The sequence below is a fragment of the Paraburkholderia sp. MM6662-R1 genome (assembly GCF_050436245.1).
GTDB classification, from domain to species: Bacteria; Pseudomonadota; Gammaproteobacteria; order Burkholderiales; family Burkholderiaceae; genus Paraburkholderia; species Paraburkholderia tuberum.
Genome location: NZ_JBNDLV010000001.1, coordinates 3,708,019 through 3,823,361 on the forward strand (window position 1 = coordinate 3,708,019; position 115,343 = coordinate 3,823,361).

Annotated in this window: 95 protein-coding genes, 3 tRNA genes and 4 pseudogenes (2 of these 102 only partly in view); 56 read left to right on the top strand and 46 right to left on the bottom strand. The window is 60.6% G+C overall.

Features of this window, described 5'->3' with window-relative positions:
- The 5 genes from OKW39_RS17650 to OKW39_RS17670 form a co-directional block, all read right to left on the bottom strand.
- On the bottom strand, positions 1–1,604 hold the 5' portion of the coding sequence (locus OKW39_RS17650) for an ABC transporter ATP-binding protein (protein WP_429563125.1). 271 nt of this gene lie to the left of the window's left edge; only the first 1,604 of its 1,875 coding nucleotides appear in the window; it begins with the start codon at positions 1,602–1,604; its stop codon lies off the left edge, out of view.
- Positions 1,605–2,122: 518 nt separating this feature from the next.
- A tRNA-Val gene (locus OKW39_RS17655) sits at positions 2,123–2,197 on the bottom strand.
- Positions 2,198–2,245: 48 nt separating this feature from the next.
- On the bottom strand, positions 2,246–2,980 hold the full coding sequence (gene dnaQ / locus OKW39_RS17660) for a DNA polymerase III subunit epsilon (protein WP_429563126.1): 735 nt from the start codon (positions 2,978–2,980) through the stop codon (positions 2,246–2,248).
- 81 nt (positions 2,981–3,061) lie between these two features.
- The gene (gene rnhA, locus OKW39_RS17665) at positions 3,062–3,508 is read right to left on the bottom strand and encodes a ribonuclease HI (RefSeq protein WP_184028269.1); all 447 of its coding nucleotides are present in this window, start codon (positions 3,506–3,508) and stop codon (positions 3,062–3,064) included.
- Entirely contained in the window at positions 3,505–4,386 is an 882-nt protein-coding gene (locus tag OKW39_RS17670) for a class I SAM-dependent methyltransferase (protein WP_187610840.1), read from the bottom strand. The genes rnhA and OKW39_RS17670 overlap by 4 nt, the downstream gene beginning before the upstream one ends.
- Before the next feature lie 18 nt (positions 4,387–4,404).
- Between OKW39_RS17670 and gloB the strand changes: the two genes are divergently transcribed.
- The 7 genes from gloB (at position 4,405) to OKW39_RS17705 (ending at position 14,746) form a co-directional block, all read left to right on the top strand.
- Entirely contained in the window at positions 4,405–5,196 is a 792-nt protein-coding gene (gloB, locus tag OKW39_RS17675; RefSeq protein ID WP_090801121.1) for a hydroxyacylglutathione hydrolase, read from the top strand.
- A 157-nt stretch (positions 5,197–5,353) separates the two neighbouring features.
- A complete protein-coding gene (locus tag OKW39_RS17680; RefSeq protein WP_090805403.1) occupies positions 5,354–7,042 on the top strand; it encodes a transglycosylase SLT domain-containing protein in 1,689 nt (562 codons plus the stop codon).
- Between the two features lie 272 nt (positions 7,043–7,314).
- Positions 7,315–8,556, top strand: coding sequence for an MFS transporter (locus OKW39_RS17685; protein ID WP_429563127.1), 1,242 nt, complete (start codon positions 7,315–7,317; stop codon positions 8,554–8,556).
- 462 nt (positions 8,557–9,018) lie between these two features.
- The gene (gene carA, locus OKW39_RS17690; RefSeq protein WP_429563128.1) at positions 9,019–10,173 is read left to right on the top strand and encodes a glutamine-hydrolyzing carbamoyl-phosphate synthase small subunit; all 1,155 of its coding nucleotides are present in this window, start codon (positions 9,019–9,021) and stop codon (positions 10,171–10,173) included.
- A gap of 158 nt (positions 10,174–10,331) precedes the next feature.
- Positions 10,332–13,586, top strand: coding sequence for a carbamoyl-phosphate synthase large subunit (gene carB / locus OKW39_RS17695; RefSeq protein ID WP_429363364.1), 3,255 nt, complete (start codon positions 10,332–10,334; stop codon positions 13,584–13,586).
- A 153-nt stretch (positions 13,587–13,739) separates the two neighbouring features.
- Entirely contained in the window at positions 13,740–14,216 is a 477-nt protein-coding gene (greA, locus tag OKW39_RS17700; protein ID WP_026225947.1) for a transcription elongation factor GreA, read from the top strand.
- A 20-nt stretch (positions 14,217–14,236) separates the two neighbouring features.
- A complete protein-coding gene (locus OKW39_RS17705) occupies positions 14,237–14,746 on the top strand; it encodes a DUF4149 domain-containing protein (RefSeq protein WP_026225946.1) in 510 nt (169 codons plus the stop codon).
- A gap of 201 nt (positions 14,747–14,947) precedes the next feature.
- Here the strand turns inward: OKW39_RS17705 and OKW39_RS17710 are convergent, their stop codons facing one another.
- Positions 14,948–15,475, bottom strand: a complete 528-nt coding sequence (locus OKW39_RS17710; protein WP_429563129.1) for a YhbY family RNA-binding protein — start codon at positions 15,473–15,475, stop codon at positions 14,948–14,950.
- 197 nt (positions 15,476–15,672) lie between these two features.
- Here OKW39_RS17710 and OKW39_RS17715 point away from each other — a divergent pair, with 197 nt between their 5' ends.
- The 11 genes from OKW39_RS17715 (at position 15,673) to phoR (ending at position 28,020) form a co-directional block, all read left to right on the top strand.
- The gene (locus OKW39_RS17715) at positions 15,673–16,335 is read left to right on the top strand and encodes an RlmE family RNA methyltransferase (RefSeq protein WP_184028328.1); all 663 of its coding nucleotides are present in this window, start codon (positions 15,673–15,675) and stop codon (positions 16,333–16,335) included.
- Between the two features lie 190 nt (positions 16,336–16,525).
- Complete coding sequence (ftsH, locus tag OKW39_RS17720) at positions 16,526–18,415, top strand: ATP-dependent zinc metalloprotease FtsH (protein WP_018421239.1); 1,890 nt, start codon at positions 16,526–16,528, stop codon at positions 18,413–18,415.
- Between the two features lie 170 nt (positions 18,416–18,585).
- The gene (folP, locus tag OKW39_RS17725) at positions 18,586–19,398 is read left to right on the top strand and encodes a dihydropteroate synthase (protein ID WP_187610943.1); all 813 of its coding nucleotides are present in this window, start codon (positions 18,586–18,588) and stop codon (positions 19,396–19,398) included.
- Positions 19,399–19,427: 29 nt separating this feature from the next.
- Entirely contained in the window at positions 19,428–20,786 is a 1,359-nt protein-coding gene (gene glmM, locus OKW39_RS17730) for a phosphoglucosamine mutase (RefSeq protein ID WP_090801109.1), read from the top strand.
- A gap of 422 nt (positions 20,787–21,208) precedes the next feature.
- On the top strand, positions 21,209–22,240 hold the full coding sequence (gene pstS / locus OKW39_RS17735; RefSeq protein ID WP_090801106.1) for a phosphate ABC transporter substrate-binding protein PstS: 1,032 nt from the start codon (positions 21,209–21,211) through the stop codon (positions 22,238–22,240).
- A 160-nt stretch (positions 22,241–22,400) separates the two neighbouring features.
- Positions 22,401–23,402, top strand: coding sequence for a phosphate ABC transporter permease PstC (gene pstC, locus OKW39_RS17740; protein ID WP_429335055.1), 1,002 nt, complete (start codon positions 22,401–22,403; stop codon positions 23,400–23,402).
- Positions 23,399–24,295: a phosphate ABC transporter permease PstA gene (gene pstA, locus OKW39_RS17745; RefSeq protein ID WP_187610850.1), complete on the top strand. Its 897-nt coding sequence runs from the start codon at positions 23,399–23,401 to the stop codon at positions 24,293–24,295. Before pstC ends, pstA begins: the two co-directional genes overlap by 4 nt.
- Before the next feature lie 16 nt (positions 24,296–24,311).
- Entirely contained in the window at positions 24,312–25,160 is an 849-nt protein-coding gene (pstB, locus tag OKW39_RS17750) for a phosphate ABC transporter ATP-binding protein PstB (RefSeq protein ID WP_090801100.1), read from the top strand.
- Between the two features lie 28 nt (positions 25,161–25,188).
- Positions 25,189–25,893, top strand: a complete 705-nt coding sequence (phoU, locus tag OKW39_RS17755) for a phosphate signaling complex protein PhoU (protein ID WP_027198295.1) — start codon at positions 25,189–25,191, stop codon at positions 25,891–25,893.
- Positions 25,894–25,919: 26 nt separating this feature from the next.
- Positions 25,920–26,621, top strand: coding sequence for a phosphate regulon transcriptional regulator PhoB (gene phoB, locus OKW39_RS17760; RefSeq protein WP_008922879.1), 702 nt, complete (start codon positions 25,920–25,922; stop codon positions 26,619–26,621).
- 85 nt (positions 26,622–26,706) lie between these two features.
- Entirely contained in the window at positions 26,707–28,020 is a 1,314-nt protein-coding gene (gene phoR / locus OKW39_RS17765) for a phosphate regulon sensor histidine kinase PhoR (protein WP_090801098.1), read from the top strand.
- A gap of 114 nt (positions 28,021–28,134) precedes the next feature.
- Here phoR and ppk1 read toward each other — a convergent pair whose 3' ends face one another.
- Positions 28,135–30,198, bottom strand: coding sequence for a polyphosphate kinase 1 (ppk1, locus tag OKW39_RS17770; RefSeq protein ID WP_090801097.1), 2,064 nt, complete (start codon positions 30,196–30,198; stop codon positions 28,135–28,137).
- Positions 30,199–30,402: 204 nt separating this feature from the next.
- Between ppk1 and ppx the strand changes: the two genes are divergently transcribed.
- Complete coding sequence (gene ppx / locus OKW39_RS17775; protein ID WP_429563130.1) at positions 30,403–32,055, top strand: exopolyphosphatase; 1,653 nt, start codon at positions 30,403–30,405, stop codon at positions 32,053–32,055.
- A gap of 92 nt (positions 32,056–32,147) precedes the next feature.
- On the opposite strand, the gene OKW39_RS17780 is transcribed toward ppx, so the two are convergent.
- From OKW39_RS17780 to OKW39_RS17800, 5 genes are all read right to left on the bottom strand, one after another.
- Complete coding sequence (locus OKW39_RS17780) at positions 32,148–32,960, bottom strand: GNAT family N-acetyltransferase (protein ID WP_090801095.1); 813 nt, start codon at positions 32,958–32,960, stop codon at positions 32,148–32,150.
- 155 nt (positions 32,961–33,115) lie between these two features.
- Positions 33,116–33,574 (bottom strand): SixA phosphatase family protein, encoded by a 459-nt coding sequence (locus OKW39_RS17785; RefSeq protein WP_018421227.1) that lies wholly within the window; start codon positions 33,572–33,574, stop codon positions 33,116–33,118.
- Between the two features lie 212 nt (positions 33,575–33,786).
- Positions 33,787–33,863, bottom strand: a tRNA-Pro gene (locus OKW39_RS17790).
- A 101-nt stretch (positions 33,864–33,964) separates the two neighbouring features.
- Positions 33,965–34,123, bottom strand: coding sequence for a DUF3309 family protein (locus OKW39_RS17795; protein WP_090801093.1), 159 nt, complete (start codon positions 34,121–34,123; stop codon positions 33,965–33,967).
- A 384-nt stretch (positions 34,124–34,507) separates the two neighbouring features.
- Positions 34,508–34,684, bottom strand: coding sequence for a hypothetical protein (locus OKW39_RS17800; protein WP_018421224.1), 177 nt, complete (start codon positions 34,682–34,684; stop codon positions 34,508–34,510).
- A gap of 178 nt (positions 34,685–34,862) precedes the next feature.
- On the opposite strand from OKW39_RS17800, the gene OKW39_RS17805 reads away from it, so the two are divergent.
- Positions 34,863–35,030 carry a hypothetical protein gene (locus OKW39_RS17805; protein ID WP_167368601.1) on the top strand — a complete coding sequence of 56 codons (168 nt, stop codon included), beginning with the start codon at positions 34,863–34,865 and terminating at the stop codon, positions 35,028–35,030.
- 43 nt (positions 35,031–35,073) lie between these two features.
- Here the strand turns inward: OKW39_RS17805 and OKW39_RS17810 are convergent, their stop codons facing one another.
- The 5 genes from OKW39_RS17810 to OKW39_RS17830 form a co-directional block, all read right to left on the bottom strand.
- Positions 35,074–36,456, bottom strand: a complete 1,383-nt coding sequence (locus OKW39_RS17810; protein ID WP_429563499.1) for an MATE family efflux transporter — start codon at positions 36,454–36,456, stop codon at positions 35,074–35,076.
- Positions 36,457–36,482: 26 nt separating this feature from the next.
- Positions 36,483–36,791: a DUF2288 domain-containing protein gene (locus OKW39_RS17815; RefSeq protein WP_090801091.1), complete on the bottom strand. Its 309-nt coding sequence runs from the start codon at positions 36,789–36,791 to the stop codon at positions 36,483–36,485.
- A gap of 997 nt (positions 36,792–37,788) precedes the next feature.
- Positions 37,789–38,115, bottom strand: coding sequence for a hypothetical protein (locus OKW39_RS17820; RefSeq protein ID WP_090801089.1), 327 nt, complete (start codon positions 38,113–38,115; stop codon positions 37,789–37,791).
- Positions 38,116–38,209: 94 nt separating this feature from the next.
- On the bottom strand, positions 38,210–38,932 hold the full coding sequence (locus OKW39_RS17825; RefSeq protein WP_429563131.1) for a peptidoglycan DD-metalloendopeptidase family protein: 723 nt from the start codon (positions 38,930–38,932) through the stop codon (positions 38,210–38,212).
- Positions 38,933–39,087: 155 nt separating this feature from the next.
- Complete coding sequence (locus tag OKW39_RS17830) at positions 39,088–39,996, bottom strand: aldose epimerase (RefSeq protein WP_429563132.1); 909 nt, start codon at positions 39,994–39,996, stop codon at positions 39,088–39,090.
- 586 nt (positions 39,997–40,582) lie between these two features.
- Between OKW39_RS17830 and OKW39_RS17835 the strand changes: the two genes are divergently transcribed.
- Entirely contained in the window at positions 40,583–41,413 is an 831-nt protein-coding gene (locus OKW39_RS17835) for an undecaprenyl-diphosphate phosphatase (protein ID WP_090801083.1), read from the top strand.
- A 297-nt stretch (positions 41,414–41,710) separates the two neighbouring features.
- Positions 41,711–41,787 (top strand) — tRNA-Arg (locus OKW39_RS17840).
- 1,126 nt (positions 41,788–42,913) lie between these two features.
- On the opposite strand, the pseudogene OKW39_RS17845 reads toward OKW39_RS17840, so the two are convergent.
- A pseudogene (locus tag OKW39_RS17845) lies at positions 42,914–43,141 on the bottom strand (integrase); the annotation flags it as partial.
- A gap of 852 nt (positions 43,142–43,993) precedes the next feature.
- Between OKW39_RS17845 and OKW39_RS17850 the strand changes: the two are divergent.
- From OKW39_RS17850 to OKW39_RS17875, 6 genes are all read left to right on the top strand, one after another.
- Positions 43,994–45,412, top strand: a complete 1,419-nt coding sequence (locus tag OKW39_RS17850) for a tyrosine-type recombinase/integrase (protein WP_429563133.1) — start codon at positions 43,994–43,996, stop codon at positions 45,410–45,412.
- On the top strand, positions 45,409–48,762 hold the full coding sequence (locus tag OKW39_RS17855; RefSeq protein WP_429563134.1) for a hypothetical protein: 3,354 nt from the start codon (positions 45,409–45,411) through the stop codon (positions 48,760–48,762). Before OKW39_RS17850 ends, OKW39_RS17855 begins: the two co-directional genes overlap by 4 nt.
- 1 nt (position 48,763) lies before the next feature.
- Positions 48,764–49,423 (top strand): hypothetical protein, encoded by a 660-nt coding sequence (locus tag OKW39_RS17860; protein WP_429563135.1) that lies wholly within the window; start codon positions 48,764–48,766, stop codon positions 49,421–49,423.
- A gap of 448 nt (positions 49,424–49,871) precedes the next feature.
- The gene (locus OKW39_RS17865; protein ID WP_429563136.1) at positions 49,872–50,324 is read left to right on the top strand and encodes a hypothetical protein; all 453 of its coding nucleotides are present in this window, start codon (positions 49,872–49,874) and stop codon (positions 50,322–50,324) included.
- Positions 50,321–52,414: an AAA family ATPase gene (locus OKW39_RS17870; RefSeq protein ID WP_429563137.1), complete on the top strand. Its 2,094-nt coding sequence runs from the start codon at positions 50,321–50,323 to the stop codon at positions 52,412–52,414. The genes OKW39_RS17865 and OKW39_RS17870 overlap by 4 nt, the downstream gene beginning before the upstream one ends.
- Positions 52,415–52,727: 313 nt before the next feature.
- Positions 52,728–53,120: a hypothetical protein gene (locus tag OKW39_RS17875; RefSeq protein WP_429563138.1), complete on the top strand. Its 393-nt coding sequence runs from the start codon at positions 52,728–52,730 to the stop codon at positions 53,118–53,120.
- A gap of 292 nt (positions 53,121–53,412) precedes the next feature.
- Here the strand turns inward: OKW39_RS17875 and OKW39_RS17880 are convergent, their stop codons facing one another.
- The 3 genes and pseudogenes from OKW39_RS17880 to istA (OKW39_RS17890) form a co-directional block, all read right to left on the bottom strand.
- Positions 53,413–53,730, bottom strand: a complete 318-nt coding sequence (locus OKW39_RS17880) for a hypothetical protein (RefSeq protein ID WP_429563139.1) — start codon at positions 53,728–53,730, stop codon at positions 53,413–53,415.
- Positions 53,731–53,778: 48 nt separating this feature from the next.
- Positions 53,779–54,546, bottom strand: coding sequence for an IS21-like element helper ATPase IstB (istB, locus tag OKW39_RS17885; protein ID WP_429563140.1), 768 nt, complete (start codon positions 54,544–54,546; stop codon positions 53,779–53,781).
- A gap of 14 nt (positions 54,547–54,560) precedes the next feature.
- Positions 54,561–56,059, bottom strand: a pseudogene (gene istA, locus OKW39_RS17890) (IS21 family transposase).
- A 75-nt stretch (positions 56,060–56,134) separates the two neighbouring features.
- On the opposite strand from istA (OKW39_RS17890), the gene OKW39_RS17895 reads away from it, so the two are divergent.
- Positions 56,135–56,464 carry a hypothetical protein gene (locus OKW39_RS17895; protein WP_429563141.1) on the top strand — a complete coding sequence of 110 codons (330 nt, stop codon included), beginning with the start codon at positions 56,135–56,137 and terminating at the stop codon, positions 56,462–56,464.
- Positions 56,465–56,601: 137 nt separating this feature from the next.
- Here the strand turns inward: OKW39_RS17895 and OKW39_RS17900 are convergent, their stop codons facing one another.
- Positions 56,602–61,872 carry a hypothetical protein gene (locus OKW39_RS17900; RefSeq protein WP_429563142.1) on the bottom strand — a complete coding sequence of 1,757 codons (5,271 nt, stop codon included), beginning with the start codon at positions 61,870–61,872 and terminating at the stop codon, positions 56,602–56,604.
- 225 nt (positions 61,873–62,097) lie between these two features.
- Here OKW39_RS17900 and OKW39_RS17905 point away from each other — a divergent pair.
- Positions 62,098–62,611, top strand: a pseudogene (locus OKW39_RS17905) (IS66 family transposase zinc-finger binding domain-containing protein); the annotation flags it as partial.
- A 382-nt stretch (positions 62,612–62,993) separates the two neighbouring features.
- On the opposite strand, the gene OKW39_RS17910 reads toward OKW39_RS17905, so the two are convergent.
- Both OKW39_RS17910 and imuA read right to left on the bottom strand, forming a co-directional pair.
- Positions 62,994–63,956 carry an SOS response-associated peptidase family protein gene (locus OKW39_RS17910; RefSeq protein ID WP_429563143.1) on the bottom strand — a complete coding sequence of 321 codons (963 nt, stop codon included), beginning with the start codon at positions 63,954–63,956 and terminating at the stop codon, positions 62,994–62,996.
- A 179-nt stretch (positions 63,957–64,135) separates the two neighbouring features.
- On the bottom strand, positions 64,136–64,840 hold the full coding sequence (gene imuA, locus OKW39_RS17915; protein WP_429563144.1) for a translesion DNA synthesis-associated protein ImuA: 705 nt from the start codon (positions 64,838–64,840) through the stop codon (positions 64,136–64,138).
- A gap of 378 nt (positions 64,841–65,218) precedes the next feature.
- On the opposite strand from imuA, the gene OKW39_RS17920 reads away from it, so the two are divergent.
- Both OKW39_RS17920 and istA (OKW39_RS17925) read left to right on the top strand, forming a co-directional pair.
- Complete coding sequence (locus OKW39_RS17920; RefSeq protein ID WP_429563145.1) at positions 65,219–65,746, top strand: hypothetical protein; 528 nt, start codon at positions 65,219–65,221, stop codon at positions 65,744–65,746.
- A 671-nt stretch (positions 65,747–66,417) separates the two neighbouring features.
- Positions 66,418–67,932 carry an IS21 family transposase gene (istA, locus tag OKW39_RS17925; protein ID WP_429563146.1) on the top strand — a complete coding sequence of 505 codons (1,515 nt, stop codon included), beginning with the start codon at positions 66,418–66,420 and terminating at the stop codon, positions 67,930–67,932.
- Positions 67,933–68,419: 487 nt separating this feature from the next.
- Here the strand turns inward: istA (OKW39_RS17925) and OKW39_RS17930 are convergent, their stop codons facing one another.
- On the bottom strand, positions 68,420–69,574 hold the full coding sequence (locus tag OKW39_RS17930) for an IS110 family transposase (RefSeq protein WP_429563147.1): 1,155 nt from the start codon (positions 69,572–69,574) through the stop codon (positions 68,420–68,422).
- A gap of 75 nt (positions 69,575–69,649) precedes the next feature.
- On the opposite strand from OKW39_RS17930, the gene istB (OKW39_RS17935) reads away from it, so the two are divergent.
- Together istB (OKW39_RS17935) and OKW39_RS17940 are read left to right on the top strand one after the other, a co-directional pair.
- Positions 69,650–70,456: an IS21-like element helper ATPase IstB gene (gene istB / locus OKW39_RS17935; RefSeq protein ID WP_429563500.1), complete on the top strand. Its 807-nt coding sequence runs from the start codon at positions 69,650–69,652 to the stop codon at positions 70,454–70,456.
- A complete protein-coding gene (locus OKW39_RS17940; protein ID WP_429563148.1) occupies positions 70,453–70,764 on the top strand; it encodes a hypothetical protein in 312 nt (103 codons plus the stop codon). Before istB (OKW39_RS17935) ends, OKW39_RS17940 begins: the two co-directional genes overlap by 4 nt.
- Positions 70,765–70,774: 10 nt before the next feature.
- Here the strand turns inward: OKW39_RS17940 and OKW39_RS17945 are convergent, their stop codons facing one another.
- Positions 70,775–70,897, bottom strand: a complete 123-nt coding sequence (locus OKW39_RS17945; protein ID WP_429563149.1) for a hypothetical protein — start codon at positions 70,895–70,897, stop codon at positions 70,775–70,777.
- A 616-nt stretch (positions 70,898–71,513) separates the two neighbouring features.
- Here OKW39_RS17945 and OKW39_RS17950 point away from each other — a divergent pair.
- The gene (locus OKW39_RS17950) at positions 71,514–72,215 is read left to right on the top strand and encodes a LuxR C-terminal-related transcriptional regulator (protein ID WP_429563150.1); all 702 of its coding nucleotides are present in this window, start codon (positions 71,514–71,516) and stop codon (positions 72,213–72,215) included.
- A gap of 21 nt (positions 72,216–72,236) precedes the next feature.
- On the opposite strand, the gene OKW39_RS17955 is transcribed toward OKW39_RS17950, so the two are convergent.
- Positions 72,237–76,172 (bottom strand): ATP-binding protein, encoded by a 3,936-nt coding sequence (locus OKW39_RS17955; protein ID WP_429563151.1) that lies wholly within the window; start codon positions 76,170–76,172, stop codon positions 72,237–72,239.
- Positions 76,173–77,369: 1,197 nt separating this feature from the next.
- Between OKW39_RS17955 and OKW39_RS17960 the strand changes: the two genes are divergently transcribed.
- The 4 genes from OKW39_RS17960 (at position 77,370) to OKW39_RS17975 (ending at position 79,569) form a co-directional block, all read left to right on the top strand.
- The gene (locus OKW39_RS17960; RefSeq protein ID WP_429563152.1) at positions 77,370–77,576 is read left to right on the top strand and encodes a hypothetical protein; all 207 of its coding nucleotides are present in this window, start codon (positions 77,370–77,372) and stop codon (positions 77,574–77,576) included.
- A 21-nt stretch (positions 77,577–77,597) separates the two neighbouring features.
- The gene (locus OKW39_RS17965) at positions 77,598–78,008 is read left to right on the top strand and encodes a DUF4148 domain-containing protein (RefSeq protein ID WP_429563153.1); all 411 of its coding nucleotides are present in this window, start codon (positions 77,598–77,600) and stop codon (positions 78,006–78,008) included.
- A 318-nt stretch (positions 78,009–78,326) separates the two neighbouring features.
- A complete protein-coding gene (locus tag OKW39_RS17970) occupies positions 78,327–78,800 on the top strand; it encodes a CidA/LrgA family protein (RefSeq protein WP_429563154.1) in 474 nt (157 codons plus the stop codon).
- A gap of 31 nt (positions 78,801–78,831) precedes the next feature.
- Positions 78,832–79,569: an LrgB family protein gene (locus OKW39_RS17975; protein WP_429563155.1), complete on the top strand. Its 738-nt coding sequence runs from the start codon at positions 78,832–78,834 to the stop codon at positions 79,567–79,569.
- 1,198 nt (positions 79,570–80,767) lie between these two features.
- Here OKW39_RS17975 and OKW39_RS17980 read toward each other — a convergent pair.
- On the bottom strand, positions 80,768–81,040 hold the full coding sequence (locus tag OKW39_RS17980; RefSeq protein ID WP_429563156.1) for an XRE family transcriptional regulator: 273 nt from the start codon (positions 81,038–81,040) through the stop codon (positions 80,768–80,770).
- Positions 81,041–81,362: 322 nt separating this feature from the next.
- Positions 81,363–81,740 carry a response regulator gene (locus OKW39_RS17985; RefSeq protein WP_429563157.1) on the bottom strand — a complete coding sequence of 126 codons (378 nt, stop codon included), beginning with the start codon at positions 81,738–81,740 and terminating at the stop codon, positions 81,363–81,365.
- 919 nt (positions 81,741–82,659) lie between these two features.
- Between OKW39_RS17985 and ltrA the strand changes: the two are divergent.
- Positions 82,660–84,138: pseudogene (ltrA, locus tag OKW39_RS17990) on the top strand (group II intron reverse transcriptase/maturase).
- Positions 84,139–84,480: 342 nt separating this feature from the next.
- Here the strand turns inward: ltrA and OKW39_RS17995 are convergent.
- Positions 84,481–84,837: a hypothetical protein gene (locus OKW39_RS17995; protein WP_429563158.1), complete on the bottom strand. Its 357-nt coding sequence runs from the start codon at positions 84,835–84,837 to the stop codon at positions 84,481–84,483.
- 140 nt (positions 84,838–84,977) lie between these two features.
- On the opposite strand from OKW39_RS17995, the gene OKW39_RS18000 reads away from it, so the two are divergent.
- From OKW39_RS18000 to OKW39_RS18015, 4 genes are all read left to right on the top strand, one after another.
- Complete coding sequence (locus tag OKW39_RS18000; protein ID WP_429563501.1) at positions 84,978–85,352, top strand: NUDIX hydrolase; 375 nt, start codon at positions 84,978–84,980, stop codon at positions 85,350–85,352.
- A gap of 108 nt (positions 85,353–85,460) precedes the next feature.
- Positions 85,461–86,120 (top strand): MgtC/SapB family protein, encoded by a 660-nt coding sequence (locus OKW39_RS18005; protein ID WP_429563159.1) that lies wholly within the window; start codon positions 85,461–85,463, stop codon positions 86,118–86,120.
- A 14-nt stretch (positions 86,121–86,134) separates the two neighbouring features.
- Positions 86,135–86,407 (top strand): hypothetical protein, encoded by a 273-nt coding sequence (locus OKW39_RS18010; protein ID WP_429563160.1) that lies wholly within the window; start codon positions 86,135–86,137, stop codon positions 86,405–86,407.
- A gap of 109 nt (positions 86,408–86,516) precedes the next feature.
- A complete protein-coding gene (locus OKW39_RS18015) occupies positions 86,517–87,728 on the top strand; it encodes an MFS transporter (protein WP_429563161.1) in 1,212 nt (403 codons plus the stop codon).
- A gap of 988 nt (positions 87,729–88,716) precedes the next feature.
- Here OKW39_RS18015 and OKW39_RS18020 read toward each other — a convergent pair.
- Positions 88,717–88,938 carry a hypothetical protein gene (locus OKW39_RS18020; RefSeq protein WP_429563162.1) on the bottom strand — a complete coding sequence of 74 codons (222 nt, stop codon included), beginning with the start codon at positions 88,936–88,938 and terminating at the stop codon, positions 88,717–88,719.
- A 165-nt stretch (positions 88,939–89,103) separates the two neighbouring features.
- Between OKW39_RS18020 and OKW39_RS18025 the strand changes: the two genes are divergently transcribed.
- Positions 89,104–89,367, top strand: a complete 264-nt coding sequence (locus OKW39_RS18025) for a hypothetical protein (protein ID WP_429563163.1) — start codon at positions 89,104–89,106, stop codon at positions 89,365–89,367.
- Positions 89,368–89,873: 506 nt separating this feature from the next.
- A complete protein-coding gene (locus tag OKW39_RS18030; protein ID WP_429563164.1) occupies positions 89,874–90,890 on the top strand; it encodes an SDR family oxidoreductase in 1,017 nt (338 codons plus the stop codon).
- A 107-nt stretch (positions 90,891–90,997) separates the two neighbouring features.
- Here OKW39_RS18030 and OKW39_RS18035 read toward each other — a convergent pair whose 3' ends face one another.
- Entirely contained in the window at positions 90,998–91,192 is a 195-nt protein-coding gene (locus tag OKW39_RS18035; RefSeq protein WP_429563165.1) for a hypothetical protein, read from the bottom strand.
- A gap of 290 nt (positions 91,193–91,482) precedes the next feature.
- On the opposite strand from OKW39_RS18035, the gene OKW39_RS18040 reads away from it, so the two are divergent.
- Genes OKW39_RS18040 through OKW39_RS18050 form a run of 3 tightly spaced genes read left to right on the top strand, consistent with a single transcriptional unit; the run spans position 91,483 to position 93,234 of the window.
- Complete coding sequence (locus OKW39_RS18040; protein ID WP_429563166.1) at positions 91,483–91,752, top strand: hypothetical protein; 270 nt, start codon at positions 91,483–91,485, stop codon at positions 91,750–91,752.
- Between the two features lie 34 nt (positions 91,753–91,786).
- Positions 91,787–92,260, top strand: a complete 474-nt coding sequence (locus tag OKW39_RS18045; RefSeq protein WP_429563167.1) for an N-acetyltransferase family protein — start codon at positions 91,787–91,789, stop codon at positions 92,258–92,260.
- Positions 92,257–93,234 carry a tyrosine-type recombinase/integrase gene (locus OKW39_RS18050; protein ID WP_429563168.1) on the top strand — a complete coding sequence of 326 codons (978 nt, stop codon included), beginning with the start codon at positions 92,257–92,259 and terminating at the stop codon, positions 93,232–93,234. The genes OKW39_RS18045 and OKW39_RS18050 overlap by 4 nt, the downstream gene beginning before the upstream one ends.
- A gap of 163 nt (positions 93,235–93,397) precedes the next feature.
- Here OKW39_RS18050 and OKW39_RS18055 read toward each other — a convergent pair whose 3' ends face one another.
- A complete protein-coding gene (locus tag OKW39_RS18055) occupies positions 93,398–95,383 on the bottom strand; it encodes a hypothetical protein (protein WP_429563169.1) in 1,986 nt (661 codons plus the stop codon).
- A 550-nt stretch (positions 95,384–95,933) separates the two neighbouring features.
- Here OKW39_RS18055 and OKW39_RS18060 point away from each other — a divergent pair.
- Positions 95,934–96,479 carry a GIY-YIG nuclease family protein gene (locus OKW39_RS18060; RefSeq protein WP_429563170.1) on the top strand — a complete coding sequence of 182 codons (546 nt, stop codon included), beginning with the start codon at positions 95,934–95,936 and terminating at the stop codon, positions 96,477–96,479.
- Between the two features lie 271 nt (positions 96,480–96,750).
- Here the strand turns inward: OKW39_RS18060 and OKW39_RS18065 are convergent, their stop codons facing one another.
- The 3 genes from OKW39_RS18065 to OKW39_RS18075 all read right to left on the bottom strand — a co-directional run bounded on the left by OKW39_RS18065 (position 96,751) and on the right by OKW39_RS18075 (position 100,574).
- On the bottom strand, positions 96,751–96,942 hold the full coding sequence (locus OKW39_RS18065; protein WP_075304194.1) for a hypothetical protein: 192 nt from the start codon (positions 96,940–96,942) through the stop codon (positions 96,751–96,753).
- Positions 96,943–97,499: 557 nt separating this feature from the next.
- The gene (locus OKW39_RS18070; RefSeq protein ID WP_429563171.1) at positions 97,500–98,870 is read right to left on the bottom strand and encodes an FAD-binding oxidoreductase; all 1,371 of its coding nucleotides are present in this window, start codon (positions 98,868–98,870) and stop codon (positions 97,500–97,502) included.
- Positions 98,871–99,320: 450 nt separating this feature from the next.
- A complete protein-coding gene (locus OKW39_RS18075; protein ID WP_429563172.1) occupies positions 99,321–100,574 on the bottom strand; it encodes an MFS transporter in 1,254 nt (417 codons plus the stop codon).
- On the opposite strand from OKW39_RS18075, the gene OKW39_RS18080 reads away from it, so the two are divergent.
- The 4 genes from OKW39_RS18080 to OKW39_RS18095 all read left to right on the top strand — a co-directional run bounded on the left by OKW39_RS18080 (position 100,567) and on the right by OKW39_RS18095 (position 107,773).
- On the top strand, positions 100,567–100,998 hold the full coding sequence (locus tag OKW39_RS18080) for a hypothetical protein (protein WP_429563173.1): 432 nt from the start codon (positions 100,567–100,569) through the stop codon (positions 100,996–100,998). The two genes, OKW39_RS18075 and OKW39_RS18080, sit on opposite strands and share 8 nt — an antisense overlap.
- A gap of 70 nt (positions 100,999–101,068) precedes the next feature.
- Entirely contained in the window at positions 101,069–102,097 is a 1,029-nt protein-coding gene (locus OKW39_RS18085; protein WP_429563174.1) for a hypothetical protein, read from the top strand.
- A gap of 741 nt (positions 102,098–102,838) precedes the next feature.
- Positions 102,839–106,732 (top strand): ATP-binding protein, encoded by a 3,894-nt coding sequence (locus tag OKW39_RS18090; protein ID WP_429563175.1) that lies wholly within the window; start codon positions 102,839–102,841, stop codon positions 106,730–106,732.
- A 684-nt stretch (positions 106,733–107,416) separates the two neighbouring features.
- On the top strand, positions 107,417–107,773 hold the full coding sequence (locus tag OKW39_RS18095; RefSeq protein ID WP_429563176.1) for a hypothetical protein: 357 nt from the start codon (positions 107,417–107,419) through the stop codon (positions 107,771–107,773).
- Here OKW39_RS18095 and OKW39_RS18100 read toward each other — a convergent pair.
- From OKW39_RS18100 to OKW39_RS18145, 10 genes are all read right to left on the bottom strand, one after another.
- On the bottom strand, positions 107,742–108,056 hold the full coding sequence (locus OKW39_RS18100; protein WP_429563177.1) for an antitoxin Xre-like helix-turn-helix domain-containing protein: 315 nt from the start codon (positions 108,054–108,056) through the stop codon (positions 107,742–107,744). The two genes, OKW39_RS18095 and OKW39_RS18100, sit on opposite strands and share 32 nt — an antisense overlap.
- Before the next feature lie 16 nt (positions 108,057–108,072).
- Positions 108,073–108,942 carry an HAD domain-containing protein gene (locus OKW39_RS18105; protein WP_429563178.1) on the bottom strand — a complete coding sequence of 290 codons (870 nt, stop codon included), beginning with the start codon at positions 108,940–108,942 and terminating at the stop codon, positions 108,073–108,075.
- 185 nt (positions 108,943–109,127) lie between these two features.
- Positions 109,128–109,463 (bottom strand): hypothetical protein, encoded by a 336-nt coding sequence (locus tag OKW39_RS18110; protein WP_429563179.1) that lies wholly within the window; start codon positions 109,461–109,463, stop codon positions 109,128–109,130.
- Positions 109,464–109,866: 403 nt separating this feature from the next.
- Complete coding sequence (locus tag OKW39_RS18115; RefSeq protein WP_429563180.1) at positions 109,867–110,256, bottom strand: hypothetical protein; 390 nt, start codon at positions 110,254–110,256, stop codon at positions 109,867–109,869.
- A gap of 163 nt (positions 110,257–110,419) precedes the next feature.
- Complete coding sequence (locus OKW39_RS18120) at positions 110,420–111,106, bottom strand: antitoxin Xre/MbcA/ParS toxin-binding domain-containing protein (protein ID WP_429563181.1); 687 nt, start codon at positions 111,104–111,106, stop codon at positions 110,420–110,422.
- Between the two features lie 268 nt (positions 111,107–111,374).
- Positions 111,375–112,082 (bottom strand): DUF2283 domain-containing protein, encoded by a 708-nt coding sequence (locus tag OKW39_RS18125; protein WP_429563182.1) that lies wholly within the window; start codon positions 112,080–112,082, stop codon positions 111,375–111,377.
- A gap of 66 nt (positions 112,083–112,148) precedes the next feature.
- Positions 112,149–112,895 (bottom strand): hypothetical protein, encoded by a 747-nt coding sequence (locus tag OKW39_RS18130; protein ID WP_429563183.1) that lies wholly within the window; start codon positions 112,893–112,895, stop codon positions 112,149–112,151.
- Positions 112,896–112,998: 103 nt separating this feature from the next.
- Positions 112,999–113,508, bottom strand: a complete 510-nt coding sequence (locus tag OKW39_RS18135; protein ID WP_429563184.1) for a GIY-YIG nuclease family protein — start codon at positions 113,506–113,508, stop codon at positions 112,999–113,001.
- 231 nt (positions 113,509–113,739) lie between these two features.
- Positions 113,740–114,030, bottom strand: coding sequence for an MbcA/ParS/Xre antitoxin family protein (locus OKW39_RS18140; protein ID WP_429563185.1), 291 nt, complete (start codon positions 114,028–114,030; stop codon positions 113,740–113,742).
- 296 nt (positions 114,031–114,326) lie between these two features.
- The gene (locus OKW39_RS18145) at positions 114,327–114,557 is read right to left on the bottom strand and encodes an antitoxin Xre/MbcA/ParS toxin-binding domain-containing protein (protein WP_429563186.1); all 231 of its coding nucleotides are present in this window, start codon (positions 114,555–114,557) and stop codon (positions 114,327–114,329) included.
- Positions 114,558–114,871: 314 nt separating this feature from the next.
- Between OKW39_RS18145 and OKW39_RS18150 the strand changes: the two genes are divergently transcribed.
- The gene (locus tag OKW39_RS18150; RefSeq protein ID WP_429563187.1) at positions 114,872–115,249 is read left to right on the top strand and encodes a helix-turn-helix domain-containing protein; all 378 of its coding nucleotides are present in this window, start codon (positions 114,872–114,874) and stop codon (positions 115,247–115,249) included.
- Between the two features lie 92 nt (positions 115,250–115,341).
- On the top strand, positions 115,342–115,343 hold a 2-nt sliver of the coding sequence (locus OKW39_RS18155; RefSeq protein WP_429563188.1) for a hypothetical protein. Its footprint extends 187 nt past the window's final position; only 2 of the gene's 189 nt are visible here; its start codon straddles the right edge of the window (only 2 of its three bases are visible, at positions 115,342–115,343); its stop codon lies beyond the right edge, outside the window.

The following is a 115,343-nucleotide window of genomic DNA, read 5'->3' on the forward strand; positions in this document are numbered from 1 at the left end:
TCCATCGCGCGCTGGATCAGCACTTCGCTTTCGCTGTCGAGGCTCGACGTGGCTTCGTCGAGAATCAGGATCGGCGCGTCGGCGAGAAAAGCCCGCGCGATCGCGACGCGTTGACGCTCGCCGCCCGATAGCTTGATGCCGCGTTCGCCGACCAGCGTGTCGTAGCCGTTCGGCAGCGCGGCGATGAAGTCGTGCGCGCTCGCGAGCCGCGCGGCCCGCTCGATGTCGGCGCGGCTCGCGCCGGGCCGTCCATACGCGATGTTCTCGGCAAGCGAGCGGTGAAACAGTACCGGCTCCTGCTGGACGATCGCGATCTGGCTGCGCAGCGACGCTTGCTGGACCTGCGCGATGTCCTGGCCGTCGATCGTGATCCGCCCGCCCGAAATGTCGTGAAGGCGCTGGATCAGCTTGATGAAGGTCGTCTTGCCCGAGCCGGAATGACCGACCAGCCCGACGCGCTCGCCCGCCGCGATGCGGATGGAAAAGTCGTCGTAGAGCGGCCGGCTGTGCGCGCCATAGTGAAACGACACCTGCTCGAAGCGGATCTCGCCGTCGCGGATCGCGATGGCGCCGGCGCCGGGACGATCCTCGACGCCGAGCGGCTGACTCTCGAGCGACACCAGTTCCTCCATGTCGTTGACCGAGCGCTGCAGGTTACGGATGTGCATGCCGATGTCACGCAGATAGCCTTGCAGCATGAAGAACATCGTCAGCGCGAACGTGATGTCGCCGACGCTCGCTTCGCCGCGTGCCCACAGCAGTAGCGCCACGCCGAGAATCGCCGCCTGGATCGCGGCCAGCATGCCGCCCTGGAGGCCGCCGTTGAGCGTGCCGCGCACCCACGTGCGGCGTGTGCGTTGCCGCCATTTGCCGATCACGTGCGCGAGGCGCGCTTCCTCGCGCGCTTCCGCGCCGAATGCCTTGACGACGCCGTTGCAGCTGACCGCATCGGCGAGCGCGCCGCCCATGCGTGTGTCCCACGCGTTCGCGAGACGCGCGGACGGCGCGACGAAGCCCAGCGATACCGTCACGGTCACGCCGATGTACAGCAGCGAGCCGATGCCGACGACGTTGCCCATCATGGGCCAGCGCGAGCCGAGCAGCAGGGTCGCGCCGATCAGCATCACCAGCGATGGCAGCAGCGCGATCAGCAGCGTGTCATTCAGCAGGTCGAGCGCCCACATGCCGCGCGTGATCTTGCGCACGGTCGAGCCGGCGAAGCTGTTCGCGTGCCAGTCGGTCGAAAAGCGCTGCACGCGATGAAACGCGCGCGCGGCGATCTCGCTCATCATCTTCAGCGTGAAGCGGATGATGTTGAAGTACACGCCCTGGCGCAGCAGCGTCGCGGTGAGGCCGAGCGCGGCGAGCGCGCCGAAGGCCGCGAGCGCGTGATGCCAGATGGGCGCCGACGACGCCGGACCGGCCGCGATCGCGTCGACGAGACGTCCGGCGAAGACCGGCGTCAGGATGTCCGCGCCCGCCGTAAACAGCGCGAGCGCCGCGATCACGACGATGCGCCCCGGCTGTTGCGCCCAATGACGGAAGGTGAAGCCGAGGACATCCTTGAAGGCTTGTCCGCGAAAGTCGAGTTTTCTGTTGGCCATTTGCTTTGGGCCCGGCGAAGCACGAGCGCGCCGAGTTTCCAGTCAGAAGCGAAAAAGGGGTAGACAGCCAGCGGATGCCGGAACCCGCGCGGGAACGCGCGAAAAGATACGACGGCAAACAACGGCAACGGAACAACGGACTGTCTGGAATGAACGCGGTGCGCCTGCCGAGGCGGCGGCGCATCAGCGACGACGCTGCGGCTTCAAGGTCGCATCGGTCGTGGCGGACGGGCCGGCGGTCGTGGAACCATGCGGGGGAGCGCGCGATGCACTGCAAACATGTGGCGCCTCCCTGAGATGGTTCAAGATGGAGAAACCGGACGGAGCCGGACCGGGCGAATGCCCGTTTGCCGAATATAGCAATAGTGCGGGGCGCTCGCCAACCTACGGAACGACGTGGTTCTATAGCCAACGATCTCTCGTATGGCGCACGCGACGTATTTGCCGGCAAATAGAAAAAGGGCTTACGCATTGCTGCGTAAGCCCTTTTGTCTTCGGTGATCGACACACCAAGAATCTGGTGGGTAGTACTGGGATCGAACCAGTGACCCCTGCCGTGTGAAGGCAGTGCTCTACCGCTGAGCTAACCACCCGAAGAGATCGAAATTATGTCAGGGAATTTAGGGTTCGTCTAGTCTTTTTTAAGCAGTTTGCTCATCAGTTGCCGGCGCGGTTTCAAGACGCCATACGCTCGCGCCTTTGAGCGCCTTGTCGAGATCGTCGAGTACGGCTTCGTGCGCGGTGCTTTCGTCGTCGCTCGCAGCGATCACGACCAGCTCCAGCGAGTCGAGCGCGACACGCGGCGCATGCGTATCGCCGCCGGCCTCCGCTTCGCCGAGCATGTCGATGACGAGGCTTTCCTGACCGCGCGTCATCGCCAGATAGACCTCGGCGAGCAGTTCCGAGTCGAGCAGCGCGCCGTGCAGCGTACGGTGCGCATTGCTGATGCCGAAGCGGTCGCACAGCGCATCGAGCGAATTGCGCTTGCCGGGGAACATCTGCTTGGCTTGCGCGAGCGTGTCGATGATCTCGCCGCAGTGCATGCTCACTGGCGGCAGACCGAGCAGCGCGAACTCGGCGTCGAGAAAGCCGATGTCGAATGGCGCGTTGTGGATGATCAGGTCCGCGTCCTGGATGAAATCGCGGAACTGGTCGATGACCTCCGCGAACTTCGGCTTATCGCTCAAAAATTCCGTGGTGAGGCCGTGCACCGCGAGCGCGCCCGGATCGCTGTCGCGCTCGGGGTTGATATAGAAGTGCAGGTTGTTGCCGGTCAGCCGGCGGTTCACGAGCTCGACGCAACCGAGTTCGAGAATCCGGTCGCCGCCGCGGGCGTTCAGGCCGGTAGTTTCGGTATCGAGGATCAGTTGACGCATGTCGGATTAGCCTGCTTCGAAAAAATTGCGGAAAAAAAGCGGGGAGGGCGGCGCGCGGCGTTGCCGATGCGCGCACGCTCTTTACATCTCGGCGAGCGATGCCACGCCGCGATTGGCCAACTGATCGGCGCGCTCGTTTTCCGGGTGGCCATTGTGGCCGCGCACCCAGCGCCATTCAATCTCGTGTTGCGCGACGAGCGCATCGAGCCGCTTCCACAGATCGGCGTTCTTGACCGGCTGTTTCGCCGCGGTGACCCAGCCTTTCTTCTTCCAGCCGTGGATCCACTCGCTGATGCCTTTCTGTACGTACTGCGAGTCGGTGTGCACGATCGCCTTGCACGGGCGCTTCAACGCCTCGAGCGCGGAAATCACGCCCATCAGCTCCATGCGATTGTTGGTCGTGTTGGCCTCGCCGCCGAACAGTTCTTTTTCCTGGCTGCCGAAGCGCAGCAACGCGCCCCAGCCGCCAGGGCCGGGATTGCCCTTGCAGGCGCCGTCGGTATAGATGTCGATGTGATCTGGAGTCATTCGGTGTGGTTTCGTGTGTTCGGGGTGGCGGCGGGCGCGAGGCCTGCCGCGAGCACGGGCTTTTTCACTTTGAGCGGCCCGACGAGACGCATGCCGCGCACGCGCTTGATCGCCTTGATCATGTAGGTGGCGCCGAAAATCGGCCACCAGCGGTCGCCGGCGGCTTCCATGAAGCCGTAACGCGCGAGCCATTGATCGCTCGCGAGCGGCGGACGATAGCAGCCGAAGCGCCCGCGTTCAAGGTCGAAGCCGAGCAGCTTGATCCAGTCCTTCAGGCGCGTGAACGCGATCAGATCGACGGCGGAGGGCACGAACGGGCGGCCTGTCATCTTGCCGATCGACTGCCGTACTCCCCACAGCGACAACGAGTTGAAGCCGAGGATGATCAGTTGGCCTTCGGGAACCAGCACGCGTTCGGCTTCGCGCAGCAGCCGATGCGGGTCGCTGGTGAATTCGAGCGTATGCGGCATCACGAGCAGGTCGACGCTTTGCGCTTCGAACGGCAGATCGAGCAGGTCGCACCAGACCGCGCTGCGCCCGGCCGGCGCGTGCAGACCAGGGGCGCCTCGCGCGGCGTTCGCGGGGTTGTCGTCGCCAGCGTTGCCCGCGCTGCCGATGCCGCTCACGCTGCCACGACGTGCCCAGCGCGGATACGTGTACGGCGCGCTCGCGCCGCTCGCCGCGTCGAGCACGAGGCCGCGGCACGGCATGCGGTTCTCGCGCAGCGCGTCGAGCTGCGGCAGGCCGAGTTGCAGCGCATGATAGCCGAACACGTCCGACACCACGCGATCGAGCTGGGTTTGCTCCCAGTCGAGCACGTAGCGGCCTGGCGGCGAATCGGTCCAGGCGGGCCAGTCTATAATCGCTCGGTCAGTCATATTAAAAATGCGTCGCCTATGAATGCGCTCGAGTACGTACCGGTCCCGGCGTTTGAAGACAATTACATCTGGGTCATTGCCGACGGACACCACGCGGTCGTCGTCGATCCGGGCGAAGCCGCCCCTGTGCGCGCCTGTCTGGCCCAACGAGGCTGGCGGCTGAGCGCTATTTTACTCACGCACCATCATCAAGACCACGTCGGCGGGGTGGCCGATCTGCTGAACGGCCAGGACGTGCCGGTCTACGGCCCCGCCGGCGAAGCGATCGCGCACCTGACACATCGTCTCAAAAGTGGCGATCACGTGACGATCGCTGCTCCCGCACTTGAATTCAGCGTGCTCGACGTGCCCGGTCACACGAGCGGACACATTGCCTATTTCCAGGCGGCCGATACGCGCGGCACGCCGCACGTGTTTTGCGGCGACACACTGTTCGCGTGCGGTTGCGGGCGCCTTTTCGAAGGCACGCCGCAGCAGATGCTGAACTCGCTCGATGCGCTCGCCGCGCTGCCCGGCGCAACCGAAGTGCACTGCGCACACGAATACACGCTGTCGAACATTCGCTTCGCGCTCGCTTGCGAGCCGCACAATGCCGAACTGCAGGCGTGGCGCGACAAGGCGAACGAATTGCGCGCCCGCCACCAGCCGACGCTGCCGACCACGATCGCGCACGAGCTCGCGGTCAATCCGTTCCTGCGCGCAGGCGAGCCGGCGATCCAGTCGAACCTCGAAGCACGATTGCACGAAACGGTGTCTGACCGGCTGAAGGCCTTCACATTGATGCGCGAATGGAAGAACCGCTTCCGCTGATCCGGAGCGCATTCGGCGGTTCTTCACGCGATGAATCGGAAAAATTCGCCAAGCCCCAGATTTGGTTGATTTTTTTCTTGATTTTCCAATTGACGGAAACGTTGACGTTTCGTACTATCGGCTGCAAATTCCAGCCCTTGTGGAAACCGAGACGTTCATGCGATTTATCTTAAGTGCGTTATTGGTCCTGACACTCGCCGCGTGCGCGAGTCAGGGACCGACGACGAATACCGCCACTAACCCCGCCAGCCAGCAGGCCGTAGCCGACGCCCTTCGCAAGAACGCCACCGCTAAAGAAACCATCAACGTCGACCAGAGCTCCGTCAATCAGTTGACGAGCCAGGACGCCGATCTGTGGGGCCGCATTCGCCGTGGCTTCCAGATGCCGGACCTGCAGAGCGACCTCGTCGACATGCAGCTGAACTGGTATCTGCAGCGTCCCGATTACGTGCAGCGCATGACCGAGCGCTCGCAGAAATACCTGTATCACATCGTCGAGGAACTTGAGTCGCGCCATATGCCGACCGAGCTCGCGCTCTTGCCGTTCATCGAGTCTGCATATAGCCCGCAGGCTTTGTCGGTCGCCAAGGCTGCGGGTATGTGGCAGTTCATGCCGGGCACGGGCCGGACCTACAACCTGAAGCAGAACATGTGGCAGGACGAGCGCCGCGACGTGCTTGCGTCGACCAGTGCCGCGCTCGACTACCTGTCGAACCTGCACGACATGTTCGGCGACTGGCAACTCGCGCTCGCTGCGTATAACTGGGGCGAGGGCAACGTGCAGCGCGCGATCGCGCGCAACGAGGCGGCGGGTCTGCCGACCGACTACATGAGCCTGCGTCTGCCGAACGAAACGCGCAACTACGTGCCGAAGCTGCAAGCGGTCAAGAACCTCGTGATGAACCCGCAGATGTACGGGCTCACCCTGCCGTCTATTCCGAACCACCCGTACTTCGTGACGGTCACGACCTCGCACGACATCGACGTCGACGTCGCCGCGCGGCTCGCCAACATGTCGACGGACGAGTTCCGTTCGCTGAACCCGTCGTTCAGGAAGCCGGTGATTCTCGGCGCGACGCAGCCGCAGATTCTGTTGCCTTTCGACAACGCGTCCGCGTTCGAGCGCAATCTGAAAACGTACTCGGGCTCGCTGTCGTCGTGGACCACCTACACGGTCGACGCACGCGCGACGCCCGCGGCGATCGCACAGAAGATCGGCGTCGACCCCGACACGCTGATGGAAGTGAACAAGATTCCGGTCGGTATGCGCCTGAAGCCGGGCTCGACGATCGTCGTGCCGCGCGGCTCGGACGACGACGAGGACATCAGCGCCGACGTCGCTGAAAGCGCGGTGCTCGCGATGGAACCCGACGTACCCGACACGCGCAAGATGCTGATCCGCGTGCGTCGCAATCAGTCGATGGCGGCCATCGCGGTGCGCTACGGCGTGTCGGTCGGTCAGCTGAAGGCGTGGAACAGGACGCATCGCGATCAGGTTTCGCGCGGCCAGGTGATCGTGCTGCACGTGCCGGTCGGCAAGCCGGTACCCAGCGAGCCGGGTCCGGAAAAGATTGCCGCCGACGTGCAAGGCGGCAGTGTGCAGAAGATTGGCGTCCACGTCGCAGACACACACGGTGAATCGCGCTACGATAAGAAGAAAGGGCGCGGCCACTCCGCCATCGTCAAGGTCTCCGAGCCGGGCGGCAAGGGTAACAAGCCGGCGGCGCCCGTTGCCAGCAAGGGCAAGGTCGAGAAGGTCTCGGCCTCGGAGCCCGGCAAGGCGTCGAAGGCCGCGGCTGAGAGCCGCCCGAAGACCGTGGCCAACGCGAAGAAGAAGGGTAAATAGACCAATAGCGGCTCTCACGGTAGTGACCACATGCGTTGCGGGGGCAGCGCATGGATTGCGCTCCGATCACGTACCGTGTTCATCCAACGCCGTCACCTCAGGGTGACGGCGTTTTTCATTGCGCGGACGATTCCTGCGCGTTTGCGGTATTTACTTTATTGTTCGTGCTTCGGCCGCGTTGGCCGCGTTGGCCGCGGGGTGCCGGTCCGTCCTGATCCGTCCGAACCTCGGGAGAGGTTCTTGAGGTCATTTCCAGGTTTACTTCCTGATTTATGTCGTCGACCCAACTGCGCGTCTTTCTGCTTTTTTCCGCCGGCTACTTCGTCTCTTACGTGTTTCGCGGCGTCAATCTTGGTTTCGCGCCGTTCATCACGCGCGATCTCGGTCTGTCAGCCGCCGATCTGGGTGTGCTGACGAGTCTGTATTTCCTCGGTTTCGCGGGCGCGCAGATCCCCGCTGGCGTGCTGCTCGATCACTTCGGCGCGCGTCGCGTGACCTCCGTCACGTTGCTTTTTGCCGCGCTCGGCATCTGGGTATTCGGCGCCGCGCACAGTCTCGGCATGATGATGGTCGGGCGGCTGCTGATCGGCGTTGGCGTGTCGGTGTGCCTCGGCGCCGCGTTCAAGGCGCTCGCGCAGCATTTTCCGGTGGCGCGTTTGCCATTGATGAACGGGCTTGTCATGGCGATCGGCGGTTTCGGCGGCGTGATGGTCGGTTCGCCGCTCACGTGGGTGCTCGGTTTTTCCAGCTGGCGCCCGGTTTGCGTCGGACTCGGTGTGCTGACGGTAGCGGTTGCGCTCGCGCAATGGACGCTCGCTCCGGACGCGCGCGAAACGCATCGCCAGCCGAGCATCGTCGCGCAGTTCAAGGGTACGTGGCACATCCTGCGCAGCGCGGCATTCTGGAAAATCGCGTCGTTCTCGGTCGTTACGCAAGGCGTCTTCTACGCGATGCAGTCGTTGTGGGTCGGAGCATGGCTGCGCGACGTACAAGGCTTCGAGCCGCACCAGGCGGCGGCGCTCGTGTCGATTCTCGGCTTCGCGATGATGGCCGGCTGCGTCGGTTTCGGCGCGGCGGCGCGTAGTCTCGAGCGGCGCGGCCTCTCGCTGTACGCGTTCTGCGGCATCGGCATGGCGCTATATGTGCTGACGCAGATGCTCATCATGTTTAACGCGCCGTTGCCGGCGAGCCTGTTGTGGGCCGCCTATGGCATCTTCGGCGGCACCGGGATTCTGAGCTACGCGGTGATGGCGCGGCATTTCCCGCCGCAGATGATCGGCCGCGTCAACACGACGCTGACGCTCATTATTTTTCTGCTGATCTTCGGTTTCCAGATCGGCGTTGGCGCGGTGCTGTCGCACTGGCCGGCGAGCGGTGGGCATTACCCGGCGCTCGCGCATCTGAGCGCGTGGAAAATCCTCGTCGCGCTGCAGGTGCTGAGTGCGATCTGGTACGTGTTGCCGGGTCGGCAGCTTGCCCGTTCGGGCGAGATGCGCGCGGAGCAGGAGGCCTGAACGGCCGCGCCAGGCCTTGCGTCGGACCCGGAGGGGCCGCCACGGCGGTTCGGTCCCCGTCAATAGTGGTGTCTCGACAGAACCGCAGAGACAGGCGTGGCAAGTACCTGGCGACGCGGCCCGGCAAGGCTTTGAAGGTCCGCCCAGGCGCGTCGTCTCAACGCCTCGTCCTATCTCCCATTTGGAGGGAACAGTGGATTCAGGCTATAATTTGAAGGTTTGAGCTTATCCACCCGCACCCTAGCGCCTACCTCCCCCATACCGTTCATCCGCCGCGCGCCATTGGCGCAGCAAGAAGGGTTCCACACCCAGCCGAGTCGTCCACACAATGGACCCATCGCGACTCTTGCAGCGTCACCGGCAACTCGCGAGCGAGTCTGCGCGCGCATCCACGATGTGTTTCGCTGCGGCTTGCAATCGGATAGACAGGTGGCAACAGGGTGTTCCCCCAAGGAGTCTCCCGTGTTGCCGTCATTTTCTCCCGCTCTACTCGCGCTCGCCGACGGCACGGTCTTTCGTGGTTATTCGATCGGCGCCCCTGGGCATACCATCGGTGAGGTCGTGTTCAACACTGCCATCACCGGCTATCAGGAAATCCTGACTGACCCGAGCTACGCGCGCCAGATCGTGACCCTCACGTACCCGCATATCGGCAACGTCGGCGTGAACGCCGAAGACGTCGAAGCGACGAAAGTCCATGCCGCCGGCCTGATCATCCGTGATCTGCCGGTTCTCGCGTCGAACTTCCGCATGGAGGGCATGCTCCCGCAATATCTGCAGGACGAAGGCGTGGTCGCCATCGCCGGCATCGACACTCGCAAGCTGACCCGCCTCCTGCGCGACAAGGGCGCGCAAAACGGCGCGATCCTCGCTGGTTCCGACGACGAAGCGAAGGCCATCGAACTCGCGCGCTCGTTCCCGGGCCTCGCCGGCATGGACCTCGCGAAGGTCGTGTCGACCCAGGAAACCTACGAGTGGACCAAAACCGAATGGCGTCTGGGCACGGGCTACGGCGAGCAGAAAGCGCCGACGTACCGCGTGGTCGCATTCGACTATGGCGTCAAGCAGAACATCCTGCGCATGCTGGCCGAGCGCGGCTGCCATGTCACCGTGCTGCCGGCGCAAGCGAGCGCCGCTGACGCGCTCGAGCTCAACCCCGACGGCGTATTCCTGTCGAACGGCCCGGGCGACCCTGAGCCGTGCGACTACGCGATCGCGGCGACCAGGGAGTTCATCGAGCGCGGCATTCCGATTTTCGGCATTTGCCTGGGCCACCAGATCATGGGCCTCGCGGTCGGCGCGAAGACGATGAAGATGAAGACCGGCCATCACGGCGCGAACCATCCGGTCAAGGATCTCGAAGACGGCCGCGTGGTGATCACGTCGCAGAACCATGGTTTCGCGGTCGATGCCGACACGCTGCCCGCCAACGCGCGCGTGACCCACGTGTCGCTGTTCGACGGCACGCTGCAGGGCTTCGCGCTGACCGACAAGCCGGCGTTCTGCTTCCAGGGCCACCCGGAAGCATCGCCCGGTCCGAACGACATCGCGTACCTGTTCGACCGTTTCACCGCGTTGATGGACGCGCACAAGAACGGCAAGAGCACAGCGGCTTGAAGTAGTACAGGCCGGCCGCAGGGGCCAGCCGGAAACGGCTCGCGGCGGCCGCCGCAGCCCGCGGCGCTACGCGGCGGGCATGCCGCGATACAGCGCGCGCAACGTGAAAACGGCGCGCGTCGACGGAAAGAATTCAGGAATACATTAGCGAGAGCGTTATGCCCAAGCGGACAGACATCAAGAGCATCCTCATCATCGGCGCGGGTCCGATCATCATCGGTCAGGCGTGCGAGTTCGATTATTCGGGCGCGCAGGCATGCAAGGCGCTGCGTGAGGAAGGCTACAAGGTCATTCTCGTCAACAGCAATCCGGCGACGATCATGACCGACCCGAACACGGCCGACGTGACCTATATCGAGCCGATCACGTGGGAAGTGGTCGAGCGCATCATCGCGAAGGAGCGCCCGGACGCGATCCTGCCGACGATGGGCGGGCAGACAGCGCTGAACTGCGCGCTCGACCTGCACGCGCACGGCGTGCTGGCGAAGTACGAGGTCGAGCTGATCGGCGCATCGCCGGAAGCGATCGACAAGGCGGAAGACCGTCAGAAGTTCAAGGACGCGATGACCAAGATCGGCCTCGGTTCGGCCAAGTCGGGCACCGCGCATTCGATGGAAGAAGCGCTGCAGGTGCAGGCGAAGATCGCCGCGGAAACTGGCAGCGGCGGCTATCCGGTCGTGATCCGTCCGTCGTTCACGCTGGGCGGCTCGGGCGGCGGCATCGCGTACAACCGCGACGAGTTCGAAGAGATCTGCAAGCGTGGGCTCGACCTGTCGCCGACGCGCGAACTGCTGATCGAAGAGTCGCTGCTCGGCTGGAAAGAGTACGAGATGGAAGTGGTCCGCGACAAGGCGGATAACTGCATCATCGTCTGCTCGATCGAAAACCTCGACCCGATGGGCATCCACACCGGCGACTCGATCACCGTCGCGCCGGCGCAGACCCTGACCGACAAGGAGTACCAGATCCTGCGTAACGCGTCGCTCGCGGTGCTGCGCGAGATCGGCGTCGACACCGGCGGCTCGAACGTGCAGTTCTCGATCAATCCGCAAGACGGCCGCATGATCGTGATCGAAATGAACCCGCGCGTGTCGCGTTCGTCGGCGCTGGCGTCGAAGGCAACCGGCTTCCCGATCGCGAAGGTGGCGGCGAAGCTGGCGGTCGGCTACACGCTGGATGAACTCAAGAACGAAATTACCGGCGGCCAGACCCCGGCGTCGTTCGAACCGACGATCGACTACGTCGTCACGAAGATCCCGCGTTTCGCGTTCGAGAAATTCCGTGAAGCCGATTCGCGCCTGACCACGCAGATGAAGTCGGTCGGCGAAGTGATGGCGATTGGCCGCACGTTCCAGGAGTCGTTCCAGAAGGCGCTGCGCGGCCTCGAAGTCGGCGTCGACGGTCTCGATGAAAAGACCGCCAATCGCGATGAGATCATCCGCGAGATCGGCGAAGCTGGTCCGGATCGCATCTGGTATGTTGGCGACGCGTTCCGTGTGGGCATGAGCGCGCAAGAGATCTTCGAGGAAACCGCGATCGACCCGTGGTTCCTCGCGCAGATCGAACAGATCGTGCTGAAGGAAAAGGCGCTGGCAGGCCGCGCGCTGGCGAGCCTGACGAAGGAGGAGCTGAAGTATCTGAAACAGAGCGGCTTCTCGGATCGTCGTCTGGCCAAGCTGCTCGGCGCGAAGCCGGCGGACGTGCGCGCGCGTCGTATCGAGTTGAACGTGCGTCCGGTGTATAAGCGTGTCGACACCTGCGCGGCCGAGTTCGCAACCAGGACCGCGTACATGTACTCGACGTACGAGGAAGAGTGCGAAGCGAATCCGACCAGCAACAGGAAGATCATGGTGCTGGGCGGCGGCCCGAACCGGATCGGCCAGGGTATCGAGTTCGACTATTGCTGCGTGCATGCCGCGCTCGCGATGCGCGAGGACGGCTATGAAACGATCATGGTCAACTGCAACCCCGAAACCGTGTCGACCGACTACGACACCTCCGACCGTCTGTACTTCGAATCGCTGACGCTCGAAGACGTGCTCGAAATCGTCGACAAGGAAAAGCCCGTCGGCGTGATCGTGCAGTACGGCGGCCAGACGCCGCTGAAGCTCGCGCTCGACCTCGAGGCGAACGGTGTGCCGATCATCGGTACGTCGCCGGACATGATCGACGCGGCCGAAGACCGCGAGCGCTTCCAGAAGCTGCTGCAGGACCTCGGTCTGCGCCAGCCGCCGAACCGCACCGCGCGCGCCGAAGACGAAGCACTGAAGCTCGCCGACGAAATCGGCTATCCGCTCGTCGTGCGTCCGTCGTACGTGCTGGGCGGCCGCGCGATGGAAATCGTCCACGAGCCGCGAGATCTCGAGCGCTATATGCGCGAGGCGGTGAAGGTGTCGAACGACTCGCCGGTGCTGCTCGACCGCTTCCTGAACGACGCGATCGAATGCGACGTGGATTGCATTTCCGATGGCGATGCCGTGTTCATCGGCGGCGTGATGGAGCACATCGAACAGGCGGGCGTGCACTCGGGCGACTCGGCCTGCTCGCTGCCGCCGTATTCGCTATCGAAGGCGACCATCGCCGAACTGAAGCGCCAGACCGCTGCGATGGCGAAGGCGCTGAACGTGGTCGGCCTGATGAACGTGCAGTTCGCGATCCAGCAGGTACCGCGGGCTGACGGCTCGAAGGACGACATCATCTACGTGCTCGAAGTGAACCCGCGCGCGTCGCGCACGGTGCCGTACGTGTCGAAGGCGACCAGCCTGCCGCTCGCGAAGATCGCCGCGCGCGCGATGGTCGGCCAGAAGCTCGCCGCGCAAGGCGTGACGAAGGAAGTCGAGCCGCCGTACTTCAGCGTGAAGGAAGCGGTGTTCCCGTTCGTCAAGTTCCCGGCGGTCGACCCGGTGCTCGGACCTGAAATGCGTTCGACCGGCGAAGTGATGGGCGTCGGCCAGACGTTCGGCGAGGCTCTGTTCAAGTCGCAGCTCGCGGCGGGTTCGCGTCTGCCCGAATCGGGCACGGTGCTGCTGACCGTGATGGACGCCGACAAACCGAAGGCAGTCGAAGTCGCGCGCATGCTGCACGAGCTCGGCTACCCGATCGTCGCGACCAAGGGCACGGCTGCCGCGATCGAAGCGGCCGGCGTGCCAGTCAAGGTCGTCAACAAGGTGAAGGACGGCCGTCCGCACATCGTCGACATGATCAAGAACGGCGAGATCGCGCTCGTCTTCACGACCGTCGACGAAACGCGCGCGGCGATCGCCGATTCGCGTTCGATCCGCATGAGCGCGCAGGCGAACAAGGTCACCTACTACACGACGATGTCGGGCGCACGCGCGGCGGTGGAGGGTCTTCGTTATCTGAAGAACCTGGAAGTCTATGATTTACAAGGACTCCATGCTCGCCTAAACTAAGGCTTCGACTAGCTGTCCAAGATGTAAGTGCCGCGGTTAAGCGGCGTTCCGCAGGTGCTGCGGCCCGGGTTTGTCCACGGGCGGCGGCTTTCGCGGAATGCACTTAACCGCGGTGATTTTTTTTATGGCCGTTTTTTGCCTCCAGAGTTGTTTATGAGCACTATTCCATTGACGAAGCGCGGCGCAGACATGCTGCGCGATGAATTGCAGCGCCTGAAATCGGTTGAACGTCCGGCCGTGATCAACTCGATCGCGGAAGCGCGCGCCCAGGGCGATCTGTCGGAAAACGCGGAATACGACGCTGCGAAGGAAAAGCAGGGCTTCATCGAAGGCCGTATCGCCGAAATCGAGTCGAAGCTCGCGGGCGCGCAGGTGATCGATCCGTCGCAAGTGGAAGCGGACGGCCGCGTGGTGTTCGGCGCGACGCTCGAGCTCGAAGACCTCGAGTCGGGTGCGTCGGTCAAATACCAGATCGTCGGCGACGACGAAGCGGACATCGACCACGGCCTGATCTCGATCAGCTCGCCGATCGCGCGTGCGCTGATCGGCAAGTCGGAAGGCGACGTCGCGTCGGTGCAAGCGCCGGGCGGCGTGCGCGAATACGAAATCATCGCGGTCAGCTACATCTGAGGGTGGCGCCGGTGTCTTTGATGCCGCATCGTTTTTTCCGCCTGTTGACGGTGGTGTGGGTCGGTAGTCTGTTGACTATCGGCTATGCGGTTGCGCCCGTGCTGTTCACGACGCTCGACCGGATGACGGCGGGCGCCGTCGCCGCGCAGCTGTTTCGTATTCAGGGTGTGATTGGCGTCGTGTGCGGCATTTTGCTGCTCGGTCTCGCCAATTTGCTCGTGCGGCGCGGGAGTGGCGCATATCGCCGCTTGCGCTGGCTGCTCGCCGGTATGCTCGTATGCGTGCTGGTTGGCTATTTCGCGTTGCAGCCGTTCATGAACGCGATGCGCGTGGCGGCGCTCGAGGCGGGCAGCGACATCGGGCATTCCGTTTATGCGACGCGCTTCGGCATCCTGCATGGCGTGTCCAGTCTGTTCTACCTGATCGAGAGCCTGCTAGGGGTTGCGCTCGTTTGGCTGCTGCCGGCGCCTGTTGGTGCCGCGGCCGAGGAAGAGGGCGCGCGCGGCGTCACGGGCAAGGTGGCGGGCTGAAGCTCGCGGGTGGCTGATGGTGTGACGGTGCGCGTGCCATGGCCGCCGGGTCGATGCCGATGCCCGCGATGAACCTCACATTGCGACGAATCGTCGCGATTCCGGTGTCCAACTACGGTTCATTCGCGCTGCTTCGGGCCTCGCGCTCAAGGCCGCCAATGCGCAGTGCGGAGTCGGTCCGCACCTTGGGCGCGTGTTCTCTTACTTCGACTGATGCGAACGCTTCGCGCTGGTTTGACGCTTCTTCGCGCGCTTGATGTTGCCGCCCTGCGTCACGCGTTCATTGCCGCGCACCAGCACCGCTTTCGCTCGCGGCTTGCGCATCGGCACGTCGGTCGGCTTGGCGACCTTGACGATGCGGGGTGCGCGTCCCTTGACCGGCCGGGTTTCTTCGGCTGCCGCTTCGCGGGCGCTCGGCAACGCGCCGCGCTTCGCTTTTGCCGCCGGCTGTGCCGATTCTGGCTTCCAGATCACGAGCAGCTTGCCGATATGCTGGATCGGTGCAGCGTTCAGCGCGTCGCAGATTTCTTCGTAGATAGCGATGCGCTCCTCGCGCTCATCGCCGAACACGCGAATTTTGATCAGTTGATGCGCGGCGAGGTGCACCTTGATTTCGGCGAGCACAGCGGCGGTCAAGCCTTCGGCGCCGACGAGCACGACCGGTTTGAGCGCATGTGCCTGGGAGCGCAACTCGGCGCGTTGGTCGGAAGAGACTTTGAGGGCTGGCATGGAAAGTGGAAGACTCGACTAAAATGGCGGCTCCTGCGTTTTCGTCCGATCGCCGAGCGATTCGGGCGACTCGATTCAGCAGGGCGCGCGTCAGAACAACAGAATCGCGGATCGCCGCCAGTCTGGCGGGGGCCGCGCGAATTAACCGCGTATTATCCCCTAAAGCGCGACCCGACGCAGCAATAGTTAAATCTTTAATGGCAAAAAACAAGTTCAATACCGCGTGGCTGCACGACCACATCAACGATCCGTACGTCAAAATGGCGCAGCGGGAAGGTTATCGCGCCCGCGCGGCCTACAAACTCAAGGAAATCGACGAGCAGGACAAGCTGATCCGTCCCGGGCAGGTGATCGTCGATCTCGGTTCCTCGCCGGGCAGCTGGAGCCAGTACGTGCGCAACAAGCTCGCGGGCGGCTCGCAACGCAACGCGGAGCGCGAAGGTGGCATCGACGGCACGATCATCGCTTTGGACATTCTGCCAATGGAGCCGGTGGCCGACGTGCACTTTATCCAGGGCGATTTCCGCGAAGACTCGGTGCTGGTCCAGCTCGAAGAATTGGTCGGTGCGCGCCAGGTAGACCTTGTAATTTCGGATATGGCGCCCAACCTGTCGGGCGTGGCGATCGCGGATGCGGCGCGGATCGAGCATTTATGCGATCTCGCGCTCGAATTCGCGCAAAATCACCTGAAGCCGGATGGTGCCCTTTTAGTCAAATGCTTTCACGGCAGCGGATATAGTCAGATTGTCGAAAAGTTCAAACGCCAATTCAAGGTGGTGGCGGCCCGCAAGCCGAAGGCGTCGCGGGATAAATCGTCAGAAACATTTATTTTGGGTAAGCATCTGAAGCGTCCCGCATAGGGATGCGGCGAGCCGGTTCCATCTCTGCCAATAATGAGCCCGATGCGTCCGGAGACGGGCGTCAAGCCGGCCCGCTACCCTATTTCCGTGGTAGTGAAACCTTATGGCAGGGGTCTGCGGACTGGATTAGAATGCTTTCGTGGTGCCGCAAGGCAAATGTAGGCGCCCGTCTAAGTGAAGGAGTGGTGCTTTGAACAACAATATGTTTTCGAAAGCAGCAGTGTGGCTGGTGATCGCACTGGTGCTGTTTACGGTGTTCAAGCAGTTCGACAAGCCCCGTGTCCAGGAAGGCGTTTCCTATTCGCAGTTCATGGACGACGCGAAGAACGGCAAAGTCAAGAACGTCATTGTCCAGGGGCGGAACCTCACGGTCACTCCAGCAGACGGCCAGAAGTACCAGATCGTGTCGCCCGGCGACATCTGGATGGTCGGCGATCTGATGAAGTATGGCGTACAGGTGAGCGGCAAGGCTGACGACGAACCCAATGCACTGATGTCCGTGCTGTATTACCTCGGGCCGACGATCCTGATCATCGGTTTCTGGTTTTACATGATGCGACAGATGCAGGGGGGCGGCAAAGGCGGAGCGTTCTCGTTTGGCAAGTCGCGCGCGCGGCTGATCGACGAGAACAACAACGCAATCAATTTCACCGACGTCGCCGGTTGCGACGAAGCCAAGGAAGAAGTGTCGGAACTCGTCGACTTCCTGCGCGATCCGCAGAAATTCCAGAAGCTCGGTGGTCGTATTCCGCGCGGCGTGCTGCTCGTTGGCCCGCCGGGAACCGGTAAGACGCTGCTCGCGCGCGCCATCGCCGGCGAGGCGAAGGTGCCGTTCTTCAGCATTTCAGGTTCAGATTTCGTGGAAATGTTCGTCGGCGTCGGCGCGGCTCGCGTGCGCGACATGTTCGAGCAGGCCAAGAAGCACGCGCCGTGTATCGTGTTCATCGACGAAATCGACGCGGTCGGCCGTCATCGAGGCGCCGGCATGGGCGGCGGTAACGACGAGCGCGAACAGACGCTGAACCAGATGCTCGTCGAAATGGACGGCTTCGAGGCGAACTCGGGCGTCATCGTGATCGCCGCGACGAACCGTTCGGATGTGCTCGACAAGGCGCTGTTGCGTCCGGGCCGTTTCGACCGTCAGGTGTACGTGGGTCTGCCCGATATTCGCGGCCGCGAGCACATCATGAAGGTGCACCTGCGCAAGGTGCCGATCTCGAACGACGTCGATGCGGCAGTGATCGCGCGCGGCACGCCGGGTTTCTCGGGCGCAGATCTCGCAAACCTCGTCAACGAAGCAGCACTGTTCGCGGCGCGCCGCGGCAAGCGCATCGTCGAAATGACGGACTTCGAGGACGCGAAGGACAAGATCTTCATGGGTCCAGAGCGCAAGTCGGCTGTGATCCGCGAAGAATCGAAGCGTGCTACCGCGTATCACGAATCGGGTCATGCGGTGATCGCGAAGCTGTTGCCGAAGGCCGATCCGGTGCACAAGGTCACGATCATTCCGCGCGGCCGTGCGCTGGGCGTCACATGGCAGTTGCCGGAGCATGACAACGAAACGTACTCGAAGGAATATCTGCTCGACCGTCTTGCCATCCTGTTCGGTGGCCGCGTCGCGGAAGAGCTGTTCCTGAACCTGATCAGCACCGGTGCGTCGGACGACTTCAACAAGGCGACGCAGACGGCTCGCGCAATGGTTGCCCGCTTCGGCATGACGGATGCGCTCGGACCGATGGTCTATGTCGACGACGAGAACGACGCTTCGCCGTTCGGCCGAGGCTTCACGCGGACCATTTCGGAAGCGACGCAGCAGAAGGTCGACGCGGAGATCCGTCATGTGCTGGACGAGCAGTACAATCTCGCACGGCGCCTGCTCGAAGAGAACCGCGACAAGGTCGAAGCGATGACCGCCGCACTGATGGAGTGGGAGACGATCGACGCCGATCAGATCAACGACATCATGGCAGGCCGTCCGCCGCGTTCGCCGAAGAGCTCGCCGCCGTCGGCGAGCGACGCCTCGTCGGGCGGCAGCCCGGGCACCGAAGTCAAGCCGGGCAGCGCAACCGCGCCGGCCTGATCGGCAGCCAGTAGAAAGGGCGGGCCGGTGTGCTACACACCGGCCCGTTTTGCATTTGTCCGTTCCAAGTGAAGCATTGCTACGTGTCGAAAGTCGATTCCTCTTCCGCACCCCTTCCAGAGCCGCTGCAGTGTGGCCGCTTCAAGCTGACGTTCGAACGCCCGTTGGTCATGGGCATCCTGAACGTCACTCCCGATTCCTTTTCCGATGGCGGCAAGTTCGCGACGCGCGGCGATGCGCTGCGCCAGGCCGAGCGCATGATGCTGGAGGGCGCGGACATCATCGATATCGGCGGGGAATCGACGCGTCCTGGCGCGCCGCCGGTGCCGCTCGACGAAGAGCTGGAGCGCGTGTTGCCGCTCGTCGAGCAACTGCGTGGCGCGAACGTGCCATTGTCGGTTGATACGTACAAGCCGGAAGTGATGCGTCATGCGTTGAATGCGGGCGCCGACCTGATCAACGACATCTGGGGCTTCCGCATGCCCGGCGCGATCGACGCGGTGCGCGACAGCGACTGCGGCCTTTGTGTCATGCATATGCTAGGTGAGCCGCAGACCATGCAGGTGGGCGAGCCGCACTATGACGACGTCGTCGGCGAAGTGCGCCACTTCCTCGAGGAGCGTGTCGCGACGTTGCAGCAGGCGGGGATTGCGCGCGAGCGTATCAGCGTCGATCCGGGTTTCGGCTTCGGCAAGGTCGTCGTCGAGCATAACTACGCGCTGCTCGCGCATCTGCGCGACACGGCCCCGCGCGCCGCTTCGCCGTATCCGATTCTTGCGGGCATGTCGCGCAAGTCGATGGTTGGCGCGGTGACGGGGCGGCCGGCGCCGGAGCGCGTGGCCGGCAGCATCGCCGCGGCGGTGTGCGCGGCCGAACGGGGCGCCGCGATTCTGCGCGTACACGACGTCGCGCAAACAGTCGATGCATTGAAAGTATGGGCAACCCTGCGCGACGCGGACAAGCAGAGCCGCGCGCACGGTTGAACCCGCAGCCATAGACAGGGAGAACAAACATGGCACGTCGTTACTTCGGAACGGACGGCATTCGGGGCAAGGTCGGCGAAGGCCCGATCACGCCGGAATTCGTGTTGCGGCTCGGCTATGCGGCCGGCAAGGTGCTCGCGGGCGCCGATCAATGGGCGAAAACAGGCACCCGTCCGACCGTGCTGATCGGCAAGGACACGCGGGTGTCGGGCTACATGCTCGAAGCCGCGCTCGAATCGGGCTTCTCGGCGGCCGGCGTCGACGTGATGCTGGCCGGCCCGATGCCGACACCCGGCATCGCCTATCTGACGCGCGCACTGCGGCTTGCCGCGGGTGTCGTGATCAGCGCATCGCACAACCCGTACTACGACAACGGCATCAAGTTCTTCTCGGCCGACGGCAACAAGCTGCCGGACGACGTCGAGGCGCAGATCGAGGAGCAGCTCGAACTGCCGCTCGCGTGCGCGGCCTCCGAGCAACTGGGCAAAGCGCGCCGTCTCGATGACGCAGGTGGCCGCTACATCGAGTTCTGCAAGAGCACGTTCCCGGCCGCGTACGACCTGCGCGGCATGAAGCTCGTCGTCGATTGCGCGCATGGCGCCGCGTACGACGTCGCGCCGCACGTGTTCCATGAGCTCGGCGCGGAAGTGATCCCGATCGGCGTCTCGCCGAACGGCTTCAATATCAACGACGGCGTCGGCGCGACCGCGCCGGATGCGCTGGTTCGCGCGGTGCGCGCAAACCACGCGGACCTCGGTATCGCGCTCGATGGCGACGCCGACCGTCTGCAGGTCGTCGACGAGTCCGGCCGCCTTTTCAACGGCGACGAGTTGTTGTACGTGCTGGTCAAGGACCGTATCGCGACCGCCGGCCACGTGGAAGGAGCGGTCGGCACGCTGATGACCAACATGGCCGTGGAGGTCGCGCTGCAGAATGCCGGCGTCAAGTTCGTGCGCGCCGCGGTCGGCGACCGCTATGTGCTCGAACAGCTTCGCGAGCACGGCTGGCAGCTCGGCGCCGAAGGTTCGGGCCACATCCTGTCACTCGATCGCCATTCGACCGGTGACGGCATCGTGTCCGCTCTGCTCGTGCTGGCGGCAATGCAGCGCAGCGCCAAATCGCTCACGGATCTGCTCGACGGTGTCACCCTGTTTCCGCAGAAGCTGATCAACGTGCGCATGAAGCCCGGCTCGGACTGGAAGGGCAGCGAGACGATCCGCAGTGCGATCAAGGTGGCCGAAGGCGCGCTCGACGGCCGCGGCCGCGTGCTGATCCGCGCGTCGGGCACCGAGCCGGTACTGCGCGTGATGGTGGAGGCGCAGAACGTCGCGGACGCGCTCGAGCATTCTGAAGCGATTGCCAAAGCCGTGCGGGTAGCGACGGCCTGATCGATTCCCGAGTCGACGGCGGGCGGTGGCGACCGCTTGCCGCCTGCCTGAGCGTCGCAGGCAGAAGATTCAGCGGGCTCCATAAACTGGGCGGCCGGGCTTTCACACCCAACGAAGGCTCATTCCTCACCCCATCGAATCCCCACTCCGCAGCCGCCAAAAGGACGGCACATCCCGCACAAAAACGACCTCCGCGCGCAACGCAAACGTTCGCGCCCCATCTTTTTTTGTCTACCTCGAAAAATGCGATGCAACGGGCATCGGCGGAGCGGCAATTTGGCGGCTTCGGCACCTTTCAAGGGGTAATATTACTGTCACATCTGATTCATTATCAGTCACGTTTTTGTCATAAAGAGACCCTAAGCTTCGCGGTGTTCGAGTTTCACGCTCACACCACACGCTCACACCCCCTTGGAGGTCTCATGAAATTGATGCAAACCGTGTTCGCTGGCGTCGCTGGCGCGCTCTTCGCAATCGCAGCGCAAGCCGCAGACATCACCGGCGCGGGCAGCACGTTCGCGGCACCGATTTACACGAAGTGGGCCGACGCTTATCAGAAGACCGGCGGTGGCAAGGTTAACTACCAAGGCATCGGTTCGTCGGGCGGCATCAAGCAGATCGAGGCGAAGACCGTCGATTTCGCAGGCTCGGACGCTCCGCTGAAGGACGACGAACTCGCGAAGGCAGGCCTCTTCCAGTTCCCGACGGTGGTCGGCGGCGTGGTGCCGGCAGTCAACGTGCCGGGCGTCAAGCCGGGCGAACTGGTGCTGTCGGGTGAAGTGCTCGGCGACATCTACTTGGGCAAGATCAAGAAGTGGAACGACCCGGCAATCGTCGCGCTGAACCCGAAGGTCAAGCTGCCGGATCTGGACATCGCCGTGGTGCGTCGCGCCGACGGTTCGGGCACCAGCTTCATCTGGACGAACTACCTGTCGAAGGTCAACCCGGAATGGAAGACGAAGGTCGGTGAAGGTGCGACGGTCAACTGGCCGACCGGCACGGGCGGCAAGGGCAACGACGGCGTCGCGGCTTTCGTGCAGCGTCTGCCGGGCGCGATCGGTTACGTCGAATGGGCGTACGCCAAGCAGAACCACATGAACTACGTCGCGATGAAGAACGAATCCGGCGCGGTGGTTCAGCCGGAGACCGACACGTTCAAGGCAGCGGCGGCCGGCGCCGACTGGTCGAAGTCGTTCTATCAGATCCTGACGAACGAGCCGGGCAAGAACGCATGGCCGATCGTCGGCGCGACGTTCGTGCTGCTGCATACGACGCAGGACAAGGCACCGCAAGGCGCGGAAACGCTGAAGTTCTTCGACTGGGCGTTCAAGAACGGCGGCCAGGCTGCGAACGATCTGGACTACATCTCGCTGCCGCAGTCGGTCGTCTCGGAAATCCGCACGCAGTGGAAGCAGAAGATCAAGGATTCGGCAGGCAAGACGCTCGACGAGTAACAGGCGTAAGCTGGCGCGGTCGATCTGGGCCGCGCCCTGTAGCACCCCGGCCGTCCTCGTGCGAGGACGGCCTGTGACTTTCACGCGGCATGCGCCGCATGCATCACCGACCGCCCGACATGTGTCGTCCGGCAACTGGAAACAGGTCCCTCAGGCTCTCATGTCCGATATTCATTTAGGGTCCGGCACGGGCCGGGCCACTCCGCCTGGCAGCGCGTCGCAGCAGAAAGCGCCTGGCCGCTCGGGCGATGTGATCTTCGGCGGCCTCGCACGCCTTTCCGCCATCGTCACGCTGCTGCTGCTCGGCGGCATCATCGTGTCGCTGATCGTCGCCTCGATGCCGTCGATTCGCGAGTTCGGTCTCGCGTTCCTGTGGACGGCGGTGTGGGATCCACCCAGCAAGCAATTTGGCGCGCTCGTTCCGATCTACGGCACCCTCGCGACGTCGATCATCGCTCTGCTCATCGCGGTGCCCGTCAGCTTCGGTATCGCGCTATTTCTGACCGAACTGTCGCCCGCGTGGCTGCGCCGGCCGCTCGGCATCGCGATCGAGCTGCTCGCCGCGATTCCGTCGATCGTGTACGGCATGTGGGGTCTGCTCGTGTTCGCGCCGATCTTCGCGGTGTGGTTCCAGAAGCCGCTAGGCGCGGTGCTCGGCGGCATTCCGATCGTCGGCGCGCTGTTCGCCGGTCCGCCGATCGGCATCGGCATTCTGTGCGCGGGCGTGATCCTTGCGATCATGATCATCCCGTACATCGCGGCGGTGATGCGCGACGTGTTCGAAGTCACGCCGGTGCTGCTGAAGGAATCGGCGTACGGTATCGGCTGCACGACGTGGGAAGTGATGTGGAAGATCGTGCTGCCGTTCACCAAGAGCGGTGTGATCGGCGGCATCATGCTCGGCCTCGGCCGCGCGCTGGGTGAGACGATGGCGGTCACGTTCGTAATCGGCAACACCAACCTGCTCGACAATATTTCGCTGTTTTCGCCGGGCAACAGCATCACGTCGGCGCTCGCCAACGAGTTCGCGGAAGCGGAGCCGGGCCTGCATACGTCGGCGCTGATGGAGCTCGGCCTGATCCTGTTCGTGATTACATTCATCGTGCTGGCGATTTCGAAAATCATGCTGCTACGTCTCGAGAAAGGGGAGGGCGCGAAATGAGCGGGCCGTCCCTGAACATGCCGGGTCTGAAGGACGCCGCGACGCTCGAAACGATGCGCGTGCGTCTGCAAGGGCGCCGTCGCATGACCAACGCGCTTGCGCTGACGCTGTCGCTCGCGGCAATGGCGTTCGGCCTGCTGTGGCTCGTGTGGATTCTCTATACGACGCTGCGTCTCGGTATCGGTGGTCTGTCGATCGAGCTGTTCACGCAGTCGACGCCGCCGCCGAACACCGATGGCGGCGGTCTCGCCAACGCGATCGTCGGCAGCCTGTTGCTGGTCGGGCTCGCGACCTTCGTCGGCACGCCGATCGGCATCATGGCGGGCGTCTATCTCGCCGAATACGGCCAGAAAGGCTGGCTCGCGAACCTCACGCGCTTCATCAACGACATCCTGCTGTCGGCGCCGTCGATCGTCATCGGTCTGTTCGTCTACGCGCTCGTCGTCGTGAAGATGGGCCACTTCAGCGGGTGGGCCGGCGTGCTCTCGCTGGCGCTGCTGCAGATTCCGATCGTGATTCGCACGACCGAAAACATGCTGAAGCTCGTGCCGAATGCGATGCGTGAAGCCGCGTTCGCGCTCGGCACGCCGAAGTGGAAGATGGTGCTGTCGATCACGCTGAAGGCGTCGATCGCGGGCATCGTCACCGGTGTGCTGCTCGGTGTCGCGCGAATTGCCGGCGAAACCGCACCGCTGCTCTTCACCGCTTTGTCGAACCAGTTCTTCTCGGTCGATATGGGTCAGCCGGTCGCGAACCTGCCGGTCACGATCTACAAGTTTGCGATGAGCCCGTTCGCGCAGTGGCAATCGCTCGCGTGGGCCGGCGTCTTTCTGATCACGCTCGCGGTGCTGGGACTGAACGTCCTCGCGCGCACGATCTTCTCGAACAAGTAAGGGCGGAGTGAATCCGATGAACGTAGCAGAAACCCAACTCAATCCGATCGGGCACGCAGCCGCGCCCGCGGGCTCCGACCCCGAACACAGCGCTCACGCGCAAACGCCGTCGCGTCCGAAGATCGAGGTCAAGGACCTCAACTTCTTCTACGGCAAGTATCATGCGCTGAAGAACGTCAATCTGCAGATTCCCGAAGGCAAGGTGACCGCGTTCATCGGCCCGTCGGGCTGCGGCAAGTCCACGCTGCTGCGTACCTTCAACAAGATGTACGCGCTCTATCCGGAGCAGCGCGCGGAAGGCGAGATCGTGATGGACGGCGAAAACCTGCTGACCATGCGCCAGGACATTTCGCTGCTGCGCGCGCGCATCGGCATGGTGTTCCAGAAGCCGACGCCGTTCCCGATGTCGATCTACGACAACATCGCTTTCGGCGTGAAGATGTTCGAGAAGCTGTCACGCTCGGAAATGGACGACCGCGTCGAATGGGCGCTGACCAAGGCGGCGCTGTGGAACGAAGTGAAGGACAAGCTCGGCCAGAGCGGCTACGGTTTGTCGGGCGGCCAGCAGCAGCGTCTGTGCATCGCGCGCGGTATTGCAATTCGCCCCGAAGTGCTGCTGCTCGACGAGCCCTGCTCGGCGCTCGACCCGATTTCGACGGGCCGTATCGAAGAGCTGATCGCTGAACTCAAGAGCGACTACACGGTGGTGATCGTCACGCACAACATGCAGCAGGCGGCCCGCTGTTCGGACTACACTGCCTATATGTACCTCGGCGAACTGATCGAATTCGGCGACACCGAAAAGATCTTCATCAAGCCGGTCCGCAAGGAAACCGAGGACTACATCACTGGCCGCTTCGGCTAATCCGCCGGGCAATACAACGGAGTACGACATGTCCGATAAACATCTGTCCAGCCAGTTCGACGCAGACCTCAACCTCGTTTCGTCGAAGGTGCTCGAAATGGGCGGCCTCGTCGAATCGCAGATCGTCAACGCGATGCAGGCGCTCAACGAATTCGACCTCGACATCGCCGAGCAGGTGATCGTCGCCGAAGACCGTCTGAACAAGATGGAAGTCGAGATCGACGAAGAGTGCAGCAACATCATCGCGCGCCGTCAGCCGGCCGCGCGCGATCTGCGCTTGCTGATCGCGATCTCGAAGACCATCACGAACCTCGAGCGCGCCGGCGACGAAGCCGAAAAGATCGCGAAGCGCACCAAGCGTCTGATGGAAGACGGCGCATCGCGCACCATCAACATCGCCGAGATCAAGCTGTCGGGCGAAATGGCCGTGTCGATCCTGCGCCGTGCGCTGGACGCGTTCGCGCGTCTGGACACGGTCGCCGCCGCGCAGATCGTGCGCGACGACAAGGCGATCGACGAGGAATTCCGCGCGTTCGTGCGCAAGCTGATTTCGTATATGACCGAAGATCCGCGTTCGATCTCGGTGGGCCTCGACTTCCTGTTCATCGCCAAGGCAATCGAGCGGATCGGCGACCACGCGAAGAACATCGCGGAATTCATCATCTACATCGTCAAGGGTACCGACGTGCGGCACCAGTCGCGCGACGCGCTCGAACGCGAAGCGCTCAGCTAATCCAGAGATAAGGAACAGAGGTGCCGATGCCCAGCAGCATTCTCGTCATTGAAGATGAGCCCGCCATTTCCGAACTGATTTCGGTCAATCTTCAACACGCCGGGCACTGCCCGATTCGCGCGTACAACGCGGAGCAGGCGCACAACCTGATCAGCGACGTACTGCCCGATCTCGTGCTGCTCGACTGGATGTTGCCGGGTAAATCGGGTATTTCGTTCGCGCGCGATCTGCGCAACAACGAGCGTACGAAGCATATCCCGATCATCATGCTGACCGCGCGAGGCGACGAGCAGGACAAGGTGCTCGGACTCGAGATCGGCGCCGACGACTACGTGACGAAGCCGTTCTCGCCGAAGGAACTGATGGCGCGCATCAAGGCGGTGCTGCGCCGCCGCGCGCCGCAGCTGACCGAAGACGTGGTCGCAATCAACGGCCTGAAGCTCGATCCGGCCACGCACCGCGTCGCCGCGCATGCGGAAGGCAGCGAGATCAAGCTCGATCTCGGCCCGACCGAATTCCGTCTGCTGCACTTCTTCATGACTCACCCGGAGCGCGTGCACAGCCGCACGCAACTGCTCGATCAGGTGTGGGGCGATCACGTGTTCGTCGAAGAGCGGACCGTCGACGTGCATATCAAGCGTCTGCGCGCGGCACTCAAGCCGGCCGGGTGCGATGCTATGATTGAAACGGTACGCGGCAGCGGTTACCGGCTGGCGAAGAGCGCCTGATAGCCGTCGGCGGCGCGCTGCATCGCATGGCGCTGTGCCGCCGTACCTCCCTCCTGCGCTGTATTTTGTCTTCGATCGCTAGACCATGAACATCATCTGGGCGCGCTCCATCGTGTCGGTCGTGCTGCTTGCTGTTCTGTGCGCGGTGGTCGGCGCACTGCTGAACGTCAAGGCAGGGCTCGCTCTCGCCATCGTCCTGCTGCTCGTACAGAGTGTCTTCAGTACCTTCCACAAGCAGCGTCTGTGGCGTCTGCTCGACGCGCCGGTGTACGGCGAAGTGCCGAGCGCCCCCGGCATCTGGGGCGAAATCTACTACCGTCTGCACAAGCTCGCGAAGCGCTGGCATGCCCAGGTGCGCCAGGTCGAGCAGCAGCATTCGCGTTTCATCCAGGCGATCCAGGCGTCGCCTAACGGCGTCGCGATGCTCGACGATCATGATCAGATCGAGTGGTGCAACGCGATTTCCGAAAGCCACTTTGGGCTCGATGCGAAGCGCGATCTGCGTCAGCACATCACGCATCTGGTGCGTCATCCGGATTTCGTGCGCTATCTGAATTCGCATCGGTACGAGGAAATGCTGATCATGCGCGGCATGGGCGACAAGCGCCAGAACGTGCTGTCGGTGCAGGTGTTTCCTTACGGCGACAATCGCAAGCTCGTGCTGTCGCAGGACATCACCGAGCTCGAGCGCACCGATGCGATGCGGCGTGACTTCGTCGCCAACGTGTCGCACGAATTGAAAACGCCGCTCACGGTGTTGTCCGGCTTTCTCGAGACGATGCGCGAGCTGCCGTTGGGCGAAGCCGAGCGCGCGCGTTATCTCGAGCTGATGGAGCAGCAGGCGTCGCGCATGCGTCATATCGTCAGCGATCTGCTCGTGCTCGCGACGCTCGAAGGCGACAACAAGCCGCCGAGCGATCAGATGATCGACATGCGCGCGGTGTTGCGGCATCTGCATGACGACGCGCAGAGCCTGTCCAGCGATCATCACAAGATCGTCTTCGATGCCGACGAAGCGCTGACCGTCACCGGCGTCGAAACCGAGATTCTCAGCGCATTCGGCAATCTGGTGACGAACGCGATCCGCTACACGCCGGACGGCGGCTCGATCAAGGTCAACTGGCGTGCGCAGGGTGGCCATGCGGTGTTCTCGGTCACCGATAGCGGCTTCGGCATTCCGGCCGCCGATATCCCGCGGCTCACCGAGCGCTTCTATCGCGTCGATCGCAGCCGTTCGCGCGACACGGGCGGCACCGGGCTCGGTCTCGCGATCGTCAAGCACGTACTGCAACGGCACGATGCGCAACTCGACGTGAAGAGCGAAGAAGGGCGCGGCAGCACGTTCACGGTGCGCTTTCCGGTGTATCGGACGGCGCGCTGTCAAACCGCACAGGTTTGAACGCGGCAGTCGTACGACTGGTCGACGCATAAAAAAACCGCCTGAAAAAGGCGGTTTTTTTATGCGCGCGTTTCGGGTGCCCGCCATCGCGGCGAGCACCCGAAACGCGGGCGACTACGAACAGAACTTGCCGAGCAGACTCATCTGAGCATTGCGCGACGCCTTGCCCGGCCGGCGCCGGCGGTAGTGACCGTCGCTCTGCATCAACCAGGCCGACTGGTTGTCGCCGAGAAACGCCGACAGCCCTTCCGCGATCACGCGCCGCTTCAGTCGCCGGTTGTTGACCGGGAATGCGACTTCGACGCGCCGGAACAGATTGCGATCCATCCAGTCGGCGCTCGACAGATAGACCTGTTCCTTGCCGCCGTCGTAGAAGTAGTAGATGCGATGGTGTTCGAGAAAGCGCCCGACGATCGAGCGCACCGTGATGTTCTCGGAGAGCCCTTGCACGCCCGGCTGCAGCGAGCACACGCCGCGCACGATCAGATCGATCTTCACGCCGGCCTGCGATGCTTCGTACAGCTCGGCGATCACCGTCGGCTCGAGCAGCGCGTTCATCTTCGCGACGATGCGCGCCTTCTTGCCCGCGCGCGCATGCTCGGCTTCCTTGCGGATCGCGTCGACGAGCTTCGGATGCAGCGTGAACGGCGACTGCCACAGCTCGTGCAGCTTCAGCTCGCCGCCGATGCCGGTGAGCTGCTGGAACACATGGTGCACGTCCTCGCAGATCTTCTGATCGGCGGTCATCAGACCGAAATCGGTATAGAGGCGCGCGGTGCGCGGGTGATAGTTGCCCGTGCCGAGGTGCACGTAGCGCTTCAGGCTCGCCTTGCCGCCCGCCGACACGCGTCGCACGATCAGCATCATCTTCGCGTGGCACTTGTGGCCGACTACGCCGTAGACCACGTGCGCGCCGACCGCTTCGAGCTGCGAGGCCCAGTTGATGTTGGTCTCCTCGTCGAAGCGCGCGAGCAGCTCGACGACCACCGTGACTTCCTTGCCGTTGCGCGCGGCCTGCATCAACGCATCCATCAGCGGCGAGTCGGTGCCGGTCCGATAGATGGTCTGCTTGATCGCGACCACGTTCGGGTCCTTGGCCGCCTGCAACAGCAGCTCGAGCACCGGCTGGAAGCTCTCGTACGGATGATGCAGCAGCACGTCGCCCTGATCGATCACGTCGAACATGCTCGCGCTGTTGGCGATCTGCCTCGGCGTCGACGGAATGTGCGGCACGAACTTCAGATCCGGCCGGTCGACCATCTCGGGCAGCTGCATCAGCCGCACCAGATTGACGGGGCCGTTCACGTAGTAGCAGTCCTTGTTCGACAGACCGCTTTCGTCGAGCAGGCGCCGCACCACATGCGTGGGCGTTTCCGCCGACACTTCGAGCCGCACCGCATTGCCCAGATGCCGCGCCGGCAGTTCGCCCTGCAACGCGACGCGCAGATTGGTGATTTCGTCTTCGTCGACGAACAGCTCGCTGTTGCGCGTGATGCGAAACTGATTGCAGCTGCGCACGAAGAGATTCGGAAACAGCTCGCCGACAAAGTGTTGGAGCAGCGAGCTCAGCAGCACGAAGCCATGCGGATAACCCGACAGCTCCTGCGGCATGCGCACGAGTCGCGGCAGCGCGCGCGGCGCCTGCACGATGCCCATCATCGCCTGACGGCCGAACGCGTCCTTGCCCTCGAGCTCGACGACGAAGTTCAGGCTCTTGTTCAGCACGCGCGGAAACGGATGCGCGGGGTCGAGACCGATCGGCGTGAGCACCGGCAGCAGTTCGTTGAAGAAGTAGTTGCGCGCCCATTCGGTCTGCGCGTCGCTCCAGGCTTCGTTGCCGTGGAAATAGATGCCTTCCTGTTCGAGCGCGGTGAGCACCGTGTCGTGCAGCATCGTGTACTGGCGATGCACGAGCTTCTGCGCACGTTCGACCACGAGGTCGTACATGTGAAGCAGCGACATGCCGTCGGGCGACAATGCGCCGGGGTTGTCGCCCATCTGTTCCTGAAGCCCGGCCATGCGGACTTCGAAGAATTCGTCGAGGTTGCTACTGGTGATGCAGATAAAGCGGAGACGTTCGAGCAAGGGGACGGCGGGATCGGCGGCTTGCGCCAACACACGCTCGTTGAAACCCAGAATGCCCAGCTCGCGATTCAATAGGGGATAGCGGACGGACATCGGCGGCGAGATTGGAATGTCTGAAATGGAGACGGAAAGACGCTCGGAAATTCTCACGGTTTGATGACGTCCTGATGACATCGGCGATGTTTTTAACATTTTATGCCGCAATCGTCGTCTGTCGTCAATATGACGCGCTACCTATGCGACGATACCGAACTCCCTGCGCCGCGAGGTGACACCGTGAAGGCTGCTACGCTTAGAATGGCGTCTTTGAACAGTGCGGCCGGCCGCGACGCGCACCATGCGCCGAAGGCGCCGGGCACGCGCGTGGCGCTGCCGGAGTCCGCCGCCACGCCCTCGGCCGCAGCCGCGGCGCTCGCGCGCATGGAGTACGCTTACCCGATGGTCAATATTCCTCATCTCCTCGCCGCCGTCGATCTCGGTTCGAACAGCTTCCGGCTCATCGTGGGCCGGGTCGAGGAAACCGACGCGGGCAGCCAGATCTATCAGGTCGACGCCTTGCGCGAGCCGGTGCGGCTCGCGGCCGGGCTATCGAGCGACAAGATGCTCGATCGCGCATCGCAGGTGCGTGGCTGGGACGCGCTGAAGCGCTTCGGCGAGCGGTTGCGCGATTTTCATCCGGACCACGTGCGCGCGGTCGCGACCAATACGCTGCGCATCGCGAAGAATGCGGGCGAATTTCTCGGCGAAGCGCAGGCCGCGCTCGGTTTTCCGATCGAAGTGATCGCCGGGCGCGAGGAAGCGCGCCTGATTTATGCGGGCGCCGCGCACTCGGTGCCGGCGAGCGCGGGCAAGCGGCTCGTCGTCGATATCGGCGGTGGCTCGACGGAATTCATCATCGGCTCGCACTACACGCCGATCATGATGGAGAGCTTGTATATCGGCTGCGTGAGCCATAGCCGCGCGTTTTTCCCGGCCGGCAACGTCGACGAGTACACGATGCGCCAGGCCGAGCTCGCCGCGCGCCGCGAAATCCAGATCATTTCCGCCGAATACAAGAAGACCGGCTGGGAGCAGGCGATCGGCTCGTCGGGCACCGCGCGCGCGCTCGCCGAACTGGTCGAGGCGAACAATTTCAACGATGCGGGCGTCACCCACGGCATTTCGCGCGGCGGCCTCGAGCGGCTCAAGCGCGCGCTGATCAAGGCCGAAAACGTCAACCGGCTGAAACTGATTGCGCTGAAGAGCGACCGCGTGCCGGTGCTCGCGGGCGGGCTGTCGATCATGATCGCGGTGTTCGACGAACTGGGCGTCGACTATGTCGACACCACCGACGGCGCGCTGCGCCTCGGCGTCATGTACGACCTGCTCGGCCGTTCGCAGCACGAGGACATGCGTACGGTGACGGTCGAGGGCTTCATGCGCCGCTATGGCGTCGATCGCCCGCAGGCGGGGCGCATCCGCGATCTGTCGACGAGCTTCTACGACCAGTTCGTCGAACCGGACGAGGAACGCCGCGCGGAAAACCGCATGTTCATCGGCTGGGCGGCGTCGCTGCACGAAATCGGGCTGTCGATCTCGCATAGCGCGTATCACAAACACTCGGCTTATATCGCGAGCAATGCCGATATGCCGGGCTTTTCGCGTACCGACCAGGCGCGCCTCGCCGCGCTCGTGCTCGGCCACGCGGGCAAGCTCGGCAAGCTGTCGCAGACGCGCGACGTCGAATGGCCGCTGCTGTTCTGTCTGCGGCTCGCGGCGTTGCTGTGCCGTCGACGCGCGGACGTCGGCCTGCCGGGCATCACGGTTGCTCAGGCGAACAGCGGCTACGAGGTGCGTTTGCCGAACGAGTGGGTCGCCAACAATCCGTTGACGGATTACAGCCTGATCCAGGAGGCGGCGGAGTGGGAGAAAGTCGGGATTCCGTACCGTGTCGTTTATACGGACGATTGACGCGATGCGGATCGACGCACGCGTCGATCCGCGGCGTGTGCACGAACAAAAAAGCCCTGCAAATGCAGGGCTTTTTCGTATCTCGGCGCAGCTTATCGCGGCAACGCATCGCCGAGGAAGTGCCGCGCATAGCGCGCGTTGATATCGGACAGACGGAACAGCGTCAGGAAATCCGCGGTATTGAAGTCGGGGTCCCACGCCGGTGCGCCGCAAATCTTCGCGCCGAGACGCAAGTAGCCCTTCACGAGCGGGGGCGGCGCGACGGCGGCACCCGTCTGCAGTTCGTCGACCGGCAGCGGCGTATGCGGGAACGCGCGATATTCGGGCGCGGTCAGCGCGTTGTCGCGCAGCGAGCAATACAGGTTCGCCGCATAGTGGCCGCCGTCGGCCATCGCGACGCTCGCGCAGCCGAGCATCGTCTCGTAGCCGTTGTGCTTCATGTACGCGGCGAGCCCAGCCCATAGCGACATGATCACCGAGCCGCTGCGATAGTCCGGATGCACGCACGAGCGGCCGACCTCGACCATCTTCGCGCGCAGATGCGTGAGACGCGACACGTCGAACTCGCTTTCCGCATATAGACGGCCGATGCGCGCGGCCTGATGCGGCGGCAGAGCGCGATACGTGCCGACTACTTTCAACGTGTCGAGATCGCGTACCAGCAAATGGTCGCAGTACGAATCGAAGGCATCGACGTCGAGGCCCGCGGGGCCGCTGAGGCGTGCGCCCATTTCGTCGGCGAAGACGCGATAGCGTAGACGCTGCGCTTCACGCAGCTCTTCGTCGGTACGCGCCCACGACACTTGCAGGCGATGCTGCGCGGTGACCGTTTCCTCGGCGCGCGGCAGACGGCGCGGTTCGAAAAGCGAGGTGAAGGGCAGGGTGGGCGTCGGCAGTTCTCGCATTGGCTGTCCTGGTCGAAAAGAGTGAGGGTTTCTTTTTTCGCCAATGTAGTAACGCGCGGTGACGCTCGCATGGCAAAGCCGTGACGATTGGATGACTGCCCGTAAGCCCTCGCGTGGGTGCCTGTAATGTCGGAGGTGTCGCGCGACACGCGCGCTCAGATCAGATCGGGGCTGATGGCGGCGCGCAACACCGCCTCATCTTCGCCGTTGCGCTCGCGGCTCTCGATCCACCAGATGCCGGCTTTTTTCAGTGGCCAGCTCGCGCGGCTGTCGCCGAGCAGTTGCGCGGCGACGTGGCCGAGCGTCGGTTGATGGCCGACGATCACCACGGTTTGCGCGATGCCGCCGGGCCAGCCGGCCGCTTCCAGGACGTCGTTCGCGCTCGCGTTCGGCGCGAGTTCGCGCACGACGCGGTACTGGTCGCTCAACGTCTCGGCGGTCTGGATGGTGCGCACGGCGGGGCTCGCGAGTATGACCGCGTCGTCGGGCAAACGGGCGCGCAGCCATTTCGCGGCGTTCTGCGCCTGCTTGCGGCCGCGCGTGGTGAGCGCGCGGGAGAGATCGCTCGCGGCGACATCTTCTGCTTCGGCGTGACGCCAGAGGATCAGGTCCATGGGAGTCTCCTTTTTGAGCGGCTTGGGATGGCGTTGCGGCCGGCTTGCGCGTCTTCGCAGCGAGGTACCTGCCTCAAGCACTGTCGCATGCGCGGGTGATGATTTGCAAGGCGAGTGCCTGACGGGTCGGCTGTCGGCGTCCACGTGAACGCGAGCCAAAAAAGCAAAAACCCGCGAAGCCGGAGGCTTCGCGGGTTTCGAGCTGCTTTTCGTGGTCGGAGCGATAGGATTCGAACCTACGACCCTCTGATCCCAAATCAGATGCGCTACCAGGCTGCGCTACGCTCCGACGAATCCGAGAGTATAGGGGGTGCGGGCAGGAGCGTCAATCCCTTGGCGGCACCAAAACCGCACGGGCAACGACGTTCACCATAGCGGGCTCGCGGTGGGCTATATACGCCCCATCAACAGCAGAACGATCACGATGATCAGCACGACGCCGACGAGTCCAGTCGGCCGATAGCCCCAGCCGCTGCTATACGGCCAGCTTGGCAACGCGCCGATCAGCAGCAGGATGAGCACGATTAGCAGGATGGTTCCGACGGTCATGGCGTTCTCCTTGTTGAGGGGGCCGCGAAATCGCTGGCCGCATCTTCACGCTGGTTTGGCGCGCGCGCCGCGACAATCGACGCGCGTGTCGCGCGTCTGTTGCTGGATCGGAACCAGCAAGGCATGTGCCCATCACCCGTTAAGCTCGATGCAGTGAGGCCTTGGACGAAAGCGCAGAAGGAGAGAGCGACGCAGGAAGCGTCGTCGTTCGATGTAGGTATGCCCAAAGAACCGGAAAGGCGTTGCGCACGTCCAGCGGACCTCGATGCGCGCAGGCGCCGCAACGCCGGTCAATGCGTCATCGAGCGGACGCGCGACTGACGCACCGTGACATGCCGGTGCCGCGGCCAGAGGCCATTCGGTCAGAGTCGAAGATCACCCGCATCAATGCCTTGGACGCCTCCAATGCGGCATATGTAGATGCTGATGCGTCCAGTGGTGCAGCATGCCCTCGCCATCGTGTTCACGCCGGTAGGCCCGCGATTCGAAGATCGACAACGCCACCAGCACGATCAGGCCTATTGCGAGCCCGATCAGGCCCGCGATCGATTCACCGTCCATGGCAGTCTCCCGGTAGGTTCAGCCATGAACCCATAGTAGCGCAGGTCCGGCGAAATCTCACGAATTGGAACGGGCGACGCACAAGGTGTGTGATGGCGTCGCCGAACGCGCTTTGCGGTTAGACTCTCGGCGCGCCGGCGGACGTCCGCCATCGCTTTGTCCCGGAGATGATTGCAAAATGACCCGCGTTCTGACTCTTGCCTTGCTGTTGTGCGCCGGCGTCGCCGGCTGTGCGGACAATCCGTCCGCGCATCGCGGCAGCCCACCACATGATCCCGCCGACTACCACGGCGTGCCCACCGACGATCGGCCGCCCGCGATGGTGCCCGCGCCCGTCGCGCAGTGAGCGCTCGTTGAAGTGAAAACGAGCGGGTGCGCAGCGCACCGCGCTAGGCAGCCGCAATCCCATGCGACACGCCCGGCAGGTAACGCGTGAGCGTTGCGCCACGCGTGGCCATGAAGATCAGCAGCGCGATCCACAGCCCGTGATTGCCGTGCCACGCGAGCAATGCCGACGACGCCGCCACGAACACCGCAAGCGACACCGCCATCGACATCATCAGCTCGCGCGTTCGCGTCGCGCCGATGAACACGCCGTCGAGCAGGAAGCCCCACACCGAAATGACCGGCGACAGCGCCGCCCACGGCAGATAGGTTTCGGCCGCGGCACGCACGGCGGCCTGATCGGTCAGCCGCTCGATGATCCACGCGCCCGCGCCCCAGTACACGCACGAGAAGCCGATCGCGCCGAGCGCCGACCACAGCGCGGTGACCTTGACCGCCTGCGCGAACGCGTGACGATCGCGCGCACCGATCGCCGCGCCGACCAGCGCCTCGGCCGCGTGCGCGAAACCGTCGAGCCCGTACGCCATGAAGGTCTGGAAATTGAGTAGCAATGCATTCGCGGCGAGCGTCGCGTCGCCTTGCCGCGCGCCGAGATGCGCGAACCAGCCGAACGACGACAGCAGGCACAGCGTGCGCACGAAGATGTCGCGATTGAGCACGACGAGCCGCTTCAGCGCGGCGGCGTCGAACAAGGCGGCGCGATTCAGCGCGGGCAGGCCGCGCGGCCTGCCGTGCCATAGCAGGGCGAGCCCGAGCACGAAGCCGAGCGCGTCGGCGGTCGCGGTAGCCGCGCCGATGCCGGCCACGCCCCAATGAAACGCGTACACGTACAGCAGCACCGCGGCGATGTTCACGCTGTTGATGAAGACCTGCGACAGCAATGCGAGCCGCACCTGCTGCGTGCCGAGCAGCCAGCCGAGTATCACGTAGTTGCCGAGCGCGAGCGGCGCGGCCCAGATGCGCGCGTGGCAATAAACCTGCGCGTGCCGCTGCACGGCGTCGCTGCCGCCGATCGCCCGCAGCGCATAGTCGATCAGCGGTTGCTGCACGAGCAGCACCAGTGCGCCGATCGCGGCCGCCATCAGCAGTGCGCGCACGACGGTGTTGCGCAACTCGTCGCTGCGGCCCGCGCCGTGCGCCTGCGCGACGAGGCCGGTCGTGCCCATGCGCAGGAAGCCGAAGCCCCAGAACACGAAGTTGAAGAAGAGCCCGCCGAGCGCGACGCCGCCGAGGTAAGAGGCGCTGTCCAGATGACCAGCGACGGCGGTGTCGACCGCGCCGAGGATCGGTTGCGTCAGATTCGCGAGGACGATCGGCAACGCGAGCGCGAGCACCCGGCGATGCCAGCGCACCGGCAGCGCGGGCGCGCTGGCTGGGTGTGAGGCGGTTTCGGATCGCGCGGCGGGGGGCATACCGGCATCGGGCATACCGGCATCGGGCGTCCTCGCGTCGTTCAAGAGCGCTCCTGCACGCACACCCAAGGAGAGACGACGACGGCCCACAGCTCGGGGTCGCGCGCGGCGAAATCGGCGGCCGTCTCCGACTGAACGCGCACGACGAGGCCGGAGGACAACCATTGGGCGACCCGGGTGGTGTCGTCGTTGGCGATTGCCTCGGCGACGCTCACGAGATCGAGGTCGCGCGCGACGTGCAGCAGTATGCCGCGCGCAAAAAAACGTTCGAGTTCGCTCCAGCCGATCTTGGCGGTTTCGCCGAGCAGCTTCGCATAAAGGGGGCTTTGGGAGGCGTCGTTGGAAGTCATCGTGGACAGGGTCGGACGGGGCCGTCACTATAAACTATTGGCAAGGACCGGCGGGCCGCGTGGCGGCCTTGCGCAACGCGCCGGGCGGCCTTTTATGCAGCGCGGACTGAATCGGATTCTGAACCTGGATGCCGGCGGATTCAACGACGGCGGCACACGAGGCGTGCCGCCCATCAGCACCGGCTATTAATCGTCCGAATATTCAAAACTGAAACGAGTTTGAATGCGGTTTCAATATTGTCGGCGGAATTGTCAATGTTAAAGATTTCACTATTCGCGAATTTGTTGTGAAAACGTATCGGCGCTTATTCGGAAGAGCTGCCGCGACTAATCGATGCGTTACGTGCGTTTGCGCACCAAGTTAATATTCGCAAGCCAAAGCGGCGTTATTGCCGAATGAGTTAGTGTTATTCGGCCAGACGTCTTTCCTCTGCTGGTTCGGCGGGACTTTCCGCCGATAGCCCAGGAGCATTAGCCGGTGCGATACTCCGACATTCCTGGTTTGAATGATTTGGCGTGTGGAGTATCCCAGCTGCGGCGCATTAAGCCGGTCTGATTCCGACATTTCCGATTCACGGATTGCGGAATCCGTACGCCGTGTAACATTGGCCGCAAAATTAATCCATTGCGCTTGGAAATGCAGATTGTTAGATTTCGTTCTGGCGCATGGTGAACCGGTCCTTTGCCGATATGCGCCGAACCCCCGTTAGCCCGGCCTCGTGCCGGGCTTTTTTTTGAATGGATTTACGCGGATGTTTAACCTGCCGCAGCGATCTTCACCGCGAATTCACATGTGCGGCCGATGATGGCGGATTATTTGTTTCGGCGTGAGACTCATGACCGGGGTGATCATTTTTGTCGGCGTGTGGCTAATCGCGCTCGCGTTGCTGGTGTGCTTCGCCGCGCGCATCGATCCGCGCTCCGGGCGCTGGCGACGCCGTTAAGCGGTGACGCTCTGCCGCTCGGCGGCCGCGCGGGCCGCACGGCGCGCGGCCTTTTACTGCTTGCAGCGGATGACCATCGAACGGTTTTTCACATTCGCGCCGAAAATCCCACCGATCGTGCCGCCCGACGTCGCGCCGTTGTCGACGTCTTTCGAAACCACGTCGTAGCCGTAGTTGCCGCAGGTTTCGCCCGCGCGCTTGTAGCACTCGGCCCAGCTCGTGCTGGCATCGCTGCCGCTGCAGTTGATCGCGAAGCCGGTGTCGCCGCTCGGCAGATAGGTCATCGTGGTCGTGGTCGAGCAGCCGCCGAGGCCGCCGAGCGTCAGGAGGCCAAGACTGATCGTCGCAGCCGCCGCGACGCGCGCCAATGGGCTTTTCATTTCAGATTCCTTGCAAATAACGGAAGGGCGTGGCGCGCAGCCACGCCGCTTCGAATTGAGCGTTTATAGCACGGCGGGTTCCCGCGCCCGCCGCCTAGCGCGGTGGCAGTTGTTTCGACGGATCGATCGAACGGCCCTGGTAGCGCAGTTCGAAATGCAGCATTACGCGATCGGTATCGGTGTCGCCCATTTCGGCGATTTTCTGGCCGCGCTTGACCGATTCGCCTTCCTTCACCAACAGCGCGCGGTTATGCGCGTAAGCGGTCAGATAGTCGGCGTTGTGCTTGAGGATCAGCAGATTGCCGTAGCCGCGCAGACCGTTGCCCGCATAGACGACGGTGCCAGGCGCCGCCGCGACGATGGGCGTGCCGGCCGCCGCGGCAATATCGATACCCTTCGAGTTGCCGCCGTCGAAACGGCGGAACACCGTGCCGTCGGCCGGCCATACCAGCGAGATCGGCGCGGGCGCGGTCGCCGGCGCAGTGTCCGCGGGCGCAGGACGCGGCGCGGCCGCCGCGCTCGCGCTGCCACTGCTGCTACCGCCACCGCCGCTGCGGATCGCGCCGCTCGTCGACGCCGCGCCGCCCGGTGGCGCGACGCGCAGCACCTGGCCGACCTCGATACTGTCGGGATTGGTCAGGTTGTTCCAGCGTGCGATGTTCTGCACCGATTGCCGGTTGCCGCGCGCGATTTTCGACAGCGTGTCGCCCCGTTCGACCCGGTAGTAACCCGGCCCCACCGGCGCCGACCCGCACGCGGCGAGCAGCGCGAGCAATGCCGCGCAGCCGAGTCGTTTGATTCTTGTCGTTTCCAGCATTGGACCTCGCAAAGCACTGCCGCGCGCTGATCCCGATCACGCGGCACAGACTGACAAAGCGTTCGATTCTAACGGTTTTGTGTTGCGCCCCCCCCGGCGAGGGGAGCGAAGTGGCGGGCGGCCGCTTCGAGCGGCTCGCCGCCGGCGCCGGCGTATCAGCTGGTCTTCTCGACGGCAATGCGCAGTGCCGCCGTTTCGGTTTGTCCCGGCTCGAGCCAGCGCAAACCTCGGCCGTTGTGGATCGCATCGGGCAACCCGAGCCACGGCTCCACGCAGTAAAAGTCCGACTGCGGCGTTTCAGTCCACGTCGTCACCGCGTACCAGGGCACCGAGCCGGGCCGCTGCAGATCGATCGTGATCACGCGATCGATGCCCGGCGCCTCGACCCTCACCGGTCGATCGGGCGTGCCGGTCAGGCAATGGAAGCGGTCGTAGATGCGGTCTTCGTCGAGCGTGTAGCTCGCTTCGCCCGGCTCGGCGGGGCTGATGGAGCCGTCCTCGAGCTGACGGCACCGCTCGGTGCGCGGCAGTTCGAGCGTCGTTTGCGCGCGCTGCGTGTGCGGCAGCGTGAAGTAGAAGTGATGGCCGGCGTAGTAGGGCAGGCGCGCGTCGCCGGTATTGGTGGTGGTCAGCGTCACGTCGAGCGTGCGCGGATCGATGAGCTCGTAGGCGGCCTCGAAGCGGAAGCCGAACGGATAGGAGCCGCGGGTCGCTTCACTGTCGGTCAGAACCATCCGTAGGCCGGCGCCATGCACGTCGGCGTGAGGCTCGAACGGCAGGTCGCGCGCGAAGCCGTGCATCGGCAACTCGCGCACGGTGCCCCGCGCGTCACGCCAATAGCCGATCTTGCCGTCGACGCGATGACGGCCGAGAAATGGAAACAGCAGCGGATTGCCGCCGCGAATCCGCGCGGGCACGCTCCAGTCGGCGTGCTCGGGCCAGTGAATCACCTCTTCGCCGTCGATCGTCCACGACAGCAGACGGCCGCCGGCTTGCGGCGAAAAACGGAGCACCGAGGCGTCCTGGGCGATCTCGAGAATGTCCTGTTCCGGGGAGAGGGGCATGGTCAATAGCTAGCCAGATAGAGGTTGAGGGTCGCGCAAAGCGGCCGCGTGGGTCGGCCGTTGCATCTGCATGGAAGCGGCGTTTTGCGCCATTCGCTGCGACTGCGTCTCGCGCGGCGAAACCGCGATTTTGCGCTGCTTTGCGCTACGGGGAAACCCTTCCCGGGAAATTGCGGGTGTCGGAAAAGGGAGAATCCTATTGATAATCCGTCGGAGCGTCCGGTCCATCCGACTCCCGGGCGAATCGGCTCAGGAGGCATCATGGATCTCGCAACGGCAATGGCGGTGGCCTTATTCGGTATATTCACCGCCAGCACGTACTACTTCTTCCACTCTCTCAAGCGCTGATCCGCTGGTTTCATTCCCTGCTTTCGCAGCACGCGCGCGACGAATCCGCCGCCCGCTTTCTTGCTCTCGCGTAACAACGGTGTCGAGTTGTGACGCGGCGCGTCAATATCTCTCCGAATGTGGCCTAACCGCTTGGCGCTGGGTGTGTAGCCAGGCATAATCGGTGCGCCTTTGACGCGCCGGCTCCCCCTTTTGTGCGGCGCGCAGTTCTCGACACTTTGCTTACAAGGACCGCCGCGTGAACCTGTCGTTTCTCATTTTTCTGAGCGTGCTGCAAGGCGTTACCGAACTGTTTCCGGTGAGCAGCCTTGGCCACACGCTGCTCGTGCCAGCCCTGTTCGACATGCATATCGACAAGCATGCGCCGCAACTGCTGCCGTTCCTCGTCGCCCTGCATCTCGGCACCGCGTTCGCGCTGCTGTGGTACTTCCGCGCGCGCTGGTACGCGCTGGTGCGCGGTTTCTTAGCGTCGCTCGGCGGCCGCCGCAACGACGACGGTCACATGATGTGGGCGCTGATCATCGGTACGATTCCGGCGGGCCTCGTCGGTCTCGTGCTGGAAAAGCGCCTCGAGGCGCTTTTTCATGATCTGCGGATCGTCGCGATTGCGTTGATCGTGAATGGCGTGCTGCTGTGGTTCGGCGATCGTCTGCAACGCGCGCGCGCGCATCAACCGCCGGAAAAGCTGACGTTGCGCCAGGCGTTCTTCGTCGGCCTCGCGCAGATTGGCGCGCTGATTCCGGGCTTCTCGCGCAGTGGCCTGACGATGATCGCCGGCAATGCGGCCGGCCTCACCACCGAGAAAGCCGCCGAGTTTTCGTTCTTGCTCGGCACGCCGATCATTTTCGCGGCTGGCGTACTCGAACTGCCGAAGCTGCTTCACGCGCCGAGCCAGCTTGCCGACGCGGTGCTCGGCGGCGTGCTGACCGCGATCGCAGCGTACCTGAGCGTACGTTTCCTGATGCGCTATTTCGAAGGCCGCGGACGTCTCGCGTCGTTCGGCGCGTACTGCGCGGTCGCGGGGATCCTGTTCCTCGGCTGGTTCATGCTGCATCCGCAGCCGGTCTGAGCGCGCCGGGCGATCGGTTATAATCCGGGCCCGGTTGGTTGCAGGTCAGTTAGAATTTTAGTTTGTGGGAAATCGGGCGGCTCGCCGCGAGTGCCGGTTTCATGCAGATATCGATCCATACGGCAGTAGCTCAGCTGGATAGAGCATCGGCCTTCTAAGCCGAGGGTCGGGGGTTCTTATTGCGGGTGGTTGGCATTGCGTATTTCTAATATCCTCGGTTTCCCTGTGCGACGGTAGCTCACGGGTACTTACAAGACCTTTTCTTCAGTCGCATATTGTAAAAATTCAATGTTTTGACCGCCCTTAGCTCAGTTGGATAGAGCAACGGCCTTCTAAGCCGTAGGTCACACGTTCGAATCGTGTAGGGCGGGCCATATTTATATTAAGAATCAAAGACTTAGGGTTAGTAGCTGCGGGTCGGACGTTGTCCTGACCTGCAGATGGACAGACCGACGGCCGTCACCTCTCGCCGTGGCAAGTCAAAAATTTCGGGCAACATCGGGCTAGTCAAACGGCCCTGCACCGCTTTCACGGTGGGTTTTGACGTTGCCGCATCTCTCATTTGGGGCAGAGCCGGCAAAGCCGGCGGCATCAGCTTCAAGTGTGTACAACTTCGGAACCGCCGTTAGGCGGCTGTCCACGCCCTTGTGGTGTGGGCAGCGAAGTTGTGCACACGGCGAACTCGCACTGCGACCAAACAGAATGAACTTATCAATTTTGCCCCTTGACACTTCATCGCCTAGGCGGCCTAAGGTGTCACATGACCATGATTACCGGTTGGTCGTCGTTGACCGGTCACGGCCCCTCACTGAGCCGCTTCGAGAAGCTGACGGGCGCATCGGGCGCCAGAAATCGACAGGGGGCAGACGGGGCTTAGTGCGTGTCCCGAACCCCCTCGCAAGCTAGGGGTTTCGAGCCGACTGGATCGACGCTGGTATCACCAGATGGAAAGCGTCGGACGCGGAGTTCCTTGTTGCCTTTCATGGTGCCGGCGCCCTAGACGGCGAATTCCTCGTTGTTCACCGCTTCAACAACCTGACTGGCGCTGTCGCGAGCAAGCGATGGCGGCCGCGCCGTGACCGGCCGGACCGAGCGAGGCAACGGCTGGTGTGGAGGGGAGCCATCGCCGGCGCGTCACTTGTGAACCACGCTGCAGCAGGTACTGCCCGAGCGCCGCGAGCGTGAGCCGCCGCGCCACCGTGCCGGGCCGTGCCCCTTGCCGATGAGGCGCCCACGCAGTCGCCATTCGCCTCTGGCATCGACTGGGATGTCGCCCGCCGAACGTCGCGCTGACCAGGCAATGCGCCCGCAGTCCCGTCCCGTACAGAAAGTCCAGCAGGAAGCGCAGGCGCTGCGCGACGGATGCCAGGCAGCCGTGAGATCCCTCGAGTGGGTCTGCGAGGCTGCGCACCGCCTGACATTTGCTGTCGGCCAACGCGCGCCTTATCGAACGGCGCCGTACGCTGCCCGCCGCGCTGTCATCCCGGCGAACGGGATCGCCGAACACATCGCGCTGCTCGGCCAGCCAGCGAAACAGTGCGTTCAGCACGACGAGCGCGTAGGCGGCCGAGCGGGGCGACAGATCGCGCGCGAAGGGCCGCCATTCGGGCGAGCCGCGCGGGCGCGGCGGACCAGTCCAGCGCGCCCGTGGCGCCGGGTGCCGCAGGAACGCCGGTGCGCGATCGCATCGTCCGTTGCGAGCGATGAGAGCGGCTGGTGTCGCTCGACGTGATCTAGCCCGGGATGTGCTATAGGGTTAACGCGTGATGTGGAATTTTAAGTATATAGTTAAGTGTTGCGCTTTTCGCATTTATGGTTATACACAGACAAAATTGACGTCGTTTCAACGATCAAAACACCACTCTGTTGATGTTTATTCGATTTCGGGGGTTGACCGATGATCTGGACTGGGGTTATAACGGCAGAACTCTTTTGGGCGGCAGCAACTGTATCGATAGGAGTACTTGAGTTTTCGTTTCCGCCCACCCACGACTGAGTGGCTAAGCCTGGGCAGAAGCGATGGGCAAGTAGGCGCTACATTCAACGTCACGGAGGATGTTGTGAACACTACGTGTCTTGACGGAAGCGGGCCGACTGTCGGTGAGGGCTTGTTGCAACTTACCGCTATCGCGACGCACTTGGGGCTATACGAGTCGTCGGTCAGACTTGGCGTTTTTCTATGTAGGTCGGGCTTAAGGAAAGGCGAGGCCTTGAAGTTGGTGGATGGCGGAGCGGGGACACTTTCAATCAGAACAGTGACAGGAGGTATCCCGCTTTCGAGACGGCAACTTCGACTATATATATAGGATTGCTTAATTCTATAATTGAATCCGTCCAAGACTGAAGGACTCAGCGTAGGCAGAAGTGCGGTAGGCAAGCAGGCTCTACATTCAACTTCATGGAGGGATGTTGCGACCACTACGTATCTTGACGGAAGGGCGCGCAGCCGCGATGTACTCGCTGACCGGTGCCCGGGCTACATTAGGCCCCGTACACATGTGACGCCCTTCCTAAATGCCCACAGATTCGCGCATTTTGCGCCTCATCTGCTTCTGATTAAGTTCCATACCGGGAGGCCACATGTTCAGGAACGTTACTCTCCGGAGGTACGAGAAGGATGGCCAGACCACATGGCGGCTACTCGGGCCGGCCGGGCTGCTGCTGCACGCCTTCAGCGCCTTCGCAGACTCGCTGCTACGCAAGCATCCGTTCACCACTCGAGAAATCTACTGCAGATTCCTGGCAGAGTTCTTCGACTACCTCTTCGAGGCCGCAGCCGCGCTTCAAGCGGCTGAGCCGCAGCAGCGGTTCACGAGACTGGTGTTGGAGGAAATCATCGAGGCCTACGACGACTATCTCGTATTGGGCAGTGCCTCCGGTAAGCGATTCGCAAAGCTGGTTAACGCCTCGAAGCCATCTCCCAAGCATGCATCCACGACCTCGGCGCTGATGCATGCGCCCGTGCGCAAGTTCCTTCGACTCTCCGAACAACTCCGGAAGGAGATTGAAGAGATGACTCGCGAGGGGCTGGCAAGCATTGAAGCTGATTCCGAACCGTTGCTACGGGGGTTGGATTCCTGGGTCGATGTTTCCCCGCAGCAAAGACTCGCCATGTCTGCGACTTCAATGATTGCCGGCGTCATTTCGGGCGGACCGCGCCTTCTTCGAGCCGCTGTTCTTCCGACAGTATCTCCGCAGGTGCCATATGAAGAGAGTCGCGCATTCCCCTTCGATTCGATAGAGCCTTTCATCAACGAATTGCCTACCTACAGAGACAAGACCATTTACTCGCTGCTAGCGGCATGTGGCTGCCGCATGCACGAGGCGTTGCAGGCTCTTTTCGATGACGTCGACGTAGCCGCTGGCACATTTGCGCTTCGGGATCCGCGGTTGCGCGCCGCTCACCCGAGTTACGTTGCCTTGTCGCCTGTGGAGCGCGATAAGCTCGCGTGGAAGGGACGAACAACCGAGAAGACCATGCTCATCGAGCCCTTCTCGTCGATGTTCTTCACGAACCTTGAGCATTATCTCCGCGAGGAGTACATCCCCCATGGACTCCATCGATTCGTCTTCCAGTACATGCGAGAGCAGGAAGCTGGAGCGCCTTACTTCCTAAGCCGGGCAAGCTCGCGCCAGGATACGTTTAAGAAAGCCGCAGCAGCAGCGGGCATTGAAGCTGACGTCCATGGGCCACACTCCCTTCGACACTCCTACGGGACCTATTTGCTCAATTATTTCCCGCGTCTCAATGGCGACTATGGGTTGCCGCTTCCGCTAGTGCAGCAATTGATGGGGCACGAAGACGTCAAGTCGACGCTCAAGTACGCCCGCTACGACGAGAACTTGATGAAGCTTGAGTTGCAGCACGCCAACGCCATGGTGTTTGCCGGTGCGACGCCCAAGTCCATCGTGCAGCTGAAGCTGGAGGCACTGAACGCCCAGGTGATGAAGGTGGAGGAAGAGCTGCGTACGCATCCATTGAAAGGGAGACCTTCGTGATTAACACGACGAAAGACGACATCGTCTTCGGCTGCAGCGGCAAGGCCCTTGACGCCGCCGTCCGGTGCGCCATGTCAGATGCTGCTCACGAGTTGCTGAGGATACTTGGTCTGACTGTCACCGATCTCGCCACTGTCTCGACAAAGACGAAGGTACGCGCCAGTTTTGCGAAGTTCGCCCTGCTGCATACATTGAAGGTGAAGAGGCAGACCTTCGACGAAGAATATGTTCGAGCCGCGCTGCGATACCACATGACAACCTATATAGAGGTCGACCAATCGTTGTTCAACGCGGTAACTCTGGGAAAATGCAGCACAGCATTCGAATTTAAGCTGTCGTACGCGAGGCACATCAAGCGTGGCGTAGGGATGTTCCTCGTCGCACTGCACAGCCGACGGGCTATCACTTTACCCTTGGGGTTTGACTGGCCGTTCACTTTTATGGGGGACCTCGGTAACTACGATGTGGCGCTGGAATTGAGTTCGGAACTTCTAGCTTTCGTACGCTCGCTGACGCGGCACGACACCGACTTGCCGCATCCAGCATTCGCGTCTGTCGGAACGCTAGAGAGTCGGCGGCATTGGTTCCTGACTTACGGCACCAAACTATTGGTCGCAACGGGATGGCATGCTCCTTCCGACGCGAACCTCGACGATCTTCTTGCAATCAAGGAAGCAGAATGGGCCTCGGGTATCTGGGCAAACAACGTGTACGGCGCGCTGCTTGATGTGCTTCATGAGAGGTTCGGGCCAGCGTTCGGCGTCACTCCGGAATCCTGGAGTGACGCGACGCGAACCATGTTCAACCTCCATCGCATTCAGGCCAAGCCCCGCTTCGGACCGATGTTTACCAGTGAAGCAGGAGAACTCCGAAGCGACCAGGATGTGCTCGCTGAGATTCTGAAGGCAACCCCGGCAAGCGCATCTGAGGAGGCAATACGTGCGGCGCCTCGGCTGCCGGGGCTGCCTGTTGAATTGGACAAACTCGCCGCCAGATGGTTGGAGCTTGAGGCCGTCTATATGCAGGTGGTCCAACGCGAGAGTTACAAGGAGATTCGTCAGGCTTTGGGCTACCTTAACATTTACCTTTTCCTCTATCTTCCGTACTGGTTTCACCGAAATCCTGGCACGTTGCTGAAATTCCCTGACGAGCCGCGCAAGCTGATAGCGAGCGTGTTCGTCTCAAGGTTGATGGTCCCCGACGGCGAAGTGCCGAAGACATTCATCGAGGTAATGAACGCCATACACGCCCACCGCAAGTGGAACAACAATGCGTACTACGGTCTCCTAAAGAACGTAGAGATATTCTTCGATTTTCTGGACGGGCACAGCGAGGATTTGCCCGGCTGCGCTGGCTTCCGTCAGCCAATCGCCGACTATGTTTACCCGTCGACTACAAATAGTCGGGGGACCAATAAACGGCCGGTTCCTCGACGCCTGTTTGGAGTCTTGCTTGACTATGTGGAGGCGCTCCGGATGCATCTATACGTGGTTAACTTCGGCATCCTAAATGGTGACTTTTCTCCCGAGGAACTGGAACGAGACATTGCTCGATGTGGAAATCTCATCGATACCTACTCTACCGCTGCGCTGGTTGGATTCATCCCGGTCTTGTTCCGAGAGAACAAAACCATTCCGCTGAGATACATCCCTAACTGCCTTGCCATGGAGCCGTTCTCTTTGGTTTGTGGTGGGCGAAAGAAGCTGCCACAGCCTCACGCGCTCAATCAAATCCTGGTCGCTCTGTACACCGGCCTTCGTCACAACCACATCCAGTGGCTTGACGCCAGGAACTTTGACTCCTGCGTCACAGAGGAAGAAGATGAATTCGCATTGCTTTATGTCAACACGGACAAGACGATGCGAAAGGCCTGGAAGCCGCACGTGAATTTTCGGGTCATCGATGTGCTTCGTAGTCAACGGTCGTGGCGGAGCCTGATAGCCTTCCCTGAGGAGCTCCATCACTATAACGGTAACCCCGCGACCAAGTGGCCGCCGATTCTTCCGCTTTTCGCTGCATTCTCAAGCGGCCGACCGCATTCCGACTCACGATACGACCGGGTATGGCAGGAGTTGATAGGCGCCATGGAGGGGATGCTGCCAGAACTTGGACTGTCAGGTTTGCAAAGGCTTTGTGCCTTGGAGCCGCCCGGTGTCACCTTCAACGACCCGGACGCTCGACGAAAACGCGAGGAATATGGTCAGAAATGCAAGCGGGTTTGCGAGCTGGGGACAAAGAGCGAAATTACGCCACACAGCGCACGCGTGACCGTCGTATCCCAGTTTTCGACTATCCTGCCTGCTGACATGATTGGCTCGCGCATCACGGGCCAGGCCCCCGGAACTGTCTACTATTACGTCAAGCTCGACGAGGAACAGTTGGCTACGGAGCAGACGCATCAAGCCATGGCCATGCGGGAAGGGGCCTATCGCAACGGGTTCGAGACGCTGGCAGGCACTAGCAGCAAGTCAAGCGCCTTCATTCAAGCAGACAACGTGAACTCAAACCTCGCCCGGAGCCTTCGTGCAAATCTTCCGGAGACCCTTATCTCGTATGGGTGCGTAAGCATCACGATGAACGAGGGCGCCACGAGCGGCCTCGATGTCCTTCGCGAGACGCGGGGAGCGAACGCGGCAGAGAACAAAACCGAAATCTGCCCCTACGGCAACCACTGTCCACCCGAGGTGGTGAAGCAATGGCGCGGAATGCACCGATGCGGTCTATGCCAGTACGCTGTTCGCTCGATCGACCACCTGCCAGCAGTTGCTGCCAAAGTGCGGAAGTTCGATGAAACGCTCGATGAATTGACCACGAAGATAGAAGATGCACTCGACGCAGACCGTCCGCGCTACACTGACACGGAACTGGACCGACTCGAAGACGAGCGTAGTCGGTTGGCGGAAGAGCTTGCGGGGTGGAAGCTCTCCGAAGAGGTACTGGATGCAGCCCGGGTACGCATCGCGATGGGGCAAGACGACCGGCGATGGTTCGTGCAGAAGCCGGAAATCATCCTGCAGGACCTGCAGCGGGTTGCTGCGCCTTCGAATCTCACGGCCTACTTGCTGGCGCGCCTGGGAGAATGCATCGCCTACCCGACAACAGAGAGCCCCCAGATTCGTGCACGGTTTGACCTGCTTCGCCGAGAACTGCTGGCCCGTGGCGGCAAACTGAGGAAGGCCTTTGACGCTGTTATACCAGCCAACCCTGCTGCCGAGTGCGCCGGTCTCCTGAGAACGCTGGTCCACGCGAATGGCCTGGGCTACGACGAGATCGTGAGCTTGCTCGAAAGCGATGGACACCTGGCCAACCTGCCTGCTTCACCGCCGCTCCTACTCTTGCAAGAAGATTGACGTGGCGAAGGGACGTAATACCTTTGAGAGGTACCAGCAGGCCAGGCAGGAGCGGCGCGAGCGGCTCATCGATCAGTTCCTGAATCAGCTTCAGTCCTCACGCGTCAGATTCGAGCACGTGACTGGACTGGCTGATATGGTCGCGATGCACATTTCGCATCAGGAACAGCATCCCTGCAACAAGGCGACGCTGCTTAGGAACAAGCGCTATAAGGCGCTTCTTCTCACGTTCATGGCTGCACATCTTGGGGCGGGAACGAAGAACCTCCGCTTAAATGACCTGACCGACGACAAATCGAAGGCGCTGGTGACAACAGCCCAGCTGGAAGCAGGGAATCTTAGAAGAGAAGTCGAACGTCTCAATGCGTACATCGGTTACCTGGAGAAACGGCAGGCGGGAGAACCACCTCGGGACCATCCGGCGCATTCCAGCGCGGATGTTGAGAAGGCGACCCGGTCCCTGCGCGAGGCGCAGCTCAAGCACACGCGTACCTGTCAGGCGTTGTTTGCAGTGCTCCGCCACCTGAGCCAGGCCCTTTCGGCCGACGCAGAGCATCAGCGAATCATCGACCTCTCACGCTTGCGTAATAACGTAGTTGTCGATGCAGCTATCGCCGGACCATTCTTTGAGTGGCTGGCCGCTAACAAGGACGTCGGCTAGGAGGACTCGTGAAAAGCGGGAAACAAATTGGCTTGTCTCACCTGGCGACGCTCGATGCCCATTTCGCGGACGGCAGAGCTCTACCCGTGACCGTCAATGGCGCGCTGAACCAGACGGAGCTGTCCAGAGCCACGGGCATACCGAAAAGCAGCTTCTACCAAAATCCCAGGGTTAAGGAGAGGCTCGAGGCGGCTCGGTAGGAGCAAGGCGTTGACTGGCAGGGCGAGCGCTAAGCCCAGCCGAAGGCGGGCAACGAAGCGCCCGGCGCAGCGTTGCCCGCAGGGGCTACGGCGAGCCCGGGCACGGTGGTCCTCGAACGGTGCCTGCATCGCCTGGAGCGGCAGAACGCGGCCTTGGTTGCCGAAAACTTCGAGCTGCGACTCCAGCTCAAGGTACCACCTTTTTTCGAATGGCTGCGTGCGAACAAGGGGATTCTGTAGGAGCCGAGATGAAAAATGGACAGATACGCGGAAAAGAGTATGTTGACAAGCTTGAGGCTTACCTCAAGGAAGCGCACGAATTGCCGCTCTCCGGTCGAGATGGAACATTGAATCTCGCGGAGCTGTCCCGAATCACTGGCATTCCAAAATGTTCCTTTTACCAGAATCCTCCTCTTAAGACGCGATTGACAGAAGCTCTGCAGGAACAGGGCGTGTCGCGACGAGGCGCGACGGCGGTCGAACATGCAGAGCCGGTTGCCGGGGAAACCGACGAAAGCGCCATTCAACGTGGAAGGCAATCGCTTGAACGCACGATCCACCAACTTGAACAAAAGCTCGCTGTCGCCATAGAAGAGTGCTCTACTTTGCGCGAAGAAAATAAGGCGCTCAGACTGCAGCTTGGCCGAGAAGACATGATGATAGAGACCGGTCGCCGTGTGGCATCGCTGGACCGACTATGAATCCTAGTGCCGACCCAATTAAATATGAGATCGTTGTACGGAACGTTCTCAGCGTTTTGAGCAACGGGGCGGCGATCTTCAGCGGATCCACGTCCTCAGGCGAAACGCTGAAAGTAGTCGCTACGACAAAGTCTATGGCGCGGGTGCCCGTGGAAGGCGAGACGTGGTCGGTCGATGGTCACCTTAGACTTCACGAGTCGCATGGGTGGCAACTGCATGCTGTCAAATGTCTGCACGTTCTACCTCGAGGGCGGCTTATCGAGCGCTACCTCGTCGAAAACTTTGAAGGAATTGGAGTTGCGAAAGCGGCTGCTTTGTGGATGTCATTTGGTGAGAATCTGATAGAGCTATTAGATTCCGGAAATGTTGACGCTTTGAAGGAGGTTGTCAGCTCACAGGTTGCAAGGCGACTTGTTCTCGGCTGGCGGGAAAGGCGAGGAGACGCGGAGTTGATTGCGTTCCTCGATGCTCACGGTTTTGATTGGGCGCTTTCCTCAAAGCTAATCCGGGTGTGGGGAAACGACGCGTTCTCTATGCTGACGCGCAATCCCTATCATCTCATCGCGTTCGAGACCTGGCCCAAAGTTGACGCCGCCGGGTTGAAATTGGGCGTAGCCAGGGACGATGAGCGACGACTAATCGGTGCGGTGGAGGCCACCATTTACGACCGTCTTTTGGAGGGCCATACGCTGACTGCTGCTTCAGTCTTGATCGACGGTGTCGAGCGACGTTTGAAACGGCGAGAGGGCGAAGTTGCGATTCAGTGTGCGTTGAGGGAGAGGGCAATTACAGGAAACGCGCCAGAAGGTTATCAGGCTGTTGGCGCAGCTGTTATGGAAAAGGGCCTGACACTTCGCATCACCCGGATGCTCGCCACCGTGCCGGAACCACGAGGCTTCACCCGGATCGTCGACCCTGACGACCGAGCCGAACAAATCTTGCGGACCGTCGAAGACTCTCTGGGCTTTCATTTCAACAAAGAGCAGCGTCTCGCTGCGTGGTTACCTTTTCATGCCAGGTTCAGCGTATTGAGCGGTGGCGCGGGCGTAGGGAAAACCGCGGTATTGAAAGCGGTGATCGCTTTAGCAGAGCAGGAGGGCGTCACGGTAATTCAGATGGCGTTGGCTGGGCTTGCAGCGCAGAAAATGGCGTCTGCGACCGGCCATCCGGCGACGACGATTGCAAAATTTCTGCGCTCTGTGCGGGCCGGGAGCCTCCGTCTGTCTGATAGATGCTTGCTTCTGATAGACGAGGCCTCGATGCTTGACCTACCAACGTTTTACAGGGTCTTCCAGTTTGTTCCTGATGGCGCAAGTATTCTGCTTGTGGGCGACCCAGCGCAGCTTCCTCCTCTCAACTTCGGCCTCGTCTTTCATCGCTTGGTGGACAACGTTCGTGTTCCTCGCGTTAGATTGACCGAAGTGCATCGGCAGGCTGATTCGTCGGGGATTCCGTTGGCGGCCGGCGCTGTCCGGAATCGTCGCTTACCGACCTTCGTGCCGTTTCAAGGCGTGCACAACGGAGTTAGCTTCCTTGAGTGTTCGCCCGAGCAGGTCAGTCATTGGCTGCGTCACCTATCCCACGTGTGGCGACACGAAGAGTGGCGCGCTCTGTCGCCTTTGAAGGTCGGCGCCACCGGGGCTCGGGCGATAAACGAGGCGTTTCATCTGGAAGCGTTGCTCCGTTCTGGAACAAACGGAACGTTTGTTGCGGATGAACCGGTAATCCACATGGTGAACGACTACGACCGAGGATTGATGAACGGCTCATTGGGTAGAGTTGTCGCACTCCATGACTGTGGAGATGTAGCAATCGATTTCGAGGGGGAGGTTCACACCGTCAAGCCGGATGAAATGAAACGAAAAATCGAGCTCGCGTACGCAATCAGTGTGCACAAGGCGCAAGGCTCGCAGTTTGGGCGCGTCGCCGTCGCCGTGAGCCAAAGTCGAATACTGGATAACTCTCTCATTTACACTGCCCTAACGCGAGGTGTTCACCAAGTCGTTTTCATCGGCGATTTGAAGGCCTTCGAAACTGCTGTCTTAATGCCGCCGCACGCGGGATCGAGGTCGGTTGCTTTCAACGTCTGAGCGTTACCTCATCAAAATCCAAATCGGCTCGAACTCGTCGCCCTGTGTTCAAGCTACGTATCCGAGTCACTAGCCCCCGCGTCGGTCGGCCGCCTAAGAATGCGTTGTAAGCGTCTTCCGATAGTGCGTAAGGCGTGTGAGCGGCAAATTTATGCATCTTCGCGGTGGCTCCGCAACTCCTCGCGAAGAATGCTGCGACGGCGCAGGGACCCTCCAACTCACTGCGCGACGTAACGCGTTATCTCCTATGCTGCTTTATGCCGCGTCTGCATGGCGCGCAATTTTTCCGACTCATAACCGGAAGGAGGGCGTCATGACTGATGAGTTTGACAAGGCTGGGTGGTCGCAGGACGAGCCGTCGGTAAATCTGACCTCAAGGCCGGTCGGTCGAGCCCAAGCCGCGCTCGCATTGGAATTGGAGCTGCTGACAGGCAGGCGTAGAGGTGAAAGCCTCGCGCTAGCGAAGCTCCTCGGGCACATCAGTACCGAGACAACAAAGCTCTATATCTCTGATGTGGGGACCTGCCCAGCGCCGAGGGAGCTGCTGTGCAAGCGGCTTGATTGCCTCAACACGGCTTTCGCTGTGAAGGTCGGTGCTGCACAGGATAAGGCCGTGTCGCCGTTCAGCCGTATTCATGAGGACATGGACGCGGTCGACGCCTTGTCTGCCCATCTCAGCGGATTGCGCCGGCAGCTCGAGGAGTAGGCTGAACATCTTCACCAGTGAAGCGAGGCGGAGAGTTCGCTTCACAGACGACTGTGCTTGCGTGCGGATTCTTGACGCCGTGGTTGCCAGCTTCACCCTCCCATGGTAGAAGCCTTCGCGTTTTGCGAATGGTATCGTGACGGCTGATCAAGGCGACGCCCTCAAATTGCGTATTTCGGGGAAGGTGAACGCTCGTTTCGGTGAAGTCGAACAAGCGGGAGGACAGTGCTGCGTAGTGTATGGATTGTAGCGTGAGTGTTCGGGATCAGGTGACGTCAAGCAGCATGGTCGGTCACGATGGGGCCATATTTTCTCCTTTTTCATGCAACTGATCGTCGCCGTTACTGCGTAACGAAGTGTCGGCGAAGTACGTACGCCACTGCATCGAATCGAGTTCAATATCCGCGAGGATGCGCTCGTCTTCCGCGATGACCAGCTGCTCGATCAACGCCCGTTGCGTTACTGCGTAACGACGCGCCAGTCTCGCAAGTGCCAGGGAGGCGCGGGTGTCGATCCAGACGCTCAGGCGTCGCTCGCCATTGCCATCATTGCCTGCATGAGGACGCCGCGCCCTGTACGTGGCTTGCCGTTGCGTAGTTGTTTTTGCCATTTCTTCTCCAATCTGATTTTGTTACCCGGTAACGGCTTCGCACGTGCGTTACTGCATAACGTTGCCGTCGGCGACATAGTTGTCTGGTTTGTGCTTTTTGCGCATCGAATCGCCCTTGAGCTGGATCTTGTGGGCCTGATGCACGAGACGATCGAGAATGGCGTCTGCAAGCGTTGGATCCTGCAGCCACGCGTGCCAGTGCTCCAGGGGAAGCTGTGATGTGATGATGGTCGAGCGGGTGCCGACGCGATCGTCGATCACTTCGAGCAGATCGTTGCGCGCGCCTTGGTCGAGGTCCTGCAGACCCCAGTCATCCAGCAGCAGGACGTCCGTCTTTGCGAGCTGTGCGAGCCGCCGGGAGAAGCTGCCGTCGCCGTGCGCGATCCTCAGTTCCTCGAACAGGCGGGCGACGCGTATGTAGAGGACCGAGAAGCCTTGCCGGCAGGCCTGCTGGGCGAACGCGCAAGCCACCCAGGTCTTGCCCGCGCCCGTTGGGCCGCTCAGGATAAGGTTCTGGGCATTGCGGATCCAGTCGCAGCCGGCGAGCGTGGCGACGACACGCTGGTCCAGTCCGCGACTCTGCCGGTATTCAATGTCCTCGATGCAGGCCTGCGGGTTCTTCAGTCTGGCCGCCTTCAGCAGGCGCTCAAGCCGCCGCGTGTCGCGCCAGGCCAGCTCACGATCGACGACCATGGCGAAGCGGTCCTCGAATGAGAGGCTCGAACTGGCGCTCAGCGCGGACTGTTCCTCGAAGGCGCGTGCCATGCCGTCGAGCTTGAGGGCTTTGAGCTGGGAGAGGGTTTGCTGCATCAACATCGTGACCTCCTGGGTCAGTGGTAGTAGTCGGGACCGCGCACGTTCTCGTGCTCGGGCGAATGCCATTCGGTGGGCTGCAACGGGAGTGCCGGCTGCTGGTCGAGCCCGGACTCGAGAATCGAGAGCACAGACCGGCGGGTAGGCGAACCGATGATGAGCGCCCGCTGGCAGGCCGCCTCGAGGCGTTCCTTGCCATACTTGCGTGCGAGCCCCTGCAGGCCGAGGCAGGCGCGGTAACCCATCTCGGGATGCGGCCGGTTGGTCAGCAGGTGGTTGACGATCGCCTCGGCGCCAGGGCCGATCGAGGCGCCCCAGTTTAGAAGGCGACCGGGTGTCCATTCCATGTGCGCGCGGTGCGCCGCTGGCATGTGTTCGGGCAGCGTGGTGTATTTGCCCTTGAGCCGGCTGCGCGCGTGGGCCGCGACACGCTTGCCGCCGTGCAGGATCTCGACGCCATGAAGGGTGACGCGCGCATCGACTTCCTGACGCACCAGGCTGTGGGGCACGCTGTAATAATGGTGGTCGACCTCGACGTGGTAATCGATGTTCACACGGCACTTCTGGAACGTGGCGATCTCATACCGGCGGGCAGGCAGTGCGCGCAGCGCAGGCTGGTCGAGCCGCTCGAACCATTCACGGCGGTTACCATCGAGCTTCCTGAACGGGCGCTGGTTCAGCTCGGTGATGAGCAGGCCGATCGCCTTGTTCAGTTCGGCGAGGCTGAAGAAGCGATGATTGCGCAGCCGGGCGAGAATCCAGCGTTCGACGATCTGCACGCCGACTTCGACCTTGGCTTTGTCCTGAGGCTTGCGCGGACGCGCCGGCAGCATCGCGGTGGCGTAGTGGTTCACAAAGTCCTGCGCGGTACGGCCGAGTCCGGGCTCGTACCGGTCGGGTTTCGCAATCAGCGCACGGGGGTTGTCTGGCACGATCAGCTCGGGTACGCCGCCACAGAACTCCATCGCGCCAATCAGCCCACCGATCCAGTCCGGGGTTTGCTCCGAGGGTGTTGCGCAGGCATACGTGTAATTCGAAGCGCCGAGCACGGCTACAAAGATGTGCGCCTTAAAGGCGACGTCGGCGTCGCGAGCGAGGATCGGCATGGTTTGCCCAGCGAAGTCGGCAAACAGCTTCTCGCCGGCGCGGTGCTGCTGACGCATCGAGCGCTTCAGTGTCTGCGCCCAGTCCTTGTAGCGCTGGCAGAACTGCGTATAGCGATAGGCCCGCTTGCCGGGATGGGCCTCGACGTACTCCTCCCAGAGCAGTTGCAACGTCACGCCCTTGCGCCGCAGTTCCCGGTGAATTACGTTGCAATCCGGCTCGATCCATCTGGAGTGACAGGACGCGCCGACGCCCAGTCCAGTCCTGCCGCCGTGGCAAGCTGAAGATACTGCGTGATCGTCCCCAGACCGACGCCGAGGGCGCCCTGCACCTGTCGGTGCGTGAGGTTGCATGCCCACTTCAGGCGGAGTACTTCCTTGATTTTGCGCATGGTTGTCCGGTGTGCCGGCATCGTCGGTCGCTCCAAAAAGGAGCCACCTTAACGCCAGCGGATTGGCCCATACGCAGCACCGCCATCACGAAACCGATGCTCCGTTCCGGTTTGCCGAACACCGATTCCGGGAACCCGAACAGGCGTTTCGGCATCTCGAACAACCGTTTCGGAACACCCGCGCATCTGTTCGACTTCAACCGAAACGCGTGTTCATCTTCCAGCGAAAACCCTGTTCGGCTTCAACCGAAATGTCTGTTCGGCTTCGCCGAAATACGCACTCAAATGAGTAATCGGCCGGAATGGGTCACGGCTTCAACATCGTTAGAAACCATGGGCGATTCGGACTTCGCGCGACAGATGCGCGAGGATCGTGAGGGATGGGAGCGTCAGCGTAAGGAAGAAGAGCGCAGGCATGGAGCTTGACGTTTGTCTAGGCCGCCCCGCTTCATGACGATGAAGGCGCACGGCGGGTGGCGAGTTCCGGGCCAATTGCAGACATTGAGATTGGGGCGGCGAGCGAACTCTCGTCACGCCGACCACGTGAAGCCTGTTCTCGACCGCTATCGCAGCTGCTTAATGCGCTCCTGGAGAGCCAGGGCGGCTGGGATGTTCATAGCTGCAAGTGCAGCAGCTATCTCGACAAGCGCCTGCCGCGCCTGAGCGTGTTGCGACAGAGCCTGCGCGTCGGAACTCAATGCCGCCGCCACTAGCTCCACCAATGCGTCGGCCGTACCCTCGCGGTACCAGCGACTGGAAAGCTCGCTTTCCTTCAGCATGGCGGCGAGCCAACGAAGCCCGTCAAGCCGATGCGGGGCTCCGAACTCCGTCGTCAGGAAGTGGCAGAAACGGGTGACGCATTCTTCGTCGCGAGCCAAGCGCGCAGCGGCCCAGCGTTCGTAGAGATCCTTCATCCGCAGAGCCGCGCCCGGGTGCAGCCGGGACAGGGCATCCTCGTTCCCGAAGCCAAGCAGGTCGCAAATCAAGCGCTCGCCGTAGAACCAGAGGCCAGGCTGAGACCAATCGGCTGCGAGGCCGTACTCCGCGGTGGCCCGCCAGACGCGCTCGAATGCCACCGGATCGCCACCTTTCCCGAGGCGCAGGAACAAGCCGCGAATGAAGTGCTGTAGCGCGTAGTGTGCGGCCGGACCGTGGGCGAGGACGGGTTCCCAAATCGCGCGCTCTTCCCCCACGGGCGCCGCGATCGACAGAGCTCCGAGCTTCAGAAGGATGTTGTAGCCGAGGTTCTGGCTCGGCAAGTCGTACTCGCCATCGTCCTTCTCGCGCGCCTTGGCGCGCGTGGCGTCGTAATCCCAGATGCGCAGCGCCAAGCGTGTGTCGAGATCGCGGTCGCCAGTGCCACCGCCTTCGATGAGCCAGTTAAACAGGATTTCGAGGAAGTGACCGTCTAGCGAACCGCCTCGTTCGCGCTCCGGCTTTCCGCGCCAAGTCTGGTCTCCGGTATTGTAGAGCCGCGTGCGGCGCTGGAAGTTCAAACGTTCTTGCCCTGCGACGACACGCTTGAAATCGAGCTCATCCGGCGTCGCGTTCGGTCCACGGAGCGGAAAGCGCCGCAGCCGCGCGAGCCACACCCTCCAGGCGCGCTCCGCATCGTCGCCATCGCCGTGGTGCGGAGCGAGCATGATGAGGCCCGACCAGAAGAGCCCGGCGCGGAGCAGTCGCCACCACGCGGTGCCAAGCTGCTCTCGATTCACGTAAGCGACGCCGACCACCACGGCGGTCGCTCGCGTGTCGCCGCTCGTCAGAAGGCGCAGGACGGCGGTATCCCATTCCTGAACGCCCTCTCCATCAGCGAGCCACAGGCGCATGACCGCATAGGCGACGAACTTCAGATCGTCGCGGAGGCTCCCCATGCGCCGCCCGCGAATCTCTTCTCCTGTCGATGCGACTGCCGCCACACCGGCGCGCACGACTTCGAGCGCTTGCTTCTGCGCTTCGGGGTTCTGGGCGAGCCAAGCGCCGCCCAATGCGACGAGCGTGCCGGCTGCAGCGAAACGGCATTTCGATTTCGCGTCCTCATCTTCGCCCTCCGCTCCAGCGTCACACTCTTGAAGCAGATTGAAGAGGTACGAGGCCTCATCGTCGGCGAGCGGATGGCCGCCCCGAAGCCTCTTCTCGCACTGGTCCGGACCGAGAAGGTACGCGAGGGTTGGCGCGCTGTCGGTCTGCCACGACAACACCTCGAGGCGGAGTTCGTCAGGATACACGAGGCCGTTGGTCTCCGCGCCCGTCGCCGGGTCCGTGACGGGCTGATAGTTGGCCCGGTCGAGCGCGGCGAACAGAAGCTTGAACTCCAACGCCTCCTTCGGGTCTTCAGGCAGCGCCCAAGTCGGCAGCAGGGCTTGAAGACGCCGCGCAACGTCGCCGTCGGCCAACAGGAGTTCGACAACGACATCGAGGAACTTCTGCTGGCGATGGGGCGCCAGGGTCCAATCACGCGCGAAGTCGAACATCGCCTGGCCGCCTCGGAGCCAGCTCCATCCGACGAAGTTGTAGCCAACCTGCTTCACGCGAACGCTGTCCCAATAAAACAGGTTCGGGAACGTAATCAGGGCTGCGAGGGGCCCCGTCAGCAGCGACGGCCGATACTTGGCGACGTTGAGGAGCACGCTGACGAGCGCCGCGGAGTTTCCCTCCCGGAGTATCCTCTCTATATCAGCGGTGATGTCCTCACCCGCGTCGAGCCGCAGCGTAAGCCAGCGCTCCAGCGCATCGAGAGCGCAGTACAGGTTTCCGTTGCGCATCGAATCATTGGACTGCGGCCAGCCGAATACCTGCCACCAGCCAGGGAAGGTCTTTGCCGATCCGTCTGCAAATTGCAGTGTCACCCCGGGGGCCCCGCCGGTTCGCCCCTTCATGACCTCGGCGACCCAGCGCTCCGTGCAGAAGTTCACCAGCGCGATGAGCGAGGTGAGCGCCGTTTCCGGGGCCAGCTGGAAGAAGGGGAAGAAGGGGCTCTTCCAGAAGGCCGTCGGGTACGCGTCCTTGGGGTATTCGAGGCCGAGGTCCATTTCGAACCGCTCGGACCCGTACTCCCGTTCCGGCTGGTCTTCGATGATGAGCGCGAGCAGGACTTCGGCCGCCAGCTCAGGCTGCGCACGCATCAGAGACTGGATGCCGTTCTCCTTGATGCAGGCGGTCCGAAAATCCATGTCGACCTTGTCGATGGCCCCTAGCGGCCAAGGCGGCAATCGCTCGCGGAACGACCCGACGGAGCGCGGCATCTGCTTCCGTTCCTCGTGCCGCGCCTTGTATTCGGCATCGGTCTTGAGACGCTCGACGTGCGTCTTCGCCTTCTGTAGCTGAACCTCGGCGATGCGCCGTTTGACGTCAGCGTCGACCTCTCGGCGTCCCGCGAGTTCGAGCGCCCAGTTCCCGACCTCGGTCGGCAGGTCTGCCGCGCCAGCCAGTGGTGCGGTGTACAGCAACGGCTCACGCGTCAGGTACATCACGCCGTGGCCCTTCTCGACCTGCACGGTCCGAGCCATGGCGAGCGCCATCTCCGCCATCTCCAGGCGGAAAGGCATCGGGTTGCCGCTGCTCAGCGTGTGAGGCGTTTTCGTCAGCCAGGTCTCGATGACCTTCGCGAGAGCGGACGAAACCAGCCCAGCCAGTCGCTCCCGCTGCGCGATGAGGAAGCGGAGAACGGGCGGCCAACGGCCGAAGACAATCGAGCGGTACTGCGCTTCCATGTACAAGCCGACCGCCGCGCTCAGTCCCATTCCGCCGCCGGTCGGCACCGTCGCGATGTGGTGGAAGCGCAGAAGCAGCCGCGTGAAGTGTTTCGCGCTGTTGCCGAGCAGGAGGTCGACGCGTTCGGTCAGGAAGCGTTCGGCGTCGGGGTCCAAGCAGAGCGCGTCAAGGAGGATATCGCACGCCAGCTCGCTCTTCGCGGCCTCCGCGGGCCCGAAGGCGACGTCCCAGGCCGTGCCACTCTCGGCCGGCTGTCGCAGCAGGAACTGGCCCAGCATTCGAAGCGCGTTCGTCCAGAGCGGATTGCCAGCCAGGGCGGTCCACTGCGGCGTGTCAGTCCAAATCTGCTTCAGGAACTGGAAGCGCGCCCAATCCGCCGCGAGATCGTGCTCGAACTCGATGCGGTTGGTCCGCTCGTTCAGGCGCAGCGGAAGCTCGTCGGGCCGCTGAGTGAACGTCGCCGTGTCAGCCGGCTCCAATTCGGTCAGCGCGAAGCTGCGCTCGAACGATGCTTCTCGCTGGGCGAGGCGCATCATCAACGCCTGCACGTCAGCGCGGTCCTTCGTCCAATACCTCCAGAGGCGGTCGGCGATGGCGGTGTGAGACGCCAGTCCACCGGCGTTCGACCCCAGCGCCGCACCCGCCTTGATGACCCACGCCAATGTCCGCAGGTTCGTCAACGCCGCAATGGTGTCGTCATGCGCGGCCAACCAGCTCAAGGTAGGCGAAAGCAGAAGCGCCAGCTTTACAACATCGCTCTTGAGCGTTTCGACCTCGACGAGATGCGCTTTCCGTTCACCGAGTATCGTCTCTTCGCCTTCGACCCAACTCTGCGTCTGCGTGACGATGACGACCCGCCACGCGCCCTCGGTCTCCTCGCCGTCATTCGGCAGGATAGCTTGAAGCAGCTGGTGGATGACGACGAACTCGCCGGCCTCAATGCGTTCCGCAGAGTCGATGACCAGCACGTTCTGCGGCTTCACCGTAGCGTTCAGCACCAGCGAGAGTTCGTGCGTCAGAGGGAGGGCGCCGCGGCGCGCGGCGCTAAGCGCCGTCTTCAGTTCTTCCGGACCTAACCACACCTGATTCCAGGACGGATACGCGCTGTCCAACACAGACTTGACCAGCGCAGACTTGCCCGAGCCCGACTCCCCAAAGACCACCGTGACCAGGTGGTCGGCGACAGCTGCCTGGAGCGACGCCTTCTCCGCTGTCCGCGGGACGGCGTAGCCAGACGGTAACTCCGTCTCTATCCGCGCCTTGTGGTCCGCCGTGATGTTGAAGAGCGTCTCCCAATCACGCTCGAAGTCCGGATGACGGCGGAGGCCGAACTGGCCCCGGAGCGAGGACAACAGGTCTGGGACGGTGATGGTCCCGCTGCGAAGGCGTACCTCCTTCGCGACGTTGATGAGGCCCTTCCAAAGAGCCTGCGCTTCGTCGTCACCGCCAGACGCGAGCAAGCGACGGCATTGCGCAATGGCCTGGGTCTCGTTCTCGGAGTGCGCGAACTGCAAGTCGGTCGGCAGCACGTGCAGGCGGCGAATGAGTCCGATGGTCTCCTCCTCGGACGCGCCGCCGGGCTTCTGGACGCTGTCGAAGACGCTCGACTGCCTCGTGTTGCTGCGGATGCGGCTCATAGCGAGCGCGATATCTGTGCCGCTGCACGCGTTCTTCACTTCGCGCCACGCCGGGTCGAACGCCTGATGGATGCCGAGCGTGACCAAGGCCAGCCCGTCGGCCGCGCGGTTGAACGGCCCCTGCGGGTCACGCCACTGTTCCCAAGCGCGCGTCACGAAGTCAGCGGGAAGGCCGGCCGCGGTCACCTGCAAATTGCCCTTCGCCGACATCGCAAGCCGCCGCGGCGCGGTGGCGGCCTGGGCTGTCAGCAGCAGGTCGTCGATGCGCCACCCCAAGGTCGAAACTTGGGCTTGGACCTGCGTGACGACGCCGCCGATACCCGGTGCCTGCTCACCTGACAGGGCCTTCACCAACTGCCAGGCGCTTATCAGGTCCTCGAACTCGAACCCGGCGCCGCTCGTCGACCGCAGCGTCGCGGGCGCGCGTTTCACATTGCCGCCGCGAGGCGCTTTCGGCTTCGATGTGTTCTTAGACGGGTCCATTAGCTTCCGAATGCTTGTAGCTTTGGATTATTGCCATGTCTGTCGGCGAGAAGCAGGGAGTGCAGGCTCCCCGCAGCCTTATGGTGGGCTTGAAGCGTGTTAGTAGGTCCCCGATTGCTAGTTCAGCACCACTGAGTTGCAGCGACAAAGTGTACCGCCGAGGAGGTGCCGGAGCCACCGCGGCCGTCAGGCACGAACCGGGCCAAATTCGGTCATTCGTCATCTGACCTTGCCGAGGAGCGCTTACGGGCTTACCGCCGCGAGCTGTTCGGTGCAAGGAGCGAAGCGCGGGATTCTGATCAATTCGGCTTGTTCAACGAAGCCGAAGCGCTCGGTGCGAACTCCACGCCCGCGCAGGAAGACACACCGGAAACGACGGTTGGCGCACACACGCGCAAGAAGCGCGGCCACCGTAAGCCGCTCGGTCCCAACCTGCCGCGCGATGTCGTGCGGCACGAACTGCCCGAAGCCGATCGCTTCTGCGCCAACGACGGTCACGCGCTTGTAGAGATCGGAGTTGAAACCAGCGAGCAGCTCGACATGCTTCCGCGAACAACTCCGCGTCATCCAGCACCAGCGCGTCAAGTATGCGTGCCCCTGCTGCGATCTTGGCATCAAGGTCACGCCAGCGCCGCCGCGCATCATCCCGCGCGGACTCGTGACCGAATCAGCGCTTGCGTGGATCGCAGCCGGCAAGTACCAGTGCAAAAGTACCCTCGCGCGCTCGGCGCAGTGGCTCGATGTCGAGTGCGACGGACTTGTCGGTCTCGCTCAGATGAGTGGCCACTGGCCGGCGCGCAGCGACCCGACGAATAACCAGTTAGCCATGGCGGGCGGCACAAAAGTGCGCCGCCCCGGCCGCGTTGATTCAATGCTGCCCTGCGTTCAGCAACAACCAAATTTGGCTTTTCGGTGACCCAGCAAGAATGCGAGCAAGCACGGCCCGGCACTGTGTGCATGTGTAGTGCTCCTCTCGCCGGGAGTCATCCACGGTCCCGATGCCGTTAAGCACAAGGTCATGATGCGGAGGTTCTAACGCCAATTGGCCGTGAAGGTCCGCGCAGTTTGCGCAAGATTGTATCCACAGGTCCATGCTCAGAGTTTCGGACATCAGGAGCCTGTCACGCAGCGAGACGGTGCTCGTAGTACGGCCGGTCCCTGTCATCAAGTATCGCGTACATGCGTTCAAGGTCCGACGCATCCGGGTTGAGCCAGGCGTCAATGTGTTCCGGCTTGATTGGGATGATGCATCGGTCGTGACCGGCGGCGGCCACTTCCGGTGGCGGCTCGTCTGTGATTGCGGCAAATGAGAGCAGGTCCGGCTCGCCCGACGCACTCCATCGCGACCAAAGACACGCGACGTGCATCAGTTCGCCGTTGCTCGGACGGAACTCCAGAACGACATTCTCATCGCGCTTATGGGTCTCCAGCAATGTCCCCTCGAACTTTGCCTTGCTCACGTTCTCGTAAAACACTTCGACAAGTAAGACGCCGTGCGTGCGCCCGAAGCACGGTTTCCAGAAGCCTTCCAGGTTGTCCCGGCGAGCGTTGTAGGTCCCAGGAAATTTGACATCGTGAGAAGCGGGCTTGCCTGCGATGCGGCACTGGTAACGCATTGGCTTCACGACTCGCTGTCCGTTTTCCGTAATCATTACGGGCGCGTAGTTGCCGGGAAAGATGCGAGAGTCTCGCGGCTGCAGTTCGGCTCTCTGCAAATCTTCGAGCTTGCGTTTGGTCCACGCGATCTTATCCGTCGCGATGCGCTGATTTTCGGTGGCTGCTTTGGCGACCTTCGTCTGCAAGGTTCTTTCCGCATCCGAGAGGCGCTTGCGCTGCTTGAACAGGTCCTGTTCAAGTTTCGTCGTCTGCTCGCAATTGAATCTGCGGATGAGAGCTGCAATCTCGGCCTGCTCTTCATTCTCTGGATTCGCAAAAGCGAGTTCCATCGCTTTCGGTACCTTGGCCTTGCTTATACCCTCGGCGCGTTCGAAGAACAGACGTGCGAATTCGTGGATGTCCATGGTGGCACCGAAGGTGCGCACGAATTTCCTGTAATCCGCAACTATCTGAGCCGAATAGCACACGGATGCCTCCGTTGGTTTCCGCATGATACTCAGTCTGAGACACGAACCGTTCCGCGACGTCACTAAGACACCGCCGGAGACCGGGCGACTGCTTGTCCACGCCGATGATCGGCCGGAATCGGGGGAATGCGGGAACACTGCAGCTCCCCCCAAGCCAGTCGGAAGCTTTCAAGGCTTAGCTAACCGCTTCCGTTGAGACAGCGCGAACTGCAACTTCGCGCGTCGGCTGGCGAGGAAGACGGGGATAGCGTGAAAGCAGAACCGGGGGTGGGCCGCAAAGGGACCGACAAAGGCTCGGCGGAAGCGGGACCGCGCCGCTTGACAATGTCGATGATCAATCCGTCGATAGATGGTCTCAGGGCTAGCCGCAACGCGGCCGGTGATGAATCCTGCGCCGCAGCGAGCGGTCGGACCATGATGAACAGGGTTTCCGAGGACTGTGCAGCCAGATGCAACCGTCGCAGCGAGGATGCTTGCGCGTACTGCGCCCAGAAGACCAGCGCGCCACAGCTTCCCGCCCGCAGGATTTGCTCTGCTGACCAGAGGGCATCAGCCGTTTTCCGGGCCTTCACTAGAAGCATCTCTTTCAAGGGCAGTCCGATGTAACTCAAACCCAGCCCGTTAGGGGTATGCGGAGGTTGCAACAATGCAACGGGTCCGTCACCGCCGGCAGCCAGCGCCGGTCGCAGCAGCCGCAGTTCGCCGATTCCGGCGTGTGGCACCAACAGGTCAACGAGCGTGCCTACCGGCCAGCCGCCACCCGGCAACTCCGCGGACAGCGCGGGGTAACCGGTCTCAACGATTCGTCCGCGTCCTCGCGCCAGTTGGGATGCGCGCCAGAGCGACGGGTGTATCTCTTCGGCAATGACGGCAGTTGCAGACATGCGCCCCCCGATGCTGTACGTTTATACAGTATTCTACGCCGCTATTTGCGAAGGTGGCGAGGCTTCGGCCATGGCCGCCGGGGATGGGATCACGAACGGGGCAGCACACCCGGCGCTTCGCGCATCGGAGCCCAGACGGCGAAGGTTCCCCGCGCATGCGGGGATAGACCCGTGACCATCAGAAAACACCTTTCCCGCCCCTCGGTTCCCCCGCATGCATGGGGATGGTCCCCTGATCGTGCGCACGAGCACGAGCATCGGGAAGGTTCCCCACGCGCAGGCGGGGATGGTCCGTACTGAGAAGTGGAAAAATGTACTATCTATTACTGACGTTCTTTTCATCGACGGTTTTGTGGACCACCCCCTGGAGAGGCAGCTATGGATACATTGAGATTCGCACTCGCGCTGGAAGGTGAAGGGATGGATCCGAACCACGCCGGCATCATTGCGCACGAGCTGTATGCGCTCTATGCGCACTCGGTGCTGGGCGGTAAGTACAAAGCGATTGACTACGGCGACTTCGACGAGCTTCAGGCCAAGGCCCGCAAAGTGAGAGAAGAGATGCAGAGGCGCGCCGACAGTATCCGCGCGCTCAACGAAGAGATGCGTCAGGAGCGGGAAGCGCGAGAGGCGGCGAGACCGGCTGAAGAAGCAAGACGCGCTCAGGAAGCGAGCGCAGCGAACGCTATGAGCGAGAGCCTTCGCGAAACGACGGCCTACCTGAAAGTGCGCACCGAGCTGAATCGCGAGACGGCCCGACTCGACTTTGTGTTAGAGAACGGCTTGCCGGAGAAGGGCTTCGAAGACGACGTGTATCGCTATCCCGGATGGGCGCACCTGGGCTGGTTTCCGACTCGGCGCGAAGCGATCGACGCGGCGATCAAATACCCAAAGAAGGACGAGTAATGGACGGTCCAATTCAGACGACGCCAGGCAGGGGATAGCCGCACTCGAGCTACAAAAGCGTCTATACGCATGCATTGTTCCCCCGCTCACGCGGGGAAAGACCCGAAATGACACTGGCAAGCGCGGCGAGCGTCGCAGTTCGCCCGCGCACGCGGGGATAGACCGATGCCGGCGGAGTCGCGGTAAATGATCGCGCGGTTTCCCCGCACGTGGGGATAGCGCGCAGTAGTTGAACGACTTGATGGTCGTGTCGGCGTTTCCCCCGCTCATGCGGGGATAGGCCCATCGTCTATGCAGGCCAGTTCGGCAACGGCGAAGTTCCCCGCTCACGCGGGGATAGACCCGGAGTGTCCCGTTGTGCGGAAGACCTCTGGTGGCCGAGCGCTGCGCGACGTGGTCGGCGGCAGTCGACCCACTGCCGACAGTCGAGTCGTCTCTGTTCCAACGGCAGGTGTCAGAGTGGAACGGCCATACCTGCCGCGCGTCAAACAAGATGAGAGCAGCGCGTCAATCAGGATGAGAGTACTGGCGTTGCGGCAGCGGTGGAGGGCGTAGCCCGGAACCGCTGCCGCAACGCCGCGCCGAGGAGCTCCCCGTCGTCGGGGTGCCTTGTCGGTGGTCGCGGTAAATCGGGTATGAACAGCACTTCCATGTAGCGAAGGGAGGCTGAGTTGCCCGGCCGACACGTCAACGACCATCAGATGAGGCTCTACATGAAGTACAGACTCAAGGAGAGGCCGCCCCAGGCGGCGGCACGCGCTGGTTTCAGCGCCGCCACGAGCTATCGCATCGAAGAGGATCCGCGATTGCCATCGCAGAAGAAGGCCCCGCGCGGGCGTCGCCGTGCCGATCCCCTGGCCGCGATCTTTGACGCCGAGATTGTGCCACTGCTCCAGTCCGCTCGCGGTATCCGTCCAATAGCCGTACTGGACGAGATGCTTCGGCGCCATCCCGAGCTCCCGGGCAACGTGCGTCGCACACTCGAGCGACGTATTCGCGACTGGCGCGCACTCCATGGCGAGGAACGTGACGTCATGTTCCGTCAGGTACACGAACCCGGTCGTCTCGGGTTATCCGACTTCACCGAGATGGACAGTCTGGGCGTCACCGTGGCGGGCGTCGTGCTGGACCATCGCCTGTATCACTTTCGGCTGGCCTGCTCGGGCTTTGAACACGCTCACGTCATTCTCGGCGGCGAGAGCTATGTCGCGCTGGCTGAGGGGCTGCAGAACGCCATCTGGGCACTCGGAGGCGTGCCGCGCGAGCACCGCAGCGACAGCCTGTCGGCGGCGTTCCGCAATCTCGAAGCCGAGGCGCGCGAGGATCTGACCACGCGTTACGAGGCGCTGTGTGCTCACTACGGCATGCACCCTACGCGCAACAACCGTGGCGTTGCCCACGAGAACGGCTCCATCGAGAGCCCTCACGGCCACCTCAAGAACGCAGTGCGTGATGCGTTGCTTCTGCGCGGCAGTCACGACTTCGACGATCTCGATTCCTATCGCCGCTTTATCGACGAGATCGTCGGTCGTATCAACGCACGTAATGGCAAACGCATTGAGGCCGAGCGGGCACTGCTTCAGCCGCTTCCGGCCCAGCGTACGTGCGACTACGAGGAAACGCGCGTGTACGTCACGACCAGCTGCGGCTTCGTCCTGCGCAAGGTGTTCTATACCGTCCCGTCACGGCTAATCGGTCATCACCTCCGCGTGCGCCTGTACGACGACCGGCTGGAGCTGTTTCTGGGCAGTACGGCCCTGATGACACTGCAGCGCGGCCGTGCGGGTCCCAATGGCAAGCACGGCCACGTCATCAACTACCGGCACGTCATCCATGCGTTGCGCCGCAAGCCCATGGCGCTGCTCAACCTGGTCTACCGCGATCAGATCTTTCCGCGCGAGGCCTATCGCCTGACCTTCGATCGCCTGCTCGAGCAACTGCCGGAGCGCCAGGCATGCAGGACCATGGCTGAATTGCTCAGCCTGGCCCACGAGCACAACTGCGAAGCGCAACTGGCCCAGGCGCTGCAGCAGTGCCTGGACGATGGGCAGTTACCCGATCTGGACGCACTGTGTTCGCGTTTCGAAGCGAAGCCCGCGAGCGCCATGCCGGAGGTGAACGTCCAGCTCGCACCGCTGAGCGACTATGAAGCTCTGCTTGACATGGCAACGGAGGTGGCAGCATGAGTCACGACATCGATGCCACCCGCCTTCTATGAGCAGGAAGTTGTCAACGTCTTTCGCGAACAGTCTCATGAATCATCGGTCAGGTCCTTCTGCGCCTCCACGTGCGTGCGGAGGCGCGTAATCGGGTCAAGGGCGGGCTTCAGCCTGGCGCCAGCGGACCCTTGACGCGGCGAAGGGTTCGGAATGCTGGCGAAGGCTGGTGAGCGCGGGTTATTGCGCTCGTCAGCATGCAAGCCGGTCTGCGTCCTTGGTCTGAAGCCGCTCGTCGCGCGCGTCGGACCTGACGTCCGACTACCTTCTATCCGCTGGCACTTTGCCAGCCTCATCCTGCATGCGCATTACGCCGGAACCTTGTCCCGGGGAGCATGCCCCATCTGTCAAAGCGGCTACGTCGGTAACCCGGCGGGTGGGCGGGCATGTCCACTTCAAACCGTCATACATTGGCTCCGCGGGGTTGCATGATTGCCTTATTACGATATCTCGCTGGTCACACTGACTTCAGCTGCGCGCCTTCAGGGATGATGCCGTCCTTCAGGTAGCGCCATAGCGCAATCGCCAGACGTCGCGCCACCGCGACGATCGCGATGCGGCGCGCGCGGCGGTTGGCGCCGGTGCCTTGGGTGCGCTGGTCGAACCACTGCGTCAGTGCACTGCCGGGCTGATAGCGCAGCCAGGTCCACGCCATCTCAACCAGTAACGCGCGTACCCTCCGGTTACCCTGTCTGCTGATGCCCTGATCGGTATGGCTCTGGCCGCTGTCGTAGGGCTGCGGCACCAGTCCGACGCAGGCGCCCACCTGGCGGCGGTTGCTGAACTCCCGCCAGAACAGCTCGAGGGCGAGGCGCGACGCACCCACTTCGCCAATCCCCTTCAGGCGCGCGAGGGCATCGCTTCGTTCGCGCGCAGGAGGCGACACGCTCGCCTTACGCGTCTTCTCCAGCGTTGCGAGTTGCTGCTGCGCCAGCGCCAGTCGTTCGCACTCGCGCAGCAGCCGCTCACGCAGCTCGGGCGGCAGCGGCGTGCCGTCGTGGCACTTCACCTCGTTACGGGCGAGCCGGCCAGCGAAGGCCCGGTGGTCGACCTCATCCCAGCAGCCGAGCGTGGCTAACAGTTTGCGCATGCGGTCGCGGTGCTGCAGCACTTCCTTCTGCAACTGGCCGCGATCGCGCATCAGCTGGCGCGACGCCTCGTCCTGTGGCGACGGCACGTGGACCACGTGCATGCGATCGCGCTCGCCGCGTAGCCACGCGCGCAGATTCATCACAAGCTTGATGGCATCGAGCCGGTCAGTTTTCGCGCGCCGCTTGTGGCGTTCGACCGGAATGCTCGCCGGATCGACGACGTAGCACTCGATGCCGTGCGCCTGCAGCGCGCGACAGATCCAGAACGCGTCCTGGCCGGCCTCGTAGCTGACGACGATGCGCACGCCCGCGGGCAGCGACCACTTCTCCTTGTGCCGTTCGATCAGGTCCAGCACCGCCTGCAGGCGGGCGGCGGCCTGTGGCTGCGCGACCGCGTGCACGGCGGGCTTCTCGCGTCGGCCGTCGTGCAGCGCGACCTTCCAGGTTGCTGCGGCGAGCTCGAGTGACATCGCCAATACCAGTTCTTCGCCACCCGCCGTGAACGTCTGATTCGTGCGCATGATGCTCCTCCTTTGAACGGGACTTGACACGCTGATTTTAAGTATCAGTTCGTCGACGCCCCTCGCTCATAGGATCTGTCGCTGCTGCTCAACGATCTGCGGCTGCCGGCCATCAAGCAGATCTGGTCCAGCTTTGCCGAGCGGTCCGACACGGAAGGCTGGCCGGCAGCGCGCCTGCTGATGGCGCTGACCGAACACGAGATCGCCGAGCGTGATCGACGCCGGATCGAGCGTCACCTCAAGGACGCCAGGCTATTGCCGGGCAAGACGCTGGAGAACTTCGATTTCGATGCAGTGCCGATGGTGTCCAGGGCACACATCTCGGCGCTTTGCGCTGGCGACGGCTGGTTGCGTAACGGCACCAACCTGATTCTTCTGGGGCCCAGTGGGGGTGGCAAATCACACTTGTCGTCGGCGATTGGACTGAGCCTGCTGGAGAAGGGCTGGAAGGTCCTCTTCGCTCGCACGACCGACCTCGTGCAGCGGTTGCAGGTCGCGCGCCGCGAGCTCGCTCTGGAGTCCGCCATCAACCGGCTGGATCGCTTCGATTTAGTCATCCTGGACGATTTCGCATACGTCAGCAAGGATCAGGCCGAGACGTCGGTGCTGTTCGAGCTCATCAGCGCCAGGTATGAGCGCCGTTCCCTTTGCATAACGGCCAACCAGCCGTTCGGCGAATGGGACAAGGTCTTCCCCGACCGCGCCATGACGGTGGCCGCCGTCGACCGGCTGGTCCATCACTCGACCATCTTTGAGCTGAACGTCGAAAGCTACCGTCGCCGTACCGCCCTGCAGCGCAAGCAGCAGGGACCGGGACGCCCGGCCAGTAGAGCGACACCAAAGAACGTCGGCGTGCCACCGAAACAGGAGGATCCGCAATGACGGGCAATTCGCAGCTCACGGGCGTAACGCGTGACGACGCATCGGGCAGTTCGATGGCGACGCCCCGCGCGCTCACTGGAGCGCAACGGCAACGCGCGTATCGTTTGCGGCGCAAACGGACCGTGATTGACGCCATTGGCGAGGAAGCCATCGCGTCACGCGTTACTTTGCTGGCCCTGCTCGGTGACGCACTGGCTGCACTGGAATCCAGTTGCACTTCGACGATGCTCATCGAGATCAAACGCGAGAGCGTAAAGCGCGTGCTCAAGGCGATCATCACGCGTTACGGCATCGACCTCACCGACTGACGCGCTGTTCTCATCCAGATTGACGCGCGGCTGGCAGGCAAAGCTCGCCGGCGTCAATCAACATCGGCGTCATCATGCACGCCACCACATTCTTATCCTGATTGTCGCGCGGCCAGAATACCTGCAGCGTCACGCGTCACACAGCAATCCTAAACGACCGAAGAGCAACCATCAGCTTGATTGTCGCGCGCGTCAATCAATAAACGCTTGCCAGCGTCAATCAACGTCGGCATCATCATCCCTACCGCGACATTCTCAACTTGATTGTCGCGCGTCTCTCATCCAGATTGTCGCGCCACACATACCGAGCCGTCATCTATTGACTCGTCGTCGGCCATTCCCGACATTCAAGCCCAGTGTTGGGATCTCATTGTGATGTTCCTCCCTTCCAGAACGCGATGTATGCTCTTCGATATGTCGCGCCGCCGGCCCGGTCGCGAAAAGCAAGAATCAGACCGTCAACGAGGCGAAGCAGGCGATGACGACTCTGAAATGTTTGCGCGATCGCGCGATGCTGCCGACTCTAGATTCCGCGTATCCAGCCTGCGTGCGAGTGCAGCGCCAAACGGCCAGAACTGCGTCGATCCCGTCGACACGAAGTCAAGGGCCCGCGCCTACTGCGGCGCTTGAGGCACGAATTTCGACGCTCGGAGAATGCCAGTGTTCAAGTTAGCTATCATGCGGTGTCGCGCACAAACGTAGCGCGCAATCGATGGTTTTTCTCTGATGTATCGAGGGGGGAAGCGGCCATGCAAATCCTATGGGTCGATGACCACGAAATTCTCTGCGTTGCTCTTTCCGAATATGTCCAAACACACGCATCGGAGTTGAGCGTAGTCCCAATCGAAGTCACACCCGTATTTACGCTTGCCAGCGCGCTTGAGGAAATGAGCAAGGCACCTCCCCCAGACCTTGTATTCCTGGACCTCAATCTGGACGGTGAGAACCGTGGCGCCACGACGCTGGAACATTTCCAGGCCGGAAATCCATCCAAAGTTCCCGTGGTCGTCTGCACAGGACTCACTCCTGGGAACGATCAGGAAGTTGAAATTTTGCGCATGTGCATGCGCGACTACGCCGCTCGGGGAATCCTGTTGAAAGGAGGTGCGCACAAAAAAATGTTCATTGGACTGAGCAGGATCCTGGGAGGTGAACTCTGGATTCCGGAAGAAGTCCTTCTCCGCTTTGCCTGCTCGACACAAGCGCCCTCAGCTAGCGGGAATGAGCACCATCTTGGGCTTACTCCACGAGAGTGGGACGTGGGGCGTTGCATTGCACGTGGCCTCTCGGGGAAACAGATCGCTAAAGAGCTTAACGTCACCGAGGGACATGTCAGACAGGTCTCCTGTGTTATCTACGACAAACTTCGAGTCAGAAACCGCGTAGAAGCGGCACTTAGAGTCAATGCCGAGTTGGGCGGTGGAAGCGGGCCCGACAAGGCACCGTCGTGAATATCTCTGCTCTACCGCTATTTATGTTGCGGCGCGAATACTAGCACCCGCCTTCGGCCGATTTTCCCGGGGCTTATGTTTTGCAAGTAAGGTCAATAAGGTCTGTTCGGAAACCGGCTTCGACAAAAGCTTCATGCCACTGGCGGCTACCTTTTTGAGCACAGCTGAGGAGGTGTCCCCCGACCACAGGACCGCAGGGATCGAAGCGTTGGTAACAGCGCGGACCGCCGCAATCGCAGCAATACCGTCCTCGTTTTCCAGCCGGTAGTCGGAGAGGATGAAGTGCGGACCAGTTTCCAACTCTTCAATGCGCAACTGCTCGATGACGTCGGATGATGATTCCCCCGCCACGACGTAGCAGCCATGCTCGATCAGGCGCATCGATATTTCTATTCGTAAGTCGCTGTTGTCCTCGATGATCGCCACGACCATATCGGTCAGGTCCGCTTCGCCCTCTTCAACCGTTTGAACCTCGAGCAACTCCGGTGGTATGAGTCCCATGAACGGGACCGTAACCGAAAAACGCGATCCCCGCCCGGGTGCCGAGTCGACATCCAGTTTGTGACCAAGAAGGTCCGCGAGACCCTGGACAATTGACAGACCCAGTCCTAACCCTTTTTCGCGATTCCTCTCGGGATTGTCGACCTGGACATAGCTTTTGAAGATATCCGCCTGTCTATCTTCAGGGATACCGATCCCGTTGTCCCAGACGCTTATCTTTACGCGGCTGCCTCGCCTCTGGCAACTTACCAGAACATGTCCGCTCTTTCCTCCCTGCCCGGAAGGCGTGTAACGGACCGCATTGATCACCATATTTCGCACGATCCTGTCCAACGCATGTCGATCCGTACGGACCAGATAGGGGCGACTATGGAGTCGTAATCTCAGCCCCTTCGCCTCAGCCAGCGGCTGCATATCCGCAACTATGCCGCGCAAAAGAGAAGTCAACGCTACCTCCTGAATTTCCACACTCCAGGTGCCGGACTCGAGGCGGCAGATATCCAGTGCCCCGTTAATCATCCCTTCCATCGTATCCACCTGTCTTTGCGCCATCGAGACGTCATCGACCATCCTGGTTGATTCAATGCTCCGCTCAATGAAACTTAACTTCAGGCCGAGCGTGGTGAGCGGTTGGCGCAAGTCATGACTTATCGCAGCGATAAGCAGGCTCTTCTCCGCCTTCGCCGCTTCAGCCCGCTCTCGCGCCTCATCGAGAATAATCTCTTTAACATATGCGTGTTTCTCGTTGTAAAAAACAAAAAACGCGAGCAAACAATAGCCAATTACTTGAGCCGTATAAAAGACCAGCATTAATGGCCGGTAAATAAAAAGAGGTGGTCCCAGGCTAAATCCGAACGGGATAGCGCCGAGCACGAATGAACCTAAATTCGCGCGAAGACTGGGGGCGAGCAGAAGCAAGGTAAATGTATGGCTGATTAGCGTGTACTCAAGGAAGCCAGAGCTAGCCAATTTGACGTAGCGAGCTTGGGGCGAGATGAAATCGGGTGGGGTTAGCCCAAAGCTACCCGCTGCCCACCAGAACGATGTCAGCGTGACCATTGCAGCCCATGCCCAGTGCATCTGCTCGATCGCGTTGACACCAGCGTGCTTTGGGAGCGCCATGGTCTTTTTCAGTAAGTATGCCGCCATGGGAGTCGCCACCCCCCACAGTCCTAGGGGCCAGACGACGCGGAACCAAAGATAGCTATCCGACGTTTTGATCCACGAGCCGTACACGCACAACAGCGAGGCTCCGACCGAAACCAGCGCGGTCCAACATAGCGCTCGCCGGGACAGCGATTGCAATAACTCGCGTTTGACGTAGAGATTCTGCTCAGCACTGAGTGCTGCAATCGGTCCCACAAAAAGATTCACAAAATCAGCGAATCTGCGGCGCCCGGTTGAGTGGGCCTTTTCATCCGCTAACCGTGATGTTCTGGGCCGGGGCGTTTCGCTCGCGCCAGAATAACGTGGTGTTCGAGTACAGGACGCAATAGCAGGCCTCTGGCAATCAGGTGCAGCTTCGCTCCGTTGTGCTGGCTTCGTGTTTGCCTGCCCTCTCTTTCTCCCGTCATCGGTCAATGTTTTTGGCTGATGTCCTGCAAGTAAGGTCAATAAGGTCTGTTCGGAAACCGGCTTCGACAAAAGCTTCATGCCACTGGCGGCTACCTTTTTGAGCACAGCTGAGGAGGTGTCCCCCGACCACAGGACCGCAGGGATCGAAGCGTTGGTAACAGCGCGGAGCGCCGCAATCGCAGCAACACCGTCCTCGTTTTCCAGCCGGTAGTCGGAGAGGATGAAATGCGGACCACTTGCCAACGCTTCAATGCTCAACTGCTCGATGACGTCGGATGACGATTTCCCGGCCACGACGTAGCAGCCATGCTCGATCAGGCGCATCGAAATTTCGATTCTCAGGTCACTGTTGTCTTCGATGACCGCCACGACCATATTGGTCAGGTCCGGGCTGTCGTTTTCGACCGTTTGAACCTCGAGCAACTCTGGCGGTATGAGTCCTATGAAGGGGACCATCACGGAAAAACGCGAACCCCGCCCGGGTGCCGAGTCGACATCCAGTTTGTGCCCAAGAAGGTTCGCGAGCCCCTGGACAATAGCCAGACCCAGTCCAAACCCTTTATCGCGATTCCTCTCGGGATTGGCAACCTGGACATAGCTTTTGAAGATATCCGCCTGTCTATCTTCAGGGATACCGATCCCGTTGTCCCAGACGTTTATCTTCACGCGGCTGCCACGCCTCTGGCAACTTACCAGAACATGCCCGTTATTTCCTCCCTGCCCGGAAGGCGTGTAACGGATCGCATTGATCACCATATTTCGCACGATCCTGTCCAACGCATGTCGATCGGTACGGACCAGATAGGGGCGACTATGGAGTCTTAACCTCAGCCCCTTCGCCTCAGCCAGCGGCTGCATATCCACGACTATGCCGTGTAAAAGGGAAGGAAGCGCCACCTCCTGAATTTCCACATTCCAGGTGTGGGACTCCAGGCGGGAGATATCCAGTGCCCCGTTAATCATCCCTTCCATCGCATCCACCTGTCTTTGCGCCATCGAGACGTCGTCGACCAGGCTGGTCGATTTAATGCATCGCTCGATAAAACTTAACTTCAGGCCGAGCGTGGTGAGCGGTTGGCGCAAGTCATGGCTTATGGCAGCAATAAACTGATTCTTTTCTAGCATTGTCGCTACTGCCTGAGCTCGCGCCTCGTCGAGAACAACCTCTTTTACACATATGAGTTGCTGATCATTGCAGATGTACCGGGCGATGACACAATAGCCAATTAGTTGAGCCGTATACCAGTCAAACATTCCCGGCCGGTGAATAATAAACCCTGGTGCCATGTCAAATGCGAATGGGATAGTGCCGACCAGCAGTGCGCCTAACGCCGCACGAAAACTGGGGGCGAGCACCAGCAACGTAATTGCCTGGCCGATCATAGTCAGTTCCATGAAGCCATACCTGGCAAATCTGAAGTAGTAGCCATGGACGATCAGGCCGGTCACGTAGGTGGGTGGTTTTAGCCCAAAGCTGGCCGCCGCCCACCAGAACGATGTCAGCATGGCCAATGAAGCCCAGGCCCAGTGCATCTGCTCGACTTCGCCGACGCCGGCGTGCTTCGGGAGCATCGTTGTTTTTTTCAGCAAGTATGCTGCGGAAGGAGCGGCCAGCCCCCAGAGTCCCACGATCCAGACGACACGGAACCAAGGATAGATATCCGACGTTTCGGTCCAGGCTCCAACTACGAACCAGAACGGGCTTGCGACCAACAATAGCGCGATCCAATATACCGACCGGCGGGACAGCGATTGCAACAACTCGCGTTTGACGAGGAGATTCTGCTCAGCACTGAGTGCTGCAACGGCAACCGGTCCGACAAAAAATTTTGTGAATTCAGCGATCCTGCGGCGCACGATTTCCTGAATCGTTTCACTCACGCCCACTGATGTTCTGGCCCTGGGATCTTCGTCAGCGTCAGAATCACTTGGTGTTTGAGAACGGCACGCCATAACAGGCCTCCGGACGGGAATCAGGGGCAGCTACACACTATTGTCCTATAGTTCGCCAGCAAGTCGATGACAAGTGTGCTGTTTTAGCCCGAACAAATGTTCGTGATCCAAGCAGGTGGTTCCAACCGCCCGCAGTACCAGCAAGCTCGGCTCGCCAGTTGCGATCTCGGCGGCTCCATGTATGCCGCGTCGAACTGCATCCTTAACGAGCCACGCTCCGTATTCTGACAACGGCATCATGGCGAACAATCGTAAAACGATAGTCGCACGTTTATTCTCCGGCAAAGGAACATTTAATACCGAACATCAAACTATCGACGCACCTACAACTGACACGGTTTCACGGCGAAATAACGCAACATAATTGACACAAGGAGGGGGTTAATGACCGTACAACTGGCTCGCCTTTTTCTCCTGTCGAGTGCCAGTTGTGAGTACGTCTCTATAACCGACCGGCCGGCGCGGAAAACGCAGTGCGTACAGGCACCCGTATTGCCGCAGTGCTGGATAGACAACGAGGGAGGGACGCATCATGAGGTCGCTTATCCAGGCAGTTGCGAAAACGATCGCTCACCTTTTGGTCGCATGCTCAGCATCGCTGGCTGCGCCTGCTTTCGCAGGCGCCAACGTACCTATATCCGACTGTCGCTCCGACAACGGTGCGACGGCAACGCAAAGCGGTCGAACGATGCCGTCGGCCCACGGCAGCGTGGTTCACAAGAACCATGGCGGCGTCAGCGGCAGCATGTCGGCCCGGCCGCAGCCCGGCAAGCGTGCCCCGGGGGGCGACTCCATCGATCCCATGTATCGCGGAGGTTGATGTGCCTAAGGCAGCACGCGAGAAACCTGGCCCGCTGATCAACCCCCTCGTCAAAGCACGTTATGGCCGGGGCGTGCCGCAGATACAGCAGGACGGATACGCCATGAACTTTTCCCAGGAAATGGTTGATCTTTTTCGGAGAGTAACAGGCAGTGCTCCTGGAGATTGTGCGGAGATATATCGCCTCGTCCGGCATCGCGTTCGAAGTTTCGGTTAGCTTGCATCCCGCTGAACGGTTCTTCGTCCATAGCGACATGTCGGGGCCAGTCCCGGTAAAGGTGATCGTGCTTTCGTGAGGAGGTCGTATGCGTAAGTTCAAACCCGTAGTTGCGCCCGCACTCGCCGCCGTGCTGCCGGGAGTCGGTCCGGCGAATTACGTCAGTCCGGCACACGCCTGGCCGCCGGAACCGATTTTCGTCCGTAGCGCCGAGCCGGGGCCTGTCCTGATAAAGGACGTTCTTGATTTTTTGGACATCGTCTATGGGCACCCGTATAGCCGCAGTGCCGAGTAGACAACTATGAGGAGGTGCATCATGAAGTCGCTTATCCACGCAGTTGCACTGGCGGCCGCGATCGCCGCGCCGATTGCGTCTTTTGCACAATCGGAACAGTCAGTCACGCGTGACCAGGTCAGGGCAGAATTGCAACAGCTCGAGCAGGCAGGCTACAGCCCGGCCAATTCGAGCGATACACAGTATCCGGCGAATATCCAGGCGGCCGAGGCGACGATCGCGGCACAGGACAGCCAGCAGGTGGGCAACAGTGACGTTGGTGGCGCGACGACCAACGCCGCTGCACAGCGCAGCCAGCAGGCGGGCAACAATGACGTTGGCGGCACGACCGTTGGCACCTCAGCAACCGGCAGTGTCCAGCATGTGTCGAAGCCCTCGCCATCTTCGTGCGTCGGCCCCTCAAGTTACTGCAACCTTTTCTTCGGTCATTGACCGCTGATGGCCAGCCCGACACCGCCCCGACGGTCCGGGTAACGTGCCTGGATCGTCTGGGGCGTCCTAAACGGCGTCCGAATCTTCGAACCCTCCGCAACGAATAGCCAGTGACATGATGAACCCGCGGCCGATAGGCATTGCCCAATACACCGTATTGAGCTCGTCGACACCTTACGTTGCCGACGTATTGCTGCGCACTAACAACAACGCTGCGGGCGCGATGCTACTGATTCTCGGGGGGCGTAATGGCTGTATAGAGTCCGACAGCGTCCAGCTCGATTCGGCCCTGAACGGTCCACCAAAAGAGGACAGCCCATGGACATGAGCACCAGAGAAACGAGCCCGGCGGCACCGACGCAAACCCCTGCTTCTGATGCGCCGAAAGCGTCGACGCCGGCTGGTCTCGTCGCGCGATCTTTTGCAATCCTCCTTGGGTTTCAGTGTCTCGGCGAGTTGATCGCCTTCATCACGCGTGTCCCTGTTCCCGGACCGGTGCTTGGAATGGTGCTATTGCTTTGCCTGCTCTCGGTCAAGCCCTCTGTCGTGCCCGCCGTCGAACAGGTTTCTCGCGGACTGTTGAATCACCTTTCGCTGTTTTTTGTACCTGCCGGCGTGGGCGTCATGGTCTTCGCGGAGCAGCTGCAATGCCAGTTGTTCGCGATCGCACTTGCGATCATCGTCAGCACGATTCTTTCAATGGCGGTTGCTGCGCTAGTGACAGGCATGTTGCTGATGAGGCTCGACAGAAAGCAATCACACCAGAAGGCTGCAGCGGCGCCACGCGCATAGGCAGATTCTGCCGCCGCAAGGAGAAGGAGCCATGTCAATCGGTGAACTGTCAGCGCCTGTCAATGCGATCGTGGCCGCGTCGCCTCTGTCGGCGCTGACGGCGACCCTTGGCGTCTACATCGTTGCGTGCCGCCTTCACACGCTGGCACGAAAGAATCCCCTAGCCAATCCCGTGGCAATCTCCGTGTTGCTCATGATCGCGATCCTATATTTGACAGGCACCTCCTACAGCACATATTTCGCGGGCGCGAAACTGATTCACTTTCTCCTGGGCCCGTCGGTCATTGCATTGGCTGTTCCCCTACACCATCAGATGCCCAGGCTCAGGCGAGCGTTCGTGCCGCTGCTTGGTGGGCTGATCGCTGGCTCGGCCACGGCTGTTGCGTCTGCGATTGCGATATGCGTCTGGCTACATTGTCCGTTTGTGACGGTCGCGTCGATGGCGCCGAAGTCAGTGACGACGGCTGTCGCGATGCTGATCTCGGCAAAAATTGGTGGTTTGCCTTCGCTCACCGCGGCGATCGTCATCCTGACCGGCATTACCGGTGCGACCCTGAGCAGCGCGGTCCTGGATACCGTTGGTGTGCGGCGTGACGACGTGCGCGGCTTTGCGATGGGTGTTGCTTCCCACGGCATCGGTACCGCGAGGGCGTTTCAGATCAGTGAAGAAGCTGGCGCCTACTCGGGACTGGGAATGGCGATGAACGGCACTTTGTCGGCGTTTGTCCTCCCGGTGCTTCTGCCCCTCCTGAGTGGCTGGTTGATTTGACCGTGCTCACGAGGACGCTGTGCCGTAGCGACCTATGTTTGACCATCCCTCTGCGATCGCGGCTAGCGCAAATCGTCGCTCCTGCGATGGCAGCTCCATGGATTGCAGCACACATCCAATCCACGCGAGAGACACCCGGTTGCTCGTATGCGCTGCATGCATTATTCTCCGGCGGCACCGCCATTTGCTTCGTTCCGGTAGACGTGTCTGTCCGCCGCCTTGTCGTCGAACTAAGCGCGCGTTGGCAGCGTCGCGAAAAAGGGGTGTCCGTATTCCGCGGTTGATTCGTAATTGTGCGGACAGTGAAAGCAGCGGGATGCACACTGACATGCTCATGCACGACGGTCGGTTAACTGAGTGGATGGGACGTTCGAGCGTCCACATGAAAGTGCGGGCCACCGTCCGTAGTTGGCCGACTCCTGCCTGACGGCGGCCGGCGGCTCGCGACCCCGAGCGGCCGGTCAATATTTCCAGAAGCGGTCGCTGAAGGTGGTTCAACGCGGCGACGCCGTTGGGCGCTCCGGTCAAACGGCGTGGCAGCCGTCGACGGCCTAGGCTCCTAGGAACTTGAGGCGTCGCTGAGCAATTTTGCGGATTACAACTGTGCTGCGCAATTCTGGCCCGCGGCAATGCAGAGGGTGGTTGCGGTCAACTGCTGAAACTTTCATTTCGCCAACATGCATCCTGCTTACGCTGCTCCGCGCGCCTTGGCCTCGCGGCTTCTCGCCTTACGCGCGTTGGGTTTGCGAGTAGACACGGGTGTTGGTAGCGCACGGGGTGCCTCCGCGACAAAACGGCCACAGTCCAGAAAGTTCTGAAGGATGCTGGCCGCTGCCGGCTTTCCGCGCTGCTCCAGTCTTCTGAGAAGGGCGTGCGCAAATGTCTTCAGATCAGCGCTGCCATGCACTGCCTTAAACTGCAGAATGGTTTCCGAGACCGCCGCGAGCATGCTTTCCCGGGACAACGTGCTCGCGATGTGCGAGGCCTCTCGACAACTCCATTTCATACTTATCGAGACGTGGCGCCCGGCCGAACGCCGCATCCTTTTTTGGATCCTTCACATCGATACCCTGTGTTTGCGGAAGACGCCTGTTGTGCCGCATCGGAAGCGGTACGACGGCATCATTGCGAGCGGCAAGGGAGCCGCGCATATCAGAACCTGGAAGCATCCGGGGATGCAGACCTCATGACGCCGAGATCATGCGAGCTCGGTCTGCCCGGTGCAAAGCCAGTGAACATCGATATGAAGAAAAGCGGCGAGCCGTGTGCAGGCGTCCAGCGGCGGGACGGTGATGCCGCCTCGCCAATATTGCACGTGGTATTCACTCACGCCCACCCATCTGGCGGCGCGTGCCGAACTGATGCCAGCGCGTTTCAATGCCCTGTCAAGGCGCGCGGCCAAGGCGCGCCTCAGGCGGTTATTTTCGGCGCTTCGCTCGAGATGACCGATATTTAGAATGTGTCGATCCATTTTTCCAGCTTCTCTCAGATTATTTTTTTTCAATTCGATACTGACTGTTTGGGTGCCGCGCGAATCTACGGATTTATCATGACGGACCTCATGACGCAATTTTGACGTTTTTTGCCATCACTCTGCATGTCGCTCGGACTGGCTTACATTTGCAAAGACAACTATTCCTTCGCGAGTGCATCTGCATCAAACAATAAATAAACGTTTTCATAGGCCGTTGCCGATAGACGACAAAGCGTTGCCGCAGCTGCCAGGACGAGCACAACCTTGACTTGTGTACAGCCGATTGGATAACCGCGCCAGACAGCAAAGCACTGTTGGCCTAGGCCGCCAGGCGAGCGCTCGCATTAGCAAAGCTTTTAGCCTGGTCGATGACTTGCAAGAGGGCCTCAAGCGAGAACGGCTTGTGCAGGCAGACATCGAAAAAGCGCGTGCATCCGCCATCACCACTCTCTCCGGTCATGGAGACCAGGAAAGGCCGACCAACGAAGGGCATGCCGATAACAGACAGCGCAACAGCACTTCCCTTGATACCGGGCAGATTCTCATCGAGAAGGACAAGTTCGAAGGCGCGCTCGCGCAGGAGCGAGAGCGAGATCTCTCCGTCCTCCGCCACCGTGGCACGGTGACCCAAGCAGTCAAGCAGGAAAGCGAGGCTGTCCGCGACCCCTTCATTATCCTCGACGACCAGTATGTCCATTCAATGTCCCTCCAAGAAATCCCGGTTAGCATAGATTAATATTATTATCTGATCATAATCAGATCGGGCAGTTTGGGTATACTAAATGCGGAAGCCGTCTTCCACCAGCGTTTACATCAAGAAAATGCAGCACGAACGTCCGTTTTATTAGCTGCGACAGTCACTTAACCGATATGTTGACTCCCCGCATTCAATGTCAGCTATTTTGCTCATTTCGATAAAACTCGTACCTTGGGCTCACACAGTAGGTCTCGCTGGGCCTGCGCCGATCAATATCGTGGTCACGACGATGCATTTCCCGGCATCGCTGCTCAGCCCTGCGATCGTCTGGCGGGGCAGCCGGAGGCGTCCTCTTGATTCCCTCGCCTACAAGCGAAGCAATGATTTGTGGACGATTTAGGCGTCCGTGTCGAACGGCTGTTGTTGGCCGAGGCCGTGTCAAAACACGTGCCGACAAAGGCTTCGCAAAAAGTGCCCTTCGAAAACGCTCTATACGAGCTTCGCAGCACCGCGGGAGGGGTAAAGTCACTCCCGAGACCGTTATGTTTTGCGTTTTGACACGGGTGCGCCGGGAGACCGGCAAGGAGTAGGTGGTGCAAGTCCACTGCGATGAAGGAATAGCGAACCACATCGGCCCCGAGCCGTGCGCAGGCATCCGCGAGGATGTCGGCGAAGCGTCGGCAGGGGTACGTGCAGGCCAGCCATTGAGCCACGATAGAAAACTGATCCCGGGTGCCGACGCTGTCTGTGTAGCGGAAGGCAAAACGTCTGAGCGCGCAATCGCGAGCGCCCGGATGACCCGGCGTGGTCGAAGAACCTGGCATGTGCGTACGCTCCTTGTTCGGGAACCGGGAGATCTCCAGTCTGGCCTGCCGCAGGATGGTCAGGTCCGCATCGGGAAGGCGAGGAGCCGTAGCCGATGATGAACGGACGGGAGAAGTCAGACTCCGCCGTAGTAGCGATGAAGCCTGCGAACAAGGCTGGGGAACCAGCTGCGGAGTGGGTGGAGCGAAGGGCGGGGACCAAGGGGAACACGGGTCAGCCGCATACGCACCGGGCGCAGAATCGGGCAAGCGTGCCACAGGGGCTGGAACGTGTACGGCAAGCTGCAAGGCAGCGGAAGAAGGAACGGTTCACCGCGCTCCTACACCACGTCACAGTCGACCGACTTCGGATGGCATTCATTGCGCTCAAGCGCAATGCGGCTCCCGGAGTGGATGGCCTGACGTGGCGGTACTACGAGGCAGGACTGGAAGAGAATCTCCAGCGCCTGTTCGCGCAGGTACACAGCGGAGCGTATCGGGCACTGCCTGTTCGGCGGCAGTACATACCCAAGCCGGATGGGTAACAGAGACCGTTGGGGATTGCCGCGCTGGAAGACAAGATCGTCCAGCGTGCGGTGGTGGAAGTGTTGAACGCGATATACGAGGAAGACTTTCTCGGTTTCTCGTACGGGTTCCGGCCCGGGCGCAGTCAACATGATGCGCTGGATGCGTTGGCGACGGCTATCACCAGCACCCCGGTGAACTGGATTCTGGACGCGGATATTCGGAACTTTTTTGACTCGGTTAGCCAGGAATGGCTAGTCCGTTTCATGGAGCATCGGATCGGCGACCAGCGCATCATCCGTCTTGTGCGCAAGTGGCTCAAGGCGGGCGTTCTGGAAGACGGAGAGCTGAGAGTCAGTGAGACAGGGACACCGCAGGGATCAGTGGCCTCACCACTGTTCGCAAACGTGTATCTGCACTACGTCTTTGATCTCTGGGCCAACCGGTGGCGACGGCGGGAAGCCAAAGGCAACGTGATCATCCTGCGTTATGCGGATGACATCGTTGTCGGCTTCGAGCACGAAGCCGACGCGCGGCGATTCTGGGACGCGATGCGTTTGAGGTTGGAGGAGTTCTCGCTTGCGCTTCACCCGGACAAGACGAGACTGCTGGAGTTCGGCCGCTACGCAGCGGTCAACCGCCAGAGTCGAGGCCTTGGTCGACCGGAGACCTTCACCTTCCTGGGTTTCATCTTTATCTGCGGCCGGTCTCGTCGCGGGGCTTTCCAGTTACAGCGGAAGACCCGAGGGGATCGGATGCGGGCGAGACTCAGGCAGATCAAGGAGGCGCTACGGAAGCGCATGCACGAACCGATTCCTGCACAAGGGAAATGGCTCAGGCAGGTGGTTCGCGGGTACTTTGCGTACCACGCAGTACCTACGAACTCGCGAGCACTCTGTGCGTTTCGATACCACGTCGTTGATCTGTGGCGGCGGGCGCTCCGGCGCCGCAGTCAAAAGGATCACATGACGTGGCAGCGAGTCGAGCGGATCGCAGATGCCTGGCTCCCGCAACCTCGAATCCTTCACCCGTGGCCCGACCGGCGATTTGCCGTCAAACACCCGAGGTAGGAGCCCGGTGCCCGAATTGGGCACGCCGGGATCTGTGCGGGGGGTGCTCAGTAATGGGCATCCCTACCGCAATCCTCGGCCGGATGCCGCCTCATGCAATGGGCATCCTCAGCCTGAACGTCGCACGGCCGCGATCGGCAACAGTCGACCCAATATAGATGGTCCGGCCCGCTAGCCATCGACTTTCGAGGACACAACCAGGCTCGGAAGCAGACGTTGGATCGACCCAGCGGCGGCGCGATTTTTGATCAGCCGACACAAGCGATCAGGCAAACAAAACATTGCCGAACTCGTTGATACGTCGTGTCGATACATCGACGCTCCGCGCAACGTCGCCGTTCTTCAGGTCTCGTCGCTGTCCGAGTTTCGCCGAGAGGCTGCGCTTGACCCGGACGAATCCGGACGCCACCATTTTCGGATTGCCTGGCCGATGCGGGCCGCGAGCGCATGGAGTTCGAAGCGCATGTACCACGGCCACCAGGCGAGGTGATAGAACCACAAGACTGCGCTGCGGGGACCGTGAAGCCACTGGCGGGGGATTCCGGCATCAGGCAACTCACCCAGCGAGCGGTAGCCGACCGAGCAGATTCCGATCGTCAGCCAGATGACGGAAATGATGAAGGTGGGAAGAGAAGCCAGGCTTGCCACTATTAAGATAACGAGCGGCAAGCAGATTTCGAGTGGCGAGCGGGTTTTCATCGTATTTTCTCCCCGTCAAAATAATGCCGAACTGAAACCGAAGCGCGGAGTTCCTAGCGTACCGTCGAGACCCCACATCGAACGGAATACGACGCGCTCCGTCCTCAGACAATTACACTCCCCCAAGTCCTCTGTTGAACGTGAAAGAAAGAGCCACCATCGTATGCAGACAGCAGGACCGAATCCTGCTGGTCACGCGGGGCATGTCCCGTTGGTCGCTGCCGGGCGGAACCATCCGGCGCTCCAAGTCGCCGCTGGAGGCAGCGAACAGAGAATTGGTTGAGGAGACGGCTCTCGATGTAGACGGCTTGACCTACCTGTTCCAATTCGGCGGCCTGACCAAACGGCATCACGTGTTCTTTGTCGATCTTCCGGGAGACGCCGAACCCCAGGCGAGCAACGAGATTGCCCGCTGTCACTGGTTTCGGCCGAAGCAAGTGTCCTCGCTCATCACCAGCGTCCCCGCTCGGGGAATCGTCGAACTGATATTTCGTCACACAAATGTCACAATGTAGCTTCATCTGACGCACCTTGCGTGGCTCGCATCCTTATTTTTTTGAAAGGGTTGGACGCATGGCCGCGAAATCTCTATTGGGCCGTCCATTTTGATAAGCAACTTTGAAATGCTGTCGCGGCTCTTGATGGCGGCGTTGCTCGGCAGCGCGATCGGCTTCGAGCGCGAAAGACTGAACTGGGCAGCCGGGCTGCGCACACACATGCTGGTGTGTGTCGGGGCTTCGCTGATGATGCTGGTGTCCGCGTTCGGTTTTGCCGACGTGTTAGGCACTAAAGACGTTGTTCTCGATCCTTCCCGGGTTGCCGCGCAGGTCGTCTCGGGGATCGGGTTTCTCGGCGCGGGATCGATTCTGCTTCGGGGCGAAGTCGTGCGGGGTTTGACGACGGCGGCCAGCCTGTGGTCCGTAGCGGGCATTGGTCTCGCTGTCGGCGGCGGAATGTACACGCCGGCAATCGGCGCAACCGTCATCATCCTCATCATTCTGGCCGGTATCAAGCCGCTGGAGCGCCGCTATATTTCCGTTCGGCAACAGCGCAGCATCCAGTTGTCGGTCGAGCGTGGGAGCGTTTCGCTCGATGCAGTCAATCGTGCACTCGGCACGGGGAGCGTCCGGGTCAAGCAGTTCATCGTCCAGCAGACCGAGGATGACGCTGACCTCGATGACGTGCAAATTTCGCTGTCGCGGGTGTCCCCCGATGAATTCACTGCGATCTGCTTGCGGCTTGAACAGATGCCTGGCGTGCGTGTACTCCGGCACGACGGGTAAGGGTAGGACGAAGCATGATGCGTCGATACGAGTATGAAGGCTTTACGCTCGAGGTGACCGTTGAATCGGATTTCAGCCTCGGGCCGAACAGGCGGGCGCTGGCCAACTCAGGCTATGTCGCCGTCGTCAAAATATATCAGGGGGTCAATGCCGTTGCCGTGTTTTCGCCGTTGCGGTTCGGCGAGGCCAAAGGCCGCCCTTTCGCAACGGAGGCTGATGCGGTCATGGGCGGACTTACCGCAGCGAGAAAGATTGTCGATGACCTTTTCGGCAGCGAGCGGCATTAACCCGTGAAGTCGCATGCAGCGCGCGGCACGCTTGATCCAGCCGCGTCGTTGTTGAACGGCCCTGTCCACGGTGCGCACGCGCGGTTTGGATGTCGGTTTCGGAGGCTGGATGGTGGCTATGACGCAGGATCGCGGCAGCGCTGCCACATGGGCGCTTGCCGCCGCACAACTGATCTCCTGGGGCACGACCTATTACGCCTTCTCGCTGTTCGTCGAGCCGATGGAGCAAGCGTGCGGATGGAGCCGGACATCCACCAACGCGGCATTGTCTATTGGCCTGCTTGTTTCTGGCCTGGCCTCCTATCCGGTCGGTGCATGGATCGACCGGGGGTATGGGCGAGCCGTCATGGCCGCGGGATCCGTGCTCGCGTCGGCGATGCTGGCGCTCTGGTCTCAGGCGCAAAGTCTTGCGACGCTCTTTGTGGTCTGGGCCGTACTGGGCGCCGCGATGGCGGCGACGCTCTACGATCCGGTCTTCGCGGTCGTCACGCGGCGCTACCCGGATAGCTTCCGCACAAGGATCACGCTGATCACACTCGTCGGCGGATTTGCGAGCACGACATTCATCCCGCTGACACAGGTATTGATCGATCTGCAAGGGTGGCGGCATGCGCTGCTCATACTTGCCGCCATCAATCTTTGCATCTGCCTGCCTGTTCATGCACTGGCGTTGAACAAAGACGATGATGGCCGGCTTGCCGTAAAACACAGGGCATCGATCAAGCGAGCGAGTGCGGGAGCGACCAGGCGTGTACTGCGCACACCGGTATTCCGGGCACTCGCGGTTTGCTTTACCGCGTACTACGCAACGTTCGTCGCGCTGACGTTTCATCTCGTTCCGCTAATGACTGAGCGCCGCGTCCCGCAATCCGTCATCCTCGCGACGATGGCGGTGATCGGCCCCGCACAAGTTTTCGCCCGCATCGTATGGTTCATGGCGGGAAAGCGCGTCTCGCCGAAAATAGTCGGCCTGGCCATCACGGCGGCATTCCCGGTTTCAGTTGTCGTGCTGCTCTTCGCGGGCACGTCCCCAGTATTGCTGATCCTTTTCGCGCTCGTCTACGGTGGTGCAAACGGCATGATGACGATCCTGCGCGGGACGATCGTGCAGGAAGTGATATCGGTGGAAGGCTACGGAGCGATCAACGGAATGCTCGCCACGCCGTCGAACATTGCAAAAGGTATTGCGCCACTCTCGGCGGCGACCATTTGGACAGTGGAGCGAAGTTACGTGCCGGTAGAGTGGCTGGTGCTGTTTGTATCGCTGGTTGCAATGGCGGCATTCGGAATAGCTATGCTGTACGCGCAGCGTACGGCGTAGAAGAAAACCTGATTCAGTGGACGTTTTCCGAAAAGCGAATGGTCGAACGAAACCCAACGCCGAACCGATCGACCGCCAGCGCGGGATCGCAACCTCTACCGCGCGAGCGGTTTCGTTCCATGACCGAACTGCGTCCCACGACCGAAGGTGACAATCGTCCCGGGCGCAGGAATCATGCAAAAGGCATAATCCGACCCAACTAAACCGTTGCCCGATTGCAGTCGAAACTTATCTTCGCTCGGGAAGAGGCACTGGTTTTAGAGAGATCAAATTATTCTCGCGGTCGCCGCTCCCCAGCCTCCCGATTCTCAGCTACGGCTCGGCGAACGGCTTCCAAAAGGTCGGGGCGCGCACCAGCGGTGGGGACTTCGGTCGACCTGCGCGGAGTCTTGGCGTGGGGTTTCAGCGTCAGACCGTAAAGCTTTTGCGGTGCGGTCATATTTCATCTCCGGCTTCGATGACAGCCAATTCGGATGGCAGTCCGGGTGTTGCGTCTGGCTTCCAAAAATCACGCTTTCGGATCTTTACGAAGCAGGGAGTTGTGCACTCCGTGCGTCGTGCGCCTCCAGGCTTCGTCGCCGCGTTGCTGAGCCGATTTCACGGTATATGCCACCGGTTGCTTACTCTTCGAAGCTGGCGCAAACGCCGAAGTCAGACCGGAAAGTGTCCGGCGGACGGTCCTGGTGACCATAGCTCACTCCGCGTTCGTGTCGGGATGTTAAGTCTAGGCCCTTACGTGAAGCTCGCGCTGCTGTACGTTTAAACAGCACCTTGACGAGCTCATTATGGACGAACGAGAATGCCACGTGCGAAACGTCGCTGAAAGGAACGAGTGCAAACAGAATGCGTTCGTCCGTCGGAAGCGCTGAAATGACCGATGGGCTGCAATGACAACGCAGCGAAGTTAGGCAAGCCTCGGTGCTGCTCGACGGCGTCATTGCAATGCGAAGGAAGTACATTATTTCGCTACTTCGGCGCTTGGGCGACCCTACCGCCGTTTGTGGCAGAGTTCGAGCCCTGCATAGACGGCCAAAAACAGACCAATTAGCACGGCCGCTACGGCCAACGATTCATCGTGCCGTTCCGGGGCCGTTGACAGCGTCGCATAAAACCAGAGGCCCATGCCGATTGCCGTCATGAAAATACCGAAGATAATTCCCCACATCGGCCCCGCAGTATCAGAGCTTGCTAGTCTGTGAGACATTTTCATGGCTATACTCCCCGTCCTGCACCGACGTTTCCTGATTGCCGCATCCTGCGAACTTCATATTCGAACGGTCTGACTGTACCGTGCGAGGTCAAAAAAGTTGCTTTCAACAAGCTAAATTATCATTTGTTTGCGGCGGATGCCGGAACAGGTTTGAGGTGTGCCTCCATGAGTCGTACGTATCAATATCAAGGTTTCGAAGTCGAAGTGGCCATTGAGGCAGACTTCACGTGGAAAGGCGACCACACCGCCAAGGGCGGAGTCGGGTATGTGGCGATAGTACGAATCCGCAAGGCTGGTGCCGAAGTAGCCGTTTTCTCGCCACTGCGTTTTGGCGAGTCCCAAGGTAAGCCATTTCTCAGCGAAGCGGATGCACTCATGGGCGGTTATAGCGTGGCGCGGCGCATCGTCGATGACCTATTACGTTCATAGTCACATGGTCAGCGGAAAAGACGGGTAGGAGCCTATAGGGCATTTGTTCATTGCTGAATGACTAAAGTGAGCCGATTACCGGCCGTCCGGCTGCGTTTCACGATTGCCCGTTCATGGCCGTACCGCGTCCGAGGACTAAGCGTGCCGGTTCACCCCGTGAACGGACGCAGACTATCACCGTAGTCACGCTGGATCGGCCGCCAGGCGGCCTCTTCGTCTTTGTACTTGGCTTCTCTCCAACGGAACGCCCGCGCCAGGTGTCGAGAGTGGACCTTAACGGACCCAACGCCCCCCGCCGCAGAAGATTAAATCCACCGGGTCAGCCCCCACCAGAGCGCGCTTGGAGCGTCCATTCGTTGAAGGCAGGTTCTCAATGCATAAGCGCGCACGCGCCGTATTCCGATCGGGAACTCCGTTTGCTGATTTCATCTGCAGTCGCCCGGCGTTCAGGAGCCTGCGAGTCAGTATCGAAACTCCTGCAAGATAACCGTAAACAGGAATCCACCATGCCTTCCGACAACACCCTCTCGCCGTCGCGCCGCAAGCTGATGCAGGGCGCCACCGCGGGCCTGATGACCGCAGTGGCCGGTCATGCTTTGGCGCAGTCCGACACCGCAAAGGCAACCGGCACCGCGGGCACCACCACACTGACCGATCCGCGCGAACTCTATCCGCATCCGCCGTTTCCAGCACAGGAGCAACCGTGGCCGGGGCTAGCCGGACGCATGACGCCGCGCCCGGATCACGGTGAGACGAGCTATCGCGGAACCGGCCGTCTTGATGGGCGACGCGCATTGATTACCGGCGGCGATTCGGGCATCGGCCGCGCGGCAGCAATCGCTTTTGCGCGTGAAGGCGCCGACGTGGCCATTGTCTATTTGCCCGCGGAAGAGCCGGACGCGCGAGAAGTGGTGCAGATCATCCGTTCAGCCGGACGCAAAGCCGTCGCATTGCCCGGCGACATTCGCAGTGAGTCGTTCTGCCAGTCTCTGGTCAGCAACGCCGTGCAGGAGCTTGGAGGTCTGGACATCCTCGTGAATAACGCCGGGCGCCAGCAGAGTCACGATTCCATTCTCGACATCACGACCGAGCAATTCGACTGGACGTTGCGTACGAATCTCTATGCGATGTTCTGGATCACCAAGGCCGCGATTGCGCATATGCCGCCTGGCGCGGCCATCATCAATACGAGTTCTGTCAATGCCTACGAACCTTCCGCGAATCTGCTCGACTACGCGATGACCAAGGCGGCCATTGCGAATTTCACGAAGGGGCTGGCCAAGCAGATGATCAAGCGAGGCATTCGCGTGAACGCCGTGGCGCCCGGGCCGTTCTGGACCGCGCTGCAAGTCACTGGCGGGCAGACTTCCGAGAATGTGCAGAAGTTCGGCCAGCAGGTGCCGATGGGGCGTCCCGGCCAGCCTGCCGAAATCGCGCCGCTTTATGTGCAACTCGCTTCGGCCCAGGCGAGCTATGTGACGGGCCAGGTGTTCGGTGCATCGGGCGGTGCGGGCAACCCTTGATTGGAAGACCGAAAGTGGCCCGAACCCGGTCGGACAGCAGACTTCGATAAGAGGGCTAGAGGCTGATCACAGCCCTTTGCGGTCGGCGGCACCCCTACGGGGCGGTGTCAGAAACCAACGCCGACACCAACACCCACACCACCGCCGAAGCTTCCGCCGCCCACGCCCACGCCGATGCTGGTACTTGGCGCGTAATAGCCGGGGCCATATCCATACGGAGGATAGCTGGAATCGTACGGCTGGGTGGCAACGCATCCCGCGACGCCAGCCGCTAACGCCAATATGCCGAAAAGCCTCATCATGATCGTCTCCCGTGCATGAAGCAGGCAGCAAGATTTGGTCCCCTGTGCGGCCGAATCAGCTGCTTCTTGTCGCAGGGATGTTCTTTGCGAAAGCGTGATAGAACTGTGAAATCCTTGGTCAAAAAACGTAAGCTTTTGCGCGAGGTGAATGCTTCGAGGAGGTGCAGTTGCCAGGCACGGATATCTTCGGGTCCCAGCGTTGCTGGGGAGCAAGGAACAGCTTCACGACAGGCCGCATACCTGCATCGCACGTAATGTGCGACGCTGTACCTGACCTTCCGGGGGGAAACATGGCAGATGTCGAACAGTTCAAGGACGACCTCGAAAACAGCGCTGACGGCCTGGTGGGTGGAAGCCGGGGCGACTTTATGGAAGCACTGGGGGAGGCCGTGTATGCGCGCGTCGCCGGCGACCAGCTGGACCGCATCATTGCCGCGTACCTGACACGGCAGGCGGTGCTGGATGCAAACGTCGACAACCTCGACGACGAGGCCGACGATGCGATTGACAATGCGACCGGCGAGTTCATCGAGACCGTCGGCAGAATCCTCGGGGTGTAGCCCGGGCACATCATGACCTCACCGGAGACGGCCCGTGGACACGCCTGACGATAGACCCATTTTCTCGGTTGGGCCGGGCTCGGTGTTCGAAGAAAGCCAGCTGCTGGCGATCGATCATCCTGCACAGGCCGGCACGCGGCACGCGAAGATGATCCGCGAGGCACTGCGCGATGGCACCTGCTGGATCGCGGCGCAGGACGAGGCCCTTCTCGGGTATGCAATCCGGGGCGCGTTCTTTGACTATCACTTCCTGCAGCTTGTGTATGTCGCCGTTGCACACCGGCGCCAGGGTGTCGGCGACGCGCTGGTCGAGGCGCTTGAACGCGCGTGCCACGGCGACCGCCTGTTCGCCTCGGCAAGCGCGACCAATGCTGCGATGCGCGGCCTGCTGGCCCGGCGCGGGTACAGGGCCAGTGGCGAGGTACATAACGTTGGACCGGACGGCCCCGAGCTGATCTTTATGAAGCCCCTTGGTGCGTCAGCCGGGCTGGCCGGGCCGCCCGCATGAGCGCGTTGATTGCCCCGGCCGTGCGCCCGGATCGCGTCACCTCCGCGGCGCTGCCTGCGCTGCTCGCTCACAGCAGCGCGTCCGTGCAGACCCGTTTTCTGGAATTCTTCGCGTCGGCAATCCGCAACCCGCACACGCGCCGTGCGTACGCACGCGCGGCCGGCGACTTCCTTGCGTGGTGCACCGGCGCCGGCGTGCCGTCGATTACCGCGGTGCAGCCGCTGCACGCCGCCGCCTGGATCGAGCGGCAGACGCAGACTCACGCTGCGCCGACCGCCAAGCAGCGCCTCGCGCCGATCCGCCACCTGTTCGACTGGCTCGTGACCGGCCAGATCGTGCCGCACAATCCCGCCGCGTCGGTGAGGGGGCCCAGTCACATCACGAAGCAGGGGAAAACGCCGGTGCTCGACGCGACCGAGGCGCGGCAGCTGCTCGACAGTATCGATGTGACGACCCCCGTTGGTCTGCGCGACCGCGCGCTGATTGCGTTAATGGTGGTTTCGTTCGCGCGGGTCGGCGCAGCGCTCGCGATGCGGGTCGACGATGTCTATGTGCAGCAGCGGCGCCTGTGGGTCCGTCTCCGCGAAAAGGGCGGCAAGCGGCACGCGATGCCGTGTCATCACACGCTCGAGGCGTACCTGCATGCGTACCTGGCCGGCACCGGGATCGCCAGTGATCCGAAGGGGCCGCTGTTCCGCACGGTTGTGCGCGGCACCGGCCAGCTCAGCGACACGCCGCTGCCGCAGGCGAACGCGTATGCAATGGTGCGGCGCCGTGCGCTGGCCGCTGGCATTGATACAAAGATCGGCAACCATACGTTCCGCGCGACCGGCATCACCGCGTACCTGAAGAATGGCGGGACGCTCGAGAACGCGGCGGCGATGGCCAATCACGCGTCGACCCGCACCACGCAGCTCTACGACCGGCGCCACGACGACATCAGCCTGGACGAGGTGGAACGGATCCGCGTGTAAGACACGGCAGCTCTTTTCCCGGCTCACTTCGAAGTCCACAGTAAATCGATTGTCTCCAACCGGCCAGTTGCTGCCATTCGACCACCATCTCGCGTGGACACTTGAACGTCGGCTTCGCCTCAAAGAACGGCCGAACACAACGTAGAGCCCAGATACGTTCTCTTCAGCAGTTTTCTTCGATCGAGCCTTTCAACCACCGAATGGATTCCATCGCCGAGCTAAAATTGTCAGCATCAATTTCATTCGCATGTGCGTCGGCCCTGAGTTTGTTGACGGTGGTCATGGAATGCTCGAAGCGAGCCTTATCATCTCGAAAAATATTTTTAAAAATTTCCCATTCACCGATAATGGAACGTTTTAAATCAGAGAAATAAACTTCACCGCGGAACATGTCGTCGTATGAATATGTTGCGGCCTTGTCTTTTTGGGATCTCTTTACCATCGCGTTGACGAATTTATCTTTGGCTGCCGGGGCTCCAAAAGCTATTTTCAAAGTGCGCTTCACAATATTCCTCAACTCTTGCTCAAACGAATTCCTTTCTGCGTTTAGTAACTCCCAACGCTCTTCCAAAGTTGCGGGCGACCGAAGATGGGTTGCGGTATCGGCGATTGCATCTTGGACTGCGATGATGCGAAAGTGATACTTATCGCTTGCCTTCGTCACAAGACCATATCCAAGCAGATGGTTTATCAGTGTTGGTTCATCCAAAGCATACGATGAAAATGTCTGATGGTCATCAGCCGAAAGATGTTGCAAGAGCCTGTACTCATCAACGTACCTCTCTCTCAGGATGCGGAGAATAAGGTCAATGTAGTCCCGTGTGCTGAGCCTAAGCTCATCCCGTTTTTCCCGGTATATTTCTTTTCTTATATGTACTTTGCGAGGCAGAAGTTTTTTCAGATGCCACTGATGTAGTTTGCTGCACACTTGGCGAATGAGAAATGGATGCCCACCGTATTCGTCCGTAAGGTAGGTATACACTTCCGTATCAAAGGACATCCCCATATAGCCACCAATATACTTGAGCATGGCGGTCACATCATCTACGTCAAAGAACCCAAGATATGTCGGCTCCACGTAGCGATATAGCGGATTGTCAAGGCTTGGACCTATAAGGGGTACCTCTACGCAACGAGGATTAACACCACATATCAAGAAAGAGAAAAGATTTGGATTTTGTTGAAATGTCGACCGTATCGTTTGCCAAAAGGCGAGATAATCGGCGCCACTAGCCCAATGATTTGTCGGCGACAGATCAAACGAGAGGTTTTCTATTTCATCGAATATAAGTAACGAGGGCTTTCCATATGTTTTCTTGACTAACAGAAGATCTTCGGAAAATGCAACCGAAGCTCCCGCCTCAGAATAGGCATGCTCGCCATGCCCGCCTTCCGCTACCGGATTTGCTTGAAACAAGGCTTGCTTAATTCGAAAAAGTGTCTGATTCCAGCGGGCTTTGTGAAAGCGCGTATCGGTACAATCAATAAAAGCGACAGGCGCACCTATATCCCGAAGCTCTCTAACTACGGCCCAAAGCACAGACGTCTTGCCAATACGTCGAAGACCGAATATCGAACTGTTTTCCCCTTCATTGTATTTTCCGATAATACGTTGCACATCTGTTCGACGCCCAAAAAAGTACCTATCCGTCTTCAAGGCAGACGAAATCGCGAAAAGATCCTTCGTATAGAGATTTTCCTCTAGCCGCCGTCTGACAATATCTCCCTTGCCTGCAACGCTACCGCTCAGTTCGTTATAACGGAATGGGACAAAAACCCGCGCCTCGCTAGTGATACTCACCTTCGGTACGTTAGCCTCGACATCGGATGCATTCGAAACGATCAAGACACACAAGCGATCTAGTCGGTTTTGGCTTGCTGACAACGTTCTATCAATAAAATCGATAACGCGCGCATCGAGAACCGGATATGGATGAAGCACACACAGCAACTCCGAGAAGAAACAGAATCTTTGCTGCAAATCATCGGTCGGCTTTAGATAAACTACCGGATATCTATCTTTGCCGGCTTTTCCTACTTTCGCGTTGGAGACAAAAAATATCGTCGCTAGATTATGAACAATCTCGATCTCTTTCGGTCCGAAATCGTTTAACTTTACCGCCGGGCGAAGCCCAGGATTCTGTTTCATCTTTCAGTAACCTGTGAATTATCTATAGCAATAACCAACCTAACCGCAGGGTTCTCAACAGTTTGGCCCTAAGTGCACTGTATATCTGCCCTTTTCGGTTGTTCGCTGCTCCGCGCCTCTCTCCCATCCGTTCGGCCTTCTTGGCCGGTTTTTCCGAACGACGGAACCGCGCTCGACAAAGAGTTTAATCCGTCTGAGCGTGCGATGTGGAACCGTTTGCAATGGCCTCAGTAGTCTTCGCAACAGCCGGCACCGAGGTCCTTTAAGCAATAACCATCCGTTTCGTCTCGGTCGCGTCACACACCACAGAAACGGAGGCTTGCGGCAACAGACCTGTTGACTGTCGAAAAATCGTTCGTCGTCTGGTAAGCAGACGAGAACGACCATGTGCCCTCTGAAACGGCCGTAGTGCTTGCGTCGCTCTCAAGGGCACAAGTGGGTCGTGGGTTGCCAATCGCGAGCAGGCACGACCGGGCGCGAGCCGTTGCAAATCAGGCGAAAACATTGGCATTATGGGTACCGTGCCTACTGACCGTTTGGCGGTGTGACGATGCTTTACGACCAGATTGTTGAAGCCCTGCTGTGCAGTATGTCGAATCCAGATCAGCTAAGTGTGCCGAGTTGTCCGGGCGTATATGCGCTCTTTGTCGATAATGGCGATGCGCTCGCCCCTTTTGGGGCGGCAGCCAACGGGCTTGTCTACATTGGAAAGTCGTCAAACTTGGCACAGCGCGAGTTCGACACTCACCTGAACTCGGGCAACACGGGCTTCTCAACGCTGCGGCGCTCAATCGGTGCAATCTTGAAGCAACAGCTCAAGCTCACAACACTGCCTCGTGGACGCGGGACGTCGAGTAGCGACTTCACGAACTACCGTTTCGATCGAGAAGGCGAAGATCAATTGAACGACTGGATGCGGGGGAATCTAAAGATTTCTGTGTATGCGGATACCAATTATGCCGTCGTCGAACGTGACTTGATCAATGGCCTGCAACCAATTCTCAATCTCACTGGTTGGCCGAATCCGAACAGAACGAAGATCAAAGCCCTACGAAAGGCGTGCGCCGATGAAGCAAGACAACGGCGTCCTACATGAGAACAACTGCGACGGGATCGCTTGACTGAATGACCGATTCGGCGAAAATCGACCGGCTGGATTGGGTCGGTGTGGGACCAACGCGGCGCAAAAACGGGACGAATGCGAAGTGATGCCGGCGAGAGAATCGGTTTCATGGCTGATATCTATGGGCGCAATGAACTGACGCTCCCGCTACGTCGCGCATGAGGCTCTGCCCGGGACAGTGACGTGCTTCATGTCGGACTGCTGGCCAGAGACGACGCATGATTGACGGCAGTATCGCCCCCATCTAAAACCCGAGCCCGACGCCGACGCCTCCGAAACCACTCCCACCGAAACTGCCTGCCCCGATCCCGATGCCGAAACTGGGGCGCGGCGCATAATAGCCGGGCGGGTCGCCGTAGCCGTAGTAGGGCGGCTGGGCAGCGACGCAGCCCGCAATACCGAACGCTAAAGCCAGGATGCCAAGTAGCTTGATCATGACGCGCTCCCTTCCATCAGCAGGACAGGGACATGGCGAGCAAGATCCGGTCCCTCGCTGGCCGTCCCCGAGGCAGCGACATTCCGCGCATGCATCCATGCATGCGTCGCCCTAATAGCCGTCCGATCAAACGTCCAAGTGCGATTTTTTGCGTCGAGCCATCGAGCTTACTTGTTTCGACAATGATCGCACCGCCGACCGAAAGATTGAGATGGGGTGTCCTGCGATGTCCGCCGTCCGTGTCAGTACGGCCATCTACGGACGTCGAGGTACCAGCTTAGGATCGCTCCGAAGCCGACGTTCGCGAAATGTTTCGCGTAGCTTGCACGCACCGAAGAGGTCTAGGAACCTCGAGTGCGGGGAACGTGAACCCCGCGGAGTTCGGTTAGCCCCGATTTGATCCACGCATCGCGCCGATCAGGTTCGGCGCGACGTGGACGCTCTTCAAACGTGCGCGACACAAGCAAGTCACCCAGCAACGACGACGGCAATGTCGGCAGCGTGTTCGCGCTGGACACCACCACGCGGCTCGGGCGCGCGAGGCCGCACGCGTAGATTCACGCTTCCGGCTTGATGTTCTGGTTGACTCGGAACAGGTTATTGGGATCGTACTTCGCCTTGATCGAGGCAAGGCGCGTGTAGTTCTCGCCGTAGCTTAGTTCTACCCGGTTCTCGGCCTCGTCGGCGTCCATGAAGTTGACGTAGGCACCTTCCAGATTGAACGGGTGGATAGCCGCCCAGTAGGCACGGCCCCAGGTCTTAAGCGCGTCGGCGTCCTTGGGATCCGGGCTGACCGCGGCAATTACCATCGAAAAAGACGCGTCCCGCGCGCTCCACGGAGTGGCATCCTTGGCGACCCGCCGAACGGCGCCGTCTATGGGGTAAAGGTGCATCAGGCAGAAGGGGGTCGGTGCCTTGAGCGCGTTGGCAATGTGCACGTCGATCGCCTCGTCAGGCAGCGCCTTGACAAAGTCGCCCTTCCAGTACCACTGCAAGCCTTTAGGGAAGAACGGGTCGAACAGACTGTTGATGGCGGTCCACGGCATCTCGCCCACCCAGTTGAACAGCGGGGCGGGCAGTTTCTCGAGCAGCGAGGCCATGAGCTTCTCACCCTCTGAGATCGGCCCGTTGAAAGCACCGATCAGGGCACAGGCGCGTTTGTTCCAGTGCTCCTTAGGGAATGGATCGGTTGGAGGCACGGTTTTGAGGCCGACAAAGAGACCAAGCTCTTCGGGGGCACCTGGAATGAAGTCGCGGTATATCGCCATAACTTGCCTGGCGTCCCTGGCGTCCCAGAAGATCGGACCGGCGAACACCATTTTGGCTGGGTGAGCCTGAAATAGAAAACTTGTGACCACGCCGAAGTTGCCGCCGCCACCGCGCACCGCCCAGAAGAGGTCAACCTGCTTATCCTTGTTAGCGGTGACGAAAGAGCCGTCGGCCAGCACTACATCCACCTCTAACAAATTGTCGACCGTGAGGCCGTGCTTGCGCGTGAGGTAGCCGGTTCCTCCGCCCAAGGTCAGACCTGCAACGCCCGTGCTGCCGACAATGCCGAGTGGTACAGCGAGGCCAAAGGCGTGGGTCGCGTGATCGACATCCGCTGCAGTGCAGCCTGGTTCGACACGCACGGTGCGGCTCGCTGGGTCGACCCGCACGCTGCGCATCTGCGACAGGTCGATGACCAGCCCACCGTCGCAACTGCCCAAACCGGGACCGTTGTGTCCGCCTCCGCGGATTGCGAGAAGCAGTTTGTTTTCGCGCGCGTAGTTGACTCCTGCCATGACATCGGCGGCATCGGTGCAGCGGGCTATCACCTTGGGCCGCTTATCGATCATGCCGTTGTACAGCGCTCGCGCCTCGTCGAAGTCCTTGTCTGACGAACCGATCAGCCTTCCGCGAAATCCCTGAATCGCAAACTCGCCCATGACGCTGTCTCCTTGAATAGTTAATCCATCGCGCGGCCGCGCGACGACGCGCTGCCGTACCAAGAAGCGTCGCGCCGAACTGCCAACAAGAACGGCATCGGGCGCGTGGAATCAATCGGCATCTACGCCCCTATCCGGTAGCCGTTCGCGAGCTTAGCCTCGCACCTCATTTGATGAAAAGCATAGTGCTCCGATGCAATTGCCGGAAGGAACTTGCGATTGACGACACTGGCAGCAAAACGAGCGAGCAACCAGTCGAATGAAACCCGACGAACCGGCGGCCGCTCCTTAGTCCAGGAGAAAAAAGGGGCGCGTCCAACCGGAAAACTTGACCGGCCAGACGACATTGAAGCGTACAACGCAGCCTCAAATGGTCATTTGAATGGCCGTTACCCGGAATTCCGAAGGTCTCTTTCGGGTCGCTGAGAGCCGATCACATCAACAACGGGCTTACCGTCGAACGCCCTGGCGAGCCGCTCCGAGCCGTTCCACCGATCCTGCCGGTTTCAAACCGGTAATCGCCATCACCACGCCCGCCACCATGAAAGCCCCAGCCATCATGACGGCCGCGCGCAGGCCGCTGACCAGGTTGCCGGCCGTTCCGATGGCGAGCGATCCGAAGACACCCACTCCGAGTGCGCCTCCAATTTGGCGCGCCGTGTTCAGCACGCCTGAAGCAATACCGACGGATCGCGGATCGACATTCGCAAGGACCGCAGTATTGATCGACGGAACCGCTAGCGCGACACCGACACCGATCGCCAGCAATGGTGCGGTAATTGCCAGGTAACTGCTGCTGACCTCGATCAGTCCAAGCGACAGGAAGCCGGCCGCCGCCAGAGCCTGCCCGACCGCCATCGGAAGACGGTAGCCGAACCGTGCCGTGAGGGCGCCAGACGCGAGGTTCGCCACGGTCACAACGGCGGTCATCGGCAAGAAGGCCAGGCCGGTCTCGAGCGGCGTATAGTGCCGCACGCTCTGGAAGAAGAGGCTCATCGCGAACATCAGCCCGTAATAGCCGAAGTTCAGCGACAGCCCTATCGCCGAACTCACATTGATGGCCGGTATCTGGAATAGTGAAAGCGGCAGCATCGGATGCCGTTGCCGCTTTTCCACCAGCACGAACAGTAGGCCGAACAGGACAGAACAAGCAATACCCGTCCCCACAGCCGGACTTCTCCAACCCAGGCTTCCGCTTTCGACGACGCCGAACATCAGCGCGGCGAGCGCAACCACCGCCAACATCTGCCCCGGCAGATCGAAGCGGCGGGCTGCGTCACGGACAGTATCGGGCGCATGGGCTAGCGTCAGCCAGATGCCGGCAACACCGAATGGCACGTTGATCAGAAAGATGCTCGGCCAGCCGAAACAGTCGACCAGCCCCCCTCCCACGACCGGACCGGCCCCGAGCGCGAGCGCGGCCGTTCCGGCCCAGATACTCACGGCCCTGGCTCGCGCCCGAGGGTCGGGAAAGCTCGCGTTGAGCAGCGATAGCGACGTCGGCACGCACAACGCAGCGCCGACGCCCTGCGCCGCCCGCGCCGTGACCAGCGTGGCCGCGCCGGTTGCGAAGCCACATGCCACCGACGCCAAAGTAAATAATGCAAAGCCACTGACGAACACGCGCCGTGCTCCCACCCGGTCACCGAGTGCGCCTGCGCTGAGCAAAAGGCAGGCAAAGGCGAGCGTGTAGGCATTGAGCACCCATTCCAGCTCCGCGGCGCTGGCGGATAAGGTTTCCCGAATGCGCTTCCTCCAAGCGGGTTACGCGCGAGTAGTGATACCGGTGCGGCTGGGCTTTGCACGCGCGGTTCACTGTTATCTTTACACAGGGCTTCCCTGGCGCGGCGGGGAACTGCCGCCCGTCGGGGACAAATCGCAAAATCCTCTTTATCTCGACGTCGCCGAAGAACTCAAGGCGCTGACGGGCGGTGGCGAATCCGGATCAATTGACGAGCCGATTGGCGAACCGTGGGAATATACACTGCCGACTACTGTATTGAAGCTGCGGCCCGACGATCAGCTTCCTTCGTGGCATCGCGTGGTTCCCAAAGGCTCGAATCCGACGGCATACTCGTCCGACGCCCCGGACGGCGATTGGACATGGGCCGATGGCGACCCGCCGTAACTTTCGTTATGTCCATGCATACGGAGCAGAAGGTGCTTGATTGGCCTCACGTTAGGCTTAGCTCGAGACCGTGCTAACGGATGCTGTTCAAATTAGCATAAGGGCTTTTATGGGATTTATATTCACTCCATACTCTACCGACATCGCGCATCTAAGCACGGCTCCCAAACAATCGCTGGATGGCATGTGGGGTTTCGGGCTGCCTAAATACAGGTACGGAGTCGAGCTCGTATATGACCCGAAGTCAAGCTTCATACCTCCGCCAAAACGGCTTGAGCGATGGCGCATTGGAATTGTACAAAATGTGCTGTTTGAGGCGATTAGGATAGGTTACCAGGGTCGACGCTTTCTTAATCGCTTTACGAATCCGGCAGTCGACTGCGCTACCGACAGCTCGAAGCCGTTTTATGCGCCGCCTTTGACGCGAGATTATGCAATCTCCCAAACTGGCCCCAATGACCAGAATTTGATATTGAGAGAATATCGCATTGCATCGTATGATATCGAGTATAGCCCAGAAGGAATGGTTGCCGATGCGGCATCTAATCCATCGCTTGCTGGCGGCGACGATAACATATCCCTCCTTGACTCGAACGGAAAACCACTTCGCGCGCCTAAGACCTCAAAATTGACCAATCCTAGATTAACCTTTTTTATGGGTGATCAGCCCTATGTTTGTTTGAGCTGGAGGGATCCAAATTTTGGTCAGCTAGTGAGTATTCAGCGGGTGATGTTGATGAAATTTTGGTTGTTAGCTTTGGCGCCCAACAAGGATATCGTGATTTGTTCTTCAGAGTTTTTCACGCTTGCAGGGTGGTTCGAGCTTAGTGGTCTTTCAGATTCGAAAGGGCAAGATTTTCGCGTTCCTAGTTTCGACAATGTATTTTTGGACGGAAACCAGACTTCAAAGGTAACCGCGAATATTAAATCCGCGCGATCCATCGCGGAATCGCAAAAGCCTTCGTCTCTAGATCTTACACCGGGACCTAAAAGTAAAACCAAACCTGTCATGAATGGAAAAATTGCTAACGACAGCAGAAGTGAATGGGTGAGTGCACAGGGTTTCACTAAGATCGGCACCTGTCCAGAACCTCCTTGAAGGATTTGCTCTGTAGAAGCTTGCTTGATTTCTCGGATCAGATTTGCGCCAAGCAATTCCGTTCGGTATGTGACCGCCCAGGTCAAGATTGCGCTTCCCAAACAACTGTGCGGATCAGCGACTCCTGCTCACGCACCCTTCAACCAATGCGCAGGAGCCAATGGGCCGCCAATCCCACGTTCACCCCGTTTTTCGTATCAGCATACGGCGGTCGAGCGAGGGGCATCGTTGTGCGGTGCGGCGAAGCTTGCCGCGGCACTCCCCGTGCGGGACCGTCGCTCCGGCCTGTCTCAGGCTTAGGGACCGGATCGCTTCGTTACCTGCCGTTGGATCGCTGACTATGCGACCGTCGGCAGCGGGTCGACTTCGGAAGTTCAAGGCAGTGAGCTGGTCGGCAATTGTTGGTCCGCGCCGATCTTCCGTAGTCGGCCAGTTAGAGACATTCAACCAGACCTTCACGCGGACGTTCGAACGTCGGATCCTCCCAAACAACGGACCTACCTACTGCGAGTTGCAGGTACTGCGCGGCGCCGCACACCGGGCCCATACGTGCCTTCGATCGGCAGCTTTGACGGTCTTCCAAGAAATGCTCGGCACAGCGGACACAAATCTCGTGCATGGTTCGCCCCCGTGGACCACGAACTTTTGTTGGGCATATAACAGAACACTTGTCCCATAGACGGGCTGGCGAACCGCGAGCACAATGGCGCGTATGCCGAACGTGATCCTCAAAGCCTTCCTATGGCGTCCTGTACTCAAACACAAGGTGATTCTGACGCCGGTGAAAACCCCGGAGCCAGAACATCACTGAGCGCGGGTGAAACGGTTCAGAAAATTGAGCGCCGCAGATTCGTTGAATTTATGAATTTTTTTCAGGGACCGGTTGCGGCACTCAGCACCGACCAGAGTTTCCTCGTCAAACGCGAGTTATTGAAATCCCTGTCCCGTCGAGCGGTATATTGGGTGGCGCTACTGTTGTTCGGAAGCGCGGTCTTTTTCGTATTTGGACATTGGATCAAGACGTCGGATATTTACCTTTTGTTCCGTTTCGTCTGGATCTTCGGACTGTGGGGAATGGCTGCCCCCATGGCAATATGCTTGCTGAAAAAGACAATGGCGCTTCCAAAGCACGCTGGCGTCAACGCGGTCGACCAGATGCAGTGGGCCTGGGCTGGATTAATTATGCTGACATCGTTGTGGTGGGCGGCGGGTAGCTTTGGGTTAATCCCGAGCCAATACCAGGTCGGCCCTAGTTACCACTACAGCTTGGCCAGGCATACTTTCTTATTGCTGACGATGATCAGCCATGCATTTACTTTGCTGCTGCTGGCACCTAGTCTTCGTGCAACTTTAGGTTCACTCGTGCTCGGCGCTATCCCATTTGGATTTAGCATTGGAAAAGCTCTGTTTCTTTACCGGCCAGCTACGCTTAACTGGCTTACGGTTCAACTAATTGGTTATTGTCTCATCGCATGGTTTCTTTGTGACGATCAGAAGCGCGCATGTGTAAAAGAGTTTATTCTCGTTGAGGCCCGATCGCAGGCTGAAGCGGCAATCGCGGAGAAGAACCAGTTTATCGCTGCGATAAGCCATGACGTGCGCCAACCGCTCACAACGCTCGTCTTGAAGTTGAATTATATCCGGCGGAACATTAAATCAACCAATCTGGCTGAAGATCTTTCGATTGCGCAAAGGCAAGTGGATGCGATGGTAGATATGATTAACGGCGCACTGGATATCTGCCGCCTCGAATCGGGCACCTGGAATGTAGAAATTCAGGAGGTCGTGCTGGCTTCACTTTTATACGGCATAGTTGTGGATATGCAGCCACTGGTCCGGGCGAAGGGGCTGAAGCTAAGACTCCATAGCCGGCCCTATCTGACCCATACGGACCGACATGCGTTGGACAGGATCGTCCGGAATATGGTGACCAATGCGATCCGTTACACGCCTTCCGAACAGGGAGGCAAGAAGGGACATATTCTCGTGAGTTGCCAAAGACAGGGCAACCTCGTAAAGATAAGCGTCTGGGACAACGGGATCGGCATCCCTGAAGGCAGGCAGGCGGATATCTTTAAAAGCTATGTACAGGTCGACAATCCCGAGAGAAATCGTGAGAAAGGGTTCGGGCTGGGTCTGTCCATTGTCCAGGGTCTCGCGAACCTTCTTGGTCACAAACTGGACGTGGACTCGACACCAGGGCGGGGATCGCGTTTTTCGGTTACGGTCCCCTTCATCGGGCTCATCCCGCCAGAGTTGATCGAGGTTCAAACGGGTGAAGACGGCGACCCGGACCTGACCAATATGGTAGTGGTGATCATCGAGGACAATAGCGACTTGAGAATCGAAATATCGATGCGCCTGATCGAGCATGGATGCTACGTCGTGGCGGGAGAATCATCATACGACGTCATCGAGCAGTTGCGCATTGAAGCATTGGCAAGTGGTCCGCACTTCATCCTCTCCGACTACCGGTTGGAACACGAGGACGGTATTGCTGCAATCGCGGCGGTCCGCGCTGCTACCGACGCCTCGATCCCTGCGATCCTGTGGTCGGGGGACACTTCCTCAGCGGCGCTCAAAAAAGTAGCCGTCAGTGGCATGAAGCTTTTGTCGAAACCGGTTTCTGAACACACCTTGTTGACCTTGCTTGCCAGGTATAAGCCTCCTCAGAGCCTTCCTATGGCGTCCTGTACTCAAACACGAGGTGATTCTAACGCCGGTGAAAACCCCGGGGCCGGAACATCACTGAGCGCGGGTGCAACGGTTCAGAAAGTCGCACGCCGCAGATTCGTTGGATTTGTGAATTATTTTTTGGGACCGGTTGCAGCACTCAGTACCCAGCAGAACCTTCTCGTCAAGCGCGCGCTATTGGAATCACTGTCCCGTCGAGCGGTATATTGGGTGGCGCTACTGTTGTTCGGAAGCTCGCTCGTGTTCGTATTTGGAACATGGATCAAGACGTTAGATATTTATTTTTTGTTCCGTACCGTCTGGATCTTCGGACTGTGGGGAATGGCTGCCCCCATGGCAATATGCTTGCTGAAAAAGACAATGGCGCTTCCAAAGCACGCTGGCGTCAACACGGTCGAGCAGATGCACTGGGCATGGACTACATTGGTCACGCTGACATCGTTATGGTGGGCGGCGGGTAGCTTTGGGTTATTCGCACCCCAATTCCATGGCCCTCTCCCTATTCTTTATTGGATTCTGGGCAGATATTCCTTCTTGGAGATGACGATGATGAGCTATGTATTTACTTTGCTGCTGCTCGCACCTAGTCTTCGCGCGACTTTAGGTTCACTCGTGCTCGGTACTATCCCACTTGGATTTAGCATGGGAACAATTCTATTATTTCACCGACCAGCTGTGCTTAACTGGTTCGCGGCTCAACTAATTGGTTATTGTTTCATCGCATGGTTTTTTTGTTACAACCTGAAGCGCGGATATGTGAAGGAGATTGTTCTCGTCGAGGCCCGATCGCAGGCTGAAGCGGCAATGGCGGAGAAGAGTCAGTTTATCGCTGCGATAAGCCATGACTTGCGCCAACCACTCACAACGCTGGGCTTGAAGCTGAATTATATCGAACGGAACATTAAATCAACGAATCTGGTTGAAGATCTTTCGATTGCACAAAGGCAAGTGGATGCGATGGAAGGTATGATTAACGGCACACTGGATATCTGCCGCCTCGAATCGGGCACCTGGAATGTAGAAATTCAGGCGGTCGTGCTGGCTTCACTTTTACACGACATAGTTGTGGATATGCAGCCACTGGCCCGGGCGAAGGGGCTGACGTTAAGACTCCATAGCCGGCCCTATCTGACCCATACGGACCGACATGCGTTGGACAGGATCGTCCGGAATATGGTGACCAATGCGATCCGTTACACGCCTTCCGAACAGGGAGGCAAGAAGGGACATATTCTCGTGAGTTGCCAAAGACAGGGCAACCTCGTAAAGATAAGCGTCTGGGACAACGGGATCGGCATCCCTGAAGGCAGGCAGGCGGATATCTTTAAAAGCTATGTACAGGTCGACAATCCCGAGAGAAATCGTGAGAAAGGGTTCGGGCTGGGTCTGTCCATTGTCCAGGGTCTCGCGAACCTTCTTGGTCACAAACTGGACGTGGACTCGACACCAGGGCGGGGATCGCGTTTTTCGGTTACGGTCCCCTTCATCGGGCTCATCCCGCCAGAGTTGATCGAGGTTCAAACGGGTGAAGACGGCGACCCGGACCTGACCAATATGGTAGTGGTGATCATCGAGGACAATAGCGACTTGAGAATCGAAATATCGATGCGCCTGATCGAGCATGGATGCTACGTCGTGGCGGGAGAATCATCATACGACGTCATCGAGCAGTTGCGCATTGAAGCATTGGCAAGTGGTCCGCACTTCATCCTCTCCGACTACCGGTTGGAACACGAGGACGGTATTGCTGCAATCGCGGCGGTCCGCGCTGCTACCGACGCCTCGATCCCTGCGATCCTGTGGTCGGGGGACACTTCCTCAGCGGTGCTCAAAAAAGTAGCCGTCAGTGGCATGAAGCTTTTGTCGAAACCGGTTTCTGAACACACCTTGTTGACCTTGCTTGCCAGGTGTAAGCCCAAAGCTTCGATCGAAGGGGCGTGAACGTGATGGCAGCGGAACATAACGAATGGTGTAGCAGAGATCTTTACGACAGCCGCTTATCTGGTCCACTTCCACCGGCCAGTTCGGCGTTGACTCTAAGCGCAGCTTCAACGCGGTTTCTGACTTGAAGTTTGCCTTAAATAACACAAGAAACCTGTCTGACATGTCCTTCAGTGACGTTCAGCTACTGTCCCTGAGAAGCCGGCGGATGACCGGACCACTCCGTTACCTGCCGTTGAGCCCCTGACAGCGCGACAGGCCGCAGTGGGTCGGGTTGCGTCAGCCGCTCTTCAAATTCATCGCCGGAAAGCGGCCAGTGGAATTCCGCTTCCCGGAAGCAATGGGATGGACTCCTCCTCACCCCGACTGGCGCACGGCGCATGATTTCAATTGCGGATTACGTTGTCCGCTCTTTGGCGGGGGAGCAGTCACTCGAATGGCATTGTGCGGTGATGACGAACGGCGGAAACTGGCCGATTGCTGCCCGACATCGATAATCTGGCGTGGGCCGCCGCTTGGGCTGAAACTTCGCGGGGAACCACTCTGGGTAGATAATGAATGTGCGACGCCACGCCCTTTGGGGGCGTGGCTGAGGCAGACAAAGCGCCGGCCGAAGAAGCGACGGCTGCAGCAAAGCGGTCCGCCGTGATGAAGAGCCGAGCGAATGAATGAGGTTATGCGACGATGAACAGGAAGACGCCGTCAGTCCAGACGGTTCCGGCAGATTTCCCGCGCGAAGCACTCAACACACTGCTCAGCGGCGCACAACCGAAAATCGGTTTGCGTCGAATCAACGGCAAAATCTACGCGGGTTTAACCGAAGAGGAGTTGTTTGAGCGATACGACGCATGCGACGACCTCGCGCAACAGCTTGCAGCTTACTGCACGCGCAAAGCCGAAGAAAATCCGGAATGGACACGAGCGTTCAATCTTGAGCGCACGGAGCGCGGAGTTGCGAGGAGAAACCAGGAAGAGTGGGACCTGTCAGCAGCGGAGCTCGCGTGGGTGTTCAGACGGATGCGCGCAATTCTCGATTGGTGAGGTTCTGCGCCGAAACTTCATTGAGCGCGGTGCTCTCGCTCATCATCCATGTCTGAGCTTTCTCGCCCGGCCCGACGATGGCGTCGAGCGAACGAAACAGGCGCACCAGCAACAACGCCAACTCCCATTCCTTGCCTCGCGATTGCTCAAGTTGATATGAGCCCGCGACGAGTCCTGAGACAGAAGCCCTACTGACGCCGAGCACGTCCGCTAGGGTCGCCTGGCTTATACGTAGCGCGGTCGCCGCGCGCACCGCCGCTTTGGAAAGCGTGGCGGCCGGCATTGGACCCGGGGTCCATTTATCGCCCCGCATGTGCATCAGTGATCCACTTCGCTATCCGCGAGAGCGCATCGTCGTCGCTGATTCCCTTGGACGAATCGAGCAGAAGGAAATGCTCGACAAGCTCTCCCGGCTCGCGCCCGAATCGCTCTGCGCCGAACACCGCGTCGTCAACTGCCAGCCAATGCTTCAACCGCTTTCCGTACACGTAGCTGCAGATGACATCGGTACGCTCTGTGCCGTCGAGCACGTAGCTACGTCGGGGCTTGATGTCGCTGGTCGTGCCAACGACGCGCGGCCGTAGTTCAGAAGGCAGGTAAGCGATGACGCGCTCCTCTGGTAGCCGGCGTGCCCAGGAGGTCGTGAGCACAATTTCCACAGCCGGATAGGGCGCGAGCAACTCAACGAGCAGGGGCGCGAATTCAAGCAGCGGGCGCCCCGTGTCGAGGGTGACCTCGTCGTTCTCGTCGACATAGACGTTGCCGACATGGAGCGTGCCGTCGAAATCGACGAACAGGGTGGGTGTCGTGTTACTCATGAGCAATGGCGCGGGCGGAGCACTCTCTCTGCGCGGAGAGCGCCGCTCCATCACTTCGTACCAGTCAACGGTATGGCCGACTGCATGAAGAGCATCGGTCGCGTCATTTCGGTTCATGACGAGCATCTCCAGCCCAAAGCCGCCGAGCACTTTCAACAGCGCTTCGGTGCCGATGGACCGCCCATCCTCGAGGTTGCTCAACTCACTGACGTCAACGTAAAGATAGTCGGCGGCATCGAGGAGGCTCAGCTCACAGCGTAGCCTGGAGTGGCGAACCAGCTGGCCAAGCGCATGAAGGTCTACTGCGAGCGGACGGGGCGCCGCCCTCGGCGTGGATGATGTTGAATACATTGTGTGGTCCGCGGGACAAATAGGTTCCACTCTGTTCCGTTAAATACAGCCGCCAGCGCTCTCGTCTCGATCTCCGCCCGACACAGACGCCGACCAACGAGGGCAACTGCGCACAAAAGTCGTGTCGCCGAGCCACGAAGGAGTTCTTCACGTAAGTTCATTTGTGGCAGGGTGGAAGACAGCTCCTATACGTCGGTAGGCTCCGTGGGATCGTCATCTCGTGTCACAGAGCCGCGTAGCGGGCGGAGGGCGCCGCCCTTGTCCCTTTCGCAGGCGCTCTCCCACCGTTCCGCCGGCACGATGGAGTGCAGCCCAAGTTGTATCGCTGTGGCAATCGGCAGGCGCAAAACCACGTCAGCGCCGCCCTGATCGCCCAGGCGCGCTTCGCGCGTGCGCAATTCCACGCCGACACCCTCGATCTCGAGGTAAACAACGCCCGATTCGAAGACCTCTTCATAGAGGTGCCAGTCCGGTTCGTCGCCTTCTCCACGGTGATGTGCAAGCGTTGCTTTCGTGCTCATGGAATCCTCCAATTCTCGGCTGGTAGCCAAAGTGACCGAAGTTGCGAGCTGCTCAATGTCCCAATACAGCTCGAGGGGCTAGCCGTTCTGCTGAACAAATTCGTTGGTGGCCTTGATGAAGTCAATTGTCTTCCGTGGCCCAGCGTTTTATGTCGCCGGAGGACCCGCCAGTGACCGACGACTTCTCTCTGCCTGCCGAATTCGGGATTGTTCTGGTTTTCCTTCATCTTGATGACTCACTGTGCTCTTTCGGTCCGAGCTGAGTTCCCAGTTAGCAAAGGTACAAGTACAGGAGCCGGCACATACTGCCCCGGTTCACCTGGGAAGGCTGACTTCCCGAGGTCTCCGCTGCATTCAGCCGAGCACGTCCGATCAGAAAGAAAAGCCTGACACAAATGCCGCCTCAGTTGTGCTCATGTTCGGGGCAACGCGTCCTGATCCATTCGTCTCGATAAAGACGGCCTCGATTACCACACAGCTCGCAAAGGCGCGCGCTTAGCATTTCGGCGAGTTCGATCATGCCGTCCTGTGCTGAGTTGTGGCCACTGGCGTAGAAGCGTAGCGTGCCGAATTTTTCCTTGACCTGCGTGGCAACAACTTGCGGAGCACCGTTTGCGGTCGCATTCTGAAGCGCCGCGCAGAGGGCATCGATCAGGTCATACCAGCCATCCCCGCACTCGAAGCCCCAGGATGCAAATGCCGAAGGCATAGCAGGAAGGTCTGGATCGTCCGGATCGGCAACTGTGTCGGCAGTAAAGATCAGCGGGTAGTTGGCGCGCAGCTTGGCGTCCAATTCTGGTCTCATCTGTTTTCTCCGTTGTTGGCGCATTGACGCACGCCGGCCGAGCCGCGTGCTTCGTCGATCACGTTCATCGCGGTGTCGAGCTTCCTGCGGTCCGATCTCGAGAACATAGCGCGCGGACCAGCTACGAAGCGGCCCCGATTGCGATGGCAACTTATGTCGGGATCCCATGGAGGATTCGCCCCAAGAGAGATTCCACCAACTCGGCGCCGGCAGCATCAGTCGCTGCGGCCTCGTACGGCGTCTTGCCACCGAGTTCGGGATGCGGATGGTGCATCCAGGCGTCGGCGTCGGCCGCGTCATCCCAAACCTGCGTTGCGAGGCCCAGGAGCCGCCACGCCTGTCCCGGGTTTTCACGCCAGGGTCTCATGGCGTCCACAGACACACCCGTGACCGACGACTTTCCGGAGCCTGCTAGTTCCATGATTGACCCAGCTTTCACCTTCTGGCTCGCTTCGAGGGGCAATCCATTCTTTTCGACGAACTCGATGGCGGTCTTGATGAACGCCCGAAGGGAATCGAAGTAGGCCGCATCGACGGCGGGCGTGGGCGATGACGTGGTCCCTGCCAACACGACGCTGCGCAGATCGGAGGCCCCGTCGGCGAGGTCGTGGTGGGTGACCCGGATCCACTCGCCGAGAGTGGCCTTCACGCAGTGCTGACACAGGTCGATGCACAAGTCCGTACAGTCACCAAACACCGAATGGAACCCGCCGCGCCAAGCGAGTGACGCCCGTTCGTGCCATTCGCCATCGCCGTCCTCCGGGCTCATCCGGCGCCCGCATCGGTCGCAGGTGCAGGCAGCCACTTCCAGGATAGCCTTTTCACGGTATTCGAGCATGGGCTTCTCCTCCGACTACTGATGGGCGCCGATCAGACGTGTGACGGTCATTCCGCTTCGTCGACACAGACCGGCAAGGCACCCTGCGAAGCCTGGTCTGCGATAGGTCGGATACTCATTCATCACGATTAACACGGTGAAAATTGCTTTTCCGATACTTTTCCGGGCTGCCCCGGCTTTCACAGATCTCGCGACTTTTCGCCAGCCGTGCGGGGAGGCCTGAGCATCAGCTAACGCATGGTGTACGTGCGGACCAACGTACGCTCGCTCATGGCTCGTCCGACCCTGGGACTGGCTCCGAGGGGTCATCGTGGCGGGTGACGGAGCCGCGCAGGCGACGGAGCGCGTCGAGGCGCCGACGTAGGTTCCTGCCTTTGTCAGGGGCACAGACGCTCTCCCACCGATCAGCCGGCACAATTGACGCCAGCCCGAGCTGAGTCGCCGTCTTGATGGGCAGTCGCAATACCACCCTGCCGCCGTGTTCACGCGAGTAAGGCTCGCGCGCGAACAACTCAACGTCAATATCCTCGAGTTCCAGGTACACCACCCGCGACTCGCCGAGTTCTTCGTACAGGTGCCAGCTCGGTTCATCGCCTTCAGCTGGGTGATACGCGAGAGTTGCCTTTGTGCTCATGGGTTCTCCCCGGAGGGGCGCGGCGGAGGCTTCAGAAGAGCACTCCGGGATCGCTTTTTCGTTGTCCGTGCCGATGCTATCAGCCCATTCACGGGCGTTCGACATTGGTACCAGACGTCCGGCAGTCACGTCGTCCAGACCTTCCTGAATCATGCGGCGCTCCACGTTTTCGATGGGCCAGTAATTATTGGCCTTCGCATCGAGGATAGTGATTTTCGCGAGGCCCGTCTCTGAAAATCCCAAATTGACGTTCCAAGTCTGAGAGACGTCTCGAACGATGGTCGCGTTCGAAAACGTGATGTGGAGAATGTCTTCCTCGTCGTCATATTCGATTCTCATCATGTATCCATCCCGATTCCAATGCGGATGAGCAACGTCATCACGCGGTCAGTGCCTTGCAACACCGAACTACCCGTGCACCGCTCCCACCACATGGTCTTTGGCTGCTTCCACCACTGCTGCCGGGTCTGATCCCAGCACCTCCCGAGGACGCTTGCCATGAAGCATGGTATTCGTCGACTCGAACCAGGACGCGATTCGGAATGGCCGGTAGCCCTTGAAGATTTTCAAGATCTCGGCAACTTCAGGAATCGGGTTGCCAAGCTCATCAAAAGCGTACAGGGGGTACAGTGTCTGCCCGGCTCGCTCGATAGAGAAGATCTTCCCAGCCTTTTTCCACCGGTGCGCCGCATTGTGCATGTTGGATGCGTCAGGGTTTTGCCTCTTCCCGACAATCTCCGCGGTGAGCCACTTGGTGTTGTTGAGAACAGCGTCCACCGCCTGCTTCTCCATCTCGGCCCGCGATGGCTCCAGCAATGCGACTGGAGAGGCATCGACAAGCGCGTCAAACTCCGAAAGTCCATCACTGTCGCTAAAACTTAAAGATGCGACAAACCCTTCTGAAAAGATTGTTGGTGCTCTCGCTGCAGCAATGTACTGCCTCGAGCGCTCTTCAATATCGCGGTCATTGCCCGGGTAGAAGACCGAATACTCATGCCCCGATTCGCTGCTTTCCTCGAACGTCCAAGCCTCCGTCGGAACGGTGACCGTCGCAATTTCATCCGCTTCGTCGATCCATGACCAAGCCTCGAGAAATAAGACGACGCTTTCGGGGTCTGCTTCCGATAGGCGCTCTAGCAGCTCACGAACCTTCATCGAAACCTCCTTCGCCAGTAGAAACGTCCCCGGGGTCGACCGTTCCAAACTTCGATTAACTTTATTGCTCGTGCGTTCTGCACCGCGCGTCAGGAGATGCTGGCTAGCTGTTCACACCTTTCTGCTCTATGTATTTTTTGAACAAGTCGTCTTCATAAATGATGTGATTGAGGACTTGTACAAGGGCATCGAAATGGGCGTCGTTGTATGCCTCAGGATTGCTGATCCCGAGTTGCTTCAAATGTTGACGGATGCGCGGACCACCTATCGGGTCTGTCCATATAGCATCGATGCGGTCGAGACAGAACTTGTAGTTCTTGTAGTGAAGATTCCCGACCTTCACAATTTTTGCCAGCATTTGATCAAGACCTAGTCCACAGAAGAACTCTCGCTGCTTTGAGACGCGATGCACATAAAGTTCCTTATGCACATGACGCTCGTAGGCCTGGGCCGAGGGGTGATAGAACGTGCCAACAAGATAGAACGGTGTTGGCACACCCGCGGGGCTGCTAAGTTCAAAAGCCCGTCTGGCAGGGTTGTTACTGCATCCGATCTTGTAGATGCCCGGCATGGACTCGTTAGCCATAACGTAGACGTGGTCGATTATGATCATGGCTTTCAGCACACTCCTGTCGTCAAGCGAGCATTACCGCATTACGGCGCGCGCAGGCAGGCTACGGCCGCAAGTGCGGGGGCGCACAGTGCAATCCAGCCGGCCATCGATACCAAACGGTCAACTTTTTATCTGCGACCGAGCGAAGCACAAGACTCGGTTGATCATGGCGAACGTCTCCCTCAAGTCTGTCGAGAGTGTCTGACCTTTAGGCCGTCACTCGTACCCGGCTCAGGCACAGAAACCATAGCGGAGATGACCCAGCGCCAGCATCACTTGCTCTCGGTCTCCCTGAGCCAGCAAGTCCACTGCGCTGCGGCCGCCGAAACCGATGGTCCGGCTGATGAGCCAGCGCGCTGCCTTGTCTTCCGACTCGAACGTCGCGATGAGTTCCTCGACTATAGTTGGATCGGTCTCGCGCAGCGCTTCCAACGTCCCACGGCCGGCGTCCTCCAAGGACGCGTAGAGCCTGGAGACTTCAGCCGCCAACGCGTCGATCTGCTTCGGTTCAATCTGGGTCATGGGAGTGTTCCTTCTCGTCGGCGACAGACTAAGCCATGGGTTGGTCCCACTAATGGTCTTTGGCTGCTTCAACCACTGCTGCCGGATCCGATCCCAGCACCTCCCGAGGACGCCTTCCGCGGAGCATGCTGTTCGTTGACTCAAACCAAGAGGCGACTCGGAATGGCCGGTAGCCCTTGAAGATTTGCAAGATCCCAGCGTTCTCTGGAGCCTCCGGAGCAAGGTCTCGCTCACACAGATGTTTCGTTTCCTCTTCAGCCCGCAGTCTAGGCGCTTCCGCGTGCGCGCAAGAGAGTTTAGCCAAACACGCCGTGCTCAATCCGACCGAGCGTATCCATCACCTTTTCGGTGCCAACCTTGGTATTGACAAGGCTCAGTGGCGTGACGCCTCCTAGGCCAGCAATCGGTGTCTTGAGCCAGGCGATTGTCAAGCTAAGGTCGTTAAACACCTCGGCAGCGCGAGCACAGATACGCGCGAGTCGCAGTAGCTCGACTGAGTCCCCCTGGCTCCACCCGTCGGTTCCCATACCCACCTCCTGTATCACGCTTTACACAGTATTGACATATGGGCCGCTATCGAAGGCCACGAAGCTAAACTGCGCGGCCTGCGAGGCCGCAGGCTGAGTGCCACCAGTTCGAGGTTGCGTCAAGCGCGCGTTCGTAGCTACACGTTACACGTGTAAGACATTCCAGCACTGACGACATATCTGCGGTGGCCCGCCTTTGCTTTGTTCACGTCAAACAGTCAAACGGCAATTAGTCGATTGTCGACTATAGTCGATTTTGGACTATTTCAGCCTCGGCCGCAAGCTGCTGCTGTTTCCAACAGCTTGGTCTGCTTGTGCAAAAGTCCATCTACTCGGAGCACTACGGTCTCCTGCTCGCAACGCTACGGAATGCAAGAACGGCTGGGGGACTGTCCCAAGCGCAGATAGCCGAAAAACTGGGGCTCACGCAGTCAACTGTCGGAAAGTGTGAGCGGGGAGAGCGTCGACTCGATGTGGTGGAGCTCAGGAATTGGTGCGGCGCGATTGGCCTCACCCTTTACGACTTGGTGCGCGAGTTCGAGGATGCTATTTCACGATTCGAGGCTCTGAAAAGAACCGGCGCGCAAAAGGCGGTTCGAAAGACGGTATCCAAAACGGCGGGCAAGGCGGCTCGAAAGACGGCGCAGAAGGCGCTGAGAAAAGAACCGTCCGAAGACGGTGGTCTAGCGTGAGTTGTCTTGGCACTCCCCAGTGCAGCATAACTGGCTGACCGATCGGCATTGCCTGAGTCTCAGCGCGGCGCATCGAGAGCGCGAAGCGCCGCGT

Excerpts from the sequence above, each read along its gene's own strand:
- dnaQ (WP_429563126.1), bottom strand. The coding sequence starts at position 2,980 with ATGCGTCAACTGATCCTCGATACCGAAACTACCGGCCTGAACGCCCGC.
- rnhA (WP_184028269.1), bottom strand. The coding sequence starts at position 3,508 with ATGACTCCAGATCACATCGACATCTATACCGACGGCGCCTGCAAGGGC.
- OKW39_RS17670 (WP_187610840.1), bottom strand. The coding sequence starts at position 4,386 with ATGACTGACCGAGCGATTATAGACTGGCCCGCCTGGACCGATTCGCCG.
- gloB (WP_090801121.1), top strand. The coding sequence starts at position 4,405 with ATGAATGCGCTCGAGTACGTACCGGTCCCGGCGTTTGAAGACAATTAC.
- OKW39_RS17680 (WP_090805403.1), top strand. The coding sequence starts at position 5,354 with ATGCGATTTATCTTAAGTGCGTTATTGGTCCTGACACTCGCCGCGTGC.
- OKW39_RS17685 (WP_429563127.1), top strand. The coding sequence starts at position 7,315 with ATGTCGTCGACCCAACTGCGCGTCTTTCTGCTTTTTTCCGCCGGCTAC.
- carB (WP_429363364.1), top strand. The coding sequence starts at position 10,332 with ATGCCCAAGCGGACAGACATCAAGAGCATCCTCATCATCGGCGCGGGT.
- greA (WP_026225947.1), top strand. The coding sequence starts at position 13,740 with ATGAGCACTATTCCATTGACGAAGCGCGGCGCAGACATGCTGCGCGAT.
- OKW39_RS17705 (WP_026225946.1), top strand. The coding sequence starts at position 14,237 with ATGCCGCATCGTTTTTTCCGCCTGTTGACGGTGGTGTGGGTCGGTAGT.
- OKW39_RS17710 (WP_429563129.1), bottom strand. The coding sequence starts at position 15,475 with ATGCCAGCCCTCAAAGTCTCTTCCGACCAACGCGCCGAGTTGCGCTCC.
- OKW39_RS17715 (WP_184028328.1), top strand. The coding sequence starts at position 15,673 with ATGGCAAAAAACAAGTTCAATACCGCGTGGCTGCACGACCACATCAAC.
- folP (WP_187610943.1), top strand. The coding sequence starts at position 18,586 with ATGGGCATCCTGAACGTCACTCCCGATTCCTTTTCCGATGGCGGCAAG.
- glmM (WP_090801109.1), top strand. The coding sequence starts at position 19,428 with ATGGCACGTCGTTACTTCGGAACGGACGGCATTCGGGGCAAGGTCGGC.
- pstS (WP_090801106.1), top strand. The coding sequence starts at position 21,209 with ATGAAATTGATGCAAACCGTGTTCGCTGGCGTCGCTGGCGCGCTCTTC.
- pstC (WP_429335055.1), top strand. The coding sequence starts at position 22,401 with ATGTCCGATATTCATTTAGGGTCCGGCACGGGCCGGGCCACTCCGCCT.
- pstA (WP_187610850.1), top strand. The coding sequence starts at position 23,399 with ATGAGCGGGCCGTCCCTGAACATGCCGGGTCTGAAGGACGCCGCGACG.
- pstB (WP_090801100.1), top strand. The coding sequence starts at position 24,312 with ATGAACGTAGCAGAAACCCAACTCAATCCGATCGGGCACGCAGCCGCG.
- phoU (WP_027198295.1), top strand. The coding sequence starts at position 25,189 with ATGTCCGATAAACATCTGTCCAGCCAGTTCGACGCAGACCTCAACCTC.
- phoB (WP_008922879.1), top strand. The coding sequence starts at position 25,920 with ATGCCCAGCAGCATTCTCGTCATTGAAGATGAGCCCGCCATTTCCGAA.
- phoR (WP_090801098.1), top strand. The coding sequence starts at position 26,707 with ATGAACATCATCTGGGCGCGCTCCATCGTGTCGGTCGTGCTGCTTGCT.
- ppk1 (WP_090801097.1), bottom strand. The coding sequence starts at position 30,198 with ATGTCCGTCCGCTATCCCCTATTGAATCGCGAGCTGGGCATTCTGGGT.
- ppx (WP_429563130.1), top strand. The coding sequence starts at position 30,403 with ATGGCGTCTTTGAACAGTGCGGCCGGCCGCGACGCGCACCATGCGCCG.
- OKW39_RS17780 (WP_090801095.1), bottom strand. The coding sequence starts at position 32,960 with ATGCGAGAACTGCCGACGCCCACCCTGCCCTTCACCTCGCTTTTCGAA.
- OKW39_RS17785 (WP_018421227.1), bottom strand. The coding sequence starts at position 33,574 with ATGGACCTGATCCTCTGGCGTCACGCCGAAGCAGAAGATGTCGCCGCG.
- OKW39_RS17795 (WP_090801093.1), bottom strand. The coding sequence starts at position 34,123 with ATGACCGTCGGAACCATCCTGCTAATCGTGCTCATCCTGCTGCTGATC.
- OKW39_RS17800 (WP_018421224.1), bottom strand. The coding sequence starts at position 34,684 with ATGGACGGTGAATCGATCGCGGGCCTGATCGGGCTCGCAATAGGCCTG.
- OKW39_RS17805 (WP_167368601.1), top strand. The coding sequence starts at position 34,863 with ATGACCCGCGTTCTGACTCTTGCCTTGCTGTTGTGCGCCGGCGTCGCC.
- OKW39_RS17810 (WP_429563499.1), bottom strand. The coding sequence starts at position 36,456 with ATGCCCGATGCCGGTATGCCCCCCGCCGCGCGATCCGAAACCGCCTCA.
- OKW39_RS17815 (WP_090801091.1), bottom strand. The coding sequence starts at position 36,791 with ATGACTTCCAACGACGCCTCCCAAAGCCCCCTTTATGCGAAGCTGCTC.
- OKW39_RS17820 (WP_090801089.1), bottom strand. The coding sequence starts at position 38,115 with ATGAAAAGCCCATTGGCGCGCGTCGCGGCGGCTGCGACGATCAGTCTT.
- OKW39_RS17825 (WP_429563131.1), bottom strand. The coding sequence starts at position 38,932 with ATGCTGGAAACGACAAGAATCAAACGACTCGGCTGCGCGGCATTGCTC.
- OKW39_RS17830 (WP_429563132.1), bottom strand. The coding sequence starts at position 39,996 with ATGCCCCTCTCCCCGGAACAGGACATTCTCGAGATCGCCCAGGACGCC.
- OKW39_RS17850 (WP_429563133.1), top strand. The coding sequence starts at position 43,994 with ATGTTCAGGAACGTTACTCTCCGGAGGTACGAGAAGGATGGCCAGACC.
- OKW39_RS17865 (WP_429563136.1), top strand. The coding sequence starts at position 49,872 with ATGAAAAATGGACAGATACGCGGAAAAGAGTATGTTGACAAGCTTGAG.
- OKW39_RS17870 (WP_429563137.1), top strand. The coding sequence starts at position 50,321 with ATGAATCCTAGTGCCGACCCAATTAAATATGAGATCGTTGTACGGAAC.
- OKW39_RS17875 (WP_429563138.1), top strand. The coding sequence starts at position 52,728 with ATGACTGATGAGTTTGACAAGGCTGGGTGGTCGCAGGACGAGCCGTCG.
- OKW39_RS17880 (WP_429563139.1), bottom strand. The coding sequence starts at position 53,730 with ATGGCAAAAACAACTACGCAACGGCAAGCCACGTACAGGGCGCGGCGT.
- istB (WP_429563140.1), bottom strand. The coding sequence starts at position 54,546 with ATGTTGATGCAGCAAACCCTCTCCCAGCTCAAAGCCCTCAAGCTCGAC.
- OKW39_RS17895 (WP_429563141.1), top strand. The coding sequence starts at position 56,135 with ATGCTCCGTTCCGGTTTGCCGAACACCGATTCCGGGAACCCGAACAGG.
- OKW39_RS17900 (WP_429563142.1), bottom strand. The coding sequence starts at position 61,872 with ATGGACCCGTCTAAGAACACATCGAAGCCGAAAGCGCCTCGCGGCGGC.
- imuA (WP_429563144.1), bottom strand. The coding sequence starts at position 64,840 with ATGTCTGCAACTGCCGTCATTGCCGAAGAGATACACCCGTCGCTCTGG.
- OKW39_RS17920 (WP_429563145.1), top strand. The coding sequence starts at position 65,219 with ATGGATACATTGAGATTCGCACTCGCGCTGGAAGGTGAAGGGATGGAT.
- OKW39_RS17930 (WP_429563147.1), bottom strand. The coding sequence starts at position 69,574 with ATGCGCACGAATCAGACGTTCACGGCGGGTGGCGAAGAACTGGTATTG.
- OKW39_RS17940 (WP_429563148.1), top strand. The coding sequence starts at position 70,453 with ATGACGGGCAATTCGCAGCTCACGGGCGTAACGCGTGACGACGCATCG.
- OKW39_RS17950 (WP_429563150.1), top strand. The coding sequence starts at position 71,514 with ATGCAAATCCTATGGGTCGATGACCACGAAATTCTCTGCGTTGCTCTT.
- OKW39_RS17960 (WP_429563152.1), top strand. The coding sequence starts at position 77,370 with ATGCGTAAGTTCAAACCCGTAGTTGCGCCCGCACTCGCCGCCGTGCTG.
- OKW39_RS17965 (WP_429563153.1), top strand. The coding sequence starts at position 77,598 with ATGAAGTCGCTTATCCACGCAGTTGCACTGGCGGCCGCGATCGCCGCG.
- OKW39_RS17970 (WP_429563154.1), top strand. The coding sequence starts at position 78,327 with ATGGACATGAGCACCAGAGAAACGAGCCCGGCGGCACCGACGCAAACC.
- OKW39_RS17975 (WP_429563155.1), top strand. The coding sequence starts at position 78,832 with ATGTCAATCGGTGAACTGTCAGCGCCTGTCAATGCGATCGTGGCCGCG.
- OKW39_RS17980 (WP_429563156.1), bottom strand. The coding sequence starts at position 81,040 with ATGGATCGACACATTCTAAATATCGGTCATCTCGAGCGAAGCGCCGAA.
- OKW39_RS17985 (WP_429563157.1), bottom strand. The coding sequence starts at position 81,740 with ATGGACATACTGGTCGTCGAGGATAATGAAGGGGTCGCGGACAGCCTC.
- OKW39_RS17995 (WP_429563158.1), bottom strand. The coding sequence starts at position 84,837 with ATGAAAACCCGCTCGCCACTCGAAATCTGCTTGCCGCTCGTTATCTTA.
- OKW39_RS18005 (WP_429563159.1), top strand. The coding sequence starts at position 85,461 with ATGCTGTCGCGGCTCTTGATGGCGGCGTTGCTCGGCAGCGCGATCGGC.
- OKW39_RS18010 (WP_429563160.1), top strand. The coding sequence starts at position 86,135 with ATGATGCGTCGATACGAGTATGAAGGCTTTACGCTCGAGGTGACCGTT.
- OKW39_RS18015 (WP_429563161.1), top strand. The coding sequence starts at position 86,517 with ATGGTGGCTATGACGCAGGATCGCGGCAGCGCTGCCACATGGGCGCTT.
- OKW39_RS18020 (WP_429563162.1), bottom strand. The coding sequence starts at position 88,938 with ATGAAAATGTCTCACAGACTAGCAAGCTCTGATACTGCGGGGCCGATG.
- OKW39_RS18025 (WP_429563163.1), top strand. The coding sequence starts at position 89,104 with ATGAGTCGTACGTATCAATATCAAGGTTTCGAAGTCGAAGTGGCCATT.
- OKW39_RS18030 (WP_429563164.1), top strand. The coding sequence starts at position 89,874 with ATGCCTTCCGACAACACCCTCTCGCCGTCGCGCCGCAAGCTGATGCAG.
- OKW39_RS18035 (WP_429563165.1), bottom strand. The coding sequence starts at position 91,192 with ATGATGAGGCTTTTCGGCATATTGGCGTTAGCGGCTGGCGTCGCGGGA.
- OKW39_RS18040 (WP_429563166.1), top strand. The coding sequence starts at position 91,483 with ATGGCAGATGTCGAACAGTTCAAGGACGACCTCGAAAACAGCGCTGAC.
- OKW39_RS18050 (WP_429563168.1), top strand. The coding sequence starts at position 92,257 with ATGAGCGCGTTGATTGCCCCGGCCGTGCGCCCGGATCGCGTCACCTCC.
- OKW39_RS18055 (WP_429563169.1), bottom strand. The coding sequence starts at position 95,383 with ATGAAACAGAATCCTGGGCTTCGCCCGGCGGTAAAGTTAAACGATTTC.
- OKW39_RS18060 (WP_429563170.1), top strand. The coding sequence starts at position 95,934 with ATGCTTTACGACCAGATTGTTGAAGCCCTGCTGTGCAGTATGTCGAAT.
- OKW39_RS18065 (WP_075304194.1), bottom strand. The coding sequence starts at position 96,942 with ATGATCAAGCTACTTGGCATCCTGGCTTTAGCGTTCGGTATTGCGGGC.
- OKW39_RS18070 (WP_429563171.1), bottom strand. The coding sequence starts at position 98,870 with ATGGGCGAGTTTGCGATTCAGGGATTTCGCGGAAGGCTGATCGGTTCG.
- OKW39_RS18090 (WP_429563175.1), top strand. The coding sequence starts at position 102,839 with ATGGCGTCCTGTACTCAAACACAAGGTGATTCTGACGCCGGTGAAAAC.
- OKW39_RS18095 (WP_429563176.1), top strand. The coding sequence starts at position 107,417 with ATGAACAGGAAGACGCCGTCAGTCCAGACGGTTCCGGCAGATTTCCCG.
- OKW39_RS18100 (WP_429563177.1), bottom strand. The coding sequence starts at position 108,056 with ATGCCGGCCGCCACGCTTTCCAAAGCGGCGGTGCGCGCGGCGACCGCG.
- OKW39_RS18105 (WP_429563178.1), bottom strand. The coding sequence starts at position 108,942 with ATGTATTCAACATCATCCACGCCGAGGGCGGCGCCCCGTCCGCTCGCA.
- OKW39_RS18110 (WP_429563179.1), bottom strand. The coding sequence starts at position 109,463 with ATGAGCACGAAAGCAACGCTTGCACATCACCGTGGAGAAGGCGACGAA.
- OKW39_RS18120 (WP_429563181.1), bottom strand. The coding sequence starts at position 111,106 with ATGCTCGAATACCGTGAAAAGGCTATCCTGGAAGTGGCTGCCTGCACC.
- OKW39_RS18125 (WP_429563182.1), bottom strand. The coding sequence starts at position 112,082 with ATGATGAGAATCGAATATGACGACGAGGAAGACATTCTCCACATCACG.
- OKW39_RS18130 (WP_429563183.1), bottom strand. The coding sequence starts at position 112,895 with ATGAAGGTTCGTGAGCTGCTAGAGCGCCTATCGGAAGCAGACCCCGAA.
- OKW39_RS18135 (WP_429563184.1), bottom strand. The coding sequence starts at position 113,508 with ATGATCATAATCGACCACGTCTACGTTATGGCTAACGAGTCCATGCCG.
- OKW39_RS18140 (WP_429563185.1), bottom strand. The coding sequence starts at position 114,030 with ATGACCCAGATTGAACCGAAGCAGATCGACGCGTTGGCGGCTGAAGTC.
- OKW39_RS18145 (WP_429563186.1), bottom strand. The coding sequence starts at position 114,557 with ATGGGAACCGACGGGTGGAGCCAGGGGGACTCAGTCGAGCTACTGCGA.